Origin of the sequence: Vreelandella zhanjiangensis DSM 21076, from assembly GCF_000377665.1 — a bacterium.
Taxonomy (GTDB): domain Bacteria; phylum Pseudomonadota; class Gammaproteobacteria; order Pseudomonadales; family Halomonadaceae; genus Vreelandella; species Vreelandella zhanjiangensis.
The window spans coordinates 715-116057 of the sequence record NZ_KB898655.1 but is presented as its reverse complement, the minus strand read 5'-3'; the positions used below and the strand labels follow the sequence as shown (position 1 = coordinate 116057).

Genomic DNA, 115343 nt, shown 5'->3' with positions numbered 1-115343 from the left:
GATGGCTCGCAGGTAGCGTTTGACCTAGAAGGCGATCAGCTAGACATCGACCGTTATCTTCCTGGCCCCACGACCGCCCAGCAGGCCAGTTCGGGCTTGCTGCGCAAAGCGTTTGCTCAAAACACGAACACCTTGCTGCCCCAAGCTTGGTTGAGTGAATTGTCACTTGATGGTGATCTAAGCGTTAAGACCCTTTTAATGGGCGGCCTGACCTTCAATAACACTCGCCTGCAGCTGAGTGGTGAAGACGGTCTTCAAGAGCTAACGTCTTTTGAGTCTCAGTTCTATGGTGGAGAGCTTAATGCCACGGGGCAGCTGAATGCCCGTGAGCGAGTGATGGAATGGGCGCTTTCTCCCACCGTTAACAACGTACAAATGGCGTCACTCATCGAAGCCATCAGCAACGATGAGGATCCTTCACCGCTAAGAGGGCGCCTGCATCTGGATGGTGAGCTGACCTCACGGGGTAACAGCCGTGAAGCGTTAACCAGCAACCTTAATGGGCAGCTCAATGCCCGTCTTAATGAAGGCGCTATTTTAGATATCAATATTTCTCAGCAGATGTGTGAACTGGTGGCCCAGCTGGAAGGCGAAGGCACGCTGCGTGATTGGCATACCGACACGCGTTTTGAGCGCTTCGACGCGACGTTCCTGGTACGCAATGGCGTGGTGACCAGTGATAATCTGCTGATCAAGCTTCCGGGAATTGATGTGAACGGAGAGGGCGAACTCGATTTTAACAGCCTGAACTTCGATACCCGTGCTAACGCGCGCTTGGTAGATACCGCTGACGCCGCATGCAAGGTGAATCCACGTTTGGAACAGTTGCCGCTACCGGTACGCTGCGAAGGCCATCTTGGCGGTGCCACCAATGAGTGGTGCCGCTTCGACCGCTCCGCCTTTCAAACCGCTGTGGTTGACCTGCTGCGTAATGAAGCCGGTAATCGCGTGGCAGACGAGCTGGAAGAGCGTGTAGAAGGCTCTTTGGACAAAATAGATGAGCGCCTTGGCGAAGGTGCCGGTCAGGAACTTCGTGAAGGCATCCGTCGTCTATTTAACTGAGCATTCATGCAAGACACTCTGCGCCGGCCTCGATGCCGGCGCTTTTTTATTGCCCCATGATTAATTGGCACGCTGCGCCAAGTATTTACGAACGCTCTATCGAAGGAAACCGCATGGCTGATATGCCCACTCCCAGGCTCACGGCAGAAGAGTTCTATCGTCGCCTGATCGCCTGGTTCGACGAGTATGGCCGTCATGATCTGCCCTGGCAGTCGCCCCGCAGCGCTTACCGCGTGTGGGTGTCAGAAATCATGCTCCAGCAAACCCAGGTAACGACGGTTATCCCTTATTTCGAACGCTTTATGGCGCGCTTCCCCACGCTTGAGTCACTAGCGCTGGCGCCTCAGGACGAAGTGCTGCACTTATGGACAGGGCTTGGCTATTACGCTCGAGCGCGCAATCTGCATAAGGCCGCTCAGCTGGCGCTTGCCGAGCACAGTGGCGAGCTGCCAACTACAAGTGTTGAAGCGCTCACCGCGTTGCCGGGCATTGGCCGCTCAACCGCGGGCGCGATCATTGCCCAAAGTACTGGCCAGCGAGCAGCGATTCTGGACGGCAACGTCAAACGCTCGCTAACGCGGCTGCACGCTATCCCCGGCTGGCCTGGTAAGCCAGAGGTAGAGCGTAAGCTATGGACGCTTGCCGAGCACTACACGCCGTCTACCCGCCTGGCGGACTTCACCCAGGCAATGATGGATTTTGGCGCCACGCTATGTAAACGTAGCAAGCCCGACTGCAAGGTCTGCCCGTTTAATGATGTTTGCCTGGCATATGCCCAGGGCGAACCTCAGCGCTACCCGGAGTCCAAACCTAAAAAAGCCCTGCCTACCCGCAGCACTATCATGCTGCTGCTACAGGATAGCCAAGGGCGGGTCTGGCTAGAGCAGCGCCCGCCTAGCGGATTATGGGGCGGCCTGTGGAGCCTGCCGCAATTTGAAAAACACAGCGAGCTCAATGACTGGCTGGAGATGCATGCCGTATCGCCCAAGCGCCAACCCACCATGCCCAGTTTTCACCATACCTTTAGCCATTTTCGCCTTGAAATTACCCCTCAGCCGGTTTCCTGCGATAGGCTGAGCGGGGTGCGTGAAAGCGGCGTATGGTATGACGTTGAAAATCCGCGTGAGCTTGGCCTGGCAGCCCCTGTAAAAGCGCTGCTTAGCCAACTAACGCCCTTTACGCTTAACTTAACGCCAGGGCGTGTATAGGCGCCTGGACCTATAGATCAGCACCAGATCAGTACCTAGCCAATAAGGAGCATCCATGAGCAACACGGTTTTTTGCCGCAAGTACCAAAAAGAGCTGCCGGCCCTCCCGTTTCCGCCGCTACCCGGTAAGCAGGGCCAGGAGATTCAAGCGACCGTTTCCAAGCAGGCCTGGGAAGAATGGCAGGCACTGCAGACCCGGCTCATCAATGAAAAGCATCTTAATATGCTCGACCCGGAAGCCCGTGCGTACCTGATGGATCAAATGCAGCGCTTTCTGGATAACGAAGCAACCGATCAAGCGGAAGGTTATGTGCCGCCGACGCAGGCGTAATCGACACTCAAACAAGCGGCAATCGCACGAATTACGGGCGTTTCAGCCCTACGCCGTTAGTCGTAGAGTTAGCCTAAACAACGGTTAGAAAAGAAAGTTTCACAAAGGTGTTGACGAAAAGCTGAGTTTTTAGTTTAATACGCACCGTTGGCAAGGGCCAGATAGCTCAGTTGGTAGAGCAGGGGATTGAAAATCCCCGTGTCGGCGGTTCGATTCCGTCTCTGGCCACCAAACGTTGGGGTATCGCCAAGTGGTAAGGCACCGGTTTTTGGTATCGGCATTCCCAGGTTCGAATCCTGGTACCCCAGCCATTGCCAACAAGATTTCTTGTTGACTGACTAGCTTAACTGCAAAGCAGTCATTTTCTCAAGAAAATATGAAGCGCCGACATAGCTCAGTTGGTAGAGCAACTGACTTGTAATCAGTAGGTCCCGGGTTCGACTCCTGGTGTCGGCACCATCAAAAAGATGGTTAAAAGCAACATATTAGAGAATTAGATCAAGCCGTCCGAAAGGGCGGCTTTTTCGTATGTGTCTACAAAGTGTCTACAGTGTAGACATTGCCAACGGATTGAGCTTGGCGGCTTCTTCCAGGTGGTCGGGTGCGAAGTGCGCATAGCGCATGGTCATCGTTATGGATTGGTGGCCAAGTATTTGTTGTAGCACCAGAATATTCCCTCCGTTCATCATAAAGTGGCTCGCGAAGGTGTGACGTAGTACGTGAGTTAACTGGCCTTCCGGTAGTTCGATTCTTAGCGTTTTTATAGCGCGTGCAAAGGCTTTATAGCGGTTGCCAAATAGACGCCCAATTTTTCTCCGTTGTCTTAGCTGCTTGGCCAGGCTGGGGGCGATGGGCACGGTGCGTGTTTTGCCTGACTTGGTGCCCACGAAAACAATGCGATCATTACGGACGTTTTCAGCCCTGAGTGATTGGGCTTCGCTCCATCGTGCGCCGGTTGATAGGCAGATAACCGTAATGAAATAGCAGTCTTCTGTTTCGTGAAGGCGGAGGTGGTCAAGCAGCAACGTTATTTGTTCTTGGTCAAGGTAGCCTTTTTCGGTTTCATCTGTGCGCACTTTGCGTATTTTCTGCATAGGGTTGCCGTGAGGCCAAAGTGATAGCCGCTCTAGCTCGGAGAAGACCGCTTTTAGATACGTGTGTTCATGGTTAATGGTGTTTGGCTTCACTTCTTTTAAGCGTTCACTACGGTACTCTACCCACTGTTGAGCAGTAAATTTTGTAGCTAATGGGTTGCCGAGTGCATCGGTAAGTTTACGCAATGAGCGAACCCGATCGGGTGCACTTTTTAGTGTATGACCGTGATGCTCATACCACTGTTCTACTAAATCGCGCAAACGACGTTTATCACGTCGAAGTTCCGGGATATCTTCACCAGAAGCACCCAGGCCCATAATCTTAGCTTCAAAGCGTTTTGCGGATGCTTGCTGTTTAAACGTCCGACGAACCCGGGGGCCATATCTACCCTTTGGCCAGCAGTCTACCTGCCACCCTGTTTTGACTCTCTTAATGCCCATTACGCTGCTTTCCCTACTAATCGTCGTTCTATCAATTTCTGCTCTACTATTTGCCTGAATTGGCCCGAGTCGACCCCTTTGCGCCGGTAGTATTCTGCTAAGTCTTCCCACATGCCGGAGCGTTGGAGGAAGCGAACCGCTTCATGGGTGCGGAAGCCTTGCCGGGCATAAATGCTGATGAGGTTGCCAAAGGCCAGGGTGACGTTTTTCTCATTACCTAAGCCAGGTGCCTTACGAGCGCGTTTGTACATGAAGCCGGGTTCATGACAGTAAAAGCGGGCGTCTTCCTGCATGACTTGCCATGCGGGATCAATAAGGTTCCGGCGGGTATCTAGGCGGTAGGATTGCATAGCGGTACGCCAGAGGCCGGAGAGGTGCGGTACTACATCGATAAAGCGGTTGAATCCGTGGGAGTCGTCCAATACTTCGCCGGTATCCACGTTGCAGGGTATGCCCTGGGCAAACTCACGCAGTACCGATTGATGAAAGCGCAGCTCAATACGCCAGACGGTTTCGTCAGGATCATAGGCGGGGCTGAGGTCGTCTTTTACAGCGTGTTGCCAGATGCCTTCCCATAGATGCATTTTATCGCGGTGCTTGGCTTCAAGGGTCTTGTTGTAGATGGCACATTGCAGGGCTCCAGCGGTACCAAACATGTAGGTTTCGCCGCGGCCGTAGGTGGTGGCAATGGTGCTGTGGGCAAACTCCAGTTCGTCAATGCCGTCGATCCGCATGATTTTCTTGGAGCGGGTCACGAAGCGCTGCATGAAGTCTTTTGGGGGTTCCCAGCCCTGGACGTCTAACGCCAGGTGAATGGCACAGCCGACCGGTTCCACATAGGCGAGCATATGAGCTGCGATGTTGTACATGAAGTCTTGGCACTGCTGGGGGCTTCGCTCCTGGATGAAGTGGGGAGAGAGTTCGATTTTTAGGTGGGTGCCGATGTTCTCCACCTTGGTATGCCGTGCCTGAAAGAACACGATGACGCCTAGCTCATTATTCTGGAGACGGTAGCGAAAGCCTGAACCGGCTGCGCCGGCTCCTACTGCCCAGGTAACGTCGAATAGCTCCATGGTGGCACCATGGCCTTCGTTATAAACGTTAATAATTTCGTCAAATTGGTACAGACAGGGTTTACCCTGGTAAAGCTGCCGTACCGTGTCCACACCTGCGTTTAGCAAGCGGATATCATCCAGCTCACGCTGACCTGCCGAGCTGATCAGCAATTTTCCAAACGGGTCCTGTTCGCCTTTCTCCAGTGAGGCAATCGAATAACGGTTCCAACGTTCCATGACCTTTCCCTTAATTTTTTGAAATGCTGTTATGTGTTGTAGCGAGCTGCTTTAACGGGTTTCGTTGTCACTCTGCGAGACGTGTTACAGGGATGGTCTCGACTGCTTGCCGCCAGTTCATCGCCACGAGATTGGCCGTAAGTGAGCCGCTTTGATCATGGATGTTGGCGAGCTGGGTAGCGTCGTAGCGAGGTAGCACGGTGGCTTGAAGCAGTACGTGGAGGTTAGTGCGTTGGGTGGAAGTGGATTCGTTCTGGAAGAGACGACCGGCAATGGGAACGCTGGAAAGACCTGGAACGCCAGAGACCTGGGAACGGTCATCTTGTGACGAGAGGCCGCCTAACAGCAGTGTTTGGCCGGAGCGTATTTGTACGGTGGTGTTTATTTGGCGTTGGTTGGTGATGATATCGGATGCCAGCAGAGAATCCGTGAGCGAGTCGGCGGAGGTGGTGATATCCATGATGACCAAGCCGGAGGCGGTGACTACGGGCAGCACGTTTAAGCGTATGCCTACATCGCGGCGCTCTATGGTCTGAAAGGGGCTGTTAACGTCCGCTGATTCGCCGGTCACGCGGCCTGTGACAAACGGCACGTTCTGGCCGATGGAAATAGTGCCGCGCTTACCGGAGAGGGTAAGAATTTGCGGCGTGGATAACACGTTAGAGCGTGAGTCACGCTGTAACGCATTGATGGCAAAGGCGAGTATATCCCCGTCGAATATCCCGAAAGTGCCGCCCGAAGAGGCTAGCGATGTGCCGAGGTTGGCCGTATTGAAACCACCGGCGACACCGCTACCGGTTGCCCGTCCGAGTGATACGCCTAGGTCGAAAGTGTCGCCGTCCGTGGTTTCAAAGATAACCGCCTGAATGAGCAGCTGCGGGTGGGCAACGTCTACCTGGGGGAGCAGCTCCTGGAGCTTGGAGAGCTGTTTTTCTGGGCCTTTGGCTAATAGGCCGTTAGAGGCATGGAGTACCTGGACACGTGCAAGGGGGGTACCGTCTTGGGCGTTCTGGGTCAGAAAGTTTGTCACCAGCGGGGCGACATCATCAGCGCGCACGTTATCGAACGAAAACAGGTGCGTTGCCTGGGGCTTTTCGGGTGGTGTCAGGGTCGGCACGTTGGCAAGGGCGTCGGCGGGATCGTGTAGGCCTCTTGGCTGAGGTGCTTGGCTTGCCGGGGCAACGGTCGGCGGGTTGCCGGGCAGAATAGTGTAACCATGCGAACTCAATACCCCTTGGAAGAATTCATCGAGCTGATGATCCGGCACATCGGGGGCGTACACCGTGAGTGTGCCGGTGGCCGTGGGGTGAATCGCCAGCGGAGTATCGGTTTGCTCAACGTACCAGCGCACAAAGTCCCGAATATCGGTGTCTTGCATCTGAATGGGGGCGGCATAGGCGCTGATGGCGATGCCGGTGGCCAGGGCGAACGTGGCAGCGGTTTTAGCAGCGAATTTCAGCATGGGTAACTCCATTTTCTACGCGAACATGGCAGGCGCTCACCGGGACGATGCCGAAGCCTTGGCGGGCGAGATCGTCGGTGGTAAGGGACTGTTGGTTGCTATCAATGAGGCGGTAAGCGGTGTGGTCGCCAAACTGGCTAAAGCTGGCGATACGGGTGGTGCTGAGGTCGGGCAGTGCTAACGGTGCAGCGGGAGGAGTGTCATCTGGTGAGCGAGCGTTGACACGATCCGCGACCAGGACAGAGAGGGTGATAAAGCAGCCCAGGGCAAACGAGGCCAGGGAAAGAAACGGACGGTTAAAGCGTTTCCAATAAATACGGGTCATTTTCATATAGAAACTCGCATCACGTAGTACCCGAAGCCTGCCGTGGGTGAGCCAGGGCGGCAGCACGGAGTAGGCGCCGTGGGGGTAATGGTCGGAGAAGGCTTGCTTGGTGTCATACGCGGGGTAAAGCGCGCGACCGGTATACGTCCAGCGTTCTACCGTGAGGCTTTGCGGTGAGTCGCCGTATTTGACGATACCCAGATGTACCTTGGGCAGGGGCATTTTTGAGCCCACAAACATCGAGTAGAGCGCGCCGATAAACGGCACGGAGACGCGATCCAGACGGCGGCAGTAAACAACGTGTTCAGCGAGGGCGACGCGGGCTTGCTTGTCCATGATCGACAAGTCTTGGATCAGAAAAATGATATCCCAGCCCAATTTGCGGGCATGGAGAAACCAGTTAATGACGTCCTGGCGGCTTTTATCGTTCCAGGAACGGGCGTTAAACCAGGTACCGCATTCATCGAGTACCAACAGGCCGTTCTTGTTTTCGTCGTAATCCTCGGTACCGGTGCCGATGGCTTCAAGGTCAGCAAGGACGGGTTTATCAGGGATGCGGTAGCATCGGGTAAGCTTGGCTTTTTCACCAATCAGCTTATCCAGGTTTAAATCCAGATTGGTGGCGACCTTGCAGCCCTGGTTAAGCTTGTCTTTGATCTTGCCCACGGCGACCAGGGTTTTTCCGGCACCCAGTTTGCCGGTGACGACATAGACGGCCATTAGAGAACGGGCCTCCCTTGCTCCCAGTCGATCAGCTGCTTTTTCTGCTGGAAGACCCACATGGCCACCTTGCTGCTATAGATAGCGGCAATGCAGCCTTCAAGGTTGTCAGGTTTGACCGCCGCCATACCGTTCGCCAGCTCGGAAGGAAGCGATGCGTTAATGCCATTAATGATCAGCGCGAAGGTAGTCGCAAGCGCTGCCAGAAGCGTTAGGTAAAGCGTTGTCCATACCAACATACCGGCCAAGCGGCTGGTAAAGCGTGATGCCACCCGCGACACCAGCCATTCCAGAATGCGCGTGAAAAAGCCGACAATCGCGCCCACGCCGAGCAGTGCAGGGAGTGCCATTTATGCCGTCCTCTGTTCAGAGCGAAAAAAGGTGTCGACGATGCTAACGACCGTCCAGAAATAGATAATCCAGGTCAGCCAGAGCTTGATGGTGTTAAACGCTTGGCAGGAGATTTCCATAGGGCCGAACTGGAGCGGTACGCAGCCACCGGACGGCAAGGAGGGAAGGCGGGAAGTAATCTGGTCGGCAATGCTGGAGGTAGCTCCATCACCGATTTCATCCATTAAGGTTTTAACGTCCTCGCCGTATTGGGTTTCCTGGTCGTTAAGGCGATCCAGCGCTGTATCCATACCGGTGGTATTAAGAAGGTCATCACCTTCACCAACCTGCTCAGTAAATCGCCCAGCGAGATTATCGACCAGGCTATCTAACAGCCCTGGAATAGCGTCAAGCAGCCCTTCGCCATCACCGTCACCGCCTGAGTTCTCTCCATCAGCCTCAAAGCGATCAATGGCATCCGTAACGGTATTGCCTAACGAATCGAACGCAGCAGAAAACCGCGTGTTTTGGTCATCTAATTGGCGGGATAGATTATCGGTTCGATTATCTAGTGTTTGATTAAGGGTATTGGTTTGTGAGTCTAAGGCGCTGTTAACGGTATCGGTCTGCGCGGCTAGGCTGCTGTTAAGTGCGTTAGTCTGAGCGGTGGTAGCGGCATTAAGCGTATCGGTCTGCTGGTCAATCTTGCCCATTGTGTCGTTCGACAGCGCACGAATAGCGTTTTGATTAGCTCTACCCGCAGATTCAATCGCAGCAATAATGGCTGACTCATCCAGGTCAAACTCAGGCACCGTAGAGCCACCGTCACCAGAGCCACCGCCACTAGAGCCACCACCGGTAGAGCCACCGCCACTAGAGCTACCACCGGTAGAACCACCACCAGTAGAGCCACCACCAGTAGAGCCACCACCAGTAGAGCCACCACCAGTAGAGCCACCGCCGTTAGAACCATCATCAGTAGAACCACCGCCCGTATCGCCATCGCCCGTATCACCATCGCCACCATCAAGGGTGACACCCTCTCGATTAATAACAATGTCGCCATTACTATCGACATGACCAAACCAGTGAGGAGCAATATCCCACTCAACCAAATAAAACCCACCATCGATAAATACGCAATTGGACCTGGACGCACAATAATCATCAGCACCCCTAATCGGGAGCTTACGTAAAAAGTCAGCAGACGCAGGGTTGCCGGGTGAAGGATAATCGGAGTTAGAAATTTGTCTTAAATCTATATCATTTTCATCATTTGCTAGCCGAAACTCCCCAACTTCCCCCGTCGAAGTGGACTTAAGCGTAACCGTGCAATTTTCATTATCACAAACAGCTCCAGCACCTGTAACAGAGCATGTGCCCCCTTCAATAGAAACAGAACCACCAGACGTTAAATAATCAGCAGAAGAGTGGGAAAGAGGAACCGAAGAGCCCGAATATTGTTCGCACTCTTCATCAGTTTTTGGAGGAATGCCAAGAGGGTTTTCATAGTAGAAATCAAAATCAACCGGTGCACTACGCCTAAGAGTGCACCACCCTTGCCCAAGGTCAGCTCTTTGGCCCCATTCGCCTGCTCTAGGATTATGACGTATACGAAAATACGTTATATAATCCGCCGTTACTTTTTCTGCGTAAAATTTGTCAAAAACACCATCAAAACAAGGATTATCAGTGGCAAATGAATAATTTGAAAACATCATTAAAAAAGGAATAGTTAATAGTAGTAAGATGGCTTTTTTAATCATGCTTTCCCCCCTTTATATAAAAAAAGGGGCGTTTTCCGCCCCCTGGTGATCCCTTTTAGCGTTTTATTAAGAGGCGCGGTTAGCAAACTTCTTAAACAACTTGATACCGATTAACGCAGCGGTAATAGACGCTACTACCGGCCAGGCATAGCCCACCATGTCAGAACCCGTTGACTGGATTTCACTAAAAGCAGCGGCAGCACCACTAGTAGCTTCCTGGGCGTGAGCGGCAGCCGACCCCATTAGAAGGGCAGCACCGCCAGCGGCTTTACCACGAGTACCGGTAGCGGCTTGTTTTACGTGTTGTGCGAGGGTGTTTAAGGTCATGTGACAGACTCCATAAATTTCTTAGTGATGACGATGATGTGTCCGAATGCCCAACCGAGGGCGTAGGACGTGAAAAGGGAACCAACTACAAACGTTAGGCTTGGATCGTTCATCGTTGGCCCCCACTTATGGCACCGATCCCAAACGCGAGAATGAGACCGACGCAATAAACCAGGAGCCACAGACCCGAGAGTTCGCTAGTGTCCATGGCTCACAAATCCTATTTCTTATCGCTGGTAGCGGTCGGGGGCTGATGGCTACCGGTGGCGTTGGGTTTGCGGGCCGCCAGTACGTGCATGGTGGCTTTACCTCCTGATGAGCGAAATTCGATATCCAGTTCTAGCGGGCACGGCATATGGGGGGCGTAGGCGTGAAGCTGATCGAGAATTTCATAAGGTGCTGACATCGTGCTGACTTGGTTGCCCAGCTGATTTTCGTTGTCGGACGCTGAGGGTTGCATGATGGTGACTTTGGCGCCTTTAACGCCGTTGTCCATGCTGTAGCGAGAGGCGCCGATTACGTGGGCTTGAATAGTGTTGATCATGGTCATGGTTCCTTATCGTTAGCGTTGGGTTCTGGCGGCCTGGGTTAAGCAGTAGTCCGCGAGAATGGCTAGCTCAGTGGTTTCAGGTGTAATGCCGTCGAGGACTAATACGCGGTGTTCTGCTTGCGCGTAGTAGGTCGCGGCTCGTGCAAAATCCCTGCCGTGGAGGCACCGCTGGCCCCGCTCCCTCAAAGCTCGGGAATCGAGGCAGGGGGTGTCCCCTACCCGCCCTCCGTGGCCCTTCTGTCTTGTCGCACGGCAGCCCACCCCGGCACGGCTGTCAACCGCTCGTGCCTCGGGTGTGACAGCCGCGCCGGGGCGGGCTAAGGTCGCCGCACGACCGAAGGGCGACGGATGACGGGCAGGGGACATTGATCAGGCCTGTGTGGTGGTGGGAGCGGGAGGCACATCACCACCTGGGGCTTCCAGCGGTGCTTTATCGCCGCCTTCTAGCTGGGTAATGCCGTGCTGAATTAAGCGTTCTCCCAGGGCCGAGGGGGTAAGGCCGTGGGTGCCTGCCTGGATCAGATACCGGCTATGAATTTCCTGATCGAGGAAGACCCGGATGGGCTGTTTTTTACTCATGTGTATAACTCCGTAAGGGCTAAAGGCCGTTGTGGATAACGGTCGGCGCGTTAGCCGTGGGGGTGTGGATAGAGGCGCCGGTAGCACAATCCCTAATAAGCGAGGGGAGACATCGGTAGATAAAGGGGCGCGGTCGGTGGCCTGGGCAAGGCCGTAGTGCTTGGTGAGGTAGTCAAGAGCGTGCTGGTAGTGCTTAAAGACGAGGCCACACGTAGTGCCTTCATAGACGTTGGAGACACGGGTAATGGTGGTGTCGTCCAGGTCGAGCGCTGGCAGGTGTTCAATAGGCACCGCAATAAAGCAGAAGCCACCTGCTGGAACGATGTGTTGATGCAGCAATATATTGGCGGGGGTGGTTTTACCGTCCAACAGAAGGCGCTGAGTGCAGATAGTCAGGCCTTCGATAGCCAGCAGCGTGCAGGGCGCTTCAAGGGTGGCAACGGGGGCTAGAGTGGTCATTAAGTCCAGTCCTCCGATTGCAGGCACTCAGCAGTAAAGAGCGCGACATTAACGAGACGACGACGGCCCACTTTTATAATGGGGAGGTTTCCCTGGTTAAGCTGGCCCCGGATGGTGTCTGGGGTGAGGCCAGTGAGTTCAGAGAAACGCTCTATCGTCATGACGGGCACTTGAGGTGCGGGGACGTGGGGCGTGTTGCTCGTTTCCATGCTGTACCTGCTCGCTGTGGCATGTTGTGTTAGTCTTCTTTGAGTCAACATATAGACATGCGAATTTTGACTATATGTTGCTAGCGTGTACTTAAAATAAAGTACACTCATATCTAAGGTTACTCAGAGTTGAGTATATGTCAAGCGAGCTTGCACATAAAATCCGTGAAATTCGTGAGGTGGAAACTTCAGGAAGAGGGGAGTTTTCGCAACTTATTGGAATTGCTAAGAAAACTTTAGAAGGTATAGAGCAAACAGGAAGAGTGCCAAAAGGCGATCTTTTGGAAGCTGTTTGCCAGCAATGGCCGAAGTACACGCTTTGGTTAATGACTGGACAGACAAATGAACCGTGCGGACAAGTAAGCCCCGAGATAGAGAGGGCGCGCCGTATGTTGAAGCAAACAGGGACGGGTACCAACTAGCACAAAGGGTTGTGGATAGATGATTTTAGGGAGGGTAGAAGAATGAATAAATTAAAAACTATAAAGAGATGAAATGAATACTATAAATTTATGGCAATTATTAGAATCGAAGGTGTTAATCACCACACTTTTATTGATAAGTGTTGCCATAATTAAATTATAATTAACAACTCTTTTATAAAAATATTGATTTAGTAAAAAAAGAACTTCTAAATTGGAAAGATTAATTGAAAACGGTAATGCATATAAGAAAAACCGTTTTTAATTCGTCTACTGAAAGAGAGGTTTACAAAGTTTTAGAAAGAACATACGTGTCTAATAATTATATTTTTGCACAGGTGCTAATAGTAGGTGTAATAGTGCCTAATAACAGAAATATTATTTCAAAAGTAGAAAGTATATTTCTTTGTTTAGGCAAGTCTCACAGTGGCACTTTGATTACGTGATCTGTAGCAAAGAAGATTTTAGTATTAAATTTGTAATGGAGTTGGGCGATTCAAGTCTTGATCGACCTGATCGAAAAAAAAGGGACAGTATCTTAAATTCAATATGCATTGATGCTTACGTTGTGATAAAAAGAATGTAGTTGTATTGTATTGTTAATAAAATAAAGGTTGTTGATAATGATTAATCAATTTGCTGTGCCAGGCTTTTTATCATTCGGACTTGGTGCATTGTTAACATTTCTAATAAATATCGATAGTGATAATGTCGCTATTATGACAGCGGCATTAATAGCAGCATTGTTAACATACTATAATTCTTTGGTTACTGTTCATAATAAGAAAAAAGACTATAGGGAAAGAGTCACTGAGAACATAGTCATGAAAGGCAGAGAGTTCATTGAAAGAACTGTTGAACTTAGGGTTAAAGCTATATCCTATATGCCTTTAAAAAAAGAGTATGAGGATGAAGTGCAATTCTATAAAGAAGAACTTAATAAGCTTAAGTTTAAGGTGAGCGATATTGAAACCAATAAAGTTAAAATTGATAAAAGCAGTAATGATCTTGATGAGGCCTATAAAAAATTAAATTTTTTTAGGGATAAGTATTTTTCTGACTATGATAAGTCAAGGTCAAAGCTAAATGAAAATTTAGTTTTTTTTGGAAGTCTCAAGCTGGATTGTGAGAATAAAGCTGAAGTTTTATTAGATGAAATTGAGTTGTTGGATAATTTCTATTTAAGTGAAAAGAAAAGCAAGCAATCTTTAGCTGAAGATATAGTTATAAATATTGCTGATACAATGAAATCTTTAAAAGATGAAGCTACAGCTCCCAGTCTATATAAAATCGACAGTTCTTTGATAAATGACTTTTCTGCCTATGAAGTTGAGCTAAGAGATTTTTTAAATTTAATAAGAATGGAAGTTTTAAATGGAGTAACAGTTGTGGACAAAGCAGAGGAGAAAGAAAGAAATGATATTTTTAAATTAACTGTTGTAGTTTTTCTCATAGGTATAGGATTTATGGTATCGAATGGTTTTAAAGTTCTAGGTGGATAAAAGTGTCCACACAAACATGCTAGAGGGTGCTGAAATGAATTTCACTGGTTCTGTAACCCTCTGATATGCTGGTTTGTGCTGCTCGGTCAGGTTCTTGTAATCAGTAGGTCCCGGGTTCGACTCCTGGTGTCGGCACCATCAAAAAGATGGTTAAAAGCAACATATTAGAGAATCCGAAAAAGCCATCCGAAAGGGTGGCTTTTTTGTGCGTGTTTGAAAAGTGCCTGTAGCCAATTAAGCGGCCGACTTTTTCTATCAGAAACCGATATGGGATACATCCTGGGCAATCGCCGTATCTTCTATACGTACAAGAAGACAACGCTCAACCAACGAGGTGGTTGCCAAGTAGTATTTCAGGGAAGTGGCTATCGTCGTGTGCTGCTGACGTAGATACAACTCTACAAGTGATAGTCCGAAAAAATGAGCTGATAGAGAGGGGGCTGTTATTAGCCTGGGTAGAAGTGGAGGGGCCTTCCTTGGCCTATCGCGCTTCCTTGATCCTTTCGCATACTGCCTTCCATTGCCCTTCCCTGGGCTAGCGCGACTCAAGTGGGCTACTGCGATTAGTAGCACTTAAAAGTGTAGCTACTTCTATAGAAAATAATGTAGTCAATCGACGACAATATTTGTAAGTATTTTCTTACATGGAAACAATAATTTTATAAATTTCAAAGCTCTTTGCTATGCCACATTAAATCTTCTTATGATTGCCATCGTGGCGATGCCTCACGTTGGGGAATCGCGATACAGCTGGAATGTTACGAACCTTTAGAAGATCAGCATGTGGGGGTAAGGGCGAAGCTGTAAAAGATAAGTAATGCGGAATATAAAAACAGCAACGCCCCAATAAAGGGGCGTTTGATGTACTCATGCCTTCCTGGCGTGTGGTCACTCGTCCTGAGTGGAAATTCCTTTTCGTTGGTGGCTTCCTGCCGCCGACAACTTCATACTAGACCATGTATAATATGTGCACAAGGGTTGGGGAGGAAAAAATATACCGAAACTTATATTTTTCTTTTCCAAGCTTGATTTCTTCTTCTCTATACATCATTCGTACCTCTCTATACATATTAGTACCTCCCTCTTCGACAGTACGATTACTTTGAATATTGGCCCGGTACGGCTAAGCCTAGGTAATCGATCCGCATGGCTGATGTAGGCGCTTGTATAGTCGGCCTTGTCTGACGCCTCAAGCATAGGCTGCCACTATGCCTGAGCATCGGCGTTTGCCTAGGGCCCCGAGTGAAGCCAGTACGGCTAGCTACTTGAATGCTGGCGATGCCGTTCTTGATTGTTAAAGAACAAGCAATCAATTTTTTATACGTTTAATAATAAAAGTTATATAAGCGTAGTTTCTGGTTTATAGAAAGGAATTATCAACAACCTACTGAGTTTGTTTATCTAGGTTAATGAATGTCGATAGTGATAAAGCCTTGTTAATTACAAATATTAAATATACCCCTGATCAGCTATATAACTTGAAACAGCTTTAGGGTTAGCTACTCTCAAATTACTCGATTGATTAATCGAGGCCGAAGGAATGATTGATTTTGCTGAACGCATTAAGGAGATTAATCATGGCTAATAATCGTAATGATAACGGCAATGGTATGAGCCGCGAAGAAGCTGGCAAGAAAGGCGGTCAGAAGAGTGGTGGTAACTTTGCCGATGATCCCAAACGTGCTTCTGAAGCAGGCAAGAAAGGTGGTGAAAATAGCCACGGCGGTCGTAATTCCTGATTAGAAACAACAGGTTGAGGATTGGGTGGTATACCTATACCGCAACACCGTCTTTTCATAGAAATTAAGTCATGACGTGGTTATGTCAGGCTTTATTAAAGGCGTTTGTGTGCATTCACTAACGTCAGTCTTAACTAAGATAGAACTAGTTTAGTTAAGCAACAAGGAAGTTTGTTGTCAGCTATAGGAGCTGGCGCTAATAGGCATAAATATTGCGATTACTGCCAGGAAGCACTCTTCCTGGCAGTTTATCCAGGAGGCTACACTATGTTCCATCACTCATCTAAACTGCAATACCCAGTAAAAGTTGATAAGCCCAATCCTGAATTTGCCATGCTGCTCCAGCAAGCTATTGGTGGTATTGAAGGTGAAATTCGGGTAGCGATGCAATATTTTTTTCAGGCAATGGGAGCGCGTGGTGATGACCGCATTCGCGACCTGTTGATGTCGACGGCGACTGAAGAACTTTCCCATATTGAAATGCTTGGCCATGCGGTTGCGCTTAACTTGGAAGGGGCGCCGGTCTCTTATCAGGAGGCTACCGCGAAAGATCCGGTCATGAATGCCATTCTTGGCGGTGCAAATCCTCGCCATCTGCTGTCATCAGGGCTTTCTGCGATGCCGGTCAATGCTAACGGCGTACCGTTTGATATGAGCCATATCTACGCGACAGGCAACGTGGCCGCCGATATGTTGGCAAACGTGACGGCTGAAGCAAGTGGTCGGGTGTTGGCATCGCGTCTGTATAACTGGACTGACGATCACGGCATGAAGGATTTTCTTTCTTTCCTGATTGCTCGGGATACCTACCATCAGCAGCAATGGCTGGCTGTGATTGAAGAGCTAGGTGGGCTGGGCGCAAATCTTCCCATTCCCAACTCAACGCCTGAAGACCACGAAGCCATGCAACACTCGTATTACTACCTCAATACCTTGCTGGATAAAGAAGCACCTAAAGGCCGCTGGGGTGAAGGCCCATCCTTTGATGGCCGTAGCCAGTTCTCGGTTCGTAACCAGCCAGCACCTGAAGGTCAGGAAGCGACGCTTGGTATGGCGAAGGAAAAATCAGGCGCTCAGAAAGACCAAATTGATCCGTCTAAGTAAAAGCGATGAATTACTCAGTTTCTTAAAGGAGAAAGCACGATGGAAACCAAGTATTTAGAAAACTGGTTGCGCGATGCACATGCTATGGAACAGCAAGCTGAGAAAATGCTGAAATCCCAAGCAGAGCGCTTGGTCGATTATCCAGAGCTTCAAGCACGAATCGAGCAGCATTTGACTGAAACCCGTCACCAGTCAGAGCGCTTGGAACAAGCCATGGCCGGAATAAATATTGATACTTCCGCGCTAAAAGATTTGGGCGGTAAGTTAACGGCTTTCGGTCAGGCGTTAGGCGGCATGATGGCAGGCGATGAAGTTATGAAAGGTAGTATCGCAAGCTACGCCTTTGAGCATTTTGAAATTGCTAACTACAAGGCATTAATCCAAGCGGCTGAAAGCGCAGGCCAAACAGGTGTTGCCCAGGTATGCAGAGAGATCCTCAAAGAAGAAGAGGATATGGCTGCTTGGCTTGCCGATCACATCGAATCTACCACTACCCAGTTTTTGCATCGTGCGGATGATGACAATCTACGCGCCAAGCGGTAAGTGCCTGAACCGCATCCCTTACTAATTAGGCCCTTTCCTCGGTAATTATTTGCCGAGGTTTTTTCTAGCGAATTCTGGCTCACACGTTACAGACTATTGCTTCACAAAAAAGCCGCCCACTTTCGTTGGGCGGCTTTACTGGGTTTAAGGCAAGCTAATCTGTATAGAAAGCGCTTTATAGAAGATCCCGTGAGATAACTGACTCCCAGTTTTTCGAGAATACCCGGTACTGCCCTTCATAAGCATCCATCTCGGCATGAATGATAAAGTCAGTCTCGGTGCAAGTAAGCACGGTGCGCGTGTAAACTTCGGTATGCCAGTCATCGCGCTTAAACGAGCTCTCCGTTATAGTTTCCCCTCGCGCAGAGGTAAAGTCATTACCTACCGTTGTGTAATACTCACGGGCACACCGGTGAATTTCGGTGCCTATATCGTTAATTCGAAAGCATCCCTGATCATTAACGACTTCCAGCGTAGAACCCTTGGTTGCCAAATCTTGATGCAATAACCAATTATGCTTGCTGGGTGCAAGGTTAGCGATCTCTAGAGGAGGGGCTGACTGCGGGGCTTCAAAGTGCGTTAAGCCATCCTCTTCATGACTTGCGCTACGCACGGGTAGCTTGAGCACGCAATGATTAAAGGAAATATCTACCTGGGCAGGTTTTGGGGGCAACCAGGCAAGCGGCCAGTACGAGGTTGATACAGAAATTCGTAATTGATGCCCTGCCGGAAATTTTTGCGCAATACCGTTCATATCAATGGTTACCCGATAAGTCCGGTGCGGCTCAAGCGGCGTTGGTTCTGCATTGCTATCGCGATGGGTAAGGTTGAGCAAACCGTAAGTTACCCGAGTAGCTTTACCATCTGGCGCTACATCAGAAAGACGCACTGCCAGCATTGCCTGCGGCTGGTTGCTTGAAACTTCCAGCTCTAATGAAGGCGTACCAAAAATATGCAACGGCTCAGTTAAAGCGTCGGTACTAAAAATAAGCGAGCCGCCGTCTTCTTCGCGCTGATCGCCGGGTAGATCCGGCGTGGCCGCATAAGAGCACCATTTGCCAGCAGCCAGCCCTACGCTTAACGGCGACTGTAGCCCCATGGTGATAGGCTCAGCGCTGTGTTCAGGTTCGCTAGCTAAAGATAGAGGCGTCAACCGATAAGGTGACAATAAATAGCGTTGCTCTTGAATATTGCTGGATGGCCATAAAGGCTCTGCGATCCAGCGGCCAGGTCTATCTTCGTAGGAGTTATCCGGAGGAACGCTGTCTTGCTCCCAGGCGCGCAGCATGGGTTCATCCATAATTCCGTTGTCTTTGCCTTTCAACCAGTAGTCCCACCAGCGCAGCGCTTCCTGAAGAAAGCCAATGGCAGGTCCCGGAATACCTTGGTGGGGGTATTTATGCCCCCACGGGCCAATAAGCCCTTTGCGCGGAACCTGTAGGTGCTCCATTAATCTGAAAACGGTATTGGTAAAGCCATCCGCCCAGCCTCCAACGGCATACACCGGGCAGCGTATGGCGTCGTAGTATTCGCAAACGGAGCTTGCCGACCAGTATTCATTGCGCCGCTGATGGCGCAGCCACTTATCAATCCAAAGGCCGCTTTCTTCCATGCGTTCGTGCCACATATCCCGCCAGCGGTCGCCAACAATCAGCGGGTCGGGCGGTAAGGCGTTAAAGGCGAGCATGACGGTTGCTTCGGATAAATTATCCCCGAGAAGGCAGCCACCCATATAGTGCATGTTGTCGGCATAAAGGTCATCGCTTGAACATAAGCTGATAATCGCTTTTAGCGCTGGCGGCTGCTTGGCCGCAACTTGCAGGCTGTTAAAACCACCCCACGAAATACCCATCATGCCGACGCTACCGTCACACCAAGACTGGTTGGCAATCCACTCAATGGCATCCACCGCATCTAATTGCTCTTGCTGGGTATATTCGTCAGTAAGCACCCCATCGGAGTCGCCGCTACCGCGCATATCCACTCGGACACATACGTAGCCATGGCCGGCCAGATAAGGATGGTTGGTAGCATCGCGGCCACGCGTAATATCGCGCTTGCGATAAGGGATATACTCCATAATGGCGGGCAGGGGCATATCCTGGGTAGCTTCAGGCAACCAAATGCGCGCCGCTAATTGTTTGCCATCGCGCATAGGGATAAAGACGTTTTCTATCTCGCGGACGTTATAAGGAAAGTCGTTGATAACTTCCATTCTACCTCCTTCAAAGATCCACTTTTTCGATTTCAAAATCTAGAAAGTCTAAACAGAATTTATAGCGTTCCTCGATCTCCTCATGGTTGTTACCGGTGATATACAGCGTACCTAACCGATAGCAAAAACTATCCTGATGAAGCAAATCGCTAAGGCGCTGACCTGGGGAAACGTCCAGGCATACGTCGGTATGAGGTAGTTGCTGTTGCAGTGCCTGGATGTTTTCTTGGCTAGGCACCCGCGTGACGATGCCATCTTCATGGGCGTAGGGGATAAAGCATTTTGCTGCCACAGGTGCCACGCCCTGGCGGCTTAATAAAGAGGGGCGCTGACCCAGGGCGATGTCGATCGCCACCTCATGGTTGGACATGCCATCCACCAGAACGAATATCTCGCTATGTGACTGTGAAATACGCGTATTGACTTCTATCAGCCAAAGTTTGTCAGTTTCTTCGTCCCACATGAATTCAGCATTAAAGCAGCCATTATCGTAGCCAATATGGGTAAGAAACGTTTTAGCGGCTTCCACCATTTTATGGTGTACATGCTCGGGTAGATTGCTGGGGTATTCCAGGCGATCATAAAGGGTTAATGAGTCATCAGCCCTGGGCTGTGAAATAATTCCATGTACATTGAATTCGCCCTGAAAAACCGTGCCTTCAGGAGCCGCCTGTACGCCTTTTATGATCTCTTCAACAATGCAGGAATTACCATCCAGTTCTTTAATCTCTTCTGGTAGGTCGGCATACTCAAGCGCTTCATTGAACGGGTCGCCAAGCTGGCGAATACCCTTACGAATTTCCTCAATAGCATGATCAAATTGCGTCTGGTTCTCTACCTTGAAGCCTAAATGAGACGAGAATGCTTTTACTGGTTTTATCCAGAAAGGAAAATCGAGAGTCACCTGATCAATCGGGTTCTCTTTGAAGGGATCTACGCCGCAGAAGTCAGGCACGACGTCAGGAATAACCTTCTGCTGCTCAATACGACTCCAGAGTTTATGTTCACAGGTTAAAACGCTGGTAATAGACGGCGAAGGGATATCATATTGCTGACAAAGCAAGGGGACTAATACACTGGTTGGAAAGTCCCACTGAGCAATAATGCCATCGACGGTACCTGAGAAATCATCAAGCTGAGCTTTCGTCTGTTCTAAAAGGCCATTAAACGATATTGACTTAGCCTCAACGGCTGTATTAACACTAAGCAACCCATGAATATCTAATGCTTTAGCATCACGGAGTGTTTCCATTGCATGACGCTGCTTATCTTCTAAAGCAATAACAAAGATATTACGTTTCATCATTATCTCCTTGAATTTAGACTCGGCATTTCCTGATGCTTCAAATGAAGTGTACGATAGCTGGGCAATAACATCCTTGATATATGTGGTTTTTAAAAGTTCCCTAACGTTATAATAAAATCCAAACTTCAAGGGGTATTGTAAATACGCGTTATTCTATTGTTAAGAAGGTGATTGAGGTTTCATTGTGTTTGTGAATGTAACGCTCATTATCAGTGCTAATGGCTTGTCAGAAAACGCATCTGATGAGTAAAGGTGAGAATAGAGAAGGAATAAGTAGTTAATTTTAATAATTGTTAATAATTTATTTTTTGACACATTAGAGTGGCTCTCTTGCCCATATTGATGAAGCAAATAGTCCTTGTTTATATTTTCAGTGTTGACTATATTTTTCTCGCCCCTTGCCTCTTTTGGTTGTATTAAGACTTTACCTTTAACCAACTGTGTATAGCTTGCGTCTAACTACAAAGGAGTGTAGAAATGGAACAGCTAGTCGCTGGAAACTATGAGCTGATGGATAAAAAAAGCTTTAGTGATTATTTTAATAATTTCGAAACTAAAAGTTTCGATATAACTTTGGAAAATGTGCTGGGCTTATATGGAGAATTAGGTGAAGAGTCATTAAATAGTTTGTATGAAATACCTAAAAAGATAGTTGAACTAAAAAGAAATCAGAAGATGTTCTCTTTATGTGACGGTCGCGCAGACGTATTCGTCGTCAAGGAAGGATGGGCTAGCCTATGTCATTCCAATGATAAACGAGGCCAGGATATATGTAACGTGTTTATGCCGGGTGATATTATTGGTGTTAGAGAAAGTTTCTTTAAAAGCCATGATATCATTATTTTAGCGCTTACTAATTGCAAGCTGGAGAGGGTTCCGGTTGACAGTATCCATGAACTTTTTAAAACAGATATGGATATTAGAAAGGCCGTCATGTCCTATATTATGGTCAATGACAATATTACCATTGAGCGCCTGAGAAGCTGTACGCATCACCGTTCTGAGGAACGTGTTGCTCATTTCTTATTGGAGATTTATACGCGCTTTTGTTTTAAAGGATTATTGCAGACCAATATTTATTCATTCCCCGTTACTCAAGATGTTGTGGGTGAACTGCTGGGAATAACCAGTGTTCATGTCAGTCGATGCATGACTGCTTTAGAACAGAAAAAGTTTATTCGTAAGACGCGAAGCAGTATCAAACTTTTAAAGCCTGAAGAGATGGCTAAGTCGACAGGGTTTGATAGCGATTTTATTTATGGGCATATTCGTTTTGATTAATAGATTGAGATTTTTTGGTTTTTAAATTGTAATTAGTAAGTCAGTTATTTATTTAAGTATTAAGTTAAACCGGCTTCTTAAATGTGGGTGTTTTAATAGGTTGATATAGAAAATGTAATTGCTCAAAATAATGAATGCTTGTTTTGCTAATGTAAATGCGAAACAGGTCGGCTGGATAATACATGTTGTATTGTAGGTGCCTCTGCCTGATGGGAGAGGTTTTTGCGTGGCCGTGTTTGTACAATTTTTTTGGTGTCGATGTGTATTTCTCGCTTTAGTGTTCGCGTTAAAAGTTAACCTATGTTTATTAATTGTTGATTCTGAGAGGTTGGCAATATTAAAGCCAGATTTTTCAATGCAGCAGAGCTTTCTAAAGCATCGAGCCTGCAATGACATAAGGTTATTACTCATAGCTCGAAAATCATCTGGTTACTACGACTGATTTGACGTAAATGCTTGATGTGGGCGCTAAATAAAGCGGGGATCTTATAAGATTATTGCTCTGTTAGAAAATGCTTAAAACGAATCTCATAACTCACGTTATAAAAGTCGAATAAAAGGTTGCACTCATATATAGGTTGGCTACCTTGTTATGGCATGACATTGATCTGAAATTTAATCATACAAGGAGTGGATTAGATGACAGTCAGCAATCTATCTTTCCATAATGTAATGGCACAAAAGCAATATAGTGAGTTAGCGGATGTGCCCTCTTCGGCCCATGCAAAAGCGCAGGATGTTTATCCTTCGAGGCTGGCCGAGCCACCGAAGGAACTCTGGCAGCCTCGTCAGGATGCAGTAATAAAAGGTCAGCATTTATCCGGCCCATTAAGTAAAGCGCAACTGGAAGAATTCGAGCGTAAAGGATTTCTTTTTATCCCTAATCTTATTAGTGGCGATGAACTTGATGAGTTGCGCGATGAGATGCAGGCGTTAATGAGCACGGACGAATACCGTCATCAGGATTTCAGTATTACCGAGCCTGAAAGTAATGAAATCCGCTCGCTGTTTGCGGTGCATAAGTTATCAGCGCGCTTGGGTGCCTTGGCAAGCGATGAGCGTGTAGCGGGCGCGGCGCGGCAGATCATCGGTGATGATCCATACGTGCACCAGTCACGCATAAACTATAAGCCAGGGTTTGCCGGTAAAGGGTTCAACTGGCATTCAGACTTTGAAACTTGGCATGCGGAAGACGGTATGCCGGGTATGCACGCCGTGAGCGCCTCGTTAATTTTGACCGACAATCATGAGTTCAATGGTCCGCTGATGCTGATTCCCGGCTCGCACAAGAAGTTTGTGCCGTGCCTGGGAGAAACGCCTGAGGATAACCATAAGAGTTCGTTAAAAGCGCAGGAGGTGGGTGTGCCAAGCCCTGAGGCGCTGACTGAGCTGGTGGCCGAACACGGCATTGAAGCGCCCAAGGGAAAAGCGGGCGGACTGCTGCTGTTTGACTGCAATACTCTGCATGCTTCGAATGCCAACCTGTCGCCAGACCCGCGCAGCAACGTATTCTTTGTATTTAATCGCCCGGATAATCGTTGCCGTGAGCCGTATGCGGCTCCCAAGCATCGCCCGGATTTTCTTGCTCATGCGCCTGATGACAGTCAGTCATTAGCTAAGTGATTTTCCGACTAGCGACAATCGCGTATTAGGTTGTGGAACATGCACATAGGTAGGGTAGACTGTTGCGTCTGTCGTTAAGAACGCGGCACGTATAATGAGAAGGAGAATACCCCCCATGCGTCTTGTTCCACAATTTACTGATGGTCAGGCATTTTCCCATGCGTTGGGCAAAGTCGTGTGTGTTGGCCGCAACTACGCTGACCATGCCAAAGAACTCAACAACCCGGTGCCTAGCGAGCCGCTGATATTTATCAAGCCAGCCACCAGCGTTGTCGATATTACGCAGCCGCTTAACCCGCCTTTTTCGCGTGGTGATGTGCACTACGAAGCTGAGCTTGCGCTGCTAGTGGGTGAAACAATTACCCATGCAACGCCTGATGAAGCAGAACGTGCGATTGTGGGGATCGGGCTTGCTCTGGATTTAACCCTGCGTGATGTACAAGCGCAGCTGAAAGAGAAAGGTCACCCATGGGAAATCGCCAAAGGTTTCGATGGCGCATGTCCGCTATCTCAATTTTTACCGCTTAGCCGCGTACCCAACTGGAACGCGCTCACCTTTACGCTTGAAATCGATGGCGAAGAGCGCCAGCACGGCGAAGGTTCGGATATGATTTTTGCGATCCCGTCACTGGTCGCAGAAATGAGTCGTCACTTCACCCTGGAGCCTGGCGATGTGATTTTAACCGGTACCCCAGCAGGCGTTGGTGAGCTATCTCGCGGTATATCATTACGCTTGACCCTGACCGGTGGCTTGGAAATTAATACGTCGGTAGTTGAGTAAACCAACTGGTTGAGTAAGCTAACGTTTTGCTATTAAAAAACGCCCCAAGGTTGATCCCAAGGGGCGTTTTTTTATGCCGCAGGTATTACTTCAAGGCGTTACTCTAAAGGCGCTACTCTAAATAGGTATAGCCTTCCAGCCCTTCGCTCAGGCTGGCCGCAAAGCTTTCACGCTCCTGATCGGAAAAACCGCTCTGCGCTATTTGCTCGGTCAGCTTACGTTTCAACACCTCTGCATCAAAGTTGACGTAAGCCAGTACGTCCGCCACGGTATCACCAGCAAGCGGGTTGGAAAGCACCCATTCACCGTGTTCGTTTAAGGCGGCATCTACCGAGTCGGTATCGCCGAAAAGGTTATGTAAGTCGCCAAGAATTTCCTGATAAGCGCCTACCAGGAAAAAGCCTAGCCAGCGCTCATCTTCTGAAGGCCACTCAGGCAACGGCAGCGTGCTTTCCACGCCCTGGCCATCTACGTAGCTGTCAATCCGCCCGTCAGAGTCGCAGGTAATATCCTGAATAACCGCTCGGCGAGTCGGCGGCTGGTTTAATCCGCTCAAGGGGAGCACGGGAAAAATCTGCTCAATGCCCCATACGTCGGGCACCGACTGAAAAAGTGAGAAATTAACGAACAGCTTGTCAGCCAGCTTCTCCGCCAGTTCGTCCATGATTTCACGATGGGCACGGTTGCGAGTATCAAGCAGGCTGCGCAGGCGGGCACAAGCCGCTAGATAAACCCGCTCGCCTTCAGCACGGGCGTTGATATCGCTTAACCCTAGGACAAAACGGTCTTGAAGTTCACTAACTGCTTGTAGCAAATCGTGCCACGCTTCCACCAGCATGCGCGGTTCCTGAGGCGTGGCAAGCTGGTCAAATACGCGCCATAGGGCATCGACCTGTATATCGTCTTGCGGTGATTTTTCAGGGGGCGTATCGTCGATACGCTCCTCGCCAATCACGTTGGTAATCAGCACCGCGTGGTGCGCAGTTAAGGCCCGCCCTGACTCGCTAATTAAGTGCGGTTGAGGCAGGTCGGCTTCTTCGCACAGCTGGGCGAAGGCGCTGACTACATTGCGCGCGTACTCGCGCATCGAGTAGTTGGCCGAACAGTAGCTACGCGAGCGAGTGCCTTCGTAGTCGATGCCCAGGCCGCCGCCGACGTCTACCGTATCAATCGGCGCACCCAGGGTGATGAGGTTCTGATAAAACCGCGCGCACTCACGTAAGCCGCGCTGAATGTCGCGAATATTGGCGATCTGCGAGCCCAGGTGAAAGTGCACCAGCTGAAGGCTCGCCAGCGCATCTTGGGCACGCAGCGTTTCGACCACCTCAAGAATCTGGCTGGCGGTCAGGCCGAACTTGGATTTCTCCCCACCGGTATTCTGCCACTTGCCCTTGCCTACAGAGGCAAGCCGGGCGCGCAGGCCAATGCGGGGCGTAACATCAAGCTCCCGAGCCTCATCCATTATCAGCTCAAGCTCGGAAAGTTTTTCCACCACCAGATAAACGCGATGGCCGAGTTTTTCGCCCAGCAGGGCAAGGCGTACGTACTCGCGATCTTTATAGCCGTTACACACAATCAGCGATGAGCCGCCGTCTGACAGGGCAAGAACGGCCAAAAGCTCGGGCTTGCTGCCTGCTTCAAGGCCCACTCGGCCATTGCCACGCTCGGAGGTTGCCAGAATCTCTTCCACCACGCGGCGCTGCTGGTTAACCTTGATCGGATAAACCGCGGTATAGCCGCCCTGGTAGTCAATATCGCTCATGGCCGCGTCAAAGGCGCCGCACAGCTGTTCTACCCGGTCATGAAGAATGTCGCTAAAACGCACGAGTACCGGCAAACGCAGACCTGCATCCTGCAATTGGCACACCAGCTCACGCAAGGGTAGAGCAGGGCCTTCAGCATCGGTGCCTAAGGGACGTACCAGCGCTTGTCCGTGGTCGTCGACATCAAAGTAGCCGCTGCCCCACTGATCGATATTCCATGTGCGGCGGGCACTTAGTGCCGATCCGTTCGTCTGCGTTGCACTCATAAATCAGCCTCAGGCAGTGGTAAGGCGCCATACGCAATGCGCGCGTTTAAAATGGTATGAAAACGCTCAGGGTCGTGGGGCGTCAAGTCATGAGCGGGTGGGTCGACATAAACCACCAACAAGCGCGACAGCCAATAGCGTAGCGCGGTCATGCGCAGCATTATCGGCCATACGTCGCGCTCATCCGGTGTTAGCGGGCGACGTGCCTGATAGGCGCTCAACACGGCGTTATAGCGCTTGGCATTGAGCGTGCCGTCCTCGTTGGAGGCCCAGTCGTTGATCACAATGGCCAGGTCAAATAGGAGATCCCCGGTGCAGCCGTTGTAAAAATCGATAATGCCGCCCAGGCGATCACCGTCGAACAGGGTGTTGTCGCGGAACAGGTCGCCGTGGATCGCGCCTTGGGGCAACTTGTCGTACTGGCTAAAAGCGCTTTCGAAGTCCTCGACCTCGTTTTTCATCAAGGTCTGGTCATCCGGGCTTAAGTAGGCCAGCACCTTATGGTGCATGGCCTGTAGCCAGTGCAAATCGCGTGGGTTCGGTCGGTGGCCGGTAAAGTGCTGCGACACCACGTGCAAACGCCCCAGCGTATCGCCCAATGCTGCGCACTGGGTCAGATTGGGGGCATCGGGATGCCGGCCCGGCATACGCGGAAACAGCAGGGCAGGCTTATTGGCCAAACTGTGCAGTGCGATGCCGTCGCGGTCATGAACCGGGCCGGGAACCGGAAGGCGGTGCTCGTCCAGATAATCAAGTAGCTCCACAAAGAACGGAAGCTCCTCGTGTTCACCTTGTTCAAACAGGGTTAGCACCAGTTCGCGGCGTTCAGTAGTAACAAAAAAGGTCGAATTTTCCGTGCCGCCCGCTACTCCTTGCAGAGAAACAAAGCTGCCAACATCGAATTTGTCTAAAAACGCAGCGACCTGTGCGTCGCTAAGCGGAGTAAATACAGCCATTAAGGTCTCGCCCAGGTTGCTAAGCCCATTATTGTAGCGGCTTGCTGGCTGAGTTGGCAGCGTTGTTAAACGCTTAAGCTGATTTGTCTGGACGGTTTGTTTCAGCCCGCAGCGCTTAGCGCGTATCATGAAGCTATACTTTTTTTGCAATGGATATTGGTTATGGCCCGTGCTCCGATCGTGCTCGTCGATGGTTCCTCGTACTTGTATCGTGCCTTCCACGCGTTGCCGCCGTTAACAAACACCAAAGGGCAGCCGACGGGGGCTGTGAAGGGCGTGCTCAACATGCTCAAGCGGTTGATCAAGGATTATCCGCAAAGCCCCATGGCCGTGGTGTTTGACGCCCCAGGCAAAACCTTTCGCGATGAGCTCTTTGAAGACTACAAGGCGCATCGCCCGCCGATGCCTGACGATTTACGCAGCCAGGTAAGCGCGCTGCATGCCTGCGTAAAAGCCCTAGGCTTGCCGCTTTTATGCATCGAGGGCGTTGAAGCGGATGATGTGATTGGCACGCTGGCCCACCACGCGACGCAAGCCGGGCGTGATGCAGTGATCTCAACCGGCGATAAAGATATGGCGCAGCTGGTTAACGCGCATATTACGCTGGTCAATACCATGAAGGATGAAACACTGGATGAAGCCGGCGTGGAAGGCAAGTTCGGTTTGCCGCCTTCAATGATTATCGATTTCCTCGCTCTGATGGGCGATAAGGTGGATAACATTCCCGGCGTGCCGGGCGTGGGTGAAAAAACCGCGCTTGGCCTGCTGCAAGGCATGGGCGGCGGGCTGGACGCCATTTATAGCGATCTCGACCGGGTTAAAACGCTCTCGTTTCGCGGTGCCAAGACGCTGTCCAAAAAGCTTGAAGAGCATCGCGAGCAGGCCTACCTCTCCTATCAGCTAGCCACGATCAAAGTCGACTGTGATTTGCCGGTTGGCCTGGATGATCTGGACATCGCCCATCCGGATCGTGAAAAGCTGGTGGAGCTTTATCAAGAGTTGGAATTTAAGCAGTGGTTGGCCGAACTGCTAGAAGGCAAAGATGAAGGCGTTGATGACGTAAAAGGCGGCGAACCGGTGCCCGCCAAAGCCGAGGAAACCAGCGATGCGGTGCCCACCAGCAGCCAGAACCGTCAAGACCATGTCATCGTTGATCAGAGCGAGCTCGACGCCTGGCTCAAGCGGCTCAAAAGCGCCACGCGGTTCTGCTTTGACCTGGAAACTACCAGCCTGAATTATATGGAAGCCGAAATCGTGGGTATTGGCCTGGCGCTGGAAGCCGGTGAGGCGGCCTACATTCCGCTGGCCCACGACTACCTGGATGCTCCCGCTCAGCTGGATAGAGCCAAGGTTCTAGCCGCACTTAAGCCGCTGCTTAAAGATCCAAAGATCATCAAGATCGGCCAGAATCTCAAATACGATATTTCCGTGCTGGCCAACTACGACATCGAGGTAGCCGGTCCGCTTGCCGATACCATGCTGGCCTCTTACGTGTTGAACTCCACGGCGACACGTCATGATATGGATTCGCTGGCGCTTAAATACCTGGGCGAGAAAACCATCTCGTTTGAAGAGATCGCCGGTAAAGGCGCCAAGCAGCTGACCTTTAACCAGATCGCGCTGGAGCAGGCGGTACCTTACGCCTGTGAAGATGTGGATATCACCCTGCGCCTGTACGATGCGCTGCGCCCGCAGGTAGAAAGCGAAGGGCGCCTGGCTGAGGTGCTGGATCATCTGGAGCTGCCGTTGATCAAGGTGATTTCCCGCATTGAGCGTAACGGCGTGGCGATTGATGCCGAACGCCTGCACGAGCAGAGCCAGCAGTTGGATAAGCGTATTCGTGAGCTGGAGATTGAGGCGTTTGACTTGGCAGGGCGCGAGTTTAATCTGGGTTCACCCAAGCAGCTCGGGGAAATTCTGTTCAATGAGCAGAAGATTCCAGTAATCAAGAAAACCCCGAAAGGCGCTCCGTCAACTGCCGAAGGGGTGCTTGAGGAGCTGGCACTGGATTACCCGTTGCCTAAGGTCATCATGCAGCACCGTGGGCTTGCCAAGCTGAAGTCCACTTATACCGATAAACTCCCGCGCCTGATTAACAAGGCAAGTGGGCGAGTGCATACTAGCTATCACCAGGCGGTCACGGCTACCGGACGCCTCTCTTCCTCTGATCCGAACCTGCAGAATATTCCCATCCGTACCGAAGAAGGGCGCAAGATTCGTCAGGCGTTTATTGCCCGGCCTGGCTATAAGATCGTGGCCGCCGACTACTCGCAGATCGAGCTGCGTATCATGGCGCATCTTTCCGAGGATAAAGGGCTTTTGGAAGCGTTTGCCGAGGGGCGAGATATTCACACGGCGACCGCCGCAGAGGTGTTTGGCACCGCGCTTGATAAAGTTTCCAATGATCAGCGGCGCAGTGCCAAGGCGATCAACTTCGGGCTGATTTACGGCATGAGCGCCTGGGGGCTGGCGCGCCAGCTGCGTATCGATCGCAATCAGGCGCAAACCTATATCGACCGCTACTTTGATCGTTATCCGGGCGTGGCCCGTTATATGGAGCGGATTCGCACCCAGGCGGCGGAAGATGGCTTCGTTGAAACCGTGCTGGGGCGGCGCTTATACCTGCCGGAGATTCACTCGCAGAACCGCAACCGCCGCCAAGGCGCCGAGCGTACCGCGATCAACGCGCCCATGCAGGGCACGGCTGCGGATATCATCAAACAGGCCATGATTGATGTGGATGCCTGGCTTGCCGGCGGCAAGCTTGACGCGCTGATGGTCATGCAGGTACACGATGAACTGGTGTTCGAGGTTAAAGAGGATCAGGTAGAGGAGTTTATGCGCGAAGTGCAGACGCGCATGCAGGCGGCTGCCGAGCTTAAAGTGCCGCTGATTGTCGAGGCCGAAAGCGGCGCTAATTGGGATGAAGCGCACTAAAGCATCCAGCAAAACGGCCCGCCATTTGGCGGGCCGTCAGGTTACCAATACAACTGGGGCGATAAACTCTGATGCGGTCTCGGGTAACTCGTAGCGGGGGTCTTTCGCCATGGATGGCGAAAGTAGCGTCCAAGGATGGATTCACAGCGCCCCCGCGTAGAGTTACCCGGGACCGCTACCCACCAGGCTTTATCAGCCTCTACGCCCGCCAAATGGCGGGCCGTTTAGTTTGCATGGGGAGGGCTTAGCGCCAGCCCACGCGGTCAAAAATACGGATGGCTTCGGGATTATTCTCACCCAGCACATTGATATTCAGCTCATCCTTTTTGAAATCACCCCACGACTCCAGAACCGGGTCTTTCTTGATGCCGGCGACGGCCGGGAATTCATAGTTGCGCTCGGCGAGTATTTCCTGGGCACCGTCAGAGGATAAAAACTCCAGGAATTTAATGCCGTTTTCAGGATTTTGCGCATTGGCGACCAGGCCCGCACCGCCAACGTTAACGTGGGTGCCACGATCATTTTGATTAGGGAAAATTACCCCCACCTTGCGGGCTGCTTCACGGTCAGATTCGGTGTCTGAATGGAGCATACGAACATAGTAGTAATGGTTGGCAACGGCCAGGTCACACTCGCCGCTGGCAACGCCGAGGATCTGGTCGGTATCGCCACCTTCGGGATTACGCGCCAGGTTGTTGACTACGCCCTGGGCCCACTCCTGCGCACCTTCTTCACCGTGGTGCTCAATCATTGATGCAAGCAGCGACTGGTTATAGATGTTGTTGGAGGAGCGAATGCAAAGCTTGCCTTCAAACTGCGAATCCGCTAAATCTTCGTAGCTTTCGATCTGGCTGGGGTCGAAGTTTTCGCGGTTATAAAAAATCACTCGGGCGCGCTGGCTAAAGCCAAACCACAAGCCGTCTGGCTGGCGCATCGACTCAGGCAGACGCTCGTTGAGCACCTCAGAATCCACACTTTGGAACAGGCCATCCTGCTCTGCCCGCCAGAGCCTGCCCGCATCGACGGTCAGCATTACATCCGCGGGGCTGGCAATGCCCTCACGCTGCATGCGTTCCATCAATTGATCGGAGTCGCCTTCCAGAACGTTCACTTCAATGCCTGTCTCGTCGGTGAACGCTTTATACAGGATTTCATCCGAGTCGTAGTGGCGGGCAGAGTAAATGTTGACCGCATCGGCAAGTGCTGTGCTTGATACAGCAGCGCCCGCAAAAATAGCGGCAATGGAAACTGAAAGGCGTCTTGTTTTCATATAGTTAGCGTCCTAAATGATTATGATAATAAGTTGCATTAAGTTTTGTCATTGAATACTTTCACAGTACCCGCGTCAAGAAAAAACAACAAGGTGTTCGTGGTTATGCAACCCTGCGTGCATATCAAGCGAATGAAAAATACAATGGCATTGATATTCAATGCAGCCTGCCGAGCAGCACGCCAAAAGTGCTGGCTAAGTGAGACGCTGGTTAAATGAGGTAATAGTGACATTATGGCAGTAACCGTATCAGCTCCCGAGAACGCCACGCTACAGGCCCTTTCGCTACACAATGTCCACCATACTTATGCGGGAAACCAGGTGGTGAAAGGTGTCTCGTTAGAGATTGCCCCAGGAGAAGTCGTTTGCCTGCTGGGGCCATCGGGGTGCGGTAAAACTACACTGTTACGTATTGCCGCGGGGCTGGAAATCCTTCAGCAAGGAAGCGTCAGCCTGGAAGGGCAGGCCATTGCAGCGCCCGGTCAGCGCCATTTGCCGCCGGAGAAGCGTAACGTCGGGCTGGCGTTTCAGGACTCGGCGCTTTTCCCCCACTTGAGCGTGCTGGAAAATGTCACCTTTGGTCTCAAGCAGTTGCCCTCGCGTCAGCGCCGTGAGCGCGCGGTCGAGCTGTTGGCTCAGTTGGGAATGGCGGACTACATCGATACCTATCCGCATATGCTGTCTGGCGGTCAACAACAGCGCGTTGCCTTGGCCCGGGCGCTGGCGCCAACACCCAAGCTGATGCTGCTCGACGAACCCTTTTCAAGCCTGGATGCGCGCCTGCGTGACCGCATTCGCGACGATACGCTGCACGTGCTGAAGAAGCTTGGGTCAGCCACGTTACTGGTGACCCACGACCCGGAAGAAGCCATGTTCATGGCCGACCGAATTGCTCTTATGCGTGACGGACGGATTATTCAAACGGGCACGCCGCGTGAGCTTTACTGCACGCCGGTCGACCCGTTTGTAGTGACCTTTTTTGGTGAGGTAAATGAGCTCAGCGGCACGGTGAATAATGGCCGTGTGCAGACCCCGGTAGGCGAGATAGATGCCAGCTGGCTGCCCGAAGGCCATAAGGCGCGGATCATGATTCGACCGGAAGCGCTGCGGCTTCAGGAGCGCGACTTGCCAGCGGACGCTCACCGGCATAGCCATGTCGTCATGGCGAAGCTACTGGGCCGTTCCAGCCTCATTCACCTGTGCGCCCACGGGGCTGATGGCCAGGAGGCGCATCTACATGCCCGCGTGCCCGGTGTCTTTCTACCCCAGGAGGGCCAGCCGATTGATATCGACCTGGACCACTCTCAGGTGTTTGTTTTTCAGGATGAAGCTTAGGTAGAACTGCCCAGTAGATTTACTGAGCATGGCTGCCGGGCCGAGCCCGGCGCATGGCCAGGCTAAGCAGAATCACCGGCAAGATACCCACCACCACAATGGCCAGCGACGCGGTGGAGGCCTCAGCCAAGCGCTCATCTGATGCCAGGCTATACGCGCGTACCGCCAAGGTATCGAAGTTAAACGGCCGCAAGATAATCGTCGCGGGCAGCTCCTTCATCACATCCACAAACACAAGAATTCCGGCGGCCAACAGGCTGCTGCGCATCAGCGGCGTATGAATACGGCGTAGCGTGCCGCCCGCCGTTTGGCCCAGAGTGCGCGAGGCGGCGTCCATATTGGGGGTGACTTTGCCAAGGCTTGCTTCAACCGCATTAAACGACACGGCTAAAAAGCGCACCACGTAGGCGTAGATTAAAATAAACGCCGAGCCGCTAAACACCAGGCCGATAATTTTTCCGTAGTGGGCGTGTAGCCACGTATTCAGCGTGCTATCCAGCCACGCGAAGGGAATCAAGATACCCACCGCCACCACCGAACCGGGAATGGCGTAGCCCATGGCGGCGACCCGGGTAAATAGCCGGGCACCGGGTGAGTTATGTAGCCTGACGCCATAGCTCAACAGCACGGCAAGGCCCACGGCAATCAACGCCGCGACCGTGGCAAGGCTTAAGCTGTTGGTAGCAAAACGGATAAAGCGCGTTCCCAGCAGGGCGTCGCCCTGCTGAATGGCAAGGTTCAGCAAGATACCGCTCGGTAATAAAAAGCCGATGATGATAGGCAGCAAGCAGGCAAGCGTTGCGCCGAGGGCACGCCAGCCGTGCAGGCGGTACTCAGGCAACTGTTGGTAGCGGTTGGTGGTATGAAAATAGCGCCGCTTCCCACGCGAGAAGCGCTCCAGTAACACCAGCACAATCACGAATGTCAGCAAACAGGCTGCCAACTGAGCGGCTGCCACGGGCTCGCCCAGTCCAAACCAGGTGCGGTAGATGCCGGTGGTAAAAGTATCCACGCCAAAAAACTGCACCGCGCCAAACTCGTTGAGGGTTTCCATCAGTACCAGTGAAACGCCGCCCACCAGGGCGGGGCGTGCCAGCGGTAGGGCAACGCTTGCAAACAGGTGCCAAGGGCCACGACCCAGCGTGCGCCCTACATCAAGCACGCACACCGATTGCTCCAGAAAAGACGCCCGGGCAAGCAGATAAACGTAGGGATACAGCACAAACGTGATCAGCGTCGCGGCGCCGCCTAGCGAGCGCACGTTGGGGAAGTAGTAGTCGCCGTACTGCCAGTCAAACCACCCACGTAGCGCACTCTGTAGCGGTCCTGCCACCTGCAAAAAATCCGTGTAAGCGTAGGCGATGACATAGGTCGGTACCGCCAGCGGTAATAAAAGCGCCCACTCGAAGATTCGTTTGCCCGGGAAGCGACACATCACCACCAGCCAAGCGCTACCGGCGCCAATGATTAACGTACCCAGCCCTACCCAGAGCACGAGCCAAAAGGTATTCGACAGATAGCGGCTCAACACGGTGCTCGCCAAATGCTGCCAGACGCCTTCGGTGGGCACGAATATATAACTCAAGACGACCAGAATCGGCAGGGCTACCGTCAGCGCAATCAAGAACAGCGCACATGACCAGGGTGTGAGCGACAGCGTAAAGCGGGATATAGCGTCTGGAAGTAGTGCCAATCTTGAACGGCGAGCGGGAATCGGCACGTCGTTGTCTCCTGGGACGAGGCTGTCAGCGCTGACTCGTCAATGCGAAAAAGTAACGGCTGCAAATAGTATCACTTGGACACTGCGGCTGCAGCTAACCCACTATCTATATAAAAAACCCATATAAACCCACCATATAAAAACCCCCGCCTAAGAGCGGGGGAGTAGCGGTAGAAGGGGAGTGCTGAACGTGTTGGCCGGTTAGTAGCCGATCATCAGGCTGGGCAAGCCCGTAACCAGCCAGGGGAAGAAGGCCATTAATACACAGGCCAGCAGTATAAGTGCCACAAACGGTACCACGGCTTTATACAGATCGACGATCTCGACTCCAGGCGGAGCCACGCCTTTCAGGTAGAACAGCGCGTAGCCAAACGGCGGGGTGAGAAACGAGGTCTGCAGCACCACGGCCACCATGACCACAAACCACAGCGGGTCAACGCCCATCTGCTGAATGATGGGCAGCATGATGGGAAAGCTCAGCAGCACGATACCGGTCCAGTCGAGGAACATGCCCAGCACAAACACCAACAGCAGCATCATGATCAGCGCACCGGTATTGCCGCCGGGCATGGCCAGCAGCAGGTCTTGAATTACCTGCATACCACCGCCGCGGGAGAACACGCCGGTAAATGCCGTAGCACCGACCAGTACCAGCATCACCATGGTGGTGGTCTTGCCGGCCTCGATCAGCGTTCTAAAACAGGTGGAAAGCCTTCGGTCACCAAAGATCAGAAACAGAATAAACGCGATGAAAACGCCGATGGCAGAGGCCTCTGTCGCGGTGGCAATCCCGGTAAACAGTGCGCCAAGTACCCCAAGGATCAACGACATGGGCGGCACCACATACTTGCCCAGCATGATTAAAAGCTGCTTGGTGCTAACTTCCGCGCGCTCCTCTTTAGGCACTGGCGGACCGTAAGACGGTTTAAAGTGACAGATCAGCAGGACGTAAAGTGCATACATCACGCCCAGCATTAGCCCAGGCACCATGGCACCCGCAAACAGTGCACCCACCGAAACCGGTGAGTAGCTCGCCATCAGGATCAGCATGATGCTGGGGGGAATCAGAATGCCCAGGCAGCCGCTGGCCATGATCACCCCGGCACTGAGCTCCTTGTTATAGCCATACTTGAGCATGGGTACTAGAGCAATCATGCCCATCACTGCAATGGAGGCGCCGACAATACCGGTCGTCGCGGCCAGGAGTACCGATACAATGACCACAGTCAGGGCTAATCCGCCGCGCAGGTTGGCCAGCAGCAGGCGCATGGCGTCAAACATTCGCTCGGTAACCCCGGAGTCATTCAGAAAGCGCGCCATGAGTACAAAAAGGGGTATTGCCACGAGTACGTAGTTATCCATGGCATTGCCGTAGATATTGTTAATCAGCGTGCCGAGTACTCGCTCCCCAGGGCCAAGAAACGCGCCGATAACCGCTACCCCGCCCAGCACGAACGCAAGCGGGTGGCCCATGAAAAGCCCAACCAGCAGGCCGCCAAACATGACTAATGCGAGCAATTCGGGACTTAAGTTCATGCCGGTGTCTCCTCGCGCAGCTGCATAATGGCCCGCAGAACAATGGCAATGGCCTGGAGCAACAGCAGGACCGCCGCCAGCACAATCACGCCCTTGATGGGGTAGACCGGAATCGACATCATGCCGTAGGTGGTTTCGCCACGGCTAAACGCGCGATCGAAAAACAGCCACCCGTACTTGAGCAGCATCCAGATAAACGGCACGAAGAAAACCACATAGCCCATCAGCTCAAGCAGCGCCTGTTTTTTGCGCGATAGCAGGCGTTTTAGAACATCCACTTCTACATGAACATGGTGACGTAGCCCGTAGGCGGCCATCAGCATGAAGTGCGCGCCAAACAGCATCTTGGTGATATCAAATGCCCAGTCGCTGGGACGGCCGAACACAAAACGGGAAACAATATCGAACAGTACAATTAGAGTAATGATGGCAATCAGCGGCGCAATCAGGCGTCCAAACGCTTCATTGAGCGCATCAATGGCTTGGGCAACTGCATTCATGGGAGATCTCCGGTCAGCACAACAACCGCCCCGGCTGTGCCGGGGCGAAACATGAGCGCCTTACAGGCAAGCTTCGATCTCTTCCAGAGAAGGCAGATTGTTCATGGTGCGGCTCATATTGAAAGGCACTGAAACGTCACGCCACGTTGCGTACTCCTGCAGGTACGTAATCATGGAGTGATAAACCTTGGCGTGATCGGGGTTTTCACAGGCGCCCTGTACGATGACCTGGTTAGTGACGTCTTGAATGCGCGCCAAATCCTCTTCGGAGAACTGGTTGATCGTCACTCCCGCATCGATAAATTGCTGGGTGGCGGCGTTGGATTCGTACTCAGACCAAGCCAGCGACCAAGCCATGGTGGCATCAGCGGCGATACGCAGCTTCTCCTGGGTCTCTTCGGAAAGCGCGTTCCAGGCATCCATGTTGATCATGACACCAAACACGCTGGCGGACTGATGCCAGCCTGGCGTTGCCCAGTTGTCAGCAACTTCGGCAAAGCCTGCCTTGAAATCCACGCCTGGAGTCGAGAATTCGCCGGCATCAATCACGCCACGCTCAATCGCCTGATATACCTCACCCCCGGCAAGCGTTACCTGTGAGCCGCCTAACTGTTCCAGAACACGGCCCTGGTCACGTCCTGAGAGACGCAGGCGCTTGCCTTCAAGGTCGGCGATGCTCGCGATCGGCGTGCGACCCATAAAGCCAGACTCGTTATTGGTAATGCCGTAGGGCAGGTACATCATGTTGTACTGGCCATAAATCTCTTCGTAGAGTTCACGGCCACCCCACTGCTGAATCCAGTTAAGATAGTCGACGCCGTTAAACAGGCTGGTGGTGGTTGCCAGTGGAGAGAACGCGGGGTTTAAGCCTGCCCAGTAGCCGGGCCAGTCACCGGCGGCTTCGATACTGCCGGTTTCCGTGGCATCAAACACTTCTGTGCCAGGCATTAGCGTACCGCCGGACCGAAAGTTGATCTGTACTTCGTCGCCGGCAAGTTTATTAACCAGTTCTACCCAGTGTTGATCAATCTGAACCAGATCAAGGTTATCCGGCCAGGTAGAGGTCATCGTCCACTGTTCTTGGGCTTGTGCAGTAGTGGTGAGCGCGGCGAACGTGATGCTAGCCGCAAGCGTAGTGAGGCTGAATCGAGCAATCGTTTTCATGTTATTTTTCCTGGTTGGCTTAAGGCATTATTAGTGTTTGTTACCGCAATGCAGGAAAGTGCAATAAAGGAGCTAACGTTTACGTAAAGTAGAGAAAGCACCGGCTGCACCGCTAAATTAGCACACTCTTACTGCTGCGGTGCAACCTGAGCAGGATAAGCAAAAACCGCTACTTAAAGTTTTATGAAAGTTTTATATTCATTTTAATCAGTAGGTTACATTTTTATTGTGAGCTTTTTACATGCTTGGCCAGAGCCAGTAACGTTGAAAAACGCCTTTTTGTTCAACCAAAGTTCTAAAAAAAGTTTTCGAGAAATAGTGGGTCTTAGGAGTCTTGATGCCAACGTGGTCACACGAAAGGTTGACGAAAACGTTAAGTATGCCAGGTAAGTCGCCCCTGCCAGCGTTAATGGCCCATGCCAAACGCTTACACAGGCGTGGGTGGCGGCAGTTGGTATGGCTTACGGGAGAGCCCGGTGAGTGCCGTGATCAAGCTCTCAAACTATGGCAGGGCGCTTGTTGGCAAGCGCCTTTATGGGTTGCCCATCAGGCAGATAATACGCCGGTTGAGCCTTGGATCACGCCGCGCAAAGCGCGCACGCGTTTGGGGGCCGAGCACCAGCTTGTCGTAATGGATGCCAGTGGCAGCGCAGGCTTTGACCCTGAAGCATTGGGGGCGCTGGCGGGTACGCTGACGGCGGGCGGCTTGCTGGTGCTGATAACGCCTTACCCTTGGGGTGAGCGCCCAGACCCTGATTATGCCCGGTTTGCCGATCACCCCTGGCAGTGGGAGCAGTTAACCGCCCACTATTTAGCGCGCTTGGCTCGCCTGCTTGACGAGCGCACGGATATCGTCACTTGGCACGCGCCCTGGCGGCCGCAGCTACCCCGCTTGAGCGCACGCTTAGCGCACCAAGAGAGCGTTAACGACAGCGCATGCGCTACGCCCGATCAGGCAACTACCGTTACCCAACTGGTGAACTTAAAGCGCCGCCGCCCGCTGGTCATTACCGCTGACCGTGGGCGGGGCAAAAGCGCCGCCCTGGGAATTGCCTGTGCGCGGCTTCTAGAAAACGGCACGTCATCTATCGTCGTGACTGCTCCGCGCTTGAGCGCGGTGGAAAGCCTGTTTGCACGTCTGGAAGCTCTCTGCCCAGAGGGGGCACGTATCACGCCCAGCCGCTTTCAGCTCGCGAATAAAAGCGAGCTGTGCTTTTTGCCTCCTGATGTGCTCACCGAGCAGGTGGCGGCCAAGAAACTGGGGGGCGATGGCAGTTATTTAATGGTTGATGAAGCGGCGGCGATTCCGGCTTCCCTGTTGGCTCAGTGGCTTACGGCATTTCCGCGGATTGCGTTTGCGACCACTATTGATGGCTATGAAGGTTCTGGGCGCGGGTTTGCGCTGCGCTTTCGCGATGTGTTGGCGCGGCTTACTCCGCAATGGAAGGCCCTAACACTGACTACCCCTATTCGCTGGGCTGGGGGGGACCCGCTTGAGGCAACGGTCAACCGGCTGCTGTTGTTAAAAGCGCCTCTACCGGTCTCTGATCAGTGCGATCAAGCGTCAGCCTCTTATACGCTCGAGCGCGCCGAGCTTGCTCAAGACGAAACTGCTCTTGAGGCTATGTTTGGCCTTCTGGTGCAGTCTCATTACCGTACGTCGCCCAGCGATTTGCGTCAGCTTTTGGACGGGCCGGGCACTTCGCTGCGGCTGATAGGGCAGAGCAGCGCACCGCAGGCCGTATTGGTGGCCCGTGAGGAGGGCGGCTTTACGCCTGAGCTTGCCGAGCAGGTGGCGTTGGGGGTGCGACGCCCTCAGGGCCACCTGATGGCCCAGTCTCTTGCCGCGCATATGGGCAGCCGCGCTGCGCTTACCGCTCGTTGGCGGCGTGTGGTACGGATTGCCACGCATCCTGAACGCCGCCGGGAAGGATTGGGCCAACAGCTGATTGCCGAAGATAGTCGCGAGGCCGCAGACCAAGGTGTGGCGCTATATGGCGCCACGTTCGGCGCGGAAGCATCTCTGCTACGCTTCTGGCTGGCTCAAGGGTTTCAGCCCGTGCGCTTGGGCATTACGCGTGAAGCGGCCACCGGGGAATTTGCGGTAATGGTGGCCAGGGCGCTGAACGCTGAGGGCGAGAGCGTATTAAGTAGCTTAACGTCAAGCTTTAGCGCGTCACTACCGGGGCTGCTGGCGTTCGAATTAACAACGTTACCGCCTGACGTGGTGGCGGTATTGCTGAGAGCGCTGCCTTCAATGCCGCTCACTGCTGAAGAGTGCCAAACCATCAACGATGTAGCGCATGGGCACCGTGACCCGGTATTAGCGCGGGCGGCGCTTCAAGCGCTGGCGCGTGAAACCAGTCGCCTGCAGGATATAAGCGCTGCCACTGCACACCAACAGTTAGCGGCGTGGGCGTTTCAAAATCGCCCTTTAGCGGCAGCACACGGTGATAGCGTGCGTGCGCTGCGCCAAGTTGTTGAACTATTAGCCTCACAATACATACTTTTCCCGCATCGTTCGGAGGAGTAAAGTGGGGCGATTACTGATAATGAAGAGTTTTTATGAACGCACATTTAGACGCGTTGACGCCGTCCATCGTTTGGCGCCACTTTCGTACGCTGTGTAACACCCCGCGCCCGTCTGGGCAGGAAGCCGCGCTGGTCGCGATACTCGAAGCCTGGGCCGATGCTCAAGGGCTTGCCCACGACCGTGATAGCTTTGGCAATTTACGTATTTGTAAACCGGCCTCGCCCGGCTGTGAGCAGGCACCGGGGGTTATTCTGCAGGGTCATTTGGATATGGTGGCCCAAGCCAATTCCGACAGTACCCATGATTTCACGCGTGACCCCATCAGTACCTATGTAGCCGATGGTTGGCTGCACGCCGAGGGCACAACCCTTGGGGCCGATAACGGAATGGGCGTAGCGGCTATTCTTGCCGTGCTTGAAGATGCAGAGCTTACCCATGGCCCGCTTGAAGCGCTGTTTACCCTTGAAGAAGAAACCTCCATGGGTGGCGCGCTCAACTTGGCCGAAAACTGGCTGAAAGGCTCATTGCTGCTCAATTTGGATAGTGAAGACCGCGGCGAAGTGTATATCGGCTGTGCGGGTGGTGCCGACGTGGTGGTTGATGCGCTCCTGCCGGGGACCGCGCTGCGTGACGATGAACAGCTGATTGAAATTTCCCTAACGGGTTTAAAAGGCGGTCATTCCGGGATCGATATTCATAAGCCGCTAGGCAATGCCAACCGCCTGTTAGTGCGGGCACTGCGCACCCTGGAAGCGTTTGATGCACGCCTGGTGAGCTACCAGGGTGGCACGCTACGTAATGCCATCCCCCGCGAAGCGTTTGCTCAGCTTGCCCTGCCCGCTAACGACGTGGATGCCGCTTTTGACGCGCTGAAGACGCTGGAAAATACCCTGCGTGCCGAGCTAAGTACGGGCGATAGTGGTTTGGTGTTGAGCGCCACGCGAAGCGTAAATCATGAGGCCTTCGAGCCGCTAACTCTGGATGCCAGCACTATGCTGGTAGCGGCGCTACATGCCGCGCCGTGCGGAGTTGAGCGTATGAGTGCCGATGTGCCGGGCGTTGTGGAAACCTCCAACAATCTAGGCGTATTAAGCCTTAAAGCGGGGCGTCTGCACCTGTGCGCGCTAGTACGCTCCCTGCACGATACGGCAACCGCTGCCTTAGCTGACCGCTTTCAGGCGCTGTTTGGGTTAATTGGCGCGCGCGTGCGTGTGGAGAACAGCTACCCCGGTTGGGTGCCTCACCCAGGCAGTGCGTTACTTGCCATCTTTAATAAGCGCCATGCCGCTCTGTTTGAGCAGGAACCTGCGGTTAAGGTCATTCATGCGGGGCTTGAGTGCGGCATTATAGGCAGCAAATACCCGCACCTGGATATGATCTCGTTTGGCCCGCTGATTCGCGGCGCCCACTCACCGGACGAGCGCGTAGAGCTTGCCTCGGTCGATGAGTTCTGGCGCATGCTGCGTGCGTTGATGGAAGATTTGGCTAAGAAAGGCTAGCTAATATCAGGCACATAAAAAACGGCACCGCTTTGAACTGACCCCATAAATTTGGACAGTAAAAAACTAAGCGGCCAAGGCCTGATTTCGGTACTGTACCGGACTCAGGCCTTTTAGCTTGATCTTAATGCGCTCGTAGTTGTAGTAATGGATATAGCGTCGGATGCCCGCCTGTAACTGTTCAATATTGTCGAACCGGTTCAGGTAGAAATATTCAGACTTCAGCGTTCCAAAGAAGCTCTCTATGGCGGCATTATCGAGACAATTTTCCTTGCGTGACATGCTCTGGATCACACCATACTCCGCGAGTTTGCGCCGGTAAGCAGGCATCTGATATTGCCAACCTTGGTCGGAATGCAGTAACGGCGCCTCTTGGTTGGCCAGCTTGGCCAAGGCTTTCTTGAGCATCCCCCCTACCAGCGAGAACTGCGGCCGCTTCTGTATTGAATAGGACACGATTTCCCCATTGTAGAGATCCATTACAGGCGATAAGTACAGCTTTTCACCTCGGACATTGAACTCCGTAACGTCGGTGACCCACTTTTGGTTGGGGCGTTCAGCCTGAAACTGACGGGCAAGAAGATTGGGAACACTGGCCGGTTGTCCACGATAGGAACGGTATTTCTTCGGGCGCACCAATGACTTCAATCCCAGATGCTGCATCAGACGTTGAACTGTTTTGTGGTTGACCTGCTCTCCCGCTTGGCGCAACGCTGCTGTAATTCGTCGATAGCCGTAGCGTCCTTTGTGTCGCTCGTAGAGAGCGTGAATTCGACGCTTCAGACCAGCATGTCGATCATCCAGCTGCTGAACCCTTACCTGATAATAGAAGGTGCTACGCGACAGTTCGGCTACTTTTAGCGGCATCGGCAAAGGGTGGCCTTGCTTCAGTTCAAGGACTACCCGCGCTTTTTCTGCGCGGCTTGCTCTTTGGCCTGACGCAAGGCCCTCAACTTTTTTAGGTAGGCCACCTCAGCACGCAAGTACTCATTCTCTTGGAGCAGCTGCTCCAGAGAACTCTTTTCAGGCAATGGCAGTGGGGGCTTCGGTGGCTCTGTCGTAGGCATCTTCGTTGGTCGTCCTCGGGCTTTAGGCTCCAAGGCTTGGAAGCCTCCTTCATGATACTGACTTTTCCACCGCCGTACGACGCCCGTTCCACCTCGGATATCGAACAGCGTCGTCGCTTGTAAAGCTGATAGCTCCTCTTGCCTCATCTGTTGCAACACCGCTAATTTGAACTCGGCGCTGTAATGGCTGAACTTTTTCTGCAAGCCACTGAGACCATGCTGTTCATAGTGTTTAACCCAACGCCTGACGGTTGTAGGGCCAAGACCGTACTGCCTGGCCAGACTCTTGTAACCTTGTGGTCCTTCTGCGTAGCTTTGCACTACTAATAGTTTGAACGCTTCATTGTGTTTCGCCATGAAAAACACCCCAATCGTTGGATAAGTGTCCAACTTTTGGGGTGCAGTTCACTTAGGTGCCGTTTGTGTATCTATATCTGCGACGAGCGCTTATTACTTACCGAGGTAAGCGTTCAGCATCCAGATGGTTTTTTCCTGCTCACGAATATAGTCACTGGCGAGTGATGCAGTACCTTCGTCATCGGCATCCGAGGCGAATGACAGTACTTCACGCTGCAGCTCGATCAATGTCTGGTAGCCTTTTAACACGCCATTCACGCACGCCTTACCATCGTGAACGTCTTTATCTTCCTGAATGTGAGAAAGCGTGGCGTAGTCGCTATACGCATGTACCGGCTTATGGCCCAGGGTGAGAATACGCTCGGCGACTTCGTCTACCTTGGTCAACAGGTCGGTATAGAACTCTTCAAATTTGACGTGCAGCTCGAAGAAATCGCTACCCTTGACGTTCCAGTGGTAGCCGCGCACGTTCATGTAAAAGATCTGATAGTTGGCCAGCAGGTGATTAAGCTTTTCAGCCAGCTGGCTGGCGCTGCTTTCATGTAAGCCAATGCTATTGGTATCGGTCATGTCGTACCTCCATGTTGGAGCCGGGTGAAACGGCTATCAAATCGTTTGATTAGCATAAAACGTTGCTAGGGCGCTGCAAACCAGGTTTTGTGTATCGCGCCCATAGCCTTATAACATTGCGTTTACCGCTATAACGTTTGCGCTCTCACTGAGTAATGCTGGCGCGGGCAGGGTTTTTCAAGGGGCGATGTTTTCAAGGGCGATGTTTTCAAGGGCAGTGTTTTCAAAGGGCAGGGTTTTCAAAGGGCGAGGGGGTTATCCACACCCGGATAATACTTTCACAGCGCGCCGCCAGCAGTTCAGCGGTTCTGGGCAGCGCCTGTTCCAGGGTCATGGGGCCATCGGCCAAGGCAAACGCCGCTGTTACGCCTTCATCAAGACATGCCTGCCAGCCGTCGCCCAGGCTGCCAGCGAGAATGATGACGGGCTTGCCAAGACGCTGGGCCGCGCGGGCAACGCCGATAGGCGTCTTGCCCGACATGCTCTGCCCATCCAGTCGGCCTTCTCCGGTAATCACAAGGTCGGCGTTATTGAGCAGGGCGGGCATATCGGCCTGCTGCATAATCATTTCAATGCCGGGCATCAGCGTGGCATCAAGAAAGGCGCGCGCGGCAAACCCCATGCCACCGGCGGCACCGGCACCCGGTAAGTCGCGATAATCCTTGCCCAATACGCGGGCGCTGATATCGGCAAAGCGGCCCAGGGCGTGGTCAAGCTGAGCCACTTGATCAGGCGAGGCGCCTTTTTGCGGGCCGAATACCGCACTTGCCCCGCGCTCACCTAGCAGTGGGTTATCCACATCCACTGCGGCTTCCACGTTAAGTGACGTTAAGCGCGGGTCAAGCCCCGAAATATCCAGCGTTTCAAGCGCCGCCAACGCCGCACCGCCAGGGGCAAGTGGTGCGCCACTGGTCGCGGTTAGTTTTGCGCCCAGCGCTTGCAGCATACCCGCGCCACCATCGTTGGTGGCGCTACCCCCTAGCAGCAGCAAGGCTTTTTCTGCGCCTTGATCCAACGCGGCCAGGAGCATCTGGCCCACGCCAAAGGTGGAGGTATGCAGCGCGTCACGCTCTTCGGGAGTTAAGTGTTGCAGGCCGCTGGCTTCTGCCAGCTCGATAAACGCGGTACGCTGTTCACCCAGCCACCCCCAAGCGGCTTTGCGGGGGCGGCCAAGCGCATCCTGAACATCGACAACGCAGCGCTTGGCGCCGGTCGCGGCAATCAGTGCATCAAGGCTGCCTTCGCCGCCGTCAGCCATCGGGCAGCAGTGCGTTTGCGCTTGGGGCGCGGCATTAAGGACGCCTTCAGCCATTGCCTTGGCCGCTTGTTCCGCGCTTAAAGCGTCTTTAAAACTATCAGGGCAAAGCAGGATATTCATTGCACGACCTCCGCAAATTATTGTCTTTCATCTATCGTGATATCTTTCATCTATTGTGATAGTAGGCGAGCTTAACGCGCCGCTTGGTGACAGACCAGCCGTGATGAACGTTCGAGGATCTAACATGAAGCCGATACCAATTACGCTAACCTGCCTGTTGGCACTGGCAGGCTGCCAAGTGACGCCAGACCGCTTGCCCCAGGCTGAGCCTGCGCCTTCTGCGGCGTGTTATTTCCCGAACCACGTGGCTGGTGGTGAGCTCGGCGCGCTGCGCCAAAGTGTCGAAGTGCTGACCGAGTGGGGCTTTGAGCTTGATTCCACCGATACAGCATTAGGCCTGGTCAGCGCAAGCCGACAAAAAGCCCTGCATGGTTACTACGATCCGTACGATCGCGCCTATGGATATGGCAGCGGAATGCGCCTTTTCGGTGGGTTGGGTATCGGGCGCGGTAGCGGTGTTGGCGTGGGGCTGGGCTTTGGCGGCGGGCTTCATCAACAGCCCCTGGAGGTCGAGCGGGTGTCGCTGTTAATCAGTGATGAGTCCGTGCGTATCTCTCGTGATATTCGCCGCTTCGACCACCTGGGCGATATACGTGAATCCTACAGCGCGAGTAACCAGGATTTCTGCCAGCGCTTTGAAAGTGCACTCGGACAAAGCAGCCGGCCGATGAGGAGCGTGCAATGAGGCAACGTTGGCGGGTAATCATGAAATGGGCGAGTGTGAGTGCTTTGCTGGCACTACTAGCAGGCTGTGCCACTACATCACCTTCTGCCCCGCGCGAGCTGGTGTATGCCTCCCCGGTAGACACCACGTTTCGAAGCGCGGTCGAGCTGATGATGGAACAGGGTTACGTGATACGCCATGCCGATTTGGCGCTAGGCCGGGCGGAGGGGGCGCTCGCTCGCTGGCCGGAGTATCGTCTGCAGGTTCAGGTGAGCGATGCCGGTCGCGGTAGTCAGGTGAGTGTTGCGGCCTGGCGAGGTAATCAGCCGCTGCCGCCGTATTTGCTGGATCCTTGGCTGGTCAGCTTACAAGCAAAATTGGGATTAGCACCGTGAAGCAAAGCAGTCATCAGGTAATTGAAAGCTCCCGTTTTGCCGCAAAGCGCTGGGCGCTGGCGGCAGGTGTCATCAGCCTTATGTTGAGCCCGCTTGCCGCCGCGCACCCCCATGGCTGGATTGATTTCAGTATCCGGGTCATGACCAATGATGAAGGGGTCGTGCGTGGCTTGCATCAAACCTGGCGGATGGACCCCTTTTACAGTTTGGTAGTATTTGAAGAACTCACCCAGGTAGATGGCGTGAGTCTGGACGAAGGGCTTGATCAGCTGGGCCTGGAAATACGCAATAACCTTGCCTCGCAGCACTACTTTACGGAAATCCGCCGAGATGGTGAGCCGCTGGCGCTGGGCGAGGTCAGCGAATATACCGCCATGGAAAAAGGCGGGCGGCTAATCTTTACATTTATCCTACCCCTGGAAACACCCCAGCCGTTAGCTGGGCACTCCCTCGATTATCAGATATTTGACCCGACGTATTACATTGAAATGGTTCACGAAGCAGAGAACAACCAGCCAACTGACAATGCGCTGGTGCTGCACGGTGAGCCGGCCTGTACGCTAAGCATTCTAGGCGCTGACCCTGATCCTGAATTAGTCATGCAGGCGGCGCTACTGGATGTCGACGAAGACGGCGAGCCGGGGCTGGGGCGCCACTTTGCCGAAACCGGCCATATCGACTGCCGCTAATCGGATGCGACTTTCATAAAGCGGTGAAGCTTTCATTGATCAAAATAGGGTGTGTTATGCAGTCGCTTGTAATGCGTAGGCCTTGGGCTTTGATCGCTCTTTTAGTGATTTGTGCGGTGGTGTTGGTATGGGGGTTACAAGGTGGTCTACAGGGGATGAGCTATCAGCTACTCGCCTGGCAGCGGGAACTTCACCGCGCGCTTACCCTGGCGATTACCGAACTTGCCCGTGAGCCCTCGCATGCCACCTGGTGGGTGTTATTAAGCGTAAGCTTTGGCTATGGCGTTTTTCATGCCGCAGGGCCAGGCCATGGCAAAGCGGTACTGGCAACGTATTTAGCCTCCCATGGTGGTGCCACCCGGCGGGCGCTGGGGCTTTCGTTTGCCGCTTCAATACTGCAAGGCGTTACCGCGATTGCCATGGTCGCCATTCTGGTGCATGGACTAGGGTGGCTGACGCGCCAGGCCATGGGGAGCGTTGTGTGGGTCGAGCAGGCAAGCTTTTTACTGGTAACGCTGCTGGGTGTCTGGCTATGCGTTCGGGCTTACAAGCAGCTGCGCAACGCCTATCGTCCGGTGAGTTCGATGAAGTTTCAGCCTTTAACCCAGGATCACGACCACAGTCGTCCTCATAACCACAATCACAGCCATCACCATAGCCACGACCACGGGCATCATCACTGCTGCGGTGGCGCGCATCATATTGAGCCGCAGCAGGCACTGGACTGGCGCACTGCCGTGATGACCGTTTTCGCGATTGGTATGCGCCCCTGCAGCGGCGCGGTGTTGCTACTCGGTGCGGCCAGCCTGCTGGGCCAGTTTTATGTTGGCGTGCTATCCGTATTGGCCATGTCGCTGGGTACCGGGATTACCGTATCAGCACTTGCGCTGGCCAGCGTCTTTGCGCGCCGGTGGGCCACGCGGCGTTTAGCCAAGCAGCAGCGCGTATCCCAACACCTTCACAAGGCGGTCGGTTGGGCGGCGCTTGCTGGGGGCTTAGTGATTATCCTGCTCGGCGTGACGCTTTCGATTGCCAGCGTTTCCCAGCCCGCCAGTACGCCGCTGTTTGGTGAGCCGCCGGCCAGGCAGGGTAACCCGTTGATGCGTTGAGCGCAGGTCAATCAACCGCCAGACGATCAATATGAGCGATCAACTGATCACGCAGGCTGGCAAGCTGATCTAGCGCATAAGGCTCCGCGCTGCCGTTACCCCATACCGGCGCGGGCCAGGTCGCATCAGCGTGCTTTCGCACCACGACATGAATATGTAGCTGCTGCACCACATTGCCCAGCGTTGCAATATTGAGCTTGTCGCCGTCAAAGAGCGTTTTCATCACGCTACCCAGCTGGGTGGCTTCTCGCCATAGCTGGGCCTGATCTGCGTCGGATAGCTCGAATACTTCGCTTACGTTATCCAGACGGGGCACTAAGATCACCCACGGATAGCGCGCATCGTTCATCAACAGCGCCCGGCAAAGCGGCAGGTCGGCAATCGGAAACGTATCGGCTTCCAGGCGTTGATCAAGGGCAAAAGTGTTCAATGGGCGCGCTCCGTAGGCGTGTTGAGGTTTGGCGTAGATAAGAGTGGAAATATGTAGGTGAGCACGCAGAATATAGTAAGTGAGACAAGAAAATGAAGGTAGTCGTAGAAACTAAGTCACGGAATACAGGCGAAATTGCCAAAACGCTGTTACGCTGAAAGTACTCCTCAGAAGGGCAGACAATGCCAGAGGAGATTTCTGTTGGCTGACACGTTAAGGAGAACATCCATGAAAAAGCTTTTAGCGACGAGTCTTATCCTTTTGATGACGGCTGGCGCCTTAGCCGGTTGCAACACCATTTCTGGCGCTGGCAAAGATGTACAGGAAGGCGGTCAAGCTGTACAGGACGCCGCTAGCTGAGGTTAGTGAAACCTTGACGATGTCGAGCGGGCTAGGCGGATGCCTAGCCCGCTTTGTATCTGGGCAGTCTATTCACGCAATCCATTAACTACAAATTGGGGCAAGCCTATGAAAGCGTGGCTATATACGGATGCGGTATGCTACTCGAAAATTTTATTAAGCGGTGGACTGCTGGTATTGCTCTCAGCGTGCGCCACCGGCTCAGATGCCGCCAAAACGTCGGCTGCCAATGAAGCCCAGGACGCACCGCCTACATCCATGGATAGCTGCGATACCGAGGCGGTGAGCTATGCCATTGGTGAGACATTTGATGAAGCAAACGTGCCCCAGCTACAAAGCGAGAGCCAGTCACGCCAGGTGCGGGTACTGCGACCAGGGGACGCGGCCACGATGGACCATCGCCCCGATCGGTTGAATGTACATCTGGATAGTAACGATGATATCGAGGAGCTGCGCTGCGGTTAACGTAAAATCAGAATGACACACGCGGCGGTAAGTAAGCCCATGGTAACGTTAAATGCCCGCCAGGCACCGTCACTTTTGATCCAGTGACCGATCGCCATGCCAAAACCTGCCCACAATGCCAGGCAGGGCATGGCTACCAGTTCCGCAAATCCGGCCAGTATAAGGGCGTTGATTACCGCCGAACCGTTTTCAGGGAGAAACCCTGCCATCAAAGCAAGCCCCATGATCCAGGCCTTGGGGTTGGCAAACTGAAACGCCGCTGCCTGCCAGAAGGTAAGCGGTATGCTATGTGAGCTGTCCTTCAGGTTAGGCGGCGGAGCGCTGGCGATTTTCCAGGCAAGATAGAGCAGGTAGGCGCTACCCAGCCAACGAAGCCCCAGCTGTATGGCAGGAAATCGCTCAAACAGCACCCCGAGGCCCAGCGCTATACTCGAAAATAGAATAAAGCAGCCACCTACAATACCCGCCATATGCGGCAGGGTACGCCTAAAACCAAAGTTGGCGCCTGACGCGGTGAGCATCACGTTGTTGGGCCCAGGGGTTAGGGTCATCGACATGATATAAAGGGCTACTGGCCCAAGTACTAACCACTGGCTACTCATAACGATCCTTCCAACGTTGTCGATTAACCTGCTCTTTGAGCATTTCCAGAATATCGTACAGCACCAATTCTGTGATCCGATTGCTTTTTTCATCGACCGTCAGCCAGCTGTCGAAGCCGCTGTCAGCGGTGCGCTCGATCAACTGCCTGAATTCCGGCGAATGAATACCCAACGCCAGTTCATCTACCAGCCGCTGGGCAACACCGCTGATGGATGCCTGCATGGCGTTGGCCGCCGTTTGTCCCATGGGCAGGCGGTGTAGGCGCTGGATCTCGGGGCTTTCGCGCAGCGTACGGCTCACCAAGTCATCGATGGCCGTCATCGCAGAGGCGCGATTAAGCTGATACGCCTCGCCAACGGTGCTTTCCAGACGCTGGACGATTTCACTGATCAGCTGCGTTTTGCGCGGCATAATGACCCGGTCAATCACCCGCTCGGTGAGCGAGTCGCTGGACAGAATCTGCTGCTGCACATTGCCCAAAAGCCGTAGAGCAATGCGGTCAGAAAGTTCTTCGAGCAGGATATCGTAGTACTTGAAGAAAAACTGATAAATGGACCAGTGCTTAACGTTAATGATGCGTAAACGGTGCAAGCGGTGGAGTAGCGACACCACGCGCAATACACGCAGTAAGCGAAAGCCGCTTAGCGGAATGCAGCCCAGTACGTCATACCAATGTACAAAGGGGTAAAAAAACCAACGATGATAGCGGCGCTCGACAATCGCCACGGTCCAGCCCAGCAGTATGTCGGCAACAAAAAAGCCCACAAAAAATAGATCGATATGGAAAAAACGACTGTGAACCTCACGCTCGTAAAACGCGTGAAAAGCAGGCGTTAGATCAGCGATGGCCTGATTGATCGGCGTGATCAGATACAGAGAATCAAATAGCAAAAGTCCCAGGTTGAGCACTACCGCGATAAGAATCAGTAAATCCCAACCAATATGAGCGTACTCAACAGGCCTGGGGAGTTGTGGGTAGCGCCGCCTAATAGGCATGCAACCTCCTTGTTGATGGCGTGAAAACAGTACAGCGTACTAGCGCTACACAGCGCCTGCATCTAATCGATTAAGCCTGCGCCTGACAGTTTAAGCCTGCGCTTGACAGTTTAAGCCTGCGCTTGATAGTGCTGCTGGGTTAATTTTTCTTCCTGTTCGGCCTGCTTGCGGTGTTTTTTGCGCAGGGCCGCCTTTTCAAAGCGCAGCTTTTGAATCGGGGTCGTCAGTACCAGCGGCGGTACGCCGGCAGGCTTGCCGTCAGCATCCACAGCCACCATGGTTAGATAACAGCTATTGGTATGGCGAATCAGCTTGTTACGGATATCCTCGGCGACCACTTTAATACCGATCTCCATAGAGGAGCGGCCCACATGATTAACGCAGGCTAAAAAGGTGACTAATTCGCCCACGTGGATAGGCTGCTTAAACAGCACCTGGTCCACTGATAGAGTCACCACATAATGCCCGGAATAACGGCTGGCGCAGGCGTAGGCGACTTCATCCAGCTTTTTAAGAATGGCTCCCCCGTGCACTTTACCGCTGAAGTTGGCCATATCGGGTGTCATGAGCACGGTCATCGACAGTTCGTGCTGCCCGGGTAAATCCGTTGGCGCTGCATCTGACATAACGTGTCCTTGGTTTGACTCCGCCCGCCTGTGGGCGGGCAGAGGGTTCAAGGGCTTAGAACCAGACTAAGCCCACAGAGATAATAATCCCGGTAATTAACAGCTGAATAAGGCAGAAACCCATAATATCTTTGGCTTTCAAGCCCGCAATGGCCAGTACCGGCAATGCCCAGAAGGGCTGCAGCAGGTTGGTCCAGGCATCACCCCAGGCAACGGCCATCGCCACGCGCGAAATATCTGCCCCCAGAGCTTGCGCTGCGGGCAGCATAACCGGCGCCTGTACTGCCCACTGGCCGCCGCCGGAAGGTACAAACAGGTTAACAATCCCGGCGCTAATAAACGACCAGAACGGCAGCGAGGTTGCCGTGGCAAACGAAATCAACCATTCCGACATGCTTTGGGCCAGGCCGGACTGCACCATGATCGCCATAATGCCCGCATAAAACGGGAACTGGATCACAATTCCGGCGCCGCCCTTAACCGCCTCATTAAGGCTGATCAGCAGGTTACGCGGGGTGCGGTGAAGTACGATGGCTAAAAACAGGAACAGGAAGTTAACGATATTAAGGTTTAAACCACCGTTTCTGAGGATGAAGTGGTCAAGCAAAAACAGCAGCCCAGGCACGCCAACCAGCAAGGAAAGCGCCATGCTATTTTCGAGCCTTTCGGCGGGGCGGGTAATCCGGCCCTGCGGTATCGGTTCGTCTTCCAGCAGCTGGCTATCGATATAAACACTGTCTTTTTCGTCGGGCAGCATTAAGCGGTTAACCAGCGGCACCGCGATAAACAGACACACGACAATCGCTAGGTTAAACAAGGCGAAAATAGTGGAACTGGTGCTGATAACGCCAATTTGATCAGCGGTGAAGTGGCCTTCGGTAGCGATCGTCAGGGGTATCGAGCCGGCTAAACCGCCGTGCCATACGATAAAACCAGAATAAGCGCTGGCAACCAGCAGGCGATAATCCACCCGCACCAGGCGGGCAAGCTCTTTAGCAAAGAGTGCCCCGACCACCAAACCAAATCCCCAGTTGATCCAGCTAGCGGCAAGCGACACCAGGGTGACCAGAATAATCGCCCCGCCTGCGCTTTTCGCAGTACCCGCAAGCTTTTGTAGCATGCGCTTTACCGGCGGTGAGCTTGCCAACATAAAGCCCGTCACCAGTACCAGCAGCATCTGCATGGAGAAAGTTAATAATCCCCAGAAGCCGTCCCCCCACATACGCATCACCGCAAGCGGCGTTTGGCGTTCCACGGCAATGGCGGCAGCCGCTGCAACGATGGTCAGCAGTAGCACAAAAATATACGGGTCGGGCAGATAGCGCTCGACCAGCTTGACGGCCGGTTTCGATATCATTTTTAGCATGAGTGGCTCTCTTATTTTTTATAGGAAGTGCATTGCTAATATACGGCGGTGCGGTACGGCTTTCACGTTTAAAAAAGTCCGCTTTTAGAACGATAAGCCAATGGATAGCACGGCGGCGGGTTTATTTAAACGCTTAACACCAACGGGTATGCCGGTAGCGTTGATAGTACCCAATAAGCACCCCGGAACGAACCGTAATAAACAGCGTAAAGGCGAGCCAAAGGCCATGGTTGCCAAGGCCTTGGGTAAGCCACCAGGCGGGCAGGTAGAAAAGAGTGCCGATAAAGATGCTGTTGCGCATTTCACGTACCGCGCTGGTGCCGATAAAAATACCGTCCAGCAGATAGCTCCACACGGCAATCAGCGGCATTGCCACCATCCAGGGAAGGTACACAGCAGCGGTTGCCCGCACTTCCTCAAGACCTGTCAGCAGGGCAACCAAGTGATTACCGCCAAATGCAAAGAGCAGCGAGGCACCGCCTGCCGTCCAGAAAGAAAACAGCGCCACACGGCGGACGATAGATGCCAGCTCCTGCCAGTCGCGGCGGCCATAGGCGCGGCCAACCAGTGATTCCGCCGCGTGGGCGAAGCCATCGAGTGCATAGCTTGTCAGCATAATAAACTGCAGCAGTACGGCGTTGGCGGCCAGAACTGTGTCGCCCTGACGCGCACCCTGAGCGGTAAAAAAAGCCATGACGAATAAGAGCCCGAGCGTGCGGACAAACAGATTGGCGTTGATATTGAAAAGGGCCGTATAGGCGGAAAGCGCCAGCAGCCGAGCGCGCAAAAAATGTCCTTCGAGTGTTTTAAGCTGGCGCAGCACCAGATAGCCGCCAAATGCCAGCGCGCTGTAGTCGGCAATGACGCTTGCCCAGGCAACGCCATTGCTGGTCATGCCCAGCCCCACCACAAACCAGATATCCAGCACGATATTGATGCTGTTGGTAAGCAGCAGGATCATCAAGGTCACGCGAGAGTTCTGCTGACCTAAAAACCAACCTAAAATCGCATAGTTGGCGAGAACAGCGGGGGCCGACCACAGTCTTATCTGAGCATATTCACGCGCCAGGGGCGTCGCTGCGTCGCTGCCGTCCAATAAATGCAGCCCCAGGGAGACAAGCGGGGTGGAGAACAGGATTAAGAGCACGCCGATCACCCCGGCGATAATCAGCGATTGGCCCAGCAGATGGCGCACATCGCTATCGCTTTCCCGGCCCATTGCCTGAGCCACTAGGCCGGTAGTGCCCATGCGTAAAAAGCCAAAGCCCCAATACAGGAAGCTGAATAGGGTAGCACCTAGCGTCACGGCGGCCAGATAGCGTGAGTCGGGCAGGTGCCCGACCACAGCAGTATCGACCAGTCCGAGAAGCGGAACGGTAATATTGGAAAGGATAATTGGCCAGGCGATGGCCCATATGCGCACGCGAGACGACAAACGTTAAGCAGCAGTAATAATGCGGTACTTTTCCAAAAGCTGCTGCTGCGTTTCAGAGCGCGCGGGGTCAAGCGGAATACAGTCTACCGGGCAAACCTGCTGGCACTGGGGTTCGTCAAAGTGGCCAACGCACTCGGTGCACAGGTTCGGGTCGATGACGTAAATCTCCTCGCCGGGAGAGATCGCATCGTTCGGGCACTCGGGCTCGCAGACGTCGCAATTAATGCATTCATCGGTGATCATCAGGGCCATGGGCATACCTCGCGAATGGCTGGCACACCCAGGCGTCGCTAAACGCTATACCCGAGTGTTTTACTCAACAATGTTGGTGGTTACGTATTGTAGTGCTTACGCAATGCTTCTGCGACCTGGGAAGGGACTAACGGTGAAATATCGCCGCCCAGCTTGGCGATTTCACGCACGATAGTGGAAGAGATATACGAGTTTTCCACCGCCGGAGTGAGAAATACGCTTTCAAGCTCGGGGTTTTGCGCCCGGTTCATATTGGCAAGCTGTAGCTCATACTCAAAATCGGACACCGCGCGCAGGCCACGCAACATGATCGTTGCGCCCTGTTCATGCATAAAGCGGGTCAGCAGGTTGGAAAAACCCACGACTTCAACATTGCCAAGCTCAGCGCAGGTAGCTTTGATCAGAGCAATGCGGGTATCTAGATCGAGGCTGGGCCGCTTGCCGGGACTTGCCGCTACGGCAATGACCACCTTGTCGAACATCCTGGCGCCACGTTCGATAAGGTCAAAATGACCGTTGGTGATCGGGTCGAAGGTGCCTGGATAAACGGCAATGTTAAAGCGCTGCTCGCTCATTCCGAATCCTCTTCGTCAATTCGGCCAAAAGGATTATCGCTTGCCAGCGATACCGCTTGAGCATAGCCCGGGATATGAATACGGTCCGCGTGAATATCCAGTTCGGGGCCTTCAAGCACCGCTTCGCCAAACTGGTAACGCGGCGCGTAATGGCCGGCATCCGCCTGGGCAAGATACGCGGCCGCTTGGGCGCGCACGGTCTCGCGGCGCTCTTTCCAGGTGCTAATCGCGGCGGCACCATGACGCTGAAGCAGCAAGCGTTCGGTGACCCCGGGGGAAAGCACAACGCCGGTTGCGTTATTACCGCCAAAGCCTTTGGCGTTAATAAAGGCTGCATCCGCTTTAAAAGCCATGGGCGTTTGGGAGAAGCGTAGCCGCTCGGCATATACGTCGTCGGCCACCGCATCCAAAGTGGGAATGCCGGGCAGTATGCCGTGGGCGAAACTGCCCAGCGCGCTTACCAGCTGATCACCCGCCGCAGAGCCCTGGGAATGCCCGATAAACGACTTGATAGCCACTATCGGCCAATCGCTAATACCGTTGGCGCGGGCGATTTCATGCAGCACATGGGATTCAGTCGTACGGTTTTTAGGGGTGCTCGTGCCATGTGCGTGCATGAAGCTGCGCTCTTGCAGCGCTTTTTCGCCCAGCATATCGCGCACCAGTGCTGCGGCCTTGCCCAGCGTGATGTAGTTGCCGATGCCCGGCGCTGAAATAGAGCGTTTGAAGCCATCGGCATTCACGAACACTTCCGGCACCGCTCCGAGAATGTCTGCGCCTACTTCAAGCGCCAGCGCATCGTCCATCAACAGAACAAACTGGCTGGCCTCACCCATGGTAAAGCCGCAGTTGCGCGCAAAGGGTCGACTGGCGCGCTGATAGTCAGCGTCGGTCAGCAGTTCAAGCGCATCCAGCGCTTTTAAACTCGCATCGTCAGCCAAGGCGCCCATGGCGCGGAAGCCTTCAATGATTTCAGGCGTAATCGGAGCGTCGGCAGTGCCCACCATCACCACTTTACGCCGTCCTGCACGAATATCTTCGATACCCAAACGCAGGTTGTATAGAAAGCTTGCGCAGGCACCTAGTACGGCGCCGGTGCCGCCAACGCTACCCAATACATAGGCATTCAGGAAGTCGGCGGGCATCTGCCCGTAACCTAGCGGCATTTGCTTGGAGGTGGCACGCTGACCGCTCACCAGGCTCTTCATCAAACCGCCCCAGCCAGCATCGTCCAATTGACCGATGGAGTTGCCTGCATAAACGGCAATATGGTCTGGATTCAGCGTCTGGCGCAGCGTTTCCCAGGAGAAACCGCTGGCCCCCAGGCAGTCGCTGGCGCCAAAAATGGCCATCGACAGCCCGCGTGGGTGGTGCACGCTACGGTAAAGACTGGCGGGGTCAAAGCCGCTAGGCAGCTGAGCTGCAGCGTGCACTTTGGGCGTCTGGGCGTCAGGTAGTAGCGTTTCAAGCACGCCTGCTGGCACGGTGACTTCTACTTCACGCGCATCCAGATCACGGACCTGCCAGTTTTCCGGCAGGTTTTCCGGCAGCTGGCGTCGGCGCAGCGTAAAGCGCAACGGCTCGGCTAGCTGAAGACTGGCTTGACGATTCGCGGGCAGCCCTGGCGCGAGGAATTTGGGGTCCTCGTTACGGCGAATCAACGTGTGGTTCAACACCTGTTCGCGCAGCGACTGGGCAGGCGAGTCTACGGGCTTTCCTGCACGGTCGAGCCACCCTTTTTCAGAGTGCTCGACAAGCTGCATAAGGGCCGCCAGGCTATCCAACGTCTGGCGCTGCTGGTCAGCGGGAAGGGCATCAAGCACGGTGCGGCGGAAGGCCTGATGGCCCGAGGTTCTGCCGGCGGGATTGATGCCGCCCATGCCGACAATCACCGGTAAGTGTGACAAGCCGGGTTCCTCGTGGTGCGGTGGTTTTAAATAACAATTATTGCCAATAACAGGGTAGATCGCCCGCTGTCACTGAGCTTAATAAATATCTCGGGCGTGATCATAGCACCGGGTGACTAACGCCGTCATGCTGCAAGCGCCGGAGACTGATAGAATCGCCTCTTTTCAAGCCGAGGATGGCATGCAGTACACTTCTCGACCCGTTACTTCCAATCAGCCAGGCCCTCATCATGATTTAGCACGCCAGGTAAGCCGGGCGTTGGCTCATCCGCTACGCAAGCCTATTGCTGACCATACTCAGCAGGCGTTCGAGCAGGCTAATCACTGGTACCAGGCTTTTAATGCTCCGCTCATCCTGGATTCAGGCTGTGGCGTTGGGATTTCGACAAGAAAGCTTGCCTTGCAGTTCCCCGACCGGGCAGTGATAGGGATCGATCGCAGTGAAGATCGTCTGGGGCGCGACCACGGCGCGCTGCCGGAAAATGCACTGTTGGTACGCGCGGATCTGGTTGATTTCTGGAGACTGGCGAAGCAGGCGCACTGGGCGCCTGAACGCCACTATTTGCTGTATCCCAACCCGTACCCTAAAGCGGCACACCTAAAGATGCGCTGGCATGGGCATCCGGTTTTACCCACACTGTTGGCGCTGGGCGGCCACCTTGAGCTGCGCTCTAACTGGCAGCTTTATGTCGAGGAGTTCGCTTTGGCGGTCTCGCAAGTTACCGGACGACAGGCCGAAGTGGGCGTATGGGCGCCTGACGGTAAGTACTTAACCCCTTTTGAAGCCAAGTACGATCAAAGCGGGCAAACGCTCTGGCGGTTGCAGGTCGAGCTGGAGCGGAAGTAATCATGCTGCACGTGTTTTCCAAAATGAATGTACATTGAGGCAGGTAAAAGTGACGTACTTCTTTAAAGCAGCAGCGCGCCAATGGCGCTGTTCATTAATCGCCAGCGTGGCCGCCGCCACTTTCGCTGCCAGCGCTTCGGCATTGGCCGATTTTAGCCGGTTGAGCCAGTTGCAGGAAAAAGGCTTTTCAATTAGCGCCGAGGCGCGTCTGCTGGATACCAATATGCCCGCACTGTTGGGCAGCATTAATCCTGAGCGCCAAATGTCCCCGGCATCGGTCACTAAAGCTTATATGGCCGCGGCATTGTTAAACCGTTTTGGCCCGCAGCACCGCTTTACCAGCCAACTGGTCAGCAGTGGCACCATCGATAACGGCATTCTGCGTGGGGATCTGGTATTTGACGGCGGCGGTGACCCGGGGCTAACCACGGAAAACCTCTGGCGCCTGGTACAGCGCTTACAGATGGCGGGGGTTAATGAAGTCGACGGTGCGTTAGTGGTCAGCCAGTGGCGTTTTGGCCCGGTTAACTGCATCACCAATGACCGCTGCAATGCGCTTTCCCGGGTAACCAATGCTTATAGCGCACCGCTGACCTCGGCAGGGGTTAATTTTGGTAGCTGGTGCGTCAACGTAGCGCCTTCTGCTATTCCAGGGGAGCCAGCACGCACGGCGCTTTGCGATAGCCAACTGCCGCTTATTGATATCGATAATCAGGTGATTACCCGCCCAGCCAATAGCGGGACTGAAATCAGCGCCGAGCGCGTGACCGATGAGCGTGGCGATGTAATGCGCTTGACCGGGCAGATTTCGACCAATGCGATGGCCCAGGATGTTTACCGGGGTGCGGGCGACGCCGCCGAAGAGACCGCGCAGATACTCTTGGGCATGCTCAATCAGGCGGGTATCCACGTAAGAGACCCATGGCGTGTTACGTCAACACAGCCTTTGAGCAGTGCGGCACGCCTAGCCGCCGTGGATAGCCAGCCGTTACAAGAGCTTCTGCTACGCACCATGAACTATTCCAATAACTACATGGCCGATGTGCTGGCTTTAAACCTGGTGGAAACCCCGCAGGCCCAGCTGCGTCAGGCAGGTTCAGCCATTGAGGCCTATGCCCAGCAATTGCCGGGGCACGGGCCATTAACGCTGTATAGCGGCAGCGGGCTGACCACCGAAAACCGTACCTCGGCTCACGGGGTTAACGTCATGCTGGAGGATATGTATCGGCAAAGTTCGCTATTTCCAAGCTTTGTGGCTGCGTTTCAATCGCCCGCGAACGGCGTAATGCGGTTTATTCGCCGTGGCTCCTCCACGTTTCAAAATAACGTGATGCTGAAGACCGGTACGTTGAACCAGCCCTTTGCGGTACGCGCCGCGGCAGGCTACTTTCGTACGGCATCGGGGCGGTGGGGCGTGTTTAGCGTATTCGTGAACGGTAACAGTAATACACCTTATATAAGCTGGTCTGAAGTGCTTGATCCTTTATCAGTCGATTTAGACACGATGATTTTGGCTAATTAATTTCCGCTACGCTTAAAAGGTGAGGCAACCTGCATGAAACCAGGGCATACCGGTTTAACCCATTTGGTGCACTCAACGCGTTACTCGTGGAAAGGTTTAAAAGCCGCGTTTCGAAATGAAGCCGCCTTTCGCCAGGAGGTCGGTATTGCCGCGGTGATGCTACCGTTTGCTTGGTGGATCAGTAATGATTCGATCAGCTGGCTTTTGCTGGTAGGCAGCCTGTTTTTCGTACTGATTGTCGAGCTTTTGAATAGTGCAATCGAAAACGTCGTCGATCGCATCGGTACGGAGCATCATGAGCTTTCCGGGCGCGCAAAGGATATCGGCTCGGCAGCCGTGATGCTGTCGCTGATTATCGCCGGGTTTACCTGGGGGCTCCTGGGCTGGCAAAAATTCTTCGGCTAGCGTTTCAGCGTTTGGCAGTGAGGTGATTATGCAACTCAACGATAGGTTTTTACCCTTGGAAAACCTGCCTGAAACGCTTCAGTACGTGGCGCAAAAGGCGGGCCAGCGGCTTAACGACGCGCTTAGTCAAGCTGACAACGTTGCCTCCATGACCAAGCAGCCACTGCCCTCAGCGAGTTGGGAGGAGCTATCTCCGTCACGTCGTGAGGCGTTGGCAAAAGTGCTGAGCGTATCCACTTTTGCGCTGGATACGCTTACGCGCTATCCCCAATGGTTAGAAGAGCTCGACGCGACCGGTGAACTTGAGGCCGCCCCTGCACGCAATGACCAGCAGCAGTGGCTGCAAAACACCCTGGAAAGCGCTGAAGATGAAGCGGCGCTGCAGCGCGCATTACGCCGTTTTAGGCGCGCCCGCATGTTGGGAATTGTGTGGCGGGACTTGAACCGTCCTGATGATTACACCATGTGGGACACCGCGCAGGCGGTTTCCCAGCTCGCCGAAATTTGTCTGGAGGCGGCACTAGGCTGGCTTGAAACGTTTTATGCACCTCGCTGGGGATTGCCCGCTGCGCGTGCCGATGGCGCGCCCCAACGCTTAGTCGTGCTGGGCATGGGCAAGCTGGGTGCGGGCGAGCTGAACCTATCGTCTGACATCGACCTGATTTTTGCGTTTCCGGAAAAGGGCGACACTCAGGGCGGACGTAAGCCGCTAGAGCATCAGGAGTATTTCACCAAGCTGGGGCAAAAGCTGATTGCCGCCCTGGACGCGATGACGGCCGATGGCTTTGTGTTTCGGGTGGATATGCGCTTACGCCCGCTCGGCGATGGCGGCCCGCTGGTGGGCAGCTTTGCCATGCTTTCAAGCTATTACCAGGATCAGGGGCGCGAGTGGGAACGCTACGCCATGCTCAAGGCCCGCCCGGTAGCCGGCGATATAGACGCAGGCTTTGAGCTATTGACAAGCCTACGTCCGTTTGTGTATCGGCGTTACCTTGATTTTGGTGCTATTGAGTCGCTGCGCGAGTTAAAAGCCATGATTAACCGCGAAGTGAAGCGCAAGGGCATGCAGAGCAATATCAAGCTCGGCCCTGGCGGTATTCGCGAAGTGGAGTTCGTGGTTCAGGCATTCCAACTGATTCGTGGCGGCCGTGACACCGAACTGCAGGTGACCTCATTACAGACGGCCTTAACACGCCTGCCGGAACTGGGCCTGCTGCCTCAGGCGGTAGTCGATGAGCTGCTACCTGACTACGCTTTTCTGCGTGATATCGAGCATGTGATCCAGGCCCTTGAAGATCGCCAGACGCAAATGCTGCCTACCGATGAGTCTGATCAGGCCCGCGTCGCCTTTGCCATGGGCTATGCAAGCTGGGCGCATTTTGTCGAGCAGCTTGATAAGGTGCGCGAACGTGTGCGCCAGCATTTTGATGCGGTGATCGCCGACCCGGAAGAGGAAGCACAGGACGCCAACGATGATAGCCGCTTGGCACCTGCTCAATGGCGGTTAATCTGGCGCAATGAGCTGGAACAGGATGAGGCCATTGCCTACTTGAGCGACTCGGGATTCGCCGAACCGGAAAAAGTCCTTAAACGCCTGCAGAGTCTGTATCAATCGCGCCAGGTACAAAGCATGCAGAGGATCGGTTTTGAGCGCCTTGACGCACTTATGCCGCTTTTACTGGCCGCCGTGGCTGAAAACGATACGCCGGATACCGCGCTTTCGCGTGTGCAGCCACTGATTGAGTCGGTACTGCGACGTACCGCTTACCTGGCGCTGCTGCGTGAAAACCCCCAGGCCCTTGAGCACCTGATGCACCTATGCGCGGCAAGCCCCTGGATTGCCACACAGCTGGCTCGCTATCCCATTCTGCTTGATGAGCTATTAACCCCTGAAACCCTGTATACCCCCGCTGATAAAACACGCCTGGCCGATGAGCTGCGCCAAACCCTCAACCGGATTCCAGAAGATGACGAAGAAGCGCAGTTAGAGGCACTACGTGTGTTTAAACATGCCCAAATGCTCCATGTGGCCGCCTCAGATGTTGCGGGCACGCGTCATCTAATGAAAGTAAGCGATTACTTAACCTATATCGCAGAAGTAATCCTGGACGCCGTTCTGGTGATGGCTTGGAAGCACGTGACCCGTAAACACGGTGTGCCGGAGGGATTAGATGCTGGCGAGCCGGCCTTTCTGATTATCGGCTACGGCAAGTTGGGGGGAATCGAGCTTGGATATGGCTCTGATCTGGATCTGGTTTTTCTACATGATAGCGATGGTAAAGGCACCACCGACGGCCCGCGGCCGATTGAAACGCCGCTGTTTTTCACCCGGTTGGGCCAGCGGATTATTCATCTGCTAACCGCCGTGACACCGGCGGGCAGTCTGTATGAGGTGGATATGCGCTTACGTCCTTCAGGCAATGCAGGGTTATTGGTTACCTCGCTTGATGCCTTCGCCGATTACCAGCAGCAGAATGCCTGGACCTGGGAGCATCAGGCGCTGGTCCGCGCTCGGGTAGTGGCCGGTAGCCGCGCGCTTGCCAAACGGTTTGATCAGGTGCGGGGCGATATATTAAGCCGCAAGCGAGAGATTCCCGCCTTACGCGATGATGTTGTCAAGATGCGCCATAAGATGCGCGACCACCTTGGCAGTAAATCTCAGGAGAGCGGTTTTAATCTCAAGCACGACGCGGGCGGCATGGTCGATATTGAGTTTCTCTGCCAGTACGCGGTGTTAGCACTTACTAATCAGACGCCGGCATTGCAGACCTACAGCGATAATATCCGTATTTTAGAAACGTTGGCTGACAGTGGGCACTTACCCTCACAGGAAGCCGAGCAGCTAAAAGACGCCTATCTGGCCTACCGTAGCCGTACCCACCGCGCAGCACTTACCGGTGAAAAAGCGATTGGCAAGGCCGACGATTTTAAAGAGCATCGCACGGCAGTCAACGCGTTATGGCAGCGCTTTCTGGAACCTTAGCGTTACGCATAGCCAGTAACGAGATCCATAACGGCGCAATCAAAAACAGGGTAAGTAATAACAGCATGGTCAATAAAAACAATGAGGCAGGGCAATGCACAGGCGTTGGTTGAGGTGGGGCGCATGACTGCGCATATTCTGGCAACACTGCTACCGGTGTTTTTGATTTCAGGCTGTGGAGCGGCTTACAGGCGCTTTCGGACGCCCGATATTCGCAGCCTGAATACTCTGAATATGGAACTGTTCGTTCCACTATTAGTATTCGCGGTATTAGCGGACCGCCAGGCGCCGCTTGCCGATTACGCATGGCTTGCCTTCGCCGCTGCCGCCGTTGTATTGGGGTCGGGGCTGATACTTTGGCCGTTGGCGACTTGGCTAAAGTTGGATATAAAAACCTTCTTGCCACCCATGATGTTCAATAACACGGGCAATATGGGGGTGCCGTTACTGGTACTGGCCTTTGGTGAGGCAGCTTTACCCGCGGCGGTGGTGATCTTTATCGTAGAAATGGTGCTGCATTTTTCGGTAGGCCTTTACATGATAAATCCGCGCACCTCGATGTGGCATATCCTGCGTATGCCGATTGTAGCGGCTAGTCTGGCTGGGCTTTTAATCAATATGAGCGGTGTGCTGCTGCCGGGGTGGCTGCTGGAAGCCATGCATATGCTGGGCGGAGTAAGCATTCCGTTAATGCTGTTTGCCCTGGGTGTTCGGCTACTTGAGGTGGATTTCAGCGACTGGCGAACGGGGCTGCTGGGGGCGATACTGTGCCCGCTTTCAGGGTTGATCATTGCCCTGCCATTAATGTGGTTACTGCCACTGAATCCTCTACAAACCGCGGTGCTGCTGATTTTTTCCGCGCTACCGCCTGCGGTATTAAATTATCTGGTCGCCGAGCAGTTTAAGCTCGCACCGCAGAAAGTCGCCTCGCTGGTGCTGATCGGTAACTTGGGTAGTCTAATCGTGATGCCGCTCATTTTAGCGGCTGCTTTTACATGGGTGTATGCGCCGCTTTAAAGGCGGCGTATCAGTAATGTAAGCCATTGATAGGTAATATAGAAAAGGCAGGTAAAAACACTAAAAGTAAATGGCCTTAATCGCGAGATGTTTGCTCTTTTACTTCAAAGCTACCTTCTAAGGCATCCTGCGGGGGTTGGCGTGATTGAGGTTCGGCATAACCTCCGCCAATATCTTGAGCTTGATCTGCACGCATCTGCTCCATGCGCTTTTTCATCTTATGGCGTACAAACGGCATCATGGCCCAGCCAATCAAAAGAAAAAACAGGCCGAACACTACGCCAACCACCATCAATACACCAAATGCCAGCCACGTTAAAAGTAGCTTCAAGCTGCCCATCAACCCGGTAGGTTGTGACTGTGCAGCGCGGGCGCGCCACTGATTAGCAGCTTGCCAGGCGGCATTGCGTTGGTTGCGATTCATCTGTGGCATAAGAGCCTCCATCGTCGTTTGTCCCTATTGGAACACAGTTATTGGAACGTCGTTAACCAGGCAAGTTCACTGAGAGCTGGCGCATATCTTGCTTTGTAACTACTAGGGGAAGGTGGGTTGCCTTGAACCGCCTAACAAAAGGAACGCTCATGCAAGATAACAACGTCTTAAAAATTGCTTACGATATCGCCACCATTACTCGGGAAAAAATCGGCATGATCGAAAAAATCATGCAGCAAACCGAGATATTAACCTTGAATGCGCGGATTGAGGCGGCTCGCGCGGGAAGCAGTGGGGCCGCATTTTCAGTGGTGGCGCAGGAAATGGGTCGCGTATCCGGCGGAATCAGTGAAATTGCCCGTGATTTTCGTCATCAGGTGGAGCAGCACACTGAAAGCATCGAAACTGCAGGCACCAGTATGGTGAACGACTTTCGCGGGCAGCGCTTCACCGATATCGCCCTAAATGCCGTCGAGATTATTGACCGTAATTTATTTGAGCGTTCGTGTGACGTGCGCTGGTGGGCGACAGACAGTGCGATGGTTGATGCCGTTGCAGAGCCCAGTACAGCGCGCTGTGACTACGCAAGCCTGCGCCTGGCGACCATTCTGCGCTCGTATACGGTCTATCTTGATCTGTGGGTCGTGGATACAAAGGGCAACATCATCACCAGTGGTCGGCCTGACCGTTACCCAGGGGTCAAAGGCAAAAATGTGGCGGATACTGCTTGGTTCAAGCGGGCCATGAAAACCACTGATGGTGACGCTTTTGTCGTGAGCGATGTGGAACAAAACTCTCTATTGGATGATGCATCAGTTGCCACATACGCCACGGCGATTCGGGCGGGCGGTAAAAGTAACGGCGCCGTGACCGGCGTTTTGGGGATTTTCTTTGACTGGACGCCTCAGGCAAAAGCAGTGGTCGAAGGCGTGGGCTTGACGCAAGAAGAGCGTGCATTGAGCCGTATCATGCTTTTGGATTCAGATTATCGGATTATCGCGGATACGCAGCAACAGGCAGTTGGCAGCCGCTATCCGTTACAGCGCAAAAATGAAGTACGTGGTTACTATCAAGATGAAGGCCGTTTGGTAAGCTTTGCTGAAACGCCGGGATATGAAACCTATCGTGGTTTAGGCTGGCTGGGAGTCGTGGAATACTGCCTTGACGATGCTTCAATGAAACGCAGCGTTTAGCACCAAAGGGGTGCTTTTACGCCTCTGAACAAGCCAGGTCTCCCTGTTTTGGTGCAGTGAACGTGGAGAGTCGCCTTCCAATATACCTACCAGATATGTTTTGAATCATATTGGTAGACATGCTTAATTTGCATTTGCTTCTTAAATGAGACGAAGACTGTACATAAACGCCGTTAAGCCGCTAGGGTTATACAAGTTTGTGCTCAGTTTCAGATCGAATGCTTATTTAAGGGAGGGGGTATGGCAAATCATGGAGGAAAGTCGGTATTTATTGCATCGACCGTCATTATTTTCAGCTTGGTAGTGGTGGGGGCGGCCTTTCCAGAAGGTTTCGCGAGCGCCGCTGAAACGGCATTAGGCACTGTTACTCGACTATTCGGCTGGTTTTATCTGTTTTCGGTGTTTGGCTTTGTAGTGTTTCTATTCGGCTTGGCGTTCAGCAAATATGGAAAGGTACGCTTAGGGCCACAGGACAGCACGCCCAACTACAGCTTCTTTTCATGGATCAGTATGCTGCTGGCCGCCGGATTTGGCGTGGGGCTAGTATTTTATGGCATGGCTGAGCCCATGACGCACTATATTGAGCCGCCTTACGGTGACGTGACCGCAGAGACACAGGCCGCAGCACGCTATGCGATTCAATACAGCTATTTTAACTGGGGCATCCACCAGTGGGCCGCGTTCTCCGTGGTTGGCTTAATCATCGCCTATTTCCAGTTTCGTAAAGGCCAGGCGGGGCTTGTATCGTCGGTGCTTTCATCAGTAACGGCAAAAAAACCTCGTCTACGCCCTTATGCTGCGTGGCTGGATGTCTTCGCGGTGGTTGCCACTGTGATGGGGGTGGCTACCTCGCTAGGCCTTGGGGTATTACAAATGAATGGCGGCTTGAATGCCGTCTTTGGCCTGCCTGAAAATGGGTTTTGGCAATTCGTTATTTTATTTGTGATGTTCTGCGCGTATATGGCATCGACCTGGTCAGGACTTGATAAAGGCATTAAGCGCCTTTCAAACCTTAATATGGCGCTGTGTATTGGTTTAATGGTCTATGTACTGGTAACCGGGCCTACGATTGCCATTCTGGAAACCATTACGCTGGGGATTGGCGATTACCTGCAAAACTTCATCGGTATGAGCCTGCGTATTTCGCCGTATAGCGACAATGAATGGGCGAGCAGCTGGACGATTTTCTATTGGGCCTGGGTAATTGCCTGGTCACCGTTTGTCGGCACATTCATTGCTCGTGTATCACGTGGACGTACCATCAAAGAGTATGTGTTTGGCGTATTGTTAGTGCCGCCGCTGCTGGCCTGCCTGTGGATCGGGGTGTTCGGTGGCGCGGCGCTTAACATGGAGCTTAATGGAGATAATATTGGGCTGGCGGCCGCTACTCAGGACAATATTACGGTAGCGTTATTTGCGATGTTTGACCTGATGCCGTTCTCCGGCGTGCTTTCGGTGGTTGCCATGATGCTCATCTTTATTTTCCTGGTGACATCGGCGGACTCGGCCTCGTATATCGTGGCACAAATGACCGATAATGGTTCGATTAACCCACCGCTTTATAAGCGCGTTATCTGGGGGGTATTGATCGCCGCCATCTGCTTGACACTGATTGTGGCTGGCGGTCTTTCAGGGCTTCAATCGGCGGCGGTGCTTTCGGCACTACCGTTTACCTTTATTCTGTATATGATGGTTATCGTGCTGGTGCGTGAGCTACGCGCTGATCGTAAGGCCATGCTGACGCAGCTTTATCGTCGTCACGGTGAAACGCCCGTGGGTGCTGACGCCTTTGAAGCTGAGCAGATGGGCGAAGAGGAGCGACTACGTCGTGCGCCCAACGTTATTAATCGACGCATTAATCGCTAGATGAACTTAATCAGGCCTTCAGGAGCAGACACATGGAGCGAGGATGCTGATGGCGCGGCAAGGGCGGCACGGTGCTACGCGGCGCCAGCCCAAGAAGGCATCGGTTGACCGGTGGTTAGACCGCTGGCTGGATCGGGTGGTAACGGTCGCTGTGGTAACGGCGCTGGTGGTCGGTTTATCTGCCGTGTTGGCACATTGGCTTTTGTAGGCCAACCTGTTGTAACGCTAGAGCAAGCGCCCGGCTATATACGCCGGGCGTTTGCTTTCGTCGTCTCTTTTCGACCTCTTAAGAGAGATCCTCATGGTGCTAAATAAGCCTGTTAAGGCCGATGCTTCTTATGCCTCACGCCGCGAAATTTTCGGTTGGGCAATGTTTGATTTCGCGAACCAGGCGTACACCCTGCTGATTATCACGGTCGTGTTTGGCGAGCTGTTTACCACCGTGATCGTCGGTGACCGAGGCGATGGGTTTCGGCTGGCCAACTTTCTATGGAGTCTGGCGCTTGCGATCAGCTATCTAATGGTAGTGGTAACAGCTCCGCTGAGTGGGGCGGTGATGGATTACCGGGCTGAAAAAAAGCGCTTTCTACTGTTTAGCTATTTGGCAACGGTAGCCACTACCGCAATGCTTTACTTTGTGGAGCCGGGCTATGTGGTGATGGGACTTATCCTGATAGTGCTATCCAACTACGCCTACTCCATGGGCGAATCCTTTATTGCCGCTTTTTTACCCGAGCTTGGCCCACCTGAAAAGCTGGGTAAGATTTCAGGATTTGGCTGGTCGCTTGGATATATAGGTGGGCTCTTTGCGGCGGGATTTACCCTGGTGGTGCTGGGGGAAGCAACGGCGGAAAACTTTGAGCGCATACGTTGGGTCGGGCCCTTTGCCGCGGGCTTTTTTCTAATTACTGCCATCCCCACGTTTTTATGGCTGAAAGAGCGCGGTACGCCGCAACCCTCTGGCGTTGCGTACTGGCGCATTGCTCACCAGCGCGTTCGGTCGACCATGCGGGAACTGCGCTATTTTAAAGACTTAACGGTATTTTTGGTCTCGCTGCTGTTCTCCATGGCGGGGGTATACATCATTATTGCGTTTGCGTTTATTTACGGTGCCCAGGTGATTGGGTGGGACGAAAGCGTGCGTAATATCATGTTTATCATCGTCCAGATAACGGCCGCGGCAGGGGCATTGGGATTTGGGTGGCTTCAGGATCGGTTAGGCGCCAAGCATACCTATCAGATGACGCTGGGGCTGTGGGTAGTGGCGATTATTGCCATTTGGGCAACACCTGAAATTACCGCCTGGGCAAATGCGCGGTTTGACTGGCAGTGGCAAGCCCAGCACGTGTTCTTGGCAGTAGGCTGTTTGGCGGGGCTCAGTCTGGGTTCCAGCCAATCGGCGAGCCGGGCCTTGGTAGGCGTATTTTCACCGCTTGCAAAATCGGCCGAGTTTTTTGGCTTCTGGGGGCTGGCCAATAAATTGGCGGGCGTGCTGGGGATCGTGATGCTGGGGGTGTTGCAAACCATTATTGGTCTACAGGCGTCTATTCTCTTATGTGTAGGGCTTTTTGTTATAGCGATGCTGATTTGTGCGAACGTTAACGAGCGCCGAGGGCGTGACGCCGCTATCGCTTGGGAAAACGCGTAAACGCTGAAAGCGAGGGGCAACTCATGCAAACAAGACAGCGTGGTGGCATCGTAATGATGCTGCTTTTTTGGGTACTGTTAATCGGCTTGGGAACGTGGTGGCTTGATGGGGGGATGGAGCAGATACTCAACCCTAATGCGCATATTGCGCAGACCTCGTCTGAGGGCGGCCCCGTTACGTTAAAGCGTAACCGCTCCGGGCACTTTGAAGCGCCTGGCGAGATTAACGGTGAGCCGGTGACCTTTTTACTTGATACCGGCGCAACCTATGTGGCCGTTTCAGATGAACTGGCGGCGCAATTAGGGCTTAATCGGGGGCGCACGGCCTGGTTTAATACCGCCAATGGCCGAGTACAAGGAAGCCTTACACAGTTGGATGAAGTCATGCTGGGCGGGATCAAGATCAGCAATGTGCCGGGTTCTATCAGCCCTGGGATGGAGCACGATACGGTGCTGTTGGGGATGAGTTTTCTGCACCTTCTGAATATTGAAATACGTAGCGGGGAGATGGTCTTGAGCCTGCCCGATTCGTAACCGGTGCTTGTGCATATCGCGTTGATGTGCTTAGCTAAAAGCACATGGATGCCAACAGGCTAAGGAGTTGCTATGGGTATTGAAGTCGGTGGATTGTTAGGATTAATTTGGCTCATTATTTTGGTTTGGGCCATTGTGAAAGTAGCAAAGAGCTCAGCAGGTGGTCTGGCAAAACTGCTGTGGATCCTGGGGTTGCTGATCTTCCCCTTGGTAGGCTTAATTGTATGGCTACTGTTCGGGCCCAAGGGTTAGCAACAGTAAGTAACGTGACACGATAATTTGTATTAAAAAAAAGGCAGGCTTGGCGCCTGCCTTTTTTATTAGAATGTACTTTTACACGCTATTTTTCGCGACTTGGGGGTGCTTTATAGTGACCGGGAATTTTTAATTTTTCCCCGTTGGGCAAGTCACGCACCTGGGTCGGAACATAAACACGCTTAATAACGCTTTTAGCTTTGTCGTCAGTCATTGCTCACTCCTCCTGTCAGGTTGTCGACAGTTTGTTTTGTTACATTAGTCCTCTGTGTTGGAAGAATCAAGCGAGGCAAAGAGCGACTGAACATAAGTAATAGCGTACAACGTTAAGAGCGAGTGTCCCTTGGGTTTTAAGGTATTGTGTAAGTAAATGACAGTCGCCAGTTTGATAGTGGGTAAGTGGATAAATTATAAACTGCCTAAGCGGAGTGATGGATAAGATGGTAAACCACTTAGAAGAGCAATTTCAGGCGCTTGGGTCACAGGAAACGGTCATGCCTGAATATTCTGATCAGGATCATATTCTGATCATTGAAGATGACAAGCGTTTGGCAGAACTCACTCGGGATTATCTGGAAGCTAACGGTTTTCAGGTCACGCTAGAGGCCGATGGGGCTAAAGGCATGGACCGCATTCTTACCCTTCAGCCAGATTTGGTTATTTTGGATCTGATGCTGCCGGGTGAGGATGGCCTGTCAATCTGTCGTCGGGTACGGCCTAATTTTGCAGGCCCCATCATGATGCTGACGGCGCGCACCGATGATCTTGACCAGATACTTGGTTTAGAAATGGGGGCTGATGACTATGTGCCCAAGCCCGTTCAGCCTCGTGTACTGCTTGCCCGCATGCGCGCGTTGCTGCGCCGCGCCGATGGCCCCGCGCCCAACGGTGAAATGCGCCTACGCTTTGATAACCTGGAGATTGACAATGCGACGCGTGAAGCGTGGCTGGGCGGTGAGCGTATTGACCTGACCAGCGCTGAATTTGATCTTCTATGGCTATTAGCGCGCAATGCTGGCCGGGTATTGACCCGCGAAGAGATCTTCAACGATCTGCGCGGTATTAAATACGATGGGCAGGACCGTTCCATCGACGTACGTGTATCGCGTATTCGGCCCAAAGTGGGAGATGATCCCAACCAGCCACACCGCATAAAGACGGTACGCAGCAAAGGCTATCTATTCGTGAAAGATAGTTGATATTAAGGGTACGTTCGATGCGGCAGCTGCTTAGCCATAGCTCATTTTTTAAATTCTATTTACTGCTGGGCCTGGCGCTGTGTGCCGTGTTGTTAATCGCACTAGGCGGTCGCTCATTTATTGAACAAGTGCGCCGGGAAGATTACCGCGAGCAGCTTGTAGCCTTGCCCATGTCGCTGATGACCCATCAGCTTGGCGAAGTTAGCGAAGACGAGCGCGGCTTGCTGATAGGCCGTTTTACCGAGCGCCTCGGCATGCAGCTTACCCTGCGACGTATCAGCGAGGTAAAGCTGGGTTACTTTGCCAGCAAGCGCATTGAGCGCGGCAGCGTATTAGTGACCGATGACCCGTGGCGCTTGCGCCAGCGAGTGCCTGGTGATGAGTGGCTGCTGGAAGCGTCCTTGCCCGCCTGGAGCGAGCGCCAGTGGCAAGGCAGCATGCTGCTGCTTGGTGAATGGTTGACAACACTGCCGACGGAGGAGCACGAGGCCGCTCTGGCGACGCTACGCTCCGGCAGCTGGCCGCTGTCTCTGCTGCATACCCTGCCAGATCATTTAACCTCCAAGCAGCAAGGCCAGCTGGCGATGGGCAACGTAATAACCCTGCTGTCATCTGAAAAGCTCTCCATTAGCCTGCTTTACCAATTGCCTAATTCAAGCACGTGGCTGTTGGCTGGGCCTATTACACGTGGCGATACGCTACCGATGAATTTACAGCTACCGCTGTTACTCGGAGCCATGGCAGTGCTGTGTTTAATCATCTATCTGATTATGCGCCGCATAGAGACAAGAATGGCGCGTCTGGAGCTTGCTGCTACCCGCATTGCCAGCGGCAGGCTTGAGACTCGTGTGAAAGTCGAGAGTGACGACTCACTAGGTCGTTTGGGCATGGCCTTTAACGGTATGGCAAGTCAGGTGCAAACTCTGCTACGTGGTCAGCAAGAGATGATTCGCGCCGTTTCCCATGAACTGCGCACGCCGGTCGCCCGTATTCGTTTTGCTGTACAAATGGTCGAGGACATGACCGATCAGCCAGCGATTCGGCGCCAGTTACAGGGTATTGACGCCGATATTGCAGAGCTTGATGAACTCGTTGATGAAATTCTTACCTATGCCCGTTTAGGTGGTGAAACGGTAAATGGCGCCGAGCTTGAAATGGCGCTGGTGGACTGCCGCGCCATGGCCGAACGGGTGATCGATACGTTGGCGCCGCTACATGAAGGTCTGACCATCGAGCTGACTGACGGCCCTGATATCGAACTTTTGGCCGAGCCGCGTTATTTACAGCGGGCACTGCAGAACCTGGTAAGCAATGCCTGCCGTTACGGGAAAAAACACATCACCATTCGGCTCTGGAGCGAAGCACAGCTGGTACGCATTGATGTCGAGGATGATGGCCCCGGTATACCCGCAGACGCGCGTGTAGAGGTCTTTAAACCGTTTACCCGCCTGGACGACAGCCGAGCGAGGAGCCTCGGAGGCTACGGTTTAGGACTTTCCATCGTGCAGAAAATCATGGCAGGACATGGGGGCAGCGTTACCGTCGATACCAGCCCTACGCTAGGCGGCGCCCGTTTTACGCTGCTGGTTCCTCGTCGTGAGCCGCTGGCTTGATCCCGGCTAGCACGGCAAACGATGTTTCCCGGGCGGTACGCAGAAAATCCTGCATCCAGGGAGCCTCAAGCGTCTCTTCGCGAACGGCGGCGTACAACGTACTCCAGATACCTTGCTCCCCCAGCTTGACGGCCTTGACGTAATCCCGCTCCAGATATTCTGTCAGTGCCCAGTTCGGCAGGGAGCATACGCCACGCCCGCTGGCCACCAGCTGCATCATCATGATGGTTAGCTCGGCCGTGCGGATCTCTTGAGGGCGCACATTGGCCGGATCCAAAAATTGGGTAAACACATCCAGGCGGGCCTGCTCAACGGGATAGGTAATCAGCGTTTGGTTGGCCAGCGCCTGGGGCTCAATAAAGACCCGGTCGGCATAGTCGTGCTGACGCGCTACCGCGAGTAACCCTTCGTACCGAAACAACGGCGCATAGTGCACGCCATCTAGCGGCTGCGGATCGGCGGTGATCACTAGATCCAGCTGCTCGCGGGCCAGAGCCGGCAGTGGGTCAAAGTGGTGGCCGCTGGGAATATCAATTTCCACTTCCGGCCAGTGGTCGCGAAAGTAGTCCACTGTCGGCATCAGCCATTGAAAGCAGCTATGGCATTCGATTGCCATATGCAGCCGGCCCTGCTCTGTTCCCGCCAGTCGCGCCACGTCACGCTCGGCTTTACGCACCTCGGGAAGAATCTGGTCGGCTAACGTTAGCAGCCGTAAGCCCGCACGGGTGAACTCGACAGGGCGCGTTTTGCGTACAAATAACGGGCTGTTAACCCGGCCTTCCAGATCTTTTAACTGGTGAGAAAGGGCCGACTGAGTAAGATGAACGCGTTCAGCCGCCTCGACCAGTGAGCCTGTTTCACGTAGGGCGAGCAGTGTGCGTAAATGGCGCAGCTCAATCATGGTGGTCAACTTTCACGTGGTTTATTAAAACGGTGGTTGGGTTCATCGTTGGGCCTTGTTCAGGCTGCGTGAAATTATTCACGTTAAAGGGTTTCATCATGACAGTTTCTCATATTCTCGGCTATGTGCGTATCGGTGACCCGCCGAACGGTAAAATGCTGAAAACTTACTGGAGGGATGTCTGAAGGAGAGGATATAGGCACGCACGGGTTAATATCAGGAATTCATCACGATAACTGAGAGAAAAAGTAACTGAGAGAAAAAGCCCCGCTACTGGATCAGCAGTGGAGCCTAAAAAGGTTAACGACGAGTTTTAACGGCTAGCTTTTTGATGCATAGGCGTAAAGTAGCGTTTCCTGGGCGCTGATGGCGTCGCCATTACCTGGGTCTTGTAAACAGTAGCTGCCATCGCTTTGCAGCAGCCAGCTCTGGCAGTTATCCACTAAATAGGTTTCCAGGTCTTTGCGTACCCGGGTAGCGAGCTTTTTATCCAGCAGCGGGAAGCAGGTTTCAACCCGGTGAAACATATTACGCGACATAAAATCAGCGCTTGAACACCAGGTTTCCGATTTGCCGTCATTATGGAAGTGGAATACTCGAGTGTGCTCCAAAAAGCGGCCAATAATCGACCGAACACGAATATTTTCAGAAATGCCCGGCAGATTGGGCTTTAAGCAGCACATGCCGCGAATGATTAAATCGCATTCAACGCCTGCCTGGGAGGCACGATAAAGCGCCTTGATCAGCTTGGGCTCGGTCAGCGAGTTGCACTTGATAATGATATGTCCGCGTTTACCCTTGAGCGCCAGCTGGGCTTCGCGGTCAATCATTTCGACTAGACGCTCATGCAGGGTAAAGGGAGCATGCAAGAGCGTATCAATCTTGCGCGCCCGGCCCATTCCCGAGAGCTGTTGGAAGACTTTATGCACGTCTGCACACAGCGCCTTGTTGGCGGTCAGCAGGCTGTAATCAGTGTAGAGCTTGGCGGTTTTAGAGTGATAGTTGCCCGTGCCCAGGTGCGCGTAGTGGCGCAGCTCACCCTTTTCGCGACGCACGATATGCAGCATCTTGGCGTGGGTTTTATACGCCATGATGCCATAAATCACGATCGCCCCGGCTTCTTGCAGACGTGATGCCAGCTGCAGGTTGTCGGCCTCGTCAAAGCGCGCACGCAGCTCGATAACTACGGTAACTTCCTTGCCTTGACTGGCCGCATCGACCAGCGCACTAACAATAGACGATTCAGCACCGGTGCGATAAAGCGTCTGTTTGATGGCCAGAACATCGGGGTCGCGGGCCGCCTCACGCAGCAGCTCCTCTATCGGGGAGAACGACTGGAACGGATGATGCAGCAGAACATCGTTTTTAGCGATTGCCTCAAACAGGCTGCCCGCTTTCAGCGTCTTGGGAACACTTGCCGTATAGGGGCGATAAACAAGCTCAGGACGATCGACATCCCCAAGCACCGACATCATGCGGGTGAGGTTCACCGGCCCCTGAACGCGGTACAAATCGTCTGGTTCCAGCTCGAACTGGCGCAGCAAAAAGTTGATTAGGTCATCCGGACAGTTATCGGCGACTTCCAGGCGGACGCCTCGCCCATAACGGCGTGCCAATAGCTCACCGCGCAGCGCAGATGCCAGATCAGAGACTTCTTCCGGGTCAACGGTCATGTCCGCGTTGCGGGTCAGCCGAAACTGATAGCAGCCACGTACCCTCATGCCGGGGAACAGCTCTTCGGCGTGGGCGTGAATCATGGATGACAGGAATATATATTCAGAGAAGCCTTCAGCACATAGCTCCTTGGGCAATGGCATCAGCCTGGGGAGCGAGCGCGGTGCCGGGAGAATGGCCATACCGCCTGCCCGGCCAAAGGCATCCTTGCCTTCCAGCTCAACAATAAAATTAAGGCTTTTGTTGACCAGCCGGGGGAAGGGGTGAGAAGGGTCAAGGCCAATTGGGCTGATGACCGGCATGATCTCGTTGTTAAACATCTCATGCACCCAGTGCTTTTGCTCGTCTGTCCAATGGTCACGGCGACGAAAGCGCAGGCCCTGGTTTTCAAGTGCAGGTAGCAGGGTGTCGTTAAGAATCTGATACTGACGGGCGATCTGCTTATGGGCAATTTCTGAAATTTCCGCAAGCACCGCTTTGGGCAAACGGCCATCGGCTGCCGTTGTATCGTCGCCCAGCGCCATTTGATGTTTTAAACCGGCTACACGAATTTCAAAAAATTCATCCATGTTGGATGAGAAAATAAGCAGGAACATCAGTCGATTAAGCAGCGGGTGCGCATCGTCTAACGCCTGCTCCAAGACACGAATATTAAACTGCAGGTGGGACAATTCACGGTTGAAATAGAGCTGGGGATCGTCTAAATCAGTTTCAATCACCGATTCTCTGGCATGCACGCCGTTAGGAGTGCGATTAATGCGTAGCGGTGAGCCATCAATTTCGATATTCGGTGACTCGCTGAGTAATAGCGCCGTAGATGGTGAAACATGATCGTCCATAATGGCTCCCCTGCATTAATGGCTTCAAACTAGCATAGCGTGATACCTATCACTCAAAGCAGTATGCGGGAGAAAGATGACAGATAGATGTCATATATCTGTCATCTTAAGCATGGAACTCTAACGCTGATTCTGCAATAAGCGAGCTGCTTCCAGCGCAAAGTAGGTCAAAATACCGTCTGCGCCAGCACGCTTAAAGCACATGAGCGATTCCAGAATGACCGGCTCAGCTTCCAGCCAGCCGTTATCGAACGCGGCGCGGTGCATGGCGTACTCACCGCTTACCTGATAGGCAAAGGTGGGCACTTTAAGCTCGGTTTTAACCCGGCGAACCACATCCAGGTAAGGCATGCCGGGTTTGACCATCACCATATCGGCGCCTTCGCTGATATCCATGGCCACTTCATGTAGCGCCTCATCACTATTGGCCGGGTCCATCTGATAGGTGCGTTTGTCAGCCTTACCCAGATTGGCAGCGGAGCCGACCGCATCGCGGAAGGGGCCGTAGTACTTGGACGCGTACTTGGCGCTGTAAGCCATAATGCGAACATTATGCAAAAGCTCCTGCTCCAGCACCTGGCGAATAGCGCCGATGCGGCCATCCATCATGTCCGAAGGCGCCACCACGTCGGCCCCGGCTTCAGCGTGGGAAAGTGCCTGCTTGAGCAGCGTCTCTACCGTACGATCATTCAGGACATAGCCTTGCTCGTCTAAAATGCCGTCCTGACCATGAATGGTGTAAGGATCAAGGGCGACATCGGTAATGATCCCCAGCTCAGGCAGCGCCTCTTTGAGTGCACGTACGCTGCGTTGAACCAAGCCGTTGGCATTATAGGCTTCTTCGGCAAACTCACTTTTCTGCTCGGGTCCCACCACGGGAAATAGTGCCAGCGCGGGTATACCCAAAGCGAATGCTTCCTTGGCTTGCTCAATCAATAAATCAATCGATAAGCGCTCAACACCGGGCATCGAGGCTACTGCTTCGCGCTGATTTTCACCCTCTAAAACAAACACCGGTAAAATTAAATCAGCAGCCGTTAATGTGGATTCCTGCATCAAGCGGCGGGAAAAATCATCGCGGCGCATGCGGCGCAGGCGGGTGCCTGGAAATTGACGGGGGCTTAGTGTGCTCAAAGGTTGTCTCCGTGAAGGATCGTAAATCAATGCCCGTGGGCTTGGATTGAGTATATCAGGCATGTCTTACGGCGAAAGCCGCCTTGTGGCTCTGGTTAAGACTGACTAAAGTTAGCGATTGCTTGCCGGTTGGCGATAGGCAAGTCTGCGATAAGGAGATAGGCATGACCAAACAGGTAGCGGTGGTATTGGCGGGCTGCGGTGTTTTTGATGGTTCTGAAATTTATGAAACCACCTTGACGCTGCTGCGCTTGGATCAATTGGGTATTGGTTATCGCTGTTTTGCGCCCGATATAGAGCAGCATCATGTGGTGAACCATCTTACCCGGGAAGAAGTGGAAGGTGAGGTGCGCAACGTACTTCAGGAGTCTGCGCGCCTGACGCGTGGTGATATTCAGCCGCTTACCGAATTAAAAGCCGATGAGTTTGGCGCGGTCATCGTGCCGGGTGGTTTTGGTGTCGCAAAAAATTTATCTGACTTTGCCAGTGAAGGCGACAACATGCAGGTGCTGGAAGCCTTTAAAGAGGCGCTGGCAGGTTTTCGGGAAGACGCCAAGCCGATTGGCCTGATGTGTATTGCTCCCGCGCTGGTGCCACGGCTGTTGGGCGACGGTATCGCGGTAACCGTGGGCCATGACCCGAGCGTATCGGGGGCGATCAGCGCCATGGGCGGCCTGCACCGCAGCTGCGCAGTGGACGATATCGTCGTGGACCTTGAACACCGCGTGGTTACTACACCTGCCTATATGCTCGCTACCCGCATCAGCGAAGCAGCAACGGGTATTTTTAAGCTGGTGGATCGTATTGATGAAATGATGGATTAACGCAGCTGTTGTAGATATCTAAGCAAAAGCCTCTGCCATCATCGATGGCAGAGGCTTTTTACATGGTCATTTGCTCGTCTCTGAAACGTAAAATTTATGGCTCTTGCTCTTCTGCCGCCTGTTGCTCGTCGCGCCGTTTGCGCACCAGGCGACCAAACAGTAGGCCAACTTCATAAAGCAGATACATAGGCAGGGCGAGCAGACTTTGCGATACCACATCCGGTGGGGTCAGCAGCATGCCAATAACAAAACAGCCTAGAAAGATATACGGCCGTTTTTGAGAAAGGCTTTGCACGCTTGCCGCGCCGGATAAAATTAACAAAAACGTCGCAATGGGAATTTCAAACGCCACGCCAAAGGCAAAAAAGAGTTTCAGTACAAAGTTAAGGTACTGATTAATATCGGTCATTACCGTGACATTTTCTGGCCCTGTCTGGGTAAAAAACGCAAACAGCAGTGGAAACACCACGTAGTAGGCAAATGCCGCGCCCGCATAAAAAAGCCCGATACTGGACACCAGAATCGGTATGGCCAGGGCCTTTTCATTATCATAAAGCCCAGGGGCGATAAATGCCCAAGCCTGGTGAAGCACAAACGGAATGGCGATAAAGACCGCGACCACCAGGGTCAGCTTGAAGGGCGCCAGGAATGGAGAAGCCACTTCGGTCGCAATCATCTGTGAGCCCGGCGGCAGTAACGCCATTAGCGGCTCGGCCACAAAGCTATAAATATCGTTAGCAAAAGCGTAGAGGCCTAAAAAGACCACCAGAATAACCACCACCGCGCGCACCAGACGCATGCGAAGCTCGATTAAATGCTCAATCAAAGGGGCTTGGTGCTGATCGTTTTGGGGCTCCCGAGCGTCGCCAGGGGTACTCATGGGTGATTGCTGTCCTTTTGAGTGGTCGCCTTCGCCTTTGAGGGCTCTGAAGAAGCATCTGACGCAGAGGCGTCCGGCGCTGTTTCATTGACTTCCTGCAGAGCGTCATCCAAATGAGAGCTTGCTTGTGCGACGCGCCGCTCGGTTTCACGCTGGGATGGCGTCACAGGCTTTGAGGCGTCAGAAGAGGGCTTATCGACAATACTCTCGACGTCTTTTTTGGCTTTCTTCAAACTATCGTTAATAGTCTTTTGCTGTTCATTAAGCGTTTGGCGAAGCTCTTCCGCTTCAAGCTGCGCGCTGATTTCGCGCTGCATACCGGATACCGTGCGCTTAATTTTGCCGATCCACAGGCCGGTCGTGCGCGCCGCCCGAGGGAGGCGCTCAGGGCCAAGCACTAACAGGGCAACGACGCCGACAAGCATCAGTTCAAGAAAACCGATATCCAGCATGGTTTATTTGCGCTCTTCGTTACGTGCCGCGCGTTCTTCTTCGGCCTTAACGTCATAGGTATTGCCCGGCTCTTCGTGAGCCACCTTGGCGTGCGAAGGCTCGGCATCTTTCTTCTCGTCGTCTTTATCTTCTTCGTGCACCGCTTTTTTAAAGCCTTTGATGGCGCCGCCCAGGTCGGTACCCACGTTACGCAATTTCTTGGTGCCGAAGATTAAGATGATGATGCCTAAAACTATAAGCAGCTGCCAAATACTGATGCCACCTAACATATGCGTATCCTCACTGATTCAAATGCGTGTTGTTTATGATGGTGTGCGGGCGGCTTTTTCGTCGTGACCGGAAATGTCAAAGCGCCTTGCCAACTCGTTTAAAACATCCTGATGGTCAAGCTCCAGGTGAGACAGCATGACCAGGCTATGAAACCAAAGATCCGCGGTTTCGGCGATTAGCGCCTGACGCTGCGCTTCACCGCCGTGCTCGGCGTCTTTCGCTGCCAGCAGCGTTTCGGTAGCTTCTTCACCCACTTTTTCGAGTATCTTGTTCAAACCCTTGTGATGCAAGGACGCAACGTAAGAATTCTCGGGTGAAGCGCTGCGCCGTTGCTTCAACACCTCGGCAAGGGCATCGAGCACGGGGGCGTGATTAGGCGTTGAGGGGATGTTCATGAGTCTCCTTAAAACAGTGAGCAGCGTCATTACTGGCTGGATGCCTGGCCGTCCTTAACCTTGCTAATGGCATAACGGGCTATTGCCATAATAGTAGTAGCAAGCCAAGCGCGGCCGCACCAAGTATCGGCCAATCCTGGGTGGCTGCCCAGCCACTAAGCGGCTGCCAGGCCAGCGCAACGGCTACCAGTAAAAGTCCGATACGCAAGCGGTGATGGCGTTTTCCCTGGCGCGCCATGTGGCTCTGCATATGATGAATCGCGTCAACTTGCTGATGGCGCTGACGGTGCTCGATTTCCATTCGCGTAAGCGCCTGATGTGCCAGCACGGGCAGTTCAGGCAACTGGTGAGAAAGCTCTGGTGCCTGGCGCTTGAGCGACTCCCAAAGCCCGCTGATCCCGGCGCGCTCTTTCATCCACTGTTCAAGATACGGCTTGGCGGTACTCCACAGATCAAGCTCAGGGTAGAGCTGGCGGCCAAGGCCTTCAATATTGAGCAGTGTCTTTTGCAGCAGGACAAGCTGTGGCTGGACTTCCATATTAAAGCGTCGTGCGGTCTGGAAAAGCCCCAACAGCACTTGACCAAACGAGATATCTTTTAATGGCTTTTCAAGAATCGGCTCGCAAACGGTACGGATAGCCGCGGCAAACTCATTCGCCCGGGTGTTTTCACCTACCCAGCCAGACTCGATATGCAGCGCCGCCACTTCATAATAGTCTTGGTGGAAAAACGCCAGCAGGTTGCGCGCCAGATAATCCTGATCTTCGCGAGTTAGGCTGCCCACGATGCCGCAATCGATCGCAATATACTGCGGATCTTCGGGATTATCGCAATTTACAAAAATATTACCCGGGTGCATATCGGCATGAAAGAAGTTGTCGCGAAACACCTGGGTGAAAAAGAGCTCAACACCGCGTTCGGCAAGCTTTTTCAGATTCACGCCCCGTTTGATCAGGGTATCCAGGTCAGCGACGGGAACGCCGCGGATGCGCTCTTGCACCATCACATGACGGCGCGTGAAGGGCCAATAGATAGTCGGCACAAACAAAAGCGGTGAATCTTTAAAGTTACGCTTGAGCTGCGAGGTATTGGCTGCTTCCTTATAAAGGTCCAGCTCGTCGAACAGCGTCGCTTCATAGTCGCGGATAACTTCGACCGGGCGTAGCCGACGTGCTTCAGGCACCTTGGCAAAGAGCTTGGCAACTTGATACATCAGCGCCATATCCTGGCGCATGATGCGATCGATACCGGGGCGAATGATCTTCACCACGACCTCTTCGCCGCTATGCAGCTTGGCAGCGTGCACCTGCGCAATCGATGCCGAAGCGAGAGGGGCCTGCTCGAACTCGGCAAAGGCCTCTATCAGCGACATCTCTAGTTCTTTTTCAACCCGGGCGGCGGCAAGTTCGCCTGGGAAGGGAGGGACCTGGTCCTGCAGACGCCGGAGTTCGTCAGCAATGTCCTCGGGCAGCAGATCGCGGCGCGTGGAGAGCATCTGGCCAAATTTAATAAAAATGGGCCCCAGTGCTTCCAGCGCTAAACGCAAACGCTCACCGCGCGTACGTTTGCCAACCGGGAACAGCCGCAGCGGAGAGAACCACATTAGCGTGCGTAGCCAAAGCGGCAGCCGTTCCATGGGAATCATTGTGTCGAGGCGCTGGCGCGCAACGACCCTGAGAATTTTGAACAGGCGCAGACTCATAAGCGCGGCTCCTGCGAGGCGTGCGATGCGTCAAGCGTAAGGCGCCGGTGTAGCCGATTAAAGCGGGCTTCGAGACGATCAGTGGCCACTTCAAGCTCAGTAAGATGGTCGCGTAACAGGTCGCGCTGTTGGCGTCCGGGTAGCAGGCGGGCCTCTTCAAACACGTACTCCGACACATCCTGAAGCAGCTCATCCTTAGCGCGCAGGCCCCAGCGCGACAGGCGGCGTACACCCTCTGCCAGAGAGTGGGCAGGCATGTCGCCCAGCCAGCGGGCAAGCTCGCCTTCCCAATCAATATCCAGGTCAAACAGCAGCTCGCGGGTGGCTTCCAGCAGATGAATGCGGCCACGCACGGCAAGTTTGCCGTCAAACATAAGCCGTTCGATAGACGCGCCGCTGATCCATTCCGAGAATGTTTCCGGGGTCAGCTCTACAACGGCATCCACCTCGGTTTCCTCGACATCGTCGCCACGCAGCAGGTCGATACCTGCTGAGTGGTAATGCAGCACCAGTTGAAGATGGGGTTTTTCCAGGCGCACTAACAGACGGCTGCCCGCTAGCGCCGCCAAGCGGGAAGGCGCCGCCGGGTCGCGGGCGAGCAGGGCGTTCAGCGTGCGTTCACATCCGGCCAGCACCAAGGTCGGGGTTACCAGCATGCGGACCTCATAATCGGTGACACCATTGCGTTGGGTAATGTCATAGCTTGATGCCGCGGTGCAACGCGACAATCCCACCCGTCAGGTTGGTGTATTCCACCCGCTCAAGGCCAGCTGCTTCCATCATGGCTTTCAAGGTTTCCTGGCCCGGGTGCATACGAATCGACTCGGCCAGATAACGGTAGCTTTCACCGTCACCTGCGACAAGCTCACCCATTTTGGGCAGCAGGCGGAAGGAGTATTCATCATAGGCTTTGGAGAGCAGCGGGTTGTTGGGCTTGGAGAACTCCAGCACCAGCAGGCGTCCGCCCGGTTTTAGTACCCGAGCCATGGAGCGCAGCGCCGCGTCTTTATCCGTGACGTTACGCAAACCAAACGCGATGGTAATGCAGTCAAAACTGTTGTCAGGGAACGGCAGGCACTCGGCATTTGCCTGAACATACTCGACATTGCCGCCCACGCCGTTATCCATCAGCTTGTCGCGACCAACCTTCAACATGGAGGCATTGATATCCGCAAGCACCACTTTGCCGCGCGGGCCCACAATGCGGGAGAACTTGAGGGTTAAATCGCCGGTACCGCCAGCAATATCCAGTACGTGATGACCCGGGCGCACGCCTGCGCGCTCAATGGTGAAGCGTTTCCAGACGCGGTGAATGCCCATCGACATTAAATCGTTCATCACATCGTAACGGGCGGCGACAGAGTGGAAGACATCTGCCACACGCGATGCTTTCTCGTCGACGGGGACTTCTTGATAACCAAAATCGGTGGTGCGCTTTTCCGTGGGGCTCATGGGGCTGTAGCTCCCGAGTTCGAGGCGGTAACAATCGACCAAGCTGGTCGCCGTGTTAAAAGGATGACGATATTGTAGCCTTGTCTACCCCAATTTGTCTGCGCCTGACCGGGCGCCACGCGTTATAGTTGCTTGAAATGAATACCCGCAGGCTCGCGTGACGCACCGGCTTCTTCCAGACGCTGTACATAGTTATCCCAGTACGCCTGCTGGTGAGTAGCAAGCTCAAGCAGATAGTCCCAACTGAACAGGCCAGTGTCGTGGCCATCATCGAAAGATAGCTTTAGCGCATAGTTGCCCGCCTGGGTAATATTCTGTAGCCCGACGTGCTTTTTGCCTACCTGGAGTACCGCTGTATCGCCGCCGTGGCCGCGCACTTCAGCCGAGGGTGAATAGACCCTTAAAAGCTCTACCGGCAGCCGGTAGTTCTCACCGCTGGCGTAGCCAAGTTCAAGCTCTCGTGCGCTTTTATGGTAGTGAACCTTGCTGGGGACAGGAGCGCTCATCGGTTGACCTCTTCACGTATTAATAAAGCCGCCTACCCTGGATTAGCGCCGTATTTAGCGTAAAACAAAGTGGCGGCCTCAGCTGCACTTAGATTCTCTATAATTGAAAAAAACTAATTTTACAGAATATAGCGCGACAGATCTTCGTCAACGGCGAGTTCGCCTAACTGGGCATTAACGTAGTCGGCATCAATCACCAGCGGGCTATCCATATCGCCACCTTTGAACGATGCTTCTTCAAGCAGGCGCTCCATCACGGTATGCAGGCGGCGTGCGCCGATATTTTCGGTGCCTTCGTTAACCTGCCAGGAAATCTCAGCAATACGCGCAATACCGTCGGCGGTGAACTCAACGTCCAGCCCTTCAGTCGCGAGCAGTGCCTGGTACTGACGGGTGAGCGATGCAGAAGGCTCGGTAAGGATGCGCTTGAAGTCGCCAGGCGTCAGCGCGTCAAGTTCAACGCGGATCGGCAGGCGGCCCTGAAGCTCCGGGATCAAATCGGAGGGGCGCGACAGGTGGAAGGCGCCCGAGGCAATAAACAGAATATGATCGGTTTTCACCATGCCGTACTTGGTCGACACGGTGGAGCCTTCGATCAGTGGCAGCAGGTCGCGCTGCACGCCTTCACGGGAGACTTCGCCACCGCTTGACTGCCCGCTGCCCTTGGCAACCTTGTCGATCTCATCCAGGAACACGATGCCGTGCTGTTCGACGGATTCAACGGCGCGCGCCTTGATCTCATCTTCATTGACCAGCTTGCCCGCCTCTTCATCGCGCAGCAGTACCAGGGCTTCTTTGACCGTTACCCGACGCTGTTCGCGCTTTTGCTGGCCCATGCTGGAGAACAGGCTCTGCAGCTGGTTGGTCATCTCTTCCATGCCCGGCGGGGTCATGATGTCGACGCCCTGGCCCTGAGACGACACTTCGATATCGATCTCTTTGTCGTTCAGCTGGCCTTCGCGCAGCTTTTTACGGAACGACTGGCGCGTGCTGCTATCTTCGCGGGGCTTGTCTTCCTGGCCACGCGGTGGCGGCAGCAGCGCATCCAGTACGCGGTCTTCGGCGGCGTCTTCCGCGCGGTGGCCAACTTCTTCTTTAGCGTGTTCACGAACCATTTTAATGGCCGCTTCCATCAGATCACGAATGATCGATTCCACATCGCGGCCAACATAGCCCACTTCGGTGAACTTGGTGGCTTCGACTTTAATAAACGGTGCGCGGGCAAGCTTGGCCAGGCGGCGGGCAATTTCAGTTTTACCCACGCCTGTAGGGCCGATCATCAAAATGTTTTTCGGGGTAACTTCGGGGCGCAAGTCGTCGTCAAGCTGCATGCGGCGCCAGCGGTTGCGCAGCGCAATGGCCACGGCACGCTTAGCGTCCTGCTGGCCGATAATGTATTGATCAAGCGCGTGGACGATTTCGCGGGGTGTCATCTGAGTCATTAAGGCAGCCTCAACGTTCGTTGATATTTAGCTCTTCGAGCGTCACGTGATGGTTGGTGAATACACAGATGTCACCAGCAATTTGCAGCGATTTCTCGGTGATTTCCCGCGCTGAAAGCTCGGTGTTTTCGAGAAGTGCACGGGCACTTGCCTGGGCAAAGTTACCGCCCGAACCAATCGCAATAATGCCACGCTCAGGCTCAACGACATCGCCATTACCGGTGATAATCAGCGAGGCGCTATGGTCGGCAACGGCAAGCAGGGCTTCCAGCCGACGCAGTGCGCGGTCGGTACGCCAGTCTTTTGCCAGCTCGACGGCTGCCTTGGTCAAATGACCCTGATACTTCTCAAGCTGGGCTTCAAAACGCTCAAACAGTGTGAACGCATCGGCCGTGCCGCCTGCAAAACCAGCGAGCACCTTGCCACGATAGAGGCGACGCACCTTGCTGGCGTTGCCTTTCATCACGGTATTGCCAAGCGATACCTGGCCGTCGCCTGCTAGGGCAACCTGATTACCGCGACGTACGGATACGATAGTGGTCATGGAGATAACTCCTTGGGGGAGACGAGCTCCCGATAACTGACCGGCCGCTTAACTGATGATAGAGCGACCGCTAACAAAGACGATGAACAATAAAATGCGGGCGGCTGATAAAAAATCAACCGCCCGCGGAATAACACCTATGGGTTTCGTTAGTTTTGCAGCTGAATCAGCAGAGGCTCAATGCCTTGGGTGGTCATTAAATCCTGGGCGCGGTTCAATTCGCGCGTGTCATCATACGGCCCTACTTGTACGCGGTGCCACGTATTGCCATCAGCCTGCACTTCGCTGATTTGGGCAAGCAGACTCAGGTTACGCAACCGGCCACGCAGCTGCTCGGCATCGCTTAAATCACGAAACGAGGCGGCTTGCAGCACGTAGCGTTTCGCCGCACTGGTATTGGTCGGCGCAGGCTGCTGCTGTACGGTACTTGCCTGCTCCTCCGGCCGCGTATTGGCGGCAATGACCTGAGCTATAGGATCGTCGCCCGCGGCTGACGTGTCGCTCGTGGTGCTTTCTGCGGGCTGTTCGGCGACTTCAGGCCGGGTCACGTTGGAGGGCAGCGTAACGCCTGGGGCAATAACCTCGGTTTCCGGCAGCAGCGTATAAAACTCAAACGTCGGCATCGACGGCTGATTTTCCGTCTCGCGCGCAGCGGCCCGCTCTGGGCTTTCTGGTTTGGAGAGCACTGTTGCCTGGGGCTGGTCGCTGGGCTGGTCCTGCCAGGGCGCCGTGCCGTGCTGGTGTTGAGCTAGAAAGAAGCCTGCCGCCATGCCGACAAGGCCCCACAGCCAGCCGGGTAGACGAAAACCACCGCCCGAACTGCCTGAGGTGCGGGCGGCCTTGCGCTGTGACGTAGCGCCACGGCGAGAGGGCTTTTTGCGCGGGCTGGCCATGGTTTACATCTCCTCTGGGGCGCTGACGCCCATCAGATCCAGACCATTGCGCAGCACCTGACGGGTTGCCAGGCCCAGCGCCAGGCGAACGTTGCGTAACGTATCGTCCTCGACCATGACTTTAACCGCGTTGTAGCAGGTGTGGAAATCGCCCGCTAGATCCAGCAGGTACTGAGCCACTTGCTGCGGTTCGCGGTTTCTGGCGGCGGTTTGAACAACCTCTGGGTAGCGGGCCAAGCGGTTAAGCACGGCCTTTTCCTGGTCGCTATCCAGCAGGGCCAGGTTGGCCATGGCCTGCGCGTGATCAAAAGGTTGATCTGCCGCTTCGGCTTTGCGCAGCATGCTGCATACCCGGGCATGGGCGTATTGGATGTAGTACACCGGGTTATCGTTGGACTGCGAACGCGCCAAGTCAATGTCAAAAGTTAGCTGCGAGTCGGCGCGGCGTGCGGCCAGAAAAAAGCGCGTGGCATCGCGGCCGACTTCGTCGATCAAATCACGTACCGTGACGTAGCTGCCGGCCCGTTTGGAGAGTTTTACCTCAACGCCTGAGCGCGTCACCATGACCATCTGGTGCAGCACGTAATCGGGCCAGCCCTTGGGAATGCCTACTTCCAACGCCTGCAGGCCGGCACGCACCCGGGTAACGGTCGAGTGGTGATCGGCCCCCTGTTCGTTAATCACGGTAGTGAAACCGCGCTGCCATTTATCCAGGTGGTAGGCCACGTCAGGCAGGAAGTAGGTATAGCCGCCTTCGCGCTTGCGCATCACGCGGTCTTTGTCATCCCCAAAGTCGGTGGTGCGCAGCCACATGGCACCATCTTCTTCGTAGGTGTGGCCGTTGGCGACAAGCTTTTCAACCGCTTCGTTCACCTTGCCATCCTGATAGAGCGAGGATTCCAGGAAGTAGACGTCAAACTCAACGCCAAAGGCCTTGAGATCCAGATCCTGCTCACGGCGTAGCCAGGCAACGGCAAATTCCTGAATAGCGTCCAGGTCATCAGCATCCGCCTTGGCGGTGACTTCGCGATCATCAGCGGTGACGGTTTTACCCGCCAGGTAGTCGTTGGCGACATCGCTAATGTATTCGCCGCGATAGCCGTCTTCCGGCCAGCTTTCATCATCAGGACCCAGCCCTTTGGCGCGCGCCTGTACCGAGCGGGCCAGGTTGGCAATCTGCGCGCCTGCATCGTTGTAATAAAACTCGCGCGTAACGTCATAGCCCGTGGCTTCCAGCAGGCGGCACAGGCAGTCGCCAATGGCGGCACCGCGGCCATGGCCCACGTGCAAAGGGCCCGTCGGGTTGGCCGATACAAACTCGACCTGCACTTTTTCCGCCTGGCCAACCATGCTGCGGCCAAATGCGTCGCCACTATCCAGCACCTGAGCAACAATCTGCGCGGCGGCGTCGGCGGCGGCAAAAAAGTTGATGAATCCAGGCCCGGCGATCTCGGTTTTTTGGATAGCGTCGCTTTCGGGCAGCGCGGCAATCAGTGTCTCGGCCAGCTCTCGGGGATTTTTGCCTGCCGGTTTGGCCAGCATCAGCGCCAGGTTGGTGGCGTAGTCGCCGTGGGCCTTATCTTTGGTCGGGTCGACTTTGATGGTGGGCTGAAGATCATCAGGCAGCACGCCTTGGAGCTTAAGCGCGTCTACGGCGCCGTTGAGCAGGGAAATAATCGTGTCTTTCATTTGGGTATCCGGATAACGTCGGTGGCGGCGTGTGCAGGCGCGCACTTAACTAGGTGCATCAACATAAGTGCATCAACGTAGATGTATCAACCAGGCCTAGGTGCAGCAGCAAAGCGGTCATTATCAGCATTTGGCGCGCAGTTTCAAAGGTGTTGATGCGATCCATGCTTAAGTGCCCGCGACTGCGGGCGGCTTTTTTGCAGCGAAAAGCTTAAGTTAAGCCAGCGTTTGCGGGTCAATATCAATCGACCAGCGGACCTTGCGTGCCTCGCGATTGGCTTCCATCCATTGCACCAGCCAACTGGCCGCGGTATGCAGTTGGCTACGCTTGTTAGCTGCCAGCATAAGGTGAATGTGGTAACGGTTTTGGCGACGCTCCATGGGCGCAGGCACCGGGCCCAGGCAGTTAGTGGCAAGGCCTGAGGTCTTAAGCCATTCACGTAGCGCCTGGCCCGCCTGCTGGGCAAGCGTGAGAGCCGCTTCCTCCTGAGGGCTTTCCACCCTTAACAACGCCATAAAGGTGAAGGGCGGCAGCTGCGCCAGGCGTCGTTCTTCCAGAAGGTTTCTGGCCAGTGCGCCGTAGCCGTGTTCGGCCAGCTGGCCTAGATGCGGATCATCGGGATGTAAGGTCTGCACCAGCACACGGCCTGGGTCGGCTGCCCGGCCGGCACGGCCGGCCACCTGCTCAAGTAGCTGCGCGCTATGCTCAAGCGCTCGAAAATCAGCGGCATAAAGACCGCCATCGGCATTCACTACCACCACTAAGGTGACGTGAGGCAGATGGTGCCCTTTGGCGAGCATTTGGGTGCCCACCAGCAGGCAGGGTTCGCCGCGATGAATCTCTTTGAGTATCTGCTCGAAGCTGTCTTTTTTGCGCGTGCTGTCGCGATCAATGCGGTGAACGGCCACCTTGGGAAAAAGCCCTTGGAGCGTCTCTTCAGTGCGCTCGGTGCCGCTTCCCAGGGCGCGCAGGTCGCCGCTGCCGCACTCGGGGCAGGCGTCTGGCAAGGCACGGCGGCTATCGCAATGATGGCAGGCGAGTAGCGGCGGTTGGCGGTGCAGCGTCATGCGCGAATCGCACTGGCCACACTCCGCCATCCAGCCGCAGGCGTGACAGGCAAGCGTGGGCGCAAAGCCGCGCCGATTGATAAAAATCAGCACCTGCTTGCCCGCGCTCAGCGTGCTTTTAATCGCTTTGATCGCATTGGGTAATAGCCCGCCCTGGCGCCGCTGATGGCGTAAATCAATCAGCTCCAGCTTGGCGGGCTGGTGGCGGCTGGGGCGTTGAGTAAGGCGCAGGTGGCGATAACTGCCGGAAAGCGCCTGCTGCAAGCTTTCAAGCGATGGTGTGGCGCTGCCCAGGAGCAGCGGGATGCCGTGATAGTGTGCGCGTGCCACGGCAAGATCCCGAGCATGGTAGCGAAGCCCGTCGTGCTGCTTATAAGAGCCGTCGTGCTCTTCATCGACAATAATTGCCCCCGGGTTGGCAAGCGGGGTGAAGATCGCCGAACGCGTGCCGATAATAACCAAGGCACGGCCGCTTGCTGCGGCCTCCCAAACGTCTAAACGTTCAGGGTCGGTTAACCCCGAATGCAGGGCAACTACCGGTACCCGAAAGCGGCTTCTAAAGCGTGCCAGGGTTTGCGGCGTCAGGCCGATTTCGGGTACGAGTACCAGCGACTGCTTACCTTTAGCCGCCACCGACTCAATGAGCTGTAGATAAATTTCGGTCTTACCGCTGCCGGTTACCCCTTCAAGCAGGCACGGGTGATAGCCATCCAGCTTTTCATGCAGAGCAGCCAGCGCCGTCGCCTGTTCGCGATTGAGCGGTAGGGCGGGTGTCGCAAGCAGATTGCCGCTAGGCGGCTCGGGGGCGGTCAGAACAATTTCCTGCTGGGTGGCCAGGCCTTTTTTGGTCAGTGCTAGCAATTGATCGCGAGTAAAACCATGTGCGCTGACGGCGCGGGTGGGCAAACCGTGGGGATGCTGGCTGAGAAGGGCGTAAAGCTCGGCCTGTTTGGGGGCACGACTTAACGCCGGTTGCGTTTGCATATTGGCAAGCCAAAGCGTTTGCGTGCGCCCGGCCATCGGGTGGCCCTGGCGCAGCCTGGCGGGCATTGCGTGTTGCAGCGTATCGCCCAAACTGTGTTGGTAATAGCGTGCAGCAAACCGGCATAGCCACAGCCAGTCATCGGGAAGCGGCGCGTCATCCAGCGCTTCGCTCACCGCTCGCAGCTGGCTGCGCGGTAGCTCACTGGTATCGGCTAGCTCGACAATCACGCCTACCACTTCGCGCCGGCCAAACGGCACGCGCACACGAAGCCCCAACTGCCAGCCACAGGGAGGAGGGTGGCTCGCCGGTAAGTAATCAAACAGGCGACGCAGTGGAGAAGGCAGGGCAACTTTCAGCACCTGCAAAGAAACAGTGTCAGGCAATTGGCCTCCGGCGATAAGTTTTGCTAAAATATGCGGCCGCTCTGAATCTAAACGATCAAGCGGGTAACCGGTTAGCAGTTTATTCCAAACCCGTATGCGGTGCCTGGCAACGGATCAGGTGGCGGCATACAGCTTATGAGGTCATCACGATGAGACAAGGTATCCACCCGAATTACAACACGGTCACCGCTAACTGCTCTTGCGGTGCCAGCTTCCAGGTTGGTACTACTTCTGGCCAGGATTTCTCGCTGGACGTATGCTCCAACTGCCACCCGTTCTACACTGGTAAGCAGAAGCAAGCGACCACTGGTGGCCGTGTAGAGCGCTTCAACAAGCGTTTTGGCGCTGCTGTCAAGCGCGGTTAATCCTAACGGATCAACCACCCTGCACGTACACATTGTACGCTGCACAAAACCCACGCCTCGGCGTGGGTTTTTTGTTGGTTCTTAAAATGGAATAAGTTTTCAAAAATGCTGCAATACAGCAATAAGTAAACCGTTATGGCTAACGTGGTGTTGTATAAGATTCAGCAAATAGCTGAGAAAAGTATTTAACGTGAAGGAATATTCGCTAAAACTGGCGTTTTCTTTTTGAGTTGACCGCTAGCTTGAGGCGACTTGAATTTTTCTATATTCTGAATGCACTTATATCTACTTTAGGCTAATTGGACCCTGACTATGACGGATGCAAATAAGCAGGCAGCGCTGGATTATCACGCAAAACCGATTCCCGGTAAGCTTTCAGTAGAATTAACCAAACCCACCGCAACGGCTCGTGACTTGGCAATGGCCTATAGCCCAGGCGTTGCCGAGCCGGTTCGCGAAATCGCCCGCGACCCAGAAAATGCCTACCGTTATACGGGTAAGGGAAATTTGGTCGCGGTTATTACCGATGGAAGCGCTATCTTGGGCCTGGGGAATCTTGGTCCGCTGGCAAGTAAACCCGTCATGGAAGGCAAGGGCGTACTGTTCAAGTGCTTTGCGGGCATCAACTCGGTGGATATCGAGGTGGACGCCGAAAGCCCACAGGCATTTATCGATACCGTTGCCCGCATTGCCGACACCTGGGGTGGCATTAATCTTGAAGATATCAAGGCGCCCGAGTGTTTTGAAATTGAAAAGGCGTTGTCTGAACGCTGCAGCATTCCTGTATTTCACGATGACCAGCACGGTACCGCTATCGTCACGGCCGCTGGCATGCTGAATGCGCTGGACATTGCCGGTAAGACCATCGAGAACGTTAAGATCGTTTGCATGGGCGCCGGTGCCGCTGCCATTGCCTGTATGCGTTTGCTGGTTTCCTGTGGTGCCAAAAAAGAAAATCTGGTCATGCTGGATCGCCGTGGCGTTATTCATGCCGGGCGTGATGGAATCAATGAGTACAAGGCCGAATTTGCCCTGGATACCGAGATGCGTACGCTAAATGACGCTATCGATGGCGCCGATGTGTTTATCGGTCTTTCCGGCCCGGGCCTGCTGTCGGCTGAGCAGGTTAAAAAGATGGCCGCAGATCCGGTTATTTTTGCCTGCACCAACCCAGATCCTGAAATTCACCCGGATGTTGCCCGTGAAGCGCGCCCGGACGTCATTATGGCCACCGGTCGCTCAGACTTCCCCAATCAGGTGAACAACGTACTGGGTTTCCCGTTTATTTTCCGGGGTGCACTGGACGTCCGTGCCACGCGTATTAACGAAGCCATGAAGCTTGCCGCTGTGCACGCCCTGAAAGATCTGGCCCGTGAGCCGGTGCCGGAGGAAGTGCTTAGCGCTTATGAGCGCACGGAAATGAGCTTTGGCCGCGAGTACATTATCCCTACGCCGGTCGATGTTCGTCTGCTTGAGCGCGTCTCATCAGCGGTTGCCCAGGCGGCGGTAGACTCAGGCGTTGCGCGCAAGCCTTACCCGGCGCACTACCCGCTGAAAACGATTAATGACGTTTACGGCGGCTAAAATCTGCTGATGGCTCTTACAACGCCCGCACAAGCTGCGGGCGTTGTCGTTTATACATTTTTTTATTAAGTGCTTATTATCTACCGAAGGCCCAGTTTTATCGGGTTAACGAATCGGCTCATCATGCATGCGCGTTAGCCCTTCCTGGGCCGTAGAGGCAATCAGGCGGCCATCGCGGCTATAGATATGCCCGCGAGCCAAGCCTCTTGAACCGCCCGCCCAGGGCGAATCAATCACGTACAGCAACCACTCATCCAGTCGCGTGTCTTCGTGCAGCCACAGAGTATGGTCAAGGCTTGCGATACGTAATTTAGGGTCAGTGAACTGAATGCCGTGGGGCAGCAGGCTCGTGGTCAGCAGGTTGAAGTCCGAAGCATAAGACAGCAGATTTCGGTGCAGTGCCGGGTCGTCCGGCAGCGTGCCTGAAAAACGAAACCACAAGCACTGCCCGGCCGGAGCGCCATTATCCGGGTTGCCTTCAATATGCAGAAACTCAATTGGGTGGCCAGGAAAGCGAGCATGCTTGGCGGCGCCGCTCTCAATCAGGGCTTCTGGCGACTCGACCTGAGGCATTGCGCGCTGATGATGAAATCCGTCTTCAGCACTGTGAAAAGAAGCGCTACAGAAGAAAATCGGCCGGCCTTTTTGAATCGCCGTTACGCGACGGGTAGTAAAGCTTCCGCCATCGCGCACGTTATCGACCTGATACACGACCGGGCGGTGCGGGTCGCCGGGGCGCAGAAAATAACCGTGCTGGGAGTGGGGGCGACGCTCCTCTGGCACTGTACGCGAAGCCGCCGCGAGCGCTTGACCCAATACCTGCCCGCCATACAGCTGAGGAAAGCCTAAATCCTGGCTTTGTCCACGAAATAGCGTCTCTTCGAGGGCTTCAAGCTCAAGTAAATTTACTAGCGTATTCAGCGCGTCGGTCATTCTAGGTATCCTTGGTGCTATCTGGTGTGATCCATAGTGGCGGATATCACATACGGCGGCTCAGCCGTTGCTACAATCGTTTTGCTACCTTAGCGGAGTTTGCCTTGATACGCAGCGATGAATTTTACATGCACCGTGCCCTTGAACAGGCGCATCTGGCCGCTGAGGCAGGCGAAGTACCGGTGGGGGCCGTGGTGGTCGATGCGCAAGGAGAAGTGCTTGCCGCGGCACACAACGCGCCGGTCGCCAGCTGTGACCCGAGTGGCCATGCGGAAATCCGTGCTCTGCGTGAGGCCGGAAAGCAGAGCGGCAACTACCGCTTGGACGGCTGTACGCTGTATGTCACTCTGGAACCCTGCATGATGTGTGCTGGTGCCATTGTGCATGCCCGGCTAAGGCGCTTGGTATATGGTGCCGCCGAGCCGCGTACCGGTATGGTGGAATCCAAGGCCAATCTGCTGGCCCAGCCGTGGTTTAATCATCATGTTGAAGTGACGGCGGGGGTTTTGGCGCCGTCGGCCAAGAAGTTATTGAAAGCGTTTTTTGCAGCCAGGCGCTAGATTGTCTTATGTTTGACGCTTGCGCGCTAAAGTCGCGGTGGCGGGAGTCGGGCGTTGTTCAATGCAGTGGGCAACGTGACCGGTAGCTATAGAGGCAGTGTCAGGGAGAAGCGGTGCTTATGGCGTGGAATGTGTTAATTGTTTTGGTCACGGTGGCAAGCATGGAGCTTATCGCCACGCTGGCGCATAAGTACATCATGCACGGCTGGGGATGGGGCTGGCATCGCTCGCACCATCGGCCGCGCACGGGGTGGTTTGAGCTCAACGATTTATACGCCGTGGTGTTTGCCGTGCTGGCCATTGTTCTCATTGCGCTGGGCACGGCAGGCCTCTGGCCCCTGCAGTGGATTGGCGCGGGCATGACGGCTTATGGCGCGATCTACTTCATCGTGCACGATGGGTTAGTACATAAGCGTTGGCCGTTTCGTTATATCCCTCGGCGCGGCTATCTAAAGCGCCTGTACACAGCGCACCGCCTGCATCATGTCGTTAAAAGCCGGGAAGAGTGCGTATCGTTTGGTTTTTTATACTCGCCGCCGGTGGAAAAGCTCCAGACGGTGTTAAGAAACCGTCAGGCCAAATCGGCTAGTCCGGACGCTGCCAAAGACCCGAAGGGCGCGGCGCCGGTGTCACCACGCGAGAACTAAGTGCCTGTGTAGCGCCCTTGATCAGCAGGGCCACTTTTTCATAGGTACTTGTGCCCTGACGCTTGTCCCAGGCGTTTTCTCCGGCGCGCTGCACTTTCAAGCCAATTTTACGATATACCCCGTGGGCGGTGGCAATTGCCCAGGCCGAGCGCAGCGGTAGCCCGGCAAGCCCGGCGGTTGCAGAGGTGTAGTAGGGCTCGGCTTCTTCGACCAGTCGATTGGCAAGCCGCGCCACCTGAGGGCGGTAGGCAGGGTCGGCAAGCGCCGTCGGTGAAAGCCCCTCTTCTATAAGCCAGCTCTCCGGCAGATAGCAGCGCCCCACGCGGGCATCTTCCACAATATCCCGGGCAATATTGGTTAACTGAAAGGCCAGCCCCAGGTCGCAGGCGCGATCCAGAACGGCGTCATCGCGTACACCCATTACCTGCGCCATCATCAACCCCACTACACCCGCAACGTGATAACAGTAGCGCAGCGTATCGTCGAAAGTAATGTAGCGCTCCTCACGCACGTCCATGGCGAACCCTTCAAGATGCTCGAACGCGCGTTTGGGCGGAATCGAGTGCTCAAGAGCAACCTCCTGAAACGCCGCAAAGGCAGGCGTTTGCATGGGTTCGCCAGCGTAAGCCTGCTGGGTCTGCTCTTGCAGGGTAGCCAGGCGCTGCTGGGCGCTGGTCGGGCTATCGACCATGGCGTTAAAGCCCAGCGTCTGATCATCAATGACGTCATCGCAGTGCCTGCACCAGGCGTAGAGCATCAACGCACTGCGCCGTGTACGGGCATCGAACAGCTTGGCTGCGGTATCGAAGCTTTTCGAGCCGACGGCCATGGTCTGGGTGGCGTGGTCAAGCAGTGGCTGATTCATGGGGCCAGTTGCTCCAGCATTAACCCGGCCGTTGCTTTGGCCGAGCCGATCACCCCAGGTACGCCAGCACCGGGATGCGTGCCGGCTCCTACCAGGTAAAGGTTAGCAATCCGGCTATCCCGGTTATGCGGGCGGAACCAGGCGCTTTGAGTAAGAATCGGCTCGACGGAAAACGCCGAGCCCTGATAGGCGCCCAACTGATCGCGAAAATCAAACGGCGTGAACATGCGGTGGGTCACCAGCTGCTCGCGCAGCCCCGGCATATAGTGCTGTTCAAGGTAGTCGAAAATGCGCTCGCGCAAGCGGGGTCCTTCTACTTCCCAATCCAGATTAGCGGTGCCCAAATGCGGTACTGGGGCCAGCACGTAGTAGCTTCCGCAGTCAGGCGGCGCCAGCGAGGGATCGGTAACGCACGGCGCGTGAAGGTAGAGCGAAAAATCCTCGGCCAGTGCGTCGCTGTTGAAGATATCGTCAATCAGCTCCTTGTAGCGCGGCCCAAAGCAGACGGTGTGATGAGCTAGCTGATCGTGATGATGGTTAAGCCCGAAGTAGAGCACGAACAGCGAGTTGCTCATGCGCTTGCGCTTGAGCGAGGTGCTGCGCTTGGCACCTACCGGATGGTGGCCTAAAAGCTTTTCATAGGTGTGCACCACATCGGCATTCGATGCCACAGCACTCGCCTCGATACGCCGCCCATCGGCAAGCTGTACCGCCTGTAGAGTATTGCCCTCGGCCTCAAGCTGAGTGACTTTGGCGTTAAACTCGATTTCGCCGCCGAGGTCTTTAAACAGCTGAACCATGCCTTGAACCAGCGCGCCCGTGCCGCCGCGCGGAAACCACACACCCCATTCGCGCTCAAGGGCGTGAATCAGTGTGTATATGGAGGAGGTGGCAAACGGGTTGCCGCCGACCAGCAGCGAATGAAACGAGAACGCCTGGCGCAAGTGATCGTCTTCAATAAACTTGGCAACCATGCTGTAAACGCTGCGCCAGGCCTGCAGACGCGCCAGCTGTGGGCCAGCCTTCACCATATCGCGAAACGACAGAAAAGGAACCGTACCAAGCTTTAGATACCCTTCTTTAAACACTGCCTGGGAGTAGTCTAAAAAGCGCCGGTAGCCTTCTACGTCCTGAGGATTAAAGCGGGCTATCTGCGTCTCAAGGTTTGCCTGATCGTTATCGTAATTGAATACCTTTCCTGATTCCCAGCACAGGCGATAAAAGGGCGTGACCGGCATTAGTTCGACGTAGTCTTCCAGGCGTTTGCCCGCCAGGGTAAAGAGTTCTTCAATAGCGCTTGGATCGGTGATAACCGTGGGACCTGCGTCAAAGGTAAAGCCCTGGTCCTTATAGACATAGGCGCGCCCGCCGGGCTTATCGCGCTGCTCCAGAATCAGCGTGGATACGCCCGCCGCCTGCAGTCGAATGGCCAGGGCCAAGCCGCCGAAGCCTGACCCTATTACGATTGTTTTACTCATCATTAAAGGCTCGCAGCCGAGGGGTTTGTTTAAGCACGGCCTGAAGGGCTTCGCCCACCGGGACTGGCGGCTTGCCTGACAGGATTCGGGCCTTATCGGCCAGGGTCGGATGGCCTGCGTAAAAGCGCGCGATAAGCGCGTCGTTCAAGCCATAAAAGCGCTGCATGACTCGCCAGCGATTCTCCGCAGGCCCGGCCAGAAACAGCATGCGGTTGAGCATGCGGAAAAAGCGCTGCTGCCGCCAGCGCCGCGCGGCAAAGCGTTTTATCAGCTCAAACAGCGTGTTGACGTTAAGGGTTTGCTGTGCAGCGATCAGATCGGCCAGCTCGACCGCGTGGGGCAATGAATACCCGGTCGTTGAGTGAAAAAGTCCGGCGCGTAGCCCGCTCATGGGTTGCTGCTGCGCCGCCTGCCAGAACGCCTCGAAATCGCCCGCAAGGGTGATCGGCAGGTTGCCGCGCTCCTCGCGCTTAAGCGTTTTTAGCTGCCAGCCTTGGGCCGCCGCGTAATGTTTGATATTGGCACGTGCCTGCTGTTCATCAAGCGTGGCCTGATCGATGTAGTGCGTATCTTCGATTAGAAGCTCATCGACGGAAAGTGGCAGCGTATAGACGAAGCGGTAGCCTGTAGCCTGGTCGACAGTGGCATCCATCAGGAGCGGCTGGGTTAATTCATGGGGCTTGCTCAGCTGCCACTGCTGGCCGATAAACGCCTGAGCGCCAATGGTCAAATGCGGGCTTGGTTGATAACCCCTGCCATCGATCACCGCCGCTGCGCTAAGCGTGGTGCCGTCAGGAAGCTCGACGCTGGTGGGCGTGACGTTAGCCACTTGGGTATTGGTTATTAAATGCTCACCCAGGGCTTCTTCCATGACGCTCGCAAAGCGCTCAGAGGTCACGCTTAAATAGGCATTGGGCAGCTTGCGGGTAAATTCAGGGAAGCGCACCTCATAGCCCTGCCAGCAATGGGCTACCAAGGGGGCGAGCCAAGCGTGTTGCGCTGCGCTCAAGTCGCCTTCATGAAACGACCAGGTATGGTTGCCGCCCGGGCGCTCTCCGGCTTCCAGTACCAGCACCTTTAATGCAGGCTGGCGCTGCTTCAGCCTCCAGGCAATCAACCCGTTGGCCAAGCCTGCGCCTACTAAGATCACATCCCACTGGGTATTCATCATGCCGCCCTCGCCAACACCGGACGCTGTTCGCGTAAAGCCTGCTCGGTAATATCCGCGGCCTGTTTCGCACCGCCTGCCTGGGCGAGCGGTGAGCGCATGGCGTGCAGGCGCTGCTGATAAGCATCGTTGTTGAGTAGACGGCCCAACCGTTTGGCCACCGTCGATGCGCTTGAAAAACGAGAAACGCGTTGGCCGATCCCGTGATGGGCGATGCGCGCGGCAACGCCTGGCTGGTCGAAGGCGATAGGAATGGCAAGCATCGGAGTAGCGCTTTCGACTGCATCAATTACCGTATTCAAGCCGCCATGGGTAATAACGGCGCGTGCCTGCTCTAAAACAGCCCGCTGGTCGGCAAAATCGGTAACGAAAGTGGCCGGGTAGGTTTTAAGCTGGTTAACTTGGGCAGCATTTAGCCCGCCGCAGTGGGCAATCAAAAGCGGCATGTTGAGCTGCTGACAGGCCTGGGCTATTTTGCAAAATAGCCGGTAGCGATGGCCCTGGAGCGTACCTAGCGAGGCAAACACAAACGGCTGCCTGGGCATATCGGCGTGTGCGCTCAATTTAGCCGTATCCGGCTTGGGTTCACGCAAGGGCCCTACCGCATGAAAGCAGGCGGGTAGAACGGTGCGGGGGAAGTCGAGCGCTAAGGGCGTTTGGCTGATCTGGGCCAGCGGTGATAAACATTCGTGCAGCGAGTGTCGGGGCGTTAACCCAAGGCGCTGGGCATGTCGGGCAATAACGCGCGCCTGGGGGCGCATCAGCCAGTCATAAATGGTTTCGCTGACCTCATAACGATGCCTGGCCTGGGCGCTGTTTGAATAGGCAAACGGCATTACGGGTAGCGGCAACCCCGGCTCGCGGTTGACCGGCAGGGCACATGCCACCGATACATAAGGCAGGCCCAGAGCGTCGGAGACCAACCCGCCGGCCGCTTCCATTTGATCCACAATCAGTCCATCCACGCCAAGCGCTTCAAGAGCCGCAGGCAATTCGCTGCACAGCATATCGGTGGTGCGGGCCAAATCGCTGATTAACCAAAAAAGCCCTAGGCCCGATGGACGTGCTGCCCGCGTTAAGGTCTTGGCCAAGCTACCCGCAGGAAGGCGCTGCTCGCCCAGCGGGTAAAATCCGATGCGTGAGTCGCTAAGCAGGCCAAGCGCTTCAAACTGTTGCACAAACGTTACCTGATGGCCGCGTTCAATCAACTGTAAAGCAAGCGCCTGCAGGGCTTTGACGTGGCTATATAGCGGTGGCGCAACAACCGCATAGTGGCTCATGCGTCGTTCTCTATACGCAGCAGCGTGGCGTGCTTTAACGCGACTAAATCCGCGCTACCCGTACAAAAACAGGCAACCCGCAGCTGCTCGATCAGGATTTGAAAGTGTTCGATGACCGCCTCGGCTGAGGTATTGGCGCTGTTTAAGCTCGCTGCCGCCTGGCCTACCAGTTGGGCTCCCAGGCAGAGCGCTTTTGCGGCGTCAATGCCGTCGTGAATACCTCCTGACGCGATTAAGGGCATATCGGGTAGCGTTTTACGTAAATCGCACAGCGCTTGGGCCGTTGGAATGCCCCAGTCGGCAAAGGCCATGGCCACGGCGCGTTTTTGCGGCGTGCTGGCGCGCTCGCCTTCTACGGCGGCCCAGCTGGTGCCACCGGCACCGGCAACATCCAGCATGGCAACACCCGCGCCCGCTAGCTGGCGGCCAACCGATGCTGAGAGCCCCGCACCGACTTCTTTCACCAACACCGGTACCGCCAGGGCGTTCGACACCTGTTCTATCGCCAGCAGAATGCCGCGCCAGTCACGGTCCCCGCCGGTTTGCAGGGCTTCCTGTAACGGGTTGATGTGCACAATCAGTGCATCGGCCTCGATCATGTCGACTGCCTGGCGGGCATAGTCAACGCCGTGCTTGCCAAGTAGTTGCGCCGCCCCGAGGTTGGCGAGCAGAGGAATATCGGGGGCAATCTGGCGCAGTTCGCTGGTTAACCCCCAGTTGGCTTCGCTCTCAAGCGCCACGCGCTGGGAGCCAACGCCCATGGCAAGGCCCAGGGTTTGGGCCGCTTGGGCCAAATAGCGATTGATGCTGGTGGCCCGGCTGGCGCCGCCGGTCATTGAGCTAATCAGCAGGGGCGCCTGCAGGGTGCGCCCAAACAGCACGGTGCGTAGGTCAATGCTGTCCAGGTCGAGCTCGGGTAGTGCGCAGTGCTCAAAGCGCCAACGCTCAAACCCCGTGCGGATGGTTTTTCTAGCCAGCGCTGGGTTGAGCACAATATCCAGATGGTCGTTTTTACGCTGTGTCAGCTCGGTGTCCTTCATTGCCGCTCCCTTGAATCTGAATCCTGCACGATAAAACATGCTGCGTCAGCTAAACGTGGCCAACTGCTTATCGAACCAGGTGTGCATGAAGCGCCGGGTCGCCGCCCCCTGCGCGCAAGCAGATGACAAGTGCTCGTCGGCGCTATGCAGGTGCTCCTGAAGGCGCTGGTGTACGGCTTGAGTGCCCAGCATGGCCACCAGAGTTGATTTGCCGCTGTCTTTGTTGATGTCCTTACCGGTACCGCTCAGGCCATCGGAAAGGTCATCCAGTAGCTGAAAAGCCTGCCCCAGATCCTGGGCAAAGCAGCGCAGCGAGTGACGTATCTCGGGCGAGGTGCCTGCGGCAATAGCAGCCATTTGCAGCGTGGCATCAAACAGCACGCCGGTTTTAAGTGTGTTGGTAGTGATGATGGCCTCGGCGCTGCGGGCGCTACTGCCTTCGCTTAAGTCGCGAAACTGGCCCTGAACCAGCCCTTGTAAACCGGCAGCTGTGGAAAGCTCTGCCACCGCCTGTGTCTTGCAGGTATCCGATAAGCCGTCGGCTGTTGCCACCACGCCAAAGGCCCGGCTGAGAAGCGCTACGGCAGCAAGGATCGCGACATTTTCGCCGAACTGGCGGTGAATAGTGGGTCTACCGCGACGTAAAAGGGCGTTATCCATGCAGGGAGTGTCGTCAAGGATTAGCGAGGCGGCGTGGATCATTTCCACGGCACATGCCAGATCCAGAAGGCCGGGCTTATCTGGCTCGCAGCCTAAATCCTGTGCCGCAAGCATGAGTAGAAGAGGGCGAATACGTTTGCCGGGTGCCAGGGTGCCTTCGCGCATTGCCTCACACACCAGGTCGTGTTCATGACCTTCAGGCAGCAGTTGCGCCAGGCGATTTTGAAGCGCTTCGCGCAGTGCCTGCACTTCGTTTTCATGGCTTGAAAATGTATCGACGTTGGCGTTCATCAAAGCGATCCCTGGTTTCCCATCATGACAATGTATGGCAGCTATTGAGCGCACATTGCGGTAGTGCAAGCCAACCTGTTCTGTTGACGGCGCGACCGCCTGGGGCGGCAAACGTTTTTACTTGTATGTCTGCAAAGCGTAATTCAAACGGCGTAAATTTCCTTTTTTATGCCATTTAAACGCACATTTTTTATCTGAAAACAGCGATATGAATACCGTTCACCGAGCATGCTTATAGTGTTGTAAATTATACAACAATGGTTATTTGCATAACCATTGTCAATGGCTGGGCTTTAATCATCGACAGCGTTAGGCGTGGAGCGTTTTAAAAAAGGGCTAGGGGGTGAGCGGGGGAATCAGTTCGAAAGGCAACTGGGCAGCATCTTCAATGCCTGCCTGTTCTAATTGGAAAAACTGCTGACGGCTGCGCTCCACATACTCGATCATTTCGTAATAGCGGCGAATGTTGCGCACATAAATGACCGGTTCGCCGCCGCGTGCGTAACCATGGCGCGTTTGGCTATACCACTCCTGATGCTGTAAGAGCGGCAGCGTCTCACGCACATCGTTCCACAGGTTGGGATTCTTACCGCCTGCTTCTGCCAGTTTGCGCGCATCGTAAAGGTGGCCGAGGCCAATATTGTAGGCCGCCATGGCCATGTACAAGCGGTCATTACCGGTAATGCTTTCAGGCAGCCGGTCTTTAAGACTGCGCAGATAGCGTGCGCCGCCATCAATGCTTTGCGCCGCGTCACGCCGGTTAGCCACACCCATTTCGCTCGCGGTCGGGTGGGTCAGCATCATCAGTCCGCGTACACCGGTGGGGGAAACCGCATCGGCGTCCCAATGAGACTCCTGATAGCCCACCGCGGCCAGCAGTTTCCAGTCAAATCCGGTTGCGGCGGCGGCCTGCTTAAACAGGTCGGCAAACTGGGGCAGACGTGCATCAAGGTGGCCCAGGAAGGTACGCGTGCCGACATACTCCAGGTAGTCGTCATGGCCAAAGTAGCGGTTCACCAGATGGTTGAGCGTGCCGTTTTCCTGCAGGTTTTGCAGAAAGTCATTGGCAGCCTCCAGCAGCCCTAAACCACGCCCCCTGGGCACGGCCCATACCATGGAAAGCGGGTCGCCGAGTAAAAAGCCCCGCTCAACATTAGGGAAGAACAGCCGGTTAAGTCGAAACTGATGATCAAAAATAACCGCTGCATCCAGCGTGCCGCTTTCTACCTGAGCGAGCAGTTCGGCTACTTCCAGCTCGTGGGACTCCCTCCAGCTTAAATTAGCGTAGTCACGCTGAAGTTCACGCAGGGCTTCGCTGGTACCCGCTTGGCTCAGCGTACCCAGCTCAAGGCCCACCAGATCACCGGGTTCCTGTATGCCGTGTAAACCCCGCCGGTAGACGACCAGCGGCTGCATTTGAATAATCGGACGTGTGTAATACACCTCTGTTGTATCGGGGAGAAGAGGCAGCGCCGCCGCGCCAAGGTCGCCCTGCTCACGTACCGCCGACAAAACGCTCTCGGCATGATGCTTGGCGTTGAGGTTGAGGCTCACGCCTAAATATTCGGCGAACTGGTGCATCAGCTCGTACTCAAAGCCGGTCGGTCCCTGGCGGCCTTCATAATAGGTCGTGGGAGTGTTGCGCGTATGAGCAGTAATAAAATCTTTGGCTTGAATCTGCGTTAAATGTTCGCCTTTGGGTACCTTGGGAAAGGTGGGTGTCAATATCAGTAAAGCAATGATAATTAGGGTAAAATAGAGACGAAAACGCGCTATGAAATGTTGATAGATCAATGTCGGCATGGGGTCTTGTCGGCATGAAACAAGCTGCCACGATACCCAGCCAGGATCATGCTGTCACCTTGTTGATTTCGTGTGGCCGCCGCTTTCCAGTATCATAGTGGCTAATTAGTGTCATTTAAGGGGGCCGCGTTGCGGCCTGCTATTTCCCTGCACGAATTTTCTCTGCTCTAGAGGCTTCAGGATATGCTCGAACTGCGAGGCGCGCCCGCCCTTTCTGCCTTCCGTCATACACGGCTGTTAACGGTGCTGCGTGAACGTGTTCCCGAGGTGGAGGCACTGTCTGCCCACTATGTTCATTTTATTGATCACCATGAAGAACTCAGTGACGCCTCCCAAGAGCGTCTGACACAGCTGTTGGATTACGGTACGCATACCAGCACTGAGATACCTGCCCAGAGCGAGCGTTTTCTGGTGGTGCCACGTCTAGGCACTCAGTCACCCTGGTCATCGAAAGCGACCGATATCGCGCATAACTGCGGGCTGTCAGAAATTCGGCGTATAGAGCGTGGAATTGATTACCGGGTAGGGTTTAGCGCCGTTCCCAGCGAAGAGAGTCTAGTGGCCCTGGCGGCGTTATTGCACGACCGCATGACGGAGGCCGTGCTTGATGACGCGTCTGATGCGGCAAGATTGTTTGCCCATCACGCGCCGGCGCCGCTGGGCAGTGTGGATATACTGAACAGCGGCCGTGATGCGCTGGTGACCGCTAACCGCGAGCTGGGTCTGGCGCTGGCCGACGATGAAGTTGATTATTTGGTAGATGCCTTCAACGAGCTTCAGCGTAACCCCACTGACGTTGAGCTGATGATGTTTGCGCAGGCGAACTCAGAGCATTGCCGACATAAAATTTTCAACGCCGACTGGGTGATTGACGGCGAGCCGCAGTCCCACTCGCTGTTTAAAATGATCAAGAACACCTTTGCGACCTCCCCTGACAACGTCTTATCGGCGTATAGCGATAATGCGGCGGTTATCAAAGGCAGCCAGGCAGGGCGCTTTTATGCGACGCCGCTGACCGGTGCTGAGGGTGAGCGCGCGCTATATGGCACCCATCAAGAGCCGATCCATATTCTGATGAAGGTGGAAACGCATAACCATCCCACCGCGATTGCGCCGTTCCCGGGTGCCGCAACTGGTTCTGGTGGTGAAATTCGTGATGAGGGTGCAACCGGTATCGGCGGCAAACCGAAAGCAGGCCTTTCCGGCTTTACCGTTTCCAACCTGCGAATCCCTGAATTCGTGCAGCCGTGGGAAGCGTTTGATTACGGTAAGCCCGAGCGCATGCAGTCAGCCCTTGCCATCATGCTTGAAGGGCCGATTGGTGGCGCCGCGTTTAACAATGAATTTGGTCGCCCTAATCTCAATGGCTACTTCCGCACCTACGAGCAGGATACGCTTAACGAAGGCGGTATTGAGCGGCGCGGTTTCCATAAGCCGATCATGCTGGCCGGTGGTTACGGCAACATTCGCGCTCAGCACGTTCAAAAGGGCGATATCCCGGTGGGCGGCAAGCTGATTGTGATGGGCGGCCCGGCGATGTTGATCGGCTTGGGCGGTGGGGCGGCTTCCAGCATGTCTTCCGGCACTTCAAGCGCTGATCTGGATTTTGCCTCGGTGCAGCGTGAAAACCCCGAAATCGAGCGGCGTGCCCAGGAAGTCATCGACCGCTGCTGGTCGCTGGGCGATAAAAATCCGATTCGCTTTATTCACGACGTCGGTGCAGGCGGGCTTTCCAACGCGCTGCCTGAACTGGTTAAAGACGGCAACCGCGGTGGACTTTTCGATTTACGCGCCGTGCCCAACGCCGAGCCGGGCATGAGCCCGCTGGAAATCTGGTGTAACGAAGCCCAGGAGCGTTACGTACTGGCCGTTGCGCCGGAAGACCTGGATACGTTTGATGCGCTGTGTAAGCGCGAGCGCTGCCCCTATGCCGTCGTGGGAGAAGCCCAGGCCGATCACCATTTGGAAGTGCGCGATGGCCATTTCCAAAGCAAGCCGATTGATCTGCCGATGAGCGTGCTGTTCGGTAAAGCGCCGAAAATGCAGCGCAGCTTTGAGCGTCACTCGCCCGAGCTTTCCGGCGTCATGCTGGATAACCTGGATCTTCGCGAAGCGTTGGACCGCGTTTTGCGTCTGCCCGCCGTGGCATCCAAAAGCTTCTTGATTACCATTGGCGACCGCTCGATTACAGGCCAGGTGGCCCGTGACCAGATGGTGGGCCCTTGGCAGGTGCCGGTTGCCGATGTAGCGGTGACCACTGCAAGTTATGACACGCATGCCGGTGAAGCGATGGCCATGGGTGAGCGCCCGCCGGTTGCCTTGATTAACCCCGCGGCCAGCGCACGCCTGGCAGTGGCCGAGGCGATTACCAACCTTGCGGCCGCGCCGATTGCCAAGCTGGGAGATATCAAGCTTTCCGCCAACTGGATGAGCGCTGCCGATCACCCCGGTGAGAACCAAGCGCTTTATGACGCGGTTCACGCCGTAGGGATGGAGCTTTGCCCGGCGCTGGGCATTGCGGTGCCGGTGGGCAAAGACTCCATGTCGATGCGTACCTCCTGGCAGGATGAGAATGATCAGGGAGAGCGCGAAGACAAGAGCATCACGTCGCCGCTGTCGGTGGTGATTACCGGGTTTGCCCCGGTCACCGACGCGCTGGGTACGCTGACGCCGCAGATCAACCTTGATCAGGATGAATCAGACCTGATCCTGATCGACCTGGGCAACGGCCAGAACCGCTTGGGTGGTTCTGCGCTGGCGCAGGTATACGGCCAGGTGGGCAATACCTGCCCTGATGTGGACGATCCAGAAGATATCAAAGCCTTCTTTGAGGTTATCCAAGGGCTTAACCGTGACGGCAAGCTGCTGGCGTATCACGACCGTAGCGATGGCGGTCTGATTGTCACGCTGCTGGAGATGGCTTTTGCCGCGCACGCTGGCCTTGAGATTAAGCTCGACTGGATGATTGATGAGCCGGTTGAGGCGCTTAACGCGCTGTTCTCTGAAGAGCTTGGTGCGGTGATTCAGGTTAACCGCAAGCACACCGAAGAAGTGTTGACTCAGTTTGCCGTGGCCGGCATTGAAACGTGCGGTGTCATTGCTCGTCCGCGTTACGACGATCAGGTACGGGTAACGCTGTTTGAAGAGCCGCTGTTAGAAACGACGCGGCAACTGACTCAGCGCACCTGGTCGGAAACCAGCTACCGTCTGCAGGCGCTGCGCGATAACCCTGAGTGCGCTAAAAACGAGTTCGATAATCTGCTCGATACGCGTGACCCTGGCCTTTTCGCTACGCCGACGTTCGATATCAATGAAGATATCAGCGCGCCGTTTATCAACATGGCTAAACCCGCTGTGGCGGTACTGCGCGAGCAGGGGGTTAACGGCCAGGTCGAGATGGGCTGGGCGTTTGATAAAGCAGGCTTTGACGCAGTGGATGTCCACATGAGTGATATCCTGGAAGGCCGCGTGGCCCTGGATGAATTTAAAGGGCTCGTGGCGTGTGGCGGCTTCTCTTACGGCGATGTGTTAGGTGCTGGCGGCGGCTGGGCTAAATCGGTGCTGTTCAACGAACGCGCACGCGATCAGTTTGAGGCTTTCTTTACACGCGATGACAGCTTCTCGCTGGGCGTGTGTAATGGTTGCCAGATGCTGTCGCAGCTGAAGACGCTGATCCCCGGTGCCGAAAACTGGCCAAGCTTCATGCGTAACGAGTCAGAGCAGTTTGAAGCCCGAGTAGCTATGCTGCGCGTTGAGAAAACGCCGTCGATCCTGCTGGCCGGTATGGAAGGCTCTCAACTGCCTATTGCCGTTGCCCACGGTGAAGGCCGCGCTGAGTTCCGCGATACGGCGCACCTGCGCAGCATGCAGTCCAGCAGTCAGATTGCCCTGCGCTATATCGATAACTATGGCCAGGTGACCACGCGTTACCCGGCTAACCCCAACGGCTCGCCTTCGGGCATCACCGGGCTAACCACACCGGATGGTCGCGTCACTATCATGATGCCCCATCCGGAGCGGGTTACCCGCGCGGTAACCAACTCCTGGCGCCCGGCAGAGTGGACTGAAGATGGTGCGTGGCTTCGTATGTTCCGTAATGCGCGTGTCTGGGTCGGTTAATCCTCGACAACGTGTAAGCCATTAACAACGCATAACGGCGGCCCTTGGGCCGCCGTTATGGCTAACGCTACTCTTAAACTGTTCTCAACTGCTCTTCATTTCCTGAAATGTATAGTGGCAGTGTCTGGCGTACTATTGGCCAGATGCCGTTTGAGTATTTAGGGGCGTGTTAAGGCGTAGCTCAAGCGTTTCAAGCTCATGGCGATAACGCTCAATCAAGAACGCATAGCGACCAAAGTCATGTCCACAGTCCATGCAGTACACATGACTTTTATCGCGACGTGTAGCGGGAAGGCGTTTTAAGCGGCTGTTGCATTCTGGGCATTCAGAACGGAAATGATCGTTCGCTTTCATAAGGATTCCTCCGTTAGGGGATACGCCATCGTCGTGACAATAAAAGATGGCTATTAATAAGCGTGTTAATAGCTTTGATAGGTAATAAGCCAAATAGTTCTATAGCCTGCTAATTAAATTTCTGGCCATTGGAGTCGCATGCCGCCACCTGCTTTACGCCCATACCAAACAGATGCGGTTAAACGTGTCGTTACGCATTTTCGCGCGTCTAGCGAACCCGCGGTGGTGGTGTTGCCCACGGGAAGCGGAAAATCACTGGTCATTGCTGAGCTTGCCCGGTTGGCGAGAGGCCGCGTATTGGTACTGGCTCATGTACGCGAACTGGTGGAGCAGAATCACGCCAAGTATCAGGCCTATGGTCTAAAGGCCGATATCTTCAGCGCGGGGTTGAAGCGCAAGGAAGCGTCGCGTCAGGTGGTTTTTGGCTCGGTGCAATCGGTCGTGCGTAACCTTGAGTCGTTCAATGACGAAGGCTTCACTCTGCTAGTCATTGATGAATGCCACCGCGTATCGCTTGATAAAGATGCCAGCTACCGTCAGGTGATCGATCACCTACGGGCACAAAACGTTAATCTGAAAGTGCTAGGGCTGACCGCGACGCCTTACCGGCTGGGCCAGGGATTTATCTACCACCGTCATTACCACGGCATGGTACGCGGCAGTGACGCGAGCTTTTTTCGTGACTGCGTGTTTGAACAGCCGCTGCGCTTGATGGTAAAGCAAGGCTATCTTGCCGAACCCAAACGTCTGGATATGGCGATCGAAGGATATGATTTTTCCATGCTGGCGCCTGCTGAAAATGGCTATTATCGCGAAGCAGAGCTAAATCGAGTCGTGGCAGGCAATCGCGCCACGCCCATGATTATCAGCCAGATTGTTGAGCGTGCCGCTGAGCGGCATGGGGTGATGATATTTGCAGCAACCATCGCTCATGCCGAAGAAATTATGGGGTATTTACCTGCCGACCAGGCGGCGCTGATTACCGGGGCTACGCCGTCGGCAGAGCGTACTCAGCTGATTAATGCCTTTAAGGCGTGCGTGCTTAAATACTTAGTCAATGTCTCGGTGCTGACCACCGGCTTTGATGCGCCGCATGTGGATTTGATTGCAATGCTCCGGCCGACGGAATCAGTAAGCCTGTATCAACAGATTGCCGGCCGAGGGCTTCGGCTTTCACCGGGGAAACAGGACTGTCTGATTTTGGATTACGCGGGTAACCCCTGGGATCTTTACGCGCCGGAAGTAGGCGAGCCGAAACCGGCGGGGGATAATGAGCCGGTGCAGGTGGAATGCCCGGCCTGCGGCCACGCTAATCTGTTTTGGGGCAAGCGCGACGGTGAACTGGTTATCGAGCATTTTGGTCGCCGCTGCCAGGGGCTGCTGGAAGATGAGAAAGGCAAGCAGCACCAGTGTGACTTTCGCTTTCGCTTCAAGGTTTGCGATAACTGTGGCGCTGAGAATGATATTGCGGCACGCCGCTGCCACGGCTGCGAACAGCTATTGGTGGATGCCGATGACAAGCTTAAAGACGCACTCAGATTAAAAGATGCCCGGGTATTACGGGTAAGCGGAATGCAGCTGGAGTCAACCATCAATGGGCGGGGGTTACCACGCCTGAAAGTGACTTATCACGATGAGGATGGCACAACGCTTTCCGAGTGGTTTGCCCTGGAAACCCCCGCCCAGCGGCGTGCCTTTTATGCTGCCTTTTTGCGTCGGCATTTGCGCGCTCCGGGTACGCCCTGGCAACCCATCAAGCCAGAAGACGTTATTAGCGAGCAGCGCCGCTTGCGCCCTCCAGATTTTGTAGTCGGACGTAAGGTAGGCCGACATTTTCAGATTCGCGACAAGCTCTTCGACTATGAGGGACGCTATCGTAAAGCCACCGAAGCAGGCTAACGCAACGCGCATCATGCGCAACGTCAAGTGCCGACTTTGTTACACTGCCTGCCAACGCCCACTGACCAAGAGATGTCTACTGCGTGAGTGAGATACACAACACTATCGCTGACCCTGAGTATACGGCTACCCTCGAGGCAGAACCCGTAGTGGAAGCGCTTGGGCGGTTATTTGACGAGCCTATTACCCAGCTGCCGGAAGACTTATACATTCCCCCCGAGGCCTTGCGCGTTTTCCTGGAGACATTCGAAGGGCCTTTGGATCTCTTGCTTTACCTTATTCGTCGGCAAAATTTAGATATCTTAACCATCAACGTGGCCGCTATTACGCACCAGTACATTGAGTACGTAGAGCTGATGAAAGCCATGGAGATCGAACTTGCCGGTGAATACCTGCTGATGGCCGCTATGCTGGCGGAAATTAAATCCCGCACGTTGCTTCCCCGCCCTCCTAAAGCTGAGGGTGACGACGAAGAAGATCCGCGCGCAGAGCTGATTCGACGGCTGCAGGAGTATGAGCGTTTAAAGACGGCGGCGGAAACACTGGATACGCTGCCCCGTATGGGGCGCGACTGGTTTAGCGTGCAGGCAGGCCTGCCGCCGCTTGAGACCCGAATGATTCATCCCGATGTTGAGCTGGATGAACTCTTGGGCGCTCTGTCCGATATCCTCAAGCGCGCTGAGCTGGTTAAGGCCCACCAAATCAGCCGTGAAGTGCTGTCTACCCGTGAGCGCATGCTTAAAATTATGGAGCAGCTGACAGAAGAGCATTACACCCCTTTTGAAGCGCTGTTTGCCTTGGAAGAAGGGCGGGCTGGGGTGGTGGTTACCTTTATGGCGATTCTAGAACTGGCAAAAGAAGCAATGATTGAAATTGTTCAAAACGCGCCCTTATCACCGATTCATGTTCGTGCACGCAGCGGCACGCAGGCGGATGAAGAGTCTGCTTTCGACGAAGCCGTAAATGATAGTCATGAGTCTGGAGAGATCGGCAGCGATTCCTTTGAAGAGCCCGCTTTTGAGCCTGATGAGGAGTCACCATGAGGGATACCACCTTAGACGATATTATTGAAGCCGCGCTGCTCGCGGCTGGCGAGCCTTTGCCAGTAGAGCGGCTTGAAACACTGTTCCTTGATGACGAATGCCCGGCAAGGCGAGAGTTGCGTGACGCACTAGCACGTCTTGGTGATCGACACAAAGAAGGCGCGTTGGAGCTGGTCGAAACGGCGTCGGGGTTCCAACTGCGTATCCGGCCGCGCCTGTCTCACTGGGTTTCGCGGTTATGGGATGAGCGTCCCCAGCGCTATTCGCGTGCGCTGCTTGAAACGCTGGCATTGATTGCCTACCGGCAGCCCGTGACTCGTGGTGATATAGAAGAAGTACGCGGGGTGAGTGTGAGTAGCTCAATCATGCGTACCTTGATGGAGCGCGGCTGGATTCGGGTTGTCGGCCATCGGGATGTGCCGGGGCGGCCTGCCGTCTATGCCACCACGCGAAGCTTTCTGGACGATTTCGGCCTAAAAACCCTTGATGCGCTGCCTCCCATGCATGAATTAGCCAACTGGGAGGACAATGACGAGTCTGATTCACCTACACTGCAAGATGCGCTAGCTGACATTGATGCTGATGAGACAGCTGAGCCTGAAGAAACACTGGACGAGGCGCCAGAAAGCGTGCAGGATGCGCCACCCAAGACGGCTGAGAGAGCCGACGACCACGCCGAGACGGCGTTAAACCAGCCGCTAAGTTTTGCTGATTTAGAAGCACGGCTTGCGGCACGTGCGCAGCGCTCCAATGATGACAGTGCGCGCACGCAGACCAATGATATGAGGTCAGACGATGACTCAGAGTAATAACACTCCCCCCGTTAGCGAAAAGCTCCAGAAAGTGCTTGCTCGAGCAGGCTTAGGCTCACGGCGTGAAATGGAAACCGCGATTTCTGATGGCCGAGTAAAGGTCAACAGTCAGGTAGCCAAGCTGGGTGACCGCGTTGAAAACCGCGATAAGGTAAGTTTTGATGATCGCCCTGTCACGCTGAGACCCGAGAACGAAGCACCGCGTCGCGTCATTATGTACAACAAGCCAGAAGGTGAGCTGTGCACCCGCAAAGACCCAGAAGGCCGCCGTACGGTATTTGAGCGGTTGCCCCGCTTGAAGGGTGAGCGCTGGATAGCGATCGGCCGGCTTGATATCAACACCAGTGGCTTGCTGCTTTTCACAACTGATGGGGAGCTTGCCAATCGGTTAATGCATCCCTCTACCCAGGTTGAACGCGAATATGCGGTTCGCGTAATGGGCGAGGTGAAGCGCGAGCACATCGTGGCGATGGTCGATGGCGTTATGCTGGAAGATGGCCCCGCGCGCTTTACCGATGTGCAGGAATTTGGCGGTGAAGGCATCAACACTTGGTTCCACGTTGTCATTCTTGAGGGTCGTAACCGGGAAGTACGCCGCTTATGGGAATCTCAAGAGCTTACCGTGAGCCGCTTGAAGCGTGTTCGCTACGGTAATATCTTTATCGATAAGCGCGCTAAAGCAGGCGAGTGGGTCGAGCTTTCTCAAGACGAAGTCGATGATCTCGCCACGCTCGCCAACCTTGAAACACGCAAGGTGCCTGAGCTTACGCCGGATGAAAAGAACCGCTGGAGCCGCGATAAGAACAAGCGCCGCCCGGTACAGACGATGCGTAAACCCAAGCGTCGTTAATCGCCTGTCAATTTAGGAGCTAACGTTGTTAGCACCGCCAGGGTGGTCAGTGCTCGCTATCAATCTATCAGGTTGATAGCGAGTAACGGGCTACCCTGAATAATTTTCTTACCCGCCATCATCTTTTCTAGCTTTTTCTCCTGCGTTACGTTCCCTGTCAACGTACGTCTATTTGTACCTTCCTTGTTCCTCCGACTGGTTCATCAGAACACTATGCTGTTCTGGGATGCTAGGTTTTTAACCATTTTTCAACAGGTAGAGGTCTGTTGAGAGCTAGCTGTCAGGCATCATCTTCTCGCTGTTTGAGGCCTAATTACTAATCCTAGCCCACTAGATAAAGCCTCGAAATCTTATTCACTTCCCAATAAGCAATTTATAAAAGCTATGCTCTTTCTTATAACTATTTGTGCTTTTAAATTAGTTAATAAGCTATCAAATTAAGTAATGTTAATCATAGGTTGTTGGTTTAAAAAGCTTAATTGGCAATGATCAAAGCCATTGCTGTGTATTTTTTCCTTTCTGTGTCTAATTGTAATTAAGTGTTTTTTTTTAGCCTGTTAATAAATATTTTTTTTGTCCTATGAATCGATTAATTAGAAGTTACCATAAGATTTTTTTCATGCATTTCGGCTTAAAAGTTTGAAAGATACTTTTTGTTACTTTTGGTTTTTATAAAAATAAAGCCACAAGTACTTAATCTAATTAATTTTTTAGCTAAAAATTATTAAGGTTTTAATAAAGGTGAGATACAGGATTCATTTTTTTGAACTTATTAACAATAAATTTGGATTAATTCTTTTTCTTGAATGCTACTTTTTTTGTATTAAATTAATATTGTTGATGTTGATCTATGTCAAAAAAATAGAAAGTAAGGGTGATAAGAAATCTAATAAGAGGTTTTTGGGCATTTTTGGCTTAAGCCTTTATTTTATTACGTTATTCTTTGAGAGAAAGGGGACGTTATGATCAAGTGGGCAAAGCCAATTATATTGGCAGCAGCGTTTGTCGGAATAGTAGCCGATGTGCATGCTCAAAACTTTACTGATGTAAGTCTGGAAGTTGCTGATATAAGGCCAGGTTATATTCGCAACGGGTTGTTTCTGCCTGTTCCTAATATTGCCCAAGTGCAAAATGGGGTAGGCCGACTCTCTAAAGAACAGACTGTTAATTTACTCGGCAATCCTAACGATTCTACTTCCAGTATTCAGGACAATAATTGGTTTTACAATATCAATTTACCCTTGGAAGATAACGACTATTTAGTATGTCAGTATAAGATTTCTTTTTCAAATCAGGTGCTTAGTAGCTTCGAGTGGCGCAGGTCCCAGTGTGGTGCCAGGTATGCAGCGCTCGTAAAACCTGACGTACTTTCTCTATCGGCAGATCTGCTGTTTGCCTTTGATAGTGCAGATATTTCTCCCGGGGGTATAAACGCTATACGTCAACTCTCTGCTGAAGTTCTGCAAAATTTCAATAATCCTTCCATTGAAGTAATCGGCTATACCGATCGGCTTGGTGATGCTGGTTATAACTTGAATCTTTCTGAACAAAGAGCTCGGGCTGTTTCTATTGCTTTAATAGAAGGGGGTGTTTCACAGCAGTGGATTACTTATGAAGGGCGAGGCGAAAACGAGCCAATCGTATCCTGTGCTGACAATATGCCAAGACCGCAGCTCATTTCATGTTTAGCGGAAAATCGTCGAGTCAACATTGTCTTGAAAGAAAGATCTTAGCGTTACAAGAATTAAAGCCATTGAGCTGGAATGATTTCTTTCTATTGGCTGATAACCCGCTATGAATATCAAGATGAATAGCATGAGCTTTGATGATTTTAAAGCGTAAGCGTTTGATGAAAAGAATAATTTTAAAAGATCGAATTCATGTCGCTAATGCTTGTAAAAGAGCATTAGCGATGTGGTGTCGCTAGTTAAAACTGTCCAGGCTCGCAGGCTCTTGTGGCTCCAGGGACCGTACATAGAAACGAGAAGGTGAAACATGGCTAACCAAGCGATAGTTATTACAGAAAAAGCTAATGGCAACGTCACGCAACAACAAGCAAATGACGTTATAGCGCTGCAATCTCCCAGCGCTGTAAAAATATCGGTTGGTCCTGAAGAAATTGCGTCATTTAACCAGTCGGGTATGGATCTGGTTATTGTACTCAAATCAGGTGAGCAGATTGTTATTGCTGATTTCTTTGTTGTCACCGATGGCGTACGTAGCGAGCTGATACTAGAGGATTCCAACGGAGTACTCTGGTTAGGACAGTATCAATCACCTTGGTCGCATTTCGCCTTCGCTGAAATTAATGAAGAAGGGTTAGTGGCTGCTGGCGATGTCTCTCCGTGGGTATTTGCCCTCGGTGGCTTAGGCGTATTGGGCGCAGCCATTGCAGCCAGCAATTCTTCTGGTTCTAGTTCCGATTCTAATCCTCCTGATAACGAAGAGCCTGGAGCCGGTGGTGGCATCGACGATGGTGATGAACCAGACGCCGGCGAACCAATGGATCCAGACGATGGTGACGCAGACGCAGATGCTGATGGTGATGCAGACGCCGATGCAGATGCAGATGGTGATGCAGACGCCGATGGCGATGCAGACGCCGATGCAGATGCGGATGGTGATGCAGACGCCGATGGCGATGCAGATG

At 54.1% G+C, this 115343-nt stretch carries 105 protein-coding genes and 3 tRNA genes (1 of these 108 running past the window's edge); 50 read left to right on the top strand and 58 right to left on the bottom strand.

Translation table 11 applies throughout. From position 1 onward, the window contains the following. The 6 genes from D467_RS0117805 to D467_RS0117780 form a co-directional block, all read left to right on the top strand. Nucleotides 1-1062, top strand: the 3' portion of a protein-coding gene (locus D467_RS0117805; protein WP_018918896.1) for an AsmA family protein. Its footprint begins 1278 nt before the window's first position; only the last 1062 of its 2340 coding nucleotides appear in the window; its start codon lies off the left edge, out of view; its stop codon occupies nucleotides 1060-1062. A 113-nt stretch (nucleotides 1063-1175) separates the two neighbouring features. After that, the gene (mutY, locus tag D467_RS0117800; protein ID WP_018918895.1) at nucleotides 1176-2270 is read left to right on the top strand and encodes an A/G-specific adenine glycosylase; all 1095 of its coding nucleotides are present in this window, start codon (nucleotides 1176-1178) and stop codon (nucleotides 2268-2270) included. A 55-nt stretch (nucleotides 2271-2325) separates the two neighbouring features. After that, nucleotides 2326-2601 (top strand): oxidative damage protection protein, encoded by a 276-nt coding sequence (locus tag D467_RS0117795; protein ID WP_018918894.1) that lies wholly within the window; start codon nucleotides 2326-2328, stop codon nucleotides 2599-2601. 155 nt (nucleotides 2602-2756) lie between these two features. Further along, nucleotides 2757-2832 (top strand) — tRNA-Phe (locus D467_RS0117790). Between the two features lie 5 nt (nucleotides 2833-2837). After that, nucleotides 2838-2912, top strand: a tRNA-Gln gene (locus tag D467_RS0117785). A 72-nt stretch (nucleotides 2913-2984) separates the two neighbouring features. Next, nucleotides 2985-3060, top strand: a tRNA-Thr gene (locus tag D467_RS0117780). A gap of 86 nt (nucleotides 3061-3146) precedes the next feature. Here the strand turns inward: D467_RS0117780 and D467_RS0117775 are convergent. The 10 genes from D467_RS0117775 to D467_RS0117725 all read right to left on the bottom strand — a co-directional run bounded on the left by D467_RS0117775 (nucleotide 3147) and on the right by D467_RS0117725 (nucleotide 11946). Then, nucleotides 3147-4136, bottom strand: coding sequence for a phage integrase (locus D467_RS0117775; protein ID WP_018918893.1), 990 nt, complete (start codon nucleotides 4134-4136; stop codon nucleotides 3147-3149). Continuing rightward, a complete protein-coding gene (locus D467_RS0117770; protein ID WP_018918892.1) occupies nucleotides 4136-5428 on the bottom strand; it encodes a phage replication initiation factor in 1293 nt (430 codons plus the stop codon). The genes D467_RS0117775 and D467_RS0117770 overlap by 1 nt, the downstream gene beginning before the upstream one ends. 67 nt (nucleotides 5429-5495) lie before the next feature. Beyond that, nucleotides 5496-6890, bottom strand: a complete 1395-nt coding sequence (locus tag D467_RS19415) for a secretin GspD/PilQ domain-containing protein (RefSeq protein WP_018918891.1) — start codon at nucleotides 6888-6890, stop codon at nucleotides 5496-5498. Continuing rightward, on the bottom strand, nucleotides 6871-7935 hold the full coding sequence (locus tag D467_RS0117760; protein ID WP_018918890.1) for a zonular occludens toxin domain-containing protein: 1065 nt from the start codon (nucleotides 7933-7935) through the stop codon (nucleotides 6871-6873). Before D467_RS0117760 ends, D467_RS19415 begins: the two co-directional genes overlap by 20 nt. Then, on the bottom strand, nucleotides 7935-8285 hold the full coding sequence (locus D467_RS0117755) for a DUF5455 family protein (RefSeq protein WP_018918889.1): 351 nt from the start codon (nucleotides 8283-8285) through the stop codon (nucleotides 7935-7937). Before D467_RS0117755 ends, D467_RS0117760 begins: the two co-directional genes overlap by 1 nt. Continuing rightward, nucleotides 8286-9380 carry a hypothetical protein gene (locus tag D467_RS0117750; protein ID WP_018918888.1) on the bottom strand — a complete coding sequence of 365 codons (1095 nt, stop codon included), beginning with the start codon at nucleotides 9378-9380 and terminating at the stop codon, nucleotides 8286-8288. A gap of 717 nt (nucleotides 9381-10097) precedes the next feature. Further along, nucleotides 10098-10358: a major coat protein gene (locus D467_RS19410; protein ID WP_018918886.1), complete on the bottom strand. Its 261-nt coding sequence runs from the start codon at nucleotides 10356-10358 to the stop codon at nucleotides 10098-10100. Between the two features lie 109 nt (nucleotides 10359-10467). Further along, entirely contained in the window at nucleotides 10468-10566 is a 99-nt protein-coding gene (locus D467_RS20215; protein ID WP_371827765.1) for a tail virion protein G7P-2, read from the bottom strand. A 12-nt stretch (nucleotides 10567-10578) separates the two neighbouring features. Next, nucleotides 10579-10902 (bottom strand): hypothetical protein, encoded by a 324-nt coding sequence (locus tag D467_RS0117730; protein WP_018918885.1) that lies wholly within the window; start codon nucleotides 10900-10902, stop codon nucleotides 10579-10581. Between the two features lie 375 nt (nucleotides 10903-11277). Next, nucleotides 11278-11946: a hypothetical protein gene (locus D467_RS0117725; protein ID WP_018918884.1), complete on the bottom strand. Its 669-nt coding sequence runs from the start codon at nucleotides 11944-11946 to the stop codon at nucleotides 11278-11280. A 346-nt stretch (nucleotides 11947-12292) separates the two neighbouring features. Between D467_RS0117725 and D467_RS19405 the strand changes: the two genes are divergently transcribed. From D467_RS19405 to D467_RS0117690, 6 genes are all read left to right on the top strand, one after another. Beyond that, the gene (locus tag D467_RS19405; protein WP_018918882.1) at nucleotides 12293-12577 is read left to right on the top strand and encodes a hypothetical protein; all 285 of its coding nucleotides are present in this window, start codon (nucleotides 12293-12295) and stop codon (nucleotides 12575-12577) included. 406 nt (nucleotides 12578-12983) lie between these two features. Continuing rightward, nucleotides 12984-13163, top strand: a complete 180-nt coding sequence (locus D467_RS20210; protein ID WP_167324160.1) for a DUF2726 domain-containing protein — start codon at nucleotides 12984-12986, stop codon at nucleotides 13161-13163. A 37-nt stretch (nucleotides 13164-13200) separates the two neighbouring features. Next, a complete protein-coding gene (locus tag D467_RS0117710) occupies nucleotides 13201-14079 on the top strand; it encodes a hypothetical protein (protein ID WP_018918881.1) in 879 nt (292 codons plus the stop codon). 1577 nt (nucleotides 14080-15656) lie between these two features. Next, entirely contained in the window at nucleotides 15657-15818 is a 162-nt protein-coding gene (locus D467_RS19765) for a KGG domain-containing protein (protein ID WP_018918879.1), read from the top strand. Nucleotides 15819-16085: 267 nt separating this feature from the next. After that, a complete protein-coding gene (locus tag D467_RS0117695) occupies nucleotides 16086-16922 on the top strand; it encodes a manganese catalase family protein (protein ID WP_018918878.1) in 837 nt (278 codons plus the stop codon). A gap of 39 nt (nucleotides 16923-16961) precedes the next feature. Next, nucleotides 16962-17465 (top strand): ferritin-like domain-containing protein, encoded by a 504-nt coding sequence (locus D467_RS0117690; protein WP_018918877.1) that lies wholly within the window; start codon nucleotides 16962-16964, stop codon nucleotides 17463-17465. A 175-nt stretch (nucleotides 17466-17640) separates the two neighbouring features. On the opposite strand, the gene D467_RS0117685 is transcribed toward D467_RS0117690, so the two are convergent. Both D467_RS0117685 and D467_RS0117680 read right to left on the bottom strand, forming a co-directional pair. Next, nucleotides 17641-19680: a CocE/NonD family hydrolase gene (locus D467_RS0117685; protein WP_018918876.1), complete on the bottom strand. Its 2040-nt coding sequence runs from the start codon at nucleotides 19678-19680 to the stop codon at nucleotides 17641-17643. Between the two features lie 10 nt (nucleotides 19681-19690). Next, nucleotides 19691-20983 carry an ATP-grasp domain-containing protein gene (locus tag D467_RS0117680; RefSeq protein ID WP_018918875.1) on the bottom strand — a complete coding sequence of 431 codons (1293 nt, stop codon included), beginning with the start codon at nucleotides 20981-20983 and terminating at the stop codon, nucleotides 19691-19693. 480 nt (nucleotides 20984-21463) lie between these two features. Here D467_RS0117680 and D467_RS0117675 point away from each other — a divergent pair, with 480 nt between their 5' ends. The 3 genes from D467_RS0117675 to D467_RS0117665 all read left to right on the top strand — a co-directional run bounded on the left by D467_RS0117675 (nucleotide 21464) and on the right by D467_RS0117665 (nucleotide 24671). Then, nucleotides 21464-22267, top strand: coding sequence for a Crp/Fnr family transcriptional regulator (locus tag D467_RS0117675; RefSeq protein WP_018918874.1), 804 nt, complete (start codon nucleotides 21464-21466; stop codon nucleotides 22265-22267). A gap of 639 nt (nucleotides 22268-22906) precedes the next feature. After that, nucleotides 22907-23890 carry an ectoine hydroxylase gene (thpD, locus tag D467_RS0117670; RefSeq protein ID WP_018918873.1) on the top strand — a complete coding sequence of 328 codons (984 nt, stop codon included), beginning with the start codon at nucleotides 22907-22909 and terminating at the stop codon, nucleotides 23888-23890. 115 nt (nucleotides 23891-24005) lie between these two features. Beyond that, nucleotides 24006-24671: a fumarylacetoacetate hydrolase family protein gene (locus D467_RS0117665; protein ID WP_018918872.1), complete on the top strand. Its 666-nt coding sequence runs from the start codon at nucleotides 24006-24008 to the stop codon at nucleotides 24669-24671. Nucleotides 24672-24783: 112 nt separating this feature from the next. On the opposite strand, the gene speA is transcribed toward D467_RS0117665, so the two are convergent. Both speA and D467_RS0117655 read right to left on the bottom strand, forming a co-directional pair. After that, on the bottom strand, nucleotides 24784-26700 hold the full coding sequence (speA, locus tag D467_RS0117660; RefSeq protein ID WP_018918871.1) for a biosynthetic arginine decarboxylase: 1917 nt from the start codon (nucleotides 26698-26700) through the stop codon (nucleotides 24784-24786). Beyond that, nucleotides 26697-27656, bottom strand: coding sequence for a homoserine kinase (locus tag D467_RS0117655; RefSeq protein WP_026285834.1), 960 nt, complete (start codon nucleotides 27654-27656; stop codon nucleotides 26697-26699). Before D467_RS0117655 ends, speA begins: the two co-directional genes overlap by 4 nt. Nucleotides 27657-27818: 162 nt before the next feature. On the opposite strand from D467_RS0117655, the gene polA reads away from it, so the two are divergent. Next, a complete protein-coding gene (gene polA, locus D467_RS0117650) occupies nucleotides 27819-30593 on the top strand; it encodes a DNA polymerase I (RefSeq protein ID WP_018918869.1) in 2775 nt (924 codons plus the stop codon). A gap of 244 nt (nucleotides 30594-30837) precedes the next feature. On the opposite strand, the gene D467_RS0117645 is transcribed toward polA, so the two are convergent. Continuing rightward, nucleotides 30838-31863, bottom strand: coding sequence for a Fe(3+) ABC transporter substrate-binding protein (locus tag D467_RS0117645; RefSeq protein WP_018918868.1), 1026 nt, complete (start codon nucleotides 31861-31863; stop codon nucleotides 30838-30840). Nucleotides 31864-32097: 234 nt separating this feature from the next. Here D467_RS0117645 and D467_RS0117635 point away from each other — a divergent pair, with 234 nt between their 5' ends. Further along, a complete protein-coding gene (locus tag D467_RS0117635) occupies nucleotides 32098-33198 on the top strand; it encodes an ABC transporter ATP-binding protein (protein ID WP_018918866.1) in 1101 nt (366 codons plus the stop codon). A 19-nt stretch (nucleotides 33199-33217) separates the two neighbouring features. Here the strand turns inward: D467_RS0117635 and D467_RS0117630 are convergent, their stop codons facing one another. The 4 genes from D467_RS0117630 to dctP form a co-directional block, all read right to left on the bottom strand. Then, nucleotides 33218-34918: an ABC transporter permease gene (locus D467_RS0117630; protein ID WP_018918865.1), complete on the bottom strand. Its 1701-nt coding sequence runs from the start codon at nucleotides 34916-34918 to the stop codon at nucleotides 33218-33220. 201 nt (nucleotides 34919-35119) lie between these two features. Next, a complete protein-coding gene (locus D467_RS0117625) occupies nucleotides 35120-36454 on the bottom strand; it encodes a TRAP transporter large permease (RefSeq protein ID WP_018918864.1) in 1335 nt (444 codons plus the stop codon). Continuing rightward, nucleotides 36451-36954, bottom strand: coding sequence for a TRAP transporter small permease subunit (locus D467_RS0117620; RefSeq protein ID WP_018918863.1), 504 nt, complete (start codon nucleotides 36952-36954; stop codon nucleotides 36451-36453). Before D467_RS0117620 ends, D467_RS0117625 begins: the two co-directional genes overlap by 4 nt. A 60-nt stretch (nucleotides 36955-37014) precedes the next feature. Continuing rightward, nucleotides 37015-38118 carry a TRAP transporter substrate-binding protein DctP gene (dctP, locus tag D467_RS0117615; protein WP_018918862.1) on the bottom strand — a complete coding sequence of 368 codons (1104 nt, stop codon included), beginning with the start codon at nucleotides 38116-38118 and terminating at the stop codon, nucleotides 37015-37017. 379 nt (nucleotides 38119-38497) lie between these two features. On the opposite strand from dctP, the gene D467_RS0117610 reads away from it, so the two are divergent. Beyond that, nucleotides 38498-40651: a tRNA(Met) cytidine acetyltransferase TmcA gene (locus D467_RS0117610; protein ID WP_040460637.1), complete on the top strand. Its 2154-nt coding sequence runs from the start codon at nucleotides 38498-38500 to the stop codon at nucleotides 40649-40651. Nucleotides 40652-40683: 32 nt separating this feature from the next. After that, complete coding sequence (locus D467_RS0117605; RefSeq protein ID WP_018918860.1) at nucleotides 40684-42150, top strand: aminoacyl-histidine dipeptidase; 1467 nt, start codon at nucleotides 40684-40686, stop codon at nucleotides 42148-42150. Between the two features lie 66 nt (nucleotides 42151-42216). Here the strand turns inward: D467_RS0117605 and D467_RS19905 are convergent. The 3 genes from D467_RS19905 to D467_RS0117585 all read right to left on the bottom strand — a co-directional run bounded on the left by D467_RS19905 (nucleotide 42217) and on the right by D467_RS0117585 (nucleotide 45522). Next, nucleotides 42217-43574, bottom strand: a protein-coding gene (locus D467_RS19905; protein ID WP_244147848.1) for an IS3 family transposase whose coding sequence is annotated in 2 segments (ribosomal slippage) — nucleotides 42217-43092 and nucleotides 43095-43574 — 1356 coding nt in all. Because the reading frame shifts where the segments join, the coding sequence is not laid out codon by codon here. 93 nt (nucleotides 43575-43667) lie between these two features. Further along, nucleotides 43668-44144: a Dps family protein gene (locus D467_RS0117590; RefSeq protein ID WP_018918857.1), complete on the bottom strand. Its 477-nt coding sequence runs from the start codon at nucleotides 44142-44144 to the stop codon at nucleotides 43668-43670. 223 nt (nucleotides 44145-44367) lie between these two features. Continuing rightward, nucleotides 44368-45522 (bottom strand): glycerate kinase, encoded by a 1155-nt coding sequence (locus D467_RS0117585; RefSeq protein ID WP_018918856.1) that lies wholly within the window; start codon nucleotides 45520-45522, stop codon nucleotides 44368-44370. A gap of 124 nt (nucleotides 45523-45646) precedes the next feature. Here D467_RS0117585 and D467_RS0117580 point away from each other — a divergent pair, with 124 nt between their 5' ends. Genes D467_RS0117580 through D467_RS0117565 form a run of 4 tightly spaced genes read left to right on the top strand, consistent with a single transcriptional unit; the run spans nucleotide 45647 to nucleotide 48379 of the window. Then, the gene (locus D467_RS0117580; RefSeq protein ID WP_018918855.1) at nucleotides 45647-46207 is read left to right on the top strand and encodes a hypothetical protein; all 561 of its coding nucleotides are present in this window, start codon (nucleotides 45647-45649) and stop codon (nucleotides 46205-46207) included. Then, nucleotides 46204-46581: a hypothetical protein gene (locus tag D467_RS0117575; protein WP_018918854.1), complete on the top strand. Its 378-nt coding sequence runs from the start codon at nucleotides 46204-46206 to the stop codon at nucleotides 46579-46581. Before D467_RS0117580 ends, D467_RS0117575 begins: the two co-directional genes overlap by 4 nt. Then, on the top strand, nucleotides 46578-47270 hold the full coding sequence (locus D467_RS0117570; RefSeq protein ID WP_018918853.1) for a DUF1007 family protein: 693 nt from the start codon (nucleotides 46578-46580) through the stop codon (nucleotides 47268-47270). Before D467_RS0117575 ends, D467_RS0117570 begins: the two co-directional genes overlap by 4 nt. A gap of 56 nt (nucleotides 47271-47326) precedes the next feature. Further along, on the top strand, nucleotides 47327-48379 hold the full coding sequence (locus D467_RS0117565) for a nickel/cobalt transporter (protein WP_051081754.1): 1053 nt from the start codon (nucleotides 47327-47329) through the stop codon (nucleotides 48377-48379). Nucleotides 48380-48386: 7 nt separating this feature from the next. Here the strand turns inward: D467_RS0117565 and D467_RS0117560 are convergent, their stop codons facing one another. Beyond that, on the bottom strand, nucleotides 48387-48809 hold the full coding sequence (locus D467_RS0117560; RefSeq protein WP_018918851.1) for an HIT domain-containing protein: 423 nt from the start codon (nucleotides 48807-48809) through the stop codon (nucleotides 48387-48389). Between the two features lie 228 nt (nucleotides 48810-49037). Between D467_RS0117560 and D467_RS0117555 the strand changes: the two genes are divergently transcribed. Together D467_RS0117555 and D467_RS0117550 are read left to right on the top strand one after the other, a co-directional pair. Beyond that, nucleotides 49038-49169: an entericidin A/B family lipoprotein gene (locus D467_RS0117555; RefSeq protein WP_018918850.1), complete on the top strand. Its 132-nt coding sequence runs from the start codon at nucleotides 49038-49040 to the stop codon at nucleotides 49167-49169. A 108-nt stretch (nucleotides 49170-49277) separates the two neighbouring features. Continuing rightward, nucleotides 49278-49634, top strand: coding sequence for an I78 family peptidase inhibitor (locus D467_RS0117550; protein ID WP_018918849.1), 357 nt, complete (start codon nucleotides 49278-49280; stop codon nucleotides 49632-49634). Here the strand turns inward: D467_RS0117550 and D467_RS0117545 are convergent. The 8 genes from D467_RS0117545 to D467_RS0117510 all read right to left on the bottom strand — a co-directional run bounded on the left by D467_RS0117545 (nucleotide 49631) and on the right by D467_RS0117510 (nucleotide 57367). Then, the gene (locus D467_RS0117545; protein ID WP_018918848.1) at nucleotides 49631-50236 is read right to left on the bottom strand and encodes a LysE family translocator; all 606 of its coding nucleotides are present in this window, start codon (nucleotides 50234-50236) and stop codon (nucleotides 49631-49633) included. The genes D467_RS0117550 and D467_RS0117545 overlap by 4 nt on opposite strands. Further along, entirely contained in the window at nucleotides 50229-51233 is a 1005-nt protein-coding gene (locus D467_RS0117540; protein ID WP_018918847.1) for an ion transporter, read from the bottom strand. The genes D467_RS0117545 and D467_RS0117540 overlap by 8 nt, the downstream gene beginning before the upstream one ends. Nucleotides 51234-51343: 110 nt before the next feature. After that, nucleotides 51344-51859 (bottom strand): acyl-CoA thioesterase, encoded by a 516-nt coding sequence (locus tag D467_RS0117535; RefSeq protein WP_018918846.1) that lies wholly within the window; start codon nucleotides 51857-51859, stop codon nucleotides 51344-51346. A 55-nt stretch (nucleotides 51860-51914) separates the two neighbouring features. Then, nucleotides 51915-53225, bottom strand: a complete 1311-nt coding sequence (locus D467_RS0117530) for a short-chain fatty acid transporter (RefSeq protein WP_018918845.1) — start codon at nucleotides 53223-53225, stop codon at nucleotides 51915-51917. A gap of 133 nt (nucleotides 53226-53358) precedes the next feature. Beyond that, complete coding sequence (locus tag D467_RS0117525; protein ID WP_040460634.1) at nucleotides 53359-54648, bottom strand: MATE family efflux transporter; 1290 nt, start codon at nucleotides 54646-54648, stop codon at nucleotides 53359-53361. 15 nt (nucleotides 54649-54663) lie between these two features. After that, nucleotides 54664-54912 (bottom strand): YfhL family 4Fe-4S dicluster ferredoxin, encoded by a 249-nt coding sequence (locus D467_RS0117520; protein ID WP_018918843.1) that lies wholly within the window; start codon nucleotides 54910-54912, stop codon nucleotides 54664-54666. Between the two features lie 80 nt (nucleotides 54913-54992). Continuing rightward, the gene (gene coaD, locus D467_RS0117515) at nucleotides 54993-55487 is read right to left on the bottom strand and encodes a pantetheine-phosphate adenylyltransferase (RefSeq protein ID WP_018918842.1); all 495 of its coding nucleotides are present in this window, start codon (nucleotides 55485-55487) and stop codon (nucleotides 54993-54995) included. Further along, nucleotides 55484-57367, bottom strand: a complete 1884-nt coding sequence (locus D467_RS0117510) for a beta-ketoacyl synthase (RefSeq protein WP_040460633.1) — start codon at nucleotides 57365-57367, stop codon at nucleotides 55484-55486. The genes coaD and D467_RS0117510 overlap by 4 nt, the downstream gene beginning before the upstream one ends. A gap of 208 nt (nucleotides 57368-57575) precedes the next feature. Between D467_RS0117510 and trmB the strand changes: the two genes are divergently transcribed. The 5 genes from trmB to D467_RS0117480 all read left to right on the top strand — a co-directional run bounded on the left by trmB (nucleotide 57576) and on the right by D467_RS0117480 (nucleotide 64168). Beyond that, nucleotides 57576-58241, top strand: coding sequence for a tRNA (guanine(46)-N(7))-methyltransferase TrmB (gene trmB, locus D467_RS0117505; protein ID WP_026285829.1), 666 nt, complete (start codon nucleotides 57576-57578; stop codon nucleotides 58239-58241). Between the two features lie 49 nt (nucleotides 58242-58290). Continuing rightward, nucleotides 58291-59763 (top strand): D-alanyl-D-alanine carboxypeptidase/D-alanyl-D-alanine endopeptidase, encoded by a 1473-nt coding sequence (gene dacB, locus D467_RS0117500; RefSeq protein WP_018918839.1) that lies wholly within the window; start codon nucleotides 58291-58293, stop codon nucleotides 59761-59763. A 33-nt stretch (nucleotides 59764-59796) separates the two neighbouring features. Further along, entirely contained in the window at nucleotides 59797-60168 is a 372-nt protein-coding gene (locus D467_RS0117495) for a diacylglycerol kinase (RefSeq protein WP_018918838.1), read from the top strand. 28 nt (nucleotides 60169-60196) lie between these two features. Then, a complete protein-coding gene (glnE, locus tag D467_RS0117490; RefSeq protein ID WP_018918837.1) occupies nucleotides 60197-63151 on the top strand; it encodes a bifunctional [glutamate--ammonia ligase]-adenylyl-L-tyrosine phosphorylase/[glutamate--ammonia-ligase] adenylyltransferase in 2955 nt (984 codons plus the stop codon). 123 nt (nucleotides 63152-63274) lie between these two features. Beyond that, nucleotides 63275-64168 carry an AEC family transporter gene (locus D467_RS0117480; protein ID WP_018918835.1) on the top strand — a complete coding sequence of 298 codons (894 nt, stop codon included), beginning with the start codon at nucleotides 63275-63277 and terminating at the stop codon, nucleotides 64166-64168. A 76-nt stretch (nucleotides 64169-64244) separates the two neighbouring features. Here the strand turns inward: D467_RS0117480 and D467_RS0117475 are convergent, their stop codons facing one another. Then, entirely contained in the window at nucleotides 64245-64601 is a 357-nt protein-coding gene (locus tag D467_RS0117475; protein WP_018918834.1) for a hypothetical protein, read from the bottom strand. Nucleotides 64602-64750: 149 nt separating this feature from the next. Here D467_RS0117475 and D467_RS0117470 point away from each other — a divergent pair, with 149 nt between their 5' ends. The 6 genes from D467_RS0117470 to D467_RS0117445 all read left to right on the top strand — a co-directional run bounded on the left by D467_RS0117470 (nucleotide 64751) and on the right by D467_RS0117445 (nucleotide 70093). Then, a complete protein-coding gene (locus D467_RS0117470; RefSeq protein WP_018918833.1) occupies nucleotides 64751-65794 on the top strand; it encodes a PDC sensor domain-containing protein in 1044 nt (347 codons plus the stop codon). 240 nt (nucleotides 65795-66034) lie between these two features. Continuing rightward, entirely contained in the window at nucleotides 66035-67660 is a 1626-nt protein-coding gene (locus tag D467_RS0117465) for a BCCT family transporter (protein ID WP_018918832.1), read from the top strand. Nucleotides 67661-67703: 43 nt separating this feature from the next. After that, nucleotides 67704-67868 (top strand): hypothetical protein, encoded by a 165-nt coding sequence (locus D467_RS19900; RefSeq protein WP_018918831.1) that lies wholly within the window; start codon nucleotides 67704-67706, stop codon nucleotides 67866-67868. Nucleotides 67869-67961: 93 nt separating this feature from the next. Next, entirely contained in the window at nucleotides 67962-69308 is a 1347-nt protein-coding gene (locus D467_RS0117455; RefSeq protein WP_018918830.1) for an MFS transporter, read from the top strand. 23 nt (nucleotides 69309-69331) lie between these two features. Next, nucleotides 69332-69841, top strand: a complete 510-nt coding sequence (locus D467_RS0117450; RefSeq protein WP_018918829.1) for a retropepsin-like aspartic protease family protein — start codon at nucleotides 69332-69334, stop codon at nucleotides 69839-69841. A gap of 72 nt (nucleotides 69842-69913) precedes the next feature. Continuing rightward, nucleotides 69914-70093: a PLDc N-terminal domain-containing protein gene (locus D467_RS0117445; RefSeq protein WP_018918828.1), complete on the top strand. Its 180-nt coding sequence runs from the start codon at nucleotides 69914-69916 to the stop codon at nucleotides 70091-70093. 88 nt (nucleotides 70094-70181) lie between these two features. Here the strand turns inward: D467_RS0117445 and D467_RS20160 are convergent, their stop codons facing one another. Further along, nucleotides 70182-70310 carry a hypothetical protein gene (locus D467_RS20160; RefSeq protein ID WP_018918827.1) on the bottom strand — a complete coding sequence of 43 codons (129 nt, stop codon included), beginning with the start codon at nucleotides 70308-70310 and terminating at the stop codon, nucleotides 70182-70184. Between the two features lie 226 nt (nucleotides 70311-70536). On the opposite strand from D467_RS20160, the gene D467_RS0117435 reads away from it, so the two are divergent. Together D467_RS0117435 and D467_RS0117430 are read left to right on the top strand one after the other, a co-directional pair. Further along, nucleotides 70537-71295, top strand: coding sequence for a winged helix-turn-helix domain-containing protein (locus D467_RS0117435; RefSeq protein WP_026285828.1), 759 nt, complete (start codon nucleotides 70537-70539; stop codon nucleotides 71293-71295). Nucleotides 71296-71312: 17 nt separating this feature from the next. Beyond that, complete coding sequence (locus D467_RS0117430; RefSeq protein ID WP_018918825.1) at nucleotides 71313-72908, top strand: ATP-binding protein; 1596 nt, start codon at nucleotides 71313-71315, stop codon at nucleotides 72906-72908. On the opposite strand, the gene D467_RS0117425 is transcribed toward D467_RS0117430, so the two are convergent. The 3 genes from D467_RS0117425 to hemB all read right to left on the bottom strand — a co-directional run bounded on the left by D467_RS0117425 (nucleotide 72871) and on the right by hemB (nucleotide 77456). Next, the gene (locus D467_RS0117425; protein ID WP_018918824.1) at nucleotides 72871-73809 is read right to left on the bottom strand and encodes a LysR family transcriptional regulator; all 939 of its coding nucleotides are present in this window, start codon (nucleotides 73807-73809) and stop codon (nucleotides 72871-72873) included. The genes D467_RS0117430 and D467_RS0117425 overlap by 38 nt on opposite strands. A 320-nt stretch (nucleotides 73810-74129) precedes the next feature. Further along, on the bottom strand, nucleotides 74130-76322 hold the full coding sequence (ppk1, locus tag D467_RS0117415; RefSeq protein ID WP_018918822.1) for a polyphosphate kinase 1: 2193 nt from the start codon (nucleotides 76320-76322) through the stop codon (nucleotides 74130-74132). Between the two features lie 120 nt (nucleotides 76323-76442). After that, nucleotides 76443-77456, bottom strand: a complete 1014-nt coding sequence (gene hemB / locus D467_RS0117410) for a porphobilinogen synthase (RefSeq protein ID WP_018918821.1) — start codon at nucleotides 77454-77456, stop codon at nucleotides 76443-76445. Between the two features lie 164 nt (nucleotides 77457-77620). Here hemB and elbB point away from each other — a divergent pair, with 164 nt between their 5' ends. After that, a complete protein-coding gene (gene elbB / locus D467_RS0117405; RefSeq protein ID WP_018918820.1) occupies nucleotides 77621-78280 on the top strand; it encodes an isoprenoid biosynthesis glyoxalase ElbB in 660 nt (219 codons plus the stop codon). A 94-nt stretch (nucleotides 78281-78374) separates the two neighbouring features. On the opposite strand, the gene tatC is transcribed toward elbB, so the two are convergent. The 13 genes from tatC to D467_RS0117335 form a co-directional block, all read right to left on the bottom strand. Then, nucleotides 78375-79160, bottom strand: a complete 786-nt coding sequence (gene tatC / locus D467_RS0117400; RefSeq protein WP_018918819.1) for a twin-arginine translocase subunit TatC — start codon at nucleotides 79158-79160, stop codon at nucleotides 78375-78377. Further along, entirely contained in the window at nucleotides 79157-79612 is a 456-nt protein-coding gene (gene tatB, locus D467_RS0117395) for a Sec-independent protein translocase protein TatB (protein WP_018918818.1), read from the bottom strand. Before tatB ends, tatC begins: the two co-directional genes overlap by 4 nt. A 3-nt stretch (nucleotides 79613-79615) precedes the next feature. After that, the gene (gene tatA / locus D467_RS0117390) at nucleotides 79616-79882 is read right to left on the bottom strand and encodes a Sec-independent protein translocase subunit TatA (protein ID WP_018918817.1); all 267 of its coding nucleotides are present in this window, start codon (nucleotides 79880-79882) and stop codon (nucleotides 79616-79618) included. Between the two features lie 33 nt (nucleotides 79883-79915). After that, the gene (locus D467_RS0117385; RefSeq protein ID WP_018918816.1) at nucleotides 79916-80278 is read right to left on the bottom strand and encodes a phosphoribosyl-ATP diphosphatase; all 363 of its coding nucleotides are present in this window, start codon (nucleotides 80276-80278) and stop codon (nucleotides 79916-79918) included. A gap of 79 nt (nucleotides 80279-80357) precedes the next feature. Next, nucleotides 80358-81980 (bottom strand): ubiquinone biosynthesis regulatory protein kinase UbiB, encoded by a 1623-nt coding sequence (gene ubiB / locus D467_RS0117380; RefSeq protein ID WP_018918815.1) that lies wholly within the window; start codon nucleotides 81978-81980, stop codon nucleotides 80358-80360. Continuing rightward, entirely contained in the window at nucleotides 81977-82636 is a 660-nt protein-coding gene (locus D467_RS0117375; RefSeq protein ID WP_018918814.1) for a ubiquinone biosynthesis accessory factor UbiJ, read from the bottom strand. The genes ubiB and D467_RS0117375 overlap by 4 nt, the downstream gene beginning before the upstream one ends. A 40-nt stretch (nucleotides 82637-82676) precedes the next feature. Next, nucleotides 82677-83432: a bifunctional demethylmenaquinone methyltransferase/2-methoxy-6-polyprenyl-1,4-benzoquinol methylase UbiE gene (gene ubiE, locus D467_RS0117370; protein ID WP_018918813.1), complete on the bottom strand. Its 756-nt coding sequence runs from the start codon at nucleotides 83430-83432 to the stop codon at nucleotides 82677-82679. 122 nt (nucleotides 83433-83554) lie between these two features. Beyond that, on the bottom strand, nucleotides 83555-83938 hold the full coding sequence (locus tag D467_RS0117365; protein WP_018918812.1) for a gamma-butyrobetaine hydroxylase family protein: 384 nt from the start codon (nucleotides 83936-83938) through the stop codon (nucleotides 83555-83557). Nucleotides 83939-84057: 119 nt separating this feature from the next. Further along, on the bottom strand, nucleotides 84058-85380 hold the full coding sequence (gene hslU, locus D467_RS0117360; RefSeq protein ID WP_018918811.1) for an ATP-dependent protease ATPase subunit HslU: 1323 nt from the start codon (nucleotides 85378-85380) through the stop codon (nucleotides 84058-84060). 10 nt (nucleotides 85381-85390) lie between these two features. Beyond that, nucleotides 85391-85924, bottom strand: coding sequence for an ATP-dependent protease subunit HslV (gene hslV, locus D467_RS0117355; protein WP_018918810.1), 534 nt, complete (start codon nucleotides 85922-85924; stop codon nucleotides 85391-85393). Between the two features lie 149 nt (nucleotides 85925-86073). Continuing rightward, nucleotides 86074-86817 (bottom strand): SPOR domain-containing protein, encoded by a 744-nt coding sequence (locus D467_RS0117350; protein WP_018918809.1) that lies wholly within the window; start codon nucleotides 86815-86817, stop codon nucleotides 86074-86076. Nucleotides 86818-86820: 3 nt separating this feature from the next. Further along, complete coding sequence (gene argS / locus D467_RS0117345; protein WP_018918808.1) at nucleotides 86821-88506, bottom strand: arginine--tRNA ligase; 1686 nt, start codon at nucleotides 88504-88506, stop codon at nucleotides 86821-86823. A 216-nt stretch (nucleotides 88507-88722) separates the two neighbouring features. Continuing rightward, the gene (locus D467_RS0117335; RefSeq protein ID WP_018918806.1) at nucleotides 88723-90942 is read right to left on the bottom strand and encodes a primosomal protein N'; all 2220 of its coding nucleotides are present in this window, start codon (nucleotides 90940-90942) and stop codon (nucleotides 88723-88725) included. 149 nt (nucleotides 90943-91091) lie between these two features. Between D467_RS0117335 and rpmE the strand changes: the two genes are divergently transcribed. Together rpmE and D467_RS0117330 are read left to right on the top strand one after the other, a co-directional pair. Continuing rightward, nucleotides 91092-91307 (top strand): 50S ribosomal protein L31, encoded by a 216-nt coding sequence (gene rpmE / locus D467_RS19760; protein ID WP_081621251.1) that lies wholly within the window; start codon nucleotides 91092-91094, stop codon nucleotides 91305-91307. A gap of 312 nt (nucleotides 91308-91619) precedes the next feature. After that, nucleotides 91620-92891: a malic enzyme-like NAD(P)-binding protein gene (locus D467_RS0117330; RefSeq protein ID WP_018918805.1), complete on the top strand. Its 1272-nt coding sequence runs from the start codon at nucleotides 91620-91622 to the stop codon at nucleotides 92889-92891. A 105-nt stretch (nucleotides 92892-92996) separates the two neighbouring features. On the opposite strand, the gene D467_RS0117325 is transcribed toward D467_RS0117330, so the two are convergent. Next, nucleotides 92997-93824: an acyl-CoA thioesterase gene (locus D467_RS0117325; RefSeq protein WP_018918804.1), complete on the bottom strand. Its 828-nt coding sequence runs from the start codon at nucleotides 93822-93824 to the stop codon at nucleotides 92997-92999. A gap of 107 nt (nucleotides 93825-93931) precedes the next feature. Here D467_RS0117325 and tadA point away from each other — a divergent pair, with 107 nt between their 5' ends. Beyond that, nucleotides 93932-94384, top strand: coding sequence for a tRNA adenosine(34) deaminase TadA (tadA, locus tag D467_RS0117320; protein ID WP_026285827.1), 453 nt, complete (start codon nucleotides 93932-93934; stop codon nucleotides 94382-94384). A gap of 119 nt (nucleotides 94385-94503) precedes the next feature. Beyond that, nucleotides 94504-95031, top strand: coding sequence for a sterol desaturase family protein (locus tag D467_RS0117315; protein WP_018918802.1), 528 nt, complete (start codon nucleotides 94504-94506; stop codon nucleotides 95029-95031). Here the strand turns inward: D467_RS0117315 and crtB are convergent. The 7 genes from crtB to mltF form a co-directional block, all read right to left on the bottom strand. Beyond that, complete coding sequence (gene crtB, locus D467_RS0117310; RefSeq protein WP_018918801.1) at nucleotides 94970-95896, bottom strand: 15-cis-phytoene synthase CrtB; 927 nt, start codon at nucleotides 95894-95896, stop codon at nucleotides 94970-94972. The two genes, D467_RS0117315 and crtB, sit on opposite strands and share 62 nt — an antisense overlap. Continuing rightward, nucleotides 95893-97377, bottom strand: a complete 1485-nt coding sequence (locus D467_RS0117305) for a phytoene desaturase (protein WP_018918800.1) — start codon at nucleotides 97375-97377, stop codon at nucleotides 95893-95895. The genes crtB and D467_RS0117305 overlap by 4 nt, the downstream gene beginning before the upstream one ends. Then, nucleotides 97367-98545: a lycopene beta-cyclase CrtY gene (gene crtY / locus D467_RS0117300; protein ID WP_208596499.1), complete on the bottom strand. Its 1179-nt coding sequence runs from the start codon at nucleotides 98543-98545 to the stop codon at nucleotides 97367-97369. Before crtY ends, D467_RS0117305 begins: the two co-directional genes overlap by 11 nt. Further along, nucleotides 98542-99822, bottom strand: a complete 1281-nt coding sequence (locus tag D467_RS0117295; RefSeq protein WP_018918798.1) for a glycosyltransferase — start codon at nucleotides 99820-99822, stop codon at nucleotides 98542-98544. Before D467_RS0117295 ends, crtY begins: the two co-directional genes overlap by 4 nt. Then, entirely contained in the window at nucleotides 99819-100862 is a 1044-nt protein-coding gene (gene fni, locus D467_RS0117290; protein ID WP_018918797.1) for a type 2 isopentenyl-diphosphate Delta-isomerase, read from the bottom strand. Before fni ends, D467_RS0117295 begins: the two co-directional genes overlap by 4 nt. A gap of 45 nt (nucleotides 100863-100907) precedes the next feature. Next, on the bottom strand, nucleotides 100908-101813 hold the full coding sequence (locus D467_RS0117285) for a polyprenyl synthetase family protein (RefSeq protein ID WP_018918796.1): 906 nt from the start codon (nucleotides 101811-101813) through the stop codon (nucleotides 100908-100910). A 336-nt stretch (nucleotides 101814-102149) separates the two neighbouring features. Continuing rightward, nucleotides 102150-103616, bottom strand: coding sequence for a membrane-bound lytic murein transglycosylase MltF (gene mltF, locus D467_RS0117280; RefSeq protein WP_018918795.1), 1467 nt, complete (start codon nucleotides 103614-103616; stop codon nucleotides 102150-102152). A gap of 183 nt (nucleotides 103617-103799) precedes the next feature. On the opposite strand from mltF, the gene purL reads away from it, so the two are divergent. Continuing rightward, a complete protein-coding gene (gene purL, locus D467_RS0117275) occupies nucleotides 103800-107735 on the top strand; it encodes a phosphoribosylformylglycinamidine synthase (protein ID WP_018918794.1) in 3936 nt (1311 codons plus the stop codon). A gap of 132 nt (nucleotides 107736-107867) precedes the next feature. Here the strand turns inward: purL and D467_RS0117270 are convergent, their stop codons facing one another. Next, nucleotides 107868-108089 (bottom strand): hypothetical protein, encoded by a 222-nt coding sequence (locus D467_RS0117270; protein ID WP_018918793.1) that lies wholly within the window; start codon nucleotides 108087-108089, stop codon nucleotides 107868-107870. A gap of 138 nt (nucleotides 108090-108227) precedes the next feature. On the opposite strand from D467_RS0117270, the gene radD reads away from it, so the two are divergent. The 6 genes from radD to D467_RS19395 form a co-directional block, all read left to right on the top strand. Then, a complete protein-coding gene (radD, locus tag D467_RS0117265) occupies nucleotides 108228-109988 on the top strand; it encodes a DNA repair helicase RadD (RefSeq protein WP_018918792.1) in 1761 nt (586 codons plus the stop codon). Between the two features lie 104 nt (nucleotides 109989-110092). Further along, nucleotides 110093-111031 (top strand): segregation and condensation protein A, encoded by a 939-nt coding sequence (locus tag D467_RS0117260; protein WP_244147849.1) that lies wholly within the window; start codon nucleotides 110093-110095, stop codon nucleotides 111029-111031. Beyond that, nucleotides 111028-111840, top strand: coding sequence for an SMC-Scp complex subunit ScpB (scpB, locus tag D467_RS0117255; RefSeq protein WP_018918790.1), 813 nt, complete (start codon nucleotides 111028-111030; stop codon nucleotides 111838-111840). The genes D467_RS0117260 and scpB overlap by 4 nt, the downstream gene beginning before the upstream one ends. Continuing rightward, a complete protein-coding gene (gene rluB / locus D467_RS0117250; protein WP_018918789.1) occupies nucleotides 111827-112693 on the top strand; it encodes a 23S rRNA pseudouridine(2605) synthase RluB in 867 nt (288 codons plus the stop codon). The genes scpB and rluB overlap by 14 nt, the downstream gene beginning before the upstream one ends. A gap of 962 nt (nucleotides 112694-113655) precedes the next feature. Then, entirely contained in the window at nucleotides 113656-114426 is a 771-nt protein-coding gene (locus D467_RS19595; protein WP_018918786.1) for an OmpA family protein, read from the top strand. A 262-nt stretch (nucleotides 114427-114688) separates the two neighbouring features. After that, nucleotides 114689-115343 (top strand): BapA/Bap/LapF family prefix-like domain-containing protein (locus D467_RS19395; protein ID WP_040460628.1); only part of this gene is annotated, 655 nt, incomplete at its 3' end.

Coding starts and splice junctions, on each gene's coding strand:
- D467_RS0117530 (WP_018918845.1), bottom strand. CDS start 53,225: ATGCTAAAAATGATATCGAAACCGGCCGTCAAGCTGGTCGAGCGCTAT.
- D467_RS0117770 (WP_018918892.1), bottom strand. CDS start 5,428: ATGGAACGTTGGAACCGTTATTCGATTGCCTCACTGGAGAAAGGCGAA.
- D467_RS0117325 (WP_018918804.1), bottom strand. CDS start 93,824: ATGACCGACGCGCTGAATACGCTAGTAAATTTACTTGAGCTTGAAGCC.
- D467_RS0117555 (WP_018918850.1), top strand. CDS start 49,038: ATGAAAAAGCTTTTAGCGACGAGTCTTATCCTTTTGATGACGGCTGGC.
- D467_RS0117305 (WP_018918800.1), bottom strand. CDS start 97,377: ATGATGAGTAAAACAATCGTAATAGGGTCAGGCTTCGGCGGCTTGGCC.
- glnE (WP_018918837.1), top strand. CDS start 60,197: ATGCAACTCAACGATAGGTTTTTACCCTTGGAAAACCTGCCTGAAACG.
- D467_RS20215 (WP_371827765.1), bottom strand. CDS start 10,566: ATGGACACTAGCGAACTCTCGGGTCTGTGGCTCCTGGTTTATTGCGTC.
- D467_RS0117655 (WP_026285834.1), bottom strand. CDS start 27,656: ATGGCTGTATTTACTCCGCTTAGCGACGCACAGGTCGCTGCGTTTTTA.
- D467_RS0117315 (WP_018918802.1), top strand. CDS start 94,504: ATGGCGTGGAATGTGTTAATTGTTTTGGTCACGGTGGCAAGCATGGAG.
- D467_RS0117590 (WP_018918857.1), bottom strand. CDS start 44,144: ATGACCGATACCAATAGCATTGGCTTACATGAAAGCAGCGCCAGCCAG.
- crtB (WP_018918801.1), bottom strand. CDS start 95,896: ATGAATCAGCCACTGCTTGACCACGCCACCCAGACCATGGCCGTCGGC.
- D467_RS0117540 (WP_018918847.1), bottom strand. CDS start 51,233: ATGCCTATTAGGCGGCGCTACCCACAACTCCCCAGGCCTGTTGAGTAC.
- elbB (WP_018918820.1), top strand. CDS start 77,621: ATGACCAAACAGGTAGCGGTGGTATTGGCGGGCTGCGGTGTTTTTGAT.
- D467_RS0117295 (WP_018918798.1), bottom strand. CDS start 99,822: ATGAGCCACTATGCGGTTGTTGCGCCACCGCTATATAGCCACGTCAAA.
- D467_RS0117645 (WP_018918868.1), bottom strand. CDS start 31,863: ATGAAAACAAGACGCCTTTCAGTTTCCATTGCCGCTATTTTTGCGGGC.
- D467_RS0117635 (WP_018918866.1), top strand. CDS start 32,098: ATGGCAGTAACCGTATCAGCTCCCGAGAACGCCACGCTACAGGCCCTT.
- D467_RS0117385 (WP_018918816.1), bottom strand. CDS start 80,278: ATGAACATCCCCTCAACGCCTAATCACGCCCCCGTGCTCGATGCCCTT.
- D467_RS19595 (WP_018918786.1), top strand. CDS start 113,656: ATGATCAAGTGGGCAAAGCCAATTATATTGGCAGCAGCGTTTGTCGGA.
- D467_RS0117350 (WP_018918809.1), bottom strand. CDS start 86,817: ATGGCCAGCCCGCGCAAAAAGCCCTCTCGCCGTGGCGCTACGTCACAG.
- D467_RS0117685 (WP_018918876.1), bottom strand. CDS start 19,680: ATGGAAGTTATCAACGACTTTCCTTATAACGTCCGCGAGATAGAAAAC.
- D467_RS0117605 (WP_018918860.1), top strand. CDS start 40,684: ATGAACGCACATTTAGACGCGTTGACGCCGTCCATCGTTTGGCGCCAC.
- D467_RS0117675 (WP_018918874.1), top strand. CDS start 21,464: ATGGAACAGCTAGTCGCTGGAAACTATGAGCTGATGGATAAAAAAAGC.
- ppk1 (WP_018918822.1), bottom strand. CDS start 76,322: ATGGACGATCATGTTTCACCATCTACGGCGCTATTACTCAGCGAGTCA.
- D467_RS0117330 (WP_018918805.1), top strand. CDS start 91,620: ATGACGGATGCAAATAAGCAGGCAGCGCTGGATTATCACGCAAAACCG.
- D467_RS0117575 (WP_018918854.1), top strand. CDS start 46,204: ATGAGGCAACGTTGGCGGGTAATCATGAAATGGGCGAGTGTGAGTGCT.
- D467_RS0117725 (WP_018918884.1), bottom strand. CDS start 11,946: ATGACCACTCTAGCCCCCGTTGCCACCCTTGAAGCGCCCTGCACGCTG.
- D467_RS19900 (WP_018918831.1), top strand. CDS start 67,704: ATGCTGATGGCGCGGCAAGGGCGGCACGGTGCTACGCGGCGCCAGCCC.
- polA (WP_018918869.1), top strand. CDS start 27,819: ATGGCCCGTGCTCCGATCGTGCTCGTCGATGGTTCCTCGTACTTGTAT.
- D467_RS0117730 (WP_018918885.1), bottom strand. CDS start 10,902: ATGATCAACACTATTCAAGCCCACGTAATCGGCGCCTCTCGCTACAGC.
- D467_RS19765 (WP_018918879.1), top strand. CDS start 15,657: ATGGCTAATAATCGTAATGATAACGGCAATGGTATGAGCCGCGAAGAA.
- D467_RS0117625 (WP_018918864.1), bottom strand. CDS start 36,454: ATGAACTTAAGTCCCGAATTGCTCGCATTAGTCATGTTTGGCGGCCTG.
- D467_RS0117270 (WP_018918793.1), bottom strand. CDS start 108,089: ATGAAAGCGAACGATCATTTCCGTTCTGAATGCCCAGAATGCAACAGC.
- scpB (WP_018918790.1), top strand. CDS start 111,028: ATGAGGGATACCACCTTAGACGATATTATTGAAGCCGCGCTGCTCGCG.
- ubiE (WP_018918813.1), bottom strand. CDS start 83,432: ATGAGCCCCACGGAAAAGCGCACCACCGATTTTGGTTATCAAGAAGTC.
- dctP (WP_018918862.1), bottom strand. CDS start 38,118: ATGAAAACGATTGCTCGATTCAGCCTCACTACGCTTGCGGCTAGCATC.
- D467_RS0117375 (WP_018918814.1), bottom strand. CDS start 82,636: ATGCTGGTAACCCCGACCTTGGTGCTGGCCGGATGTGAACGCACGCTG.
- D467_RS0117365 (WP_018918812.1), bottom strand. CDS start 83,938: ATGAGCGCTCCTGTCCCCAGCAAGGTTCACTACCATAAAAGCGCACGA.
- mltF (WP_018918795.1), bottom strand. CDS start 103,616: ATGCCGACATTGATCTATCAACATTTCATAGCGCGTTTTCGTCTCTAT.
- rpmE (WP_081621251.1), top strand. CDS start 91,092: ATGAGACAAGGTATCCACCCGAATTACAACACGGTCACCGCTAACTGC.
- D467_RS0117665 (WP_018918872.1), top strand. CDS start 24,006: ATGCGTCTTGTTCCACAATTTACTGATGGTCAGGCATTTTCCCATGCG.
- D467_RS0117430 (WP_018918825.1), top strand. CDS start 71,313: ATGCGGCAGCTGCTTAGCCATAGCTCATTTTTTAAATTCTATTTACTG.
- tatB (WP_018918818.1), bottom strand. CDS start 79,612: ATGCTGGATATCGGTTTTCTTGAACTGATGCTTGTCGGCGTCGTTGCC.
- D467_RS0117475 (WP_018918834.1), bottom strand. CDS start 64,601: ATGCCACAGATGAATCGCAACCAACGCAATGCCGCCTGGCAAGCTGCT.
- rluB (WP_018918789.1), top strand. CDS start 111,827: ATGACTCAGAGTAATAACACTCCCCCCGTTAGCGAAAAGCTCCAGAAA.
- D467_RS0117520 (WP_018918843.1), bottom strand. CDS start 54,912: ATGGCCCTGATGATCACCGATGAATGCATTAATTGCGACGTCTGCGAG.
- coaD (WP_018918842.1), bottom strand. CDS start 55,487: ATGAGCGAGCAGCGCTTTAACATTGCCGTTTATCCAGGCACCTTCGAC.
- D467_RS0117495 (WP_018918838.1), top strand. CDS start 59,797: ATGAAACCAGGGCATACCGGTTTAACCCATTTGGTGCACTCAACGCGT.
- tatC (WP_018918819.1), bottom strand. CDS start 79,160: ATGAGTACCCCTGGCGACGCTCGGGAGCCCCAAAACGATCAGCACCAA.
- D467_RS19415 (WP_018918891.1), bottom strand. CDS start 6,890: ATGCTGAAATTCGCTGCTAAAACCGCTGCCACGTTCGCCCTGGCCACC.
- thpD (WP_018918873.1), top strand. CDS start 22,907: ATGACAGTCAGCAATCTATCTTTCCATAATGTAATGGCACAAAAGCAA.
- D467_RS0117470 (WP_018918833.1), top strand. CDS start 64,751: ATGCAAGATAACAACGTCTTAAAAATTGCTTACGATATCGCCACCATT.
- D467_RS0117755 (WP_018918889.1), bottom strand. CDS start 8,285: ATGGCACTCCCTGCACTGCTCGGCGTGGGCGCGATTGTCGGCTTTTTC.
- D467_RS20160 (WP_018918827.1), bottom strand. CDS start 70,310: ATGACTGACGACAAAGCTAAAAGCGTTATTAAGCGTGTTTATGTTCCG.
- D467_RS0117710 (WP_018918881.1), top strand. CDS start 13,201: ATGATTAATCAATTTGCTGTGCCAGGCTTTTTATCATTCGGACTTGGT.
- D467_RS0117760 (WP_018918890.1), bottom strand. CDS start 7,935: ATGGCCGTCTATGTCGTCACCGGCAAACTGGGTGCCGGAAAAACCCTG.
- D467_RS0117435 (WP_026285828.1), top strand. CDS start 70,537: ATGGTAAACCACTTAGAAGAGCAATTTCAGGCGCTTGGGTCACAGGAA.
- D467_RS0117445 (WP_018918828.1), top strand. CDS start 69,914: ATGGGTATTGAAGTCGGTGGATTGTTAGGATTAATTTGGCTCATTATT.
- D467_RS0117610 (WP_040460637.1), top strand. CDS start 38,498: ATGCCAGGTAAGTCGCCCCTGCCAGCGTTAATGGCCCATGCCAAACGC.
- D467_RS0117425 (WP_018918824.1), bottom strand. CDS start 73,809: ATGATTGAGCTGCGCCATTTACGCACACTGCTCGCCCTACGTGAAACA.
- D467_RS19405 (WP_018918882.1), top strand. CDS start 12,293: ATGTCAAGCGAGCTTGCACATAAAATCCGTGAAATTCGTGAGGTGGAA.
- D467_RS0117795 (WP_018918894.1), top strand. CDS start 2,326: ATGAGCAACACGGTTTTTTGCCGCAAGTACCAAAAAGAGCTGCCGGCC.
- D467_RS0117775 (WP_018918893.1), bottom strand. CDS start 4,136: ATGGGCATTAAGAGAGTCAAAACAGGGTGGCAGGTAGACTGCTGGCCA.
- hslV (WP_018918810.1), bottom strand. CDS start 85,924: ATGACCACTATCGTATCCGTACGTCGCGGTAATCAGGTTGCCCTAGCA.
- D467_RS0117585 (WP_018918856.1), bottom strand. CDS start 45,522: ATGAATATCCTGCTTTGCCCTGATAGTTTTAAAGACGCTTTAAGCGCG.
- fni (WP_018918797.1), bottom strand. CDS start 100,862: ATGAAGGACACCGAGCTGACACAGCGTAAAAACGACCATCTGGATATT.
- D467_RS0117580 (WP_018918855.1), top strand. CDS start 45,647: ATGAAGCCGATACCAATTACGCTAACCTGCCTGTTGGCACTGGCAGGC.
- trmB (WP_026285829.1), top strand. CDS start 57,576: ATGCAGTACACTTCTCGACCCGTTACTTCCAATCAGCCAGGCCCTCAT.
- D467_RS0117450 (WP_018918829.1), top strand. CDS start 69,332: ATGCAAACAAGACAGCGTGGTGGCATCGTAATGATGCTGCTTTTTTGG.
- purL (WP_018918794.1), top strand. CDS start 103,800: ATGCTCGAACTGCGAGGCGCGCCCGCCCTTTCTGCCTTCCGTCATACA.
- D467_RS0117680 (WP_018918875.1), bottom strand. CDS start 20,983: ATGAAACGTAATATCTTTGTTATTGCTTTAGAAGATAAGCAGCGTCAT.
- D467_RS0117620 (WP_018918863.1), bottom strand. CDS start 36,954: ATGAATGCAGTTGCCCAAGCCATTGATGCGCTCAATGAAGCGTTTGGA.
- crtY (WP_208596499.1), bottom strand. CDS start 98,545: ATGATGAATACCCAGTGGGATGTGATCTTAGTAGGCGCAGGCTTGGCC.
- D467_RS0117690 (WP_018918877.1), top strand. CDS start 16,962: ATGGAAACCAAGTATTTAGAAAACTGGTTGCGCGATGCACATGCTATG.
- mutY (WP_018918895.1), top strand. CDS start 1,176: ATGGCTGATATGCCCACTCCCAGGCTCACGGCAGAAGAGTTCTATCGT.
- hslU (WP_018918811.1), bottom strand. CDS start 85,380: ATGACTCAGATGACACCCCGCGAAATCGTCCACGCGCTTGATCAATAC.
- D467_RS0117695 (WP_018918878.1), top strand. CDS start 16,086: ATGTTCCATCACTCATCTAAACTGCAATACCCAGTAAAAGTTGATAAG.
- D467_RS0117455 (WP_018918830.1), top strand. CDS start 67,962: ATGGTGCTAAATAAGCCTGTTAAGGCCGATGCTTCTTATGCCTCACGC.
- tatA (WP_018918817.1), bottom strand. CDS start 79,882: ATGTTAGGTGGCATCAGTATTTGGCAGCTGCTTATAGTTTTAGGCATC.
- argS (WP_018918808.1), bottom strand. CDS start 88,506: ATGAAAGACACGATTATTTCCCTGCTCAACGGCGCCGTAGACGCGCTT.
- D467_RS0117550 (WP_018918849.1), top strand. CDS start 49,278: ATGAAAGCGTGGCTATATACGGATGCGGTATGCTACTCGAAAATTTTA.
- D467_RS19410 (WP_018918886.1), bottom strand. CDS start 10,358: ATGACCTTAAACACCCTCGCACAACACGTAAAACAAGCCGCTACCGGT.
- D467_RS0117465 (WP_018918832.1), top strand. CDS start 66,035: ATGGCAAATCATGGAGGAAAGTCGGTATTTATTGCATCGACCGTCATT.
- D467_RS0117480 (WP_018918835.1), top strand. CDS start 63,275: ATGACTGCGCATATTCTGGCAACACTGCTACCGGTGTTTTTGATTTCA.
- speA (WP_018918871.1), bottom strand. CDS start 26,700: ATGAGTGCAACGCAGACGAACGGATCGGCACTAAGTGCCCGCCGCACA.
- D467_RS0117545 (WP_018918848.1), bottom strand. CDS start 50,236: ATGAGTAGCCAGTGGTTAGTACTTGGGCCAGTAGCCCTTTATATCATG.
- D467_RS0117510 (WP_040460633.1), bottom strand. CDS start 57,367: ATGGGCGGCATCAATCCCGCCGGCAGAACCTCGGGCCATCAGGCCTTC.
- D467_RS0117565 (WP_051081754.1), top strand. CDS start 47,327: ATGCAGTCGCTTGTAATGCGTAGGCCTTGGGCTTTGATCGCTCTTTTA.
- radD (WP_018918792.1), top strand. CDS start 108,228: ATGCCGCCACCTGCTTTACGCCCATACCAAACAGATGCGGTTAAACGT.
- D467_RS0117535 (WP_018918846.1), bottom strand. CDS start 51,859: ATGTCAGATGCAGCGCCAACGGATTTACCCGGGCAGCACGAACTGTCG.
- ubiB (WP_018918815.1), bottom strand. CDS start 81,980: ATGAGTCTGCGCCTGTTCAAAATTCTCAGGGTCGTTGCGCGCCAGCGC.
- D467_RS0117285 (WP_018918796.1), bottom strand. CDS start 101,813: ATGAACGCCAACGTCGATACATTTTCAAGCCATGAAAACGAAGTGCAG.